Annotated in this window: 89 protein-coding genes (1 of these 89 cut by a window edge); 46 read left to right on the top strand and 43 right to left on the bottom strand. The window is 43.5% G+C overall.

The window, feature by feature from the left end; genetic code table 11:
- The coding region (locus R7190_RS07170) for a VWA domain-containing protein (RefSeq protein ID WP_318127100.1) at window positions 1-3,836 on the top strand (3,836 nt) is incomplete at its 5' end.
- Window positions 3,837-3,888: 52 nt separating this feature from the next.
- Here R7190_RS07170 and R7190_RS07165 read toward each other — a convergent pair.
- Window positions 3,889-5,082, bottom strand: coding sequence for a class I SAM-dependent methyltransferase (locus R7190_RS07165; protein ID WP_054579311.1), 1,194 nt, complete (start codon window positions 5,080-5,082; stop codon window positions 3,889-3,891).
- Window positions 5,083-5,242: 160 nt separating this feature from the next.
- Complete coding sequence (locus tag R7190_RS07160) at window positions 5,243-6,646, bottom strand: methyl-accepting chemotaxis protein (protein WP_017821867.1); 1,404 nt, start codon at window positions 6,644-6,646, stop codon at window positions 5,243-5,245.
- Between the two features lie 90 nt (window positions 6,647-6,736).
- Between R7190_RS07160 and yccX the strand changes: the two genes are divergently transcribed.
- A complete protein-coding gene (gene yccX, locus R7190_RS07155; protein ID WP_017634611.1) occupies window positions 6,737-7,009 on the top strand; it encodes an acylphosphatase in 273 nt (90 codons plus the stop codon).
- A gap of 2 nt (window positions 7,010-7,011) precedes the next feature.
- Here yccX and R7190_RS07150 read toward each other — a convergent pair whose 3' ends face one another.
- Window positions 7,012-7,341 carry a TusE/DsrC/DsvC family sulfur relay protein gene (locus R7190_RS07150; RefSeq protein WP_005377396.1) on the bottom strand — a complete coding sequence of 110 codons (330 nt, stop codon included), beginning with the start codon at window positions 7,339-7,341 and terminating at the stop codon, window positions 7,012-7,014.
- A gap of 408 nt (window positions 7,342-7,749) precedes the next feature.
- Here R7190_RS07150 and R7190_RS07145 point away from each other — a divergent pair, with 408 nt between their 5' ends.
- Complete coding sequence (locus R7190_RS07145) at window positions 7,750-8,124, top strand: chromosome partitioning protein ParB (RefSeq protein ID WP_005377398.1); 375 nt, start codon at window positions 7,750-7,752, stop codon at window positions 8,122-8,124.
- A 76-nt stretch (window positions 8,125-8,200) separates the two neighbouring features.
- Here the strand turns inward: R7190_RS07145 and R7190_RS07140 are convergent, their stop codons facing one another.
- From R7190_RS07140 to R7190_RS07115, 6 genes are all read right to left on the bottom strand, one after another.
- On the bottom strand, window positions 8,201-8,869 hold the full coding sequence (locus R7190_RS07140) for a Bax inhibitor-1/YccA family protein (RefSeq protein WP_186585018.1): 669 nt from the start codon (window positions 8,867-8,869) through the stop codon (window positions 8,201-8,203).
- Window positions 8,870-9,118: 249 nt separating this feature from the next.
- Window positions 9,119-9,868: an amino acid ABC transporter ATP-binding protein gene (locus tag R7190_RS07135; protein ID WP_005377400.1), complete on the bottom strand. Its 750-nt coding sequence runs from the start codon at window positions 9,866-9,868 to the stop codon at window positions 9,119-9,121.
- 23 nt (window positions 9,869-9,891) lie between these two features.
- Window positions 9,892-10,989: an amino acid ABC transporter permease gene (locus R7190_RS07130; RefSeq protein WP_005389988.1), complete on the bottom strand. Its 1,098-nt coding sequence runs from the start codon at window positions 10,987-10,989 to the stop codon at window positions 9,892-9,894.
- A 1-nt stretch (window position 10,990) separates the two neighbouring features.
- On the bottom strand, window positions 10,991-12,196 hold the full coding sequence (locus tag R7190_RS07125; protein ID WP_005377402.1) for an amino acid ABC transporter permease: 1,206 nt from the start codon (window positions 12,194-12,196) through the stop codon (window positions 10,991-10,993).
- 19 nt (window positions 12,197-12,215) lie between these two features.
- A complete protein-coding gene (locus R7190_RS07120) occupies window positions 12,216-12,341 on the bottom strand; it encodes a hypothetical protein (RefSeq protein WP_277987590.1) in 126 nt (41 codons plus the stop codon).
- 73 nt (window positions 12,342-12,414) lie between these two features.
- Window positions 12,415-13,443, bottom strand: coding sequence for an amino acid ABC transporter substrate-binding protein (locus R7190_RS07115; RefSeq protein ID WP_005377403.1), 1,029 nt, complete (start codon window positions 13,441-13,443; stop codon window positions 12,415-12,417).
- A 460-nt stretch (window positions 13,444-13,903) separates the two neighbouring features.
- On the opposite strand from R7190_RS07115, the gene R7190_RS07110 reads away from it, so the two are divergent.
- The gene (locus tag R7190_RS07110) at window positions 13,904-14,824 is read left to right on the top strand and encodes a bifunctional precorrin-2 dehydrogenase/sirohydrochlorin ferrochelatase (protein WP_005377406.1); all 921 of its coding nucleotides are present in this window, start codon (window positions 13,904-13,906) and stop codon (window positions 14,822-14,824) included.
- Window positions 14,825-14,926: 102 nt separating this feature from the next.
- On the opposite strand, the gene R7190_RS07105 is transcribed toward R7190_RS07110, so the two are convergent.
- Together R7190_RS07105 and R7190_RS07100 are read right to left on the bottom strand one after the other, a co-directional pair.
- The gene (locus tag R7190_RS07105; RefSeq protein WP_005377415.1) at window positions 14,927-15,409 is read right to left on the bottom strand and encodes a YajQ family cyclic di-GMP-binding protein; all 483 of its coding nucleotides are present in this window, start codon (window positions 15,407-15,409) and stop codon (window positions 14,927-14,929) included.
- A 21-nt stretch (window positions 15,410-15,430) separates the two neighbouring features.
- Window positions 15,431-16,489: a 3-deoxy-7-phosphoheptulonate synthase gene (locus R7190_RS07100; protein ID WP_005390197.1), complete on the bottom strand. Its 1,059-nt coding sequence runs from the start codon at window positions 16,487-16,489 to the stop codon at window positions 15,431-15,433.
- A gap of 372 nt (window positions 16,490-16,861) precedes the next feature.
- Here R7190_RS07100 and R7190_RS07095 point away from each other — a divergent pair, with 372 nt between their 5' ends.
- Window positions 16,862-17,359, top strand: coding sequence for a DUF4442 domain-containing protein (locus R7190_RS07095; protein ID WP_005377418.1), 498 nt, complete (start codon window positions 16,862-16,864; stop codon window positions 17,357-17,359).
- A 33-nt stretch (window positions 17,360-17,392) separates the two neighbouring features.
- Here R7190_RS07095 and R7190_RS07090 read toward each other — a convergent pair whose 3' ends face one another.
- Entirely contained in the window at window positions 17,393-18,745 is a 1,353-nt protein-coding gene (locus R7190_RS07090; protein ID WP_005377421.1) for a hypothetical protein, read from the bottom strand.
- Window positions 18,746-18,937: 192 nt separating this feature from the next.
- Between R7190_RS07090 and R7190_RS07085 the strand changes: the two genes are divergently transcribed.
- The gene (locus R7190_RS07085; protein ID WP_054576876.1) at window positions 18,938-19,771 is read left to right on the top strand and encodes a S1 RNA-binding domain-containing protein; all 834 of its coding nucleotides are present in this window, start codon (window positions 18,938-18,940) and stop codon (window positions 19,769-19,771) included.
- A gap of 285 nt (window positions 19,772-20,056) precedes the next feature.
- Here the strand turns inward: R7190_RS07085 and rsmF are convergent, their stop codons facing one another.
- The 4 genes from rsmF to R7190_RS07065 all read right to left on the bottom strand — a co-directional run bounded on the left by rsmF (window position 20,057) and on the right by R7190_RS07065 (window position 27,356).
- Complete coding sequence (gene rsmF / locus R7190_RS07080; protein ID WP_170890642.1) at window positions 20,057-21,493, bottom strand: 16S rRNA (cytosine(1407)-C(5))-methyltransferase RsmF; 1,437 nt, start codon at window positions 21,491-21,493, stop codon at window positions 20,057-20,059.
- Window positions 21,494-21,643: 150 nt separating this feature from the next.
- Complete coding sequence (locus R7190_RS07075) at window positions 21,644-24,292, bottom strand: MlaD family protein (RefSeq protein ID WP_017634276.1); 2,649 nt, start codon at window positions 24,290-24,292, stop codon at window positions 21,644-21,646.
- Window positions 24,285-25,535, bottom strand: coding sequence for a paraquat-inducible protein A (locus R7190_RS07070; protein WP_005377429.1), 1,251 nt, complete (start codon window positions 25,533-25,535; stop codon window positions 24,285-24,287). The genes R7190_RS07075 and R7190_RS07070 overlap by 8 nt, the downstream gene beginning before the upstream one ends.
- Window positions 25,536-25,559: 24 nt before the next feature.
- The gene (locus R7190_RS07065) at window positions 25,560-27,356 is read right to left on the bottom strand and encodes an ABC transporter ATP-binding protein (RefSeq protein WP_033905326.1); all 1,797 of its coding nucleotides are present in this window, start codon (window positions 27,354-27,356) and stop codon (window positions 25,560-25,562) included.
- Window positions 27,357-27,448: 92 nt separating this feature from the next.
- Between R7190_RS07065 and R7190_RS07060 the strand changes: the two genes are divergently transcribed.
- The 14 genes from R7190_RS07060 to rmf all read left to right on the top strand — a co-directional run bounded on the left by R7190_RS07060 (window position 27,449) and on the right by rmf (window position 48,588).
- On the top strand, window positions 27,449-27,922 hold the full coding sequence (locus R7190_RS07060; protein ID WP_017634278.1) for a GAF domain-containing protein: 474 nt from the start codon (window positions 27,449-27,451) through the stop codon (window positions 27,920-27,922).
- A gap of 97 nt (window positions 27,923-28,019) precedes the next feature.
- Entirely contained in the window at window positions 28,020-28,646 is a 627-nt protein-coding gene (gene proQ / locus R7190_RS07055; RefSeq protein ID WP_005377435.1) for an RNA chaperone ProQ, read from the top strand.
- 17 nt (window positions 28,647-28,663) lie between these two features.
- Window positions 28,664-30,670 (top strand): carboxy terminal-processing peptidase, encoded by a 2,007-nt coding sequence (gene prc, locus R7190_RS07050; RefSeq protein ID WP_062730581.1) that lies wholly within the window; start codon window positions 28,664-28,666, stop codon window positions 30,668-30,670.
- A 195-nt stretch (window positions 30,671-30,865) separates the two neighbouring features.
- Window positions 30,866-31,531 carry a hypothetical protein gene (locus R7190_RS07045; protein WP_186584239.1) on the top strand — a complete coding sequence of 222 codons (666 nt, stop codon included), beginning with the start codon at window positions 30,866-30,868 and terminating at the stop codon, window positions 31,529-31,531.
- Window positions 31,532-31,757: 226 nt separating this feature from the next.
- A complete protein-coding gene (gene pepN / locus R7190_RS07040; protein ID WP_318137532.1) occupies window positions 31,758-34,364 on the top strand; it encodes an aminopeptidase N in 2,607 nt (868 codons plus the stop codon).
- 65 nt (window positions 34,365-34,429) lie between these two features.
- On the top strand, window positions 34,430-34,648 hold the full coding sequence (locus R7190_RS07035) for a DUF2835 domain-containing protein (RefSeq protein WP_005377440.1): 219 nt from the start codon (window positions 34,430-34,432) through the stop codon (window positions 34,646-34,648).
- Between the two features lie 201 nt (window positions 34,649-34,849).
- Complete coding sequence (locus tag R7190_RS07030; RefSeq protein WP_005377441.1) at window positions 34,850-39,691, top strand: NAD-glutamate dehydrogenase; 4,842 nt, start codon at window positions 34,850-34,852, stop codon at window positions 39,689-39,691.
- A gap of 311 nt (window positions 39,692-40,002) precedes the next feature.
- The gene (gene pyrD / locus R7190_RS07025; RefSeq protein ID WP_017634281.1) at window positions 40,003-41,013 is read left to right on the top strand and encodes a quinone-dependent dihydroorotate dehydrogenase; all 1,011 of its coding nucleotides are present in this window, start codon (window positions 40,003-40,005) and stop codon (window positions 41,011-41,013) included.
- A 168-nt stretch (window positions 41,014-41,181) separates the two neighbouring features.
- Window positions 41,182-41,724: a cell division protein ZapC gene (locus R7190_RS07020; RefSeq protein ID WP_005377444.1), complete on the top strand. Its 543-nt coding sequence runs from the start codon at window positions 41,182-41,184 to the stop codon at window positions 41,722-41,724.
- Between the two features lie 486 nt (window positions 41,725-42,210).
- Window positions 42,211-44,331, top strand: coding sequence for a bifunctional 23S rRNA (guanine(2069)-N(7))-methyltransferase RlmK/23S rRNA (guanine(2445)-N(2))-methyltransferase RlmL (gene rlmKL, locus R7190_RS07015; RefSeq protein ID WP_186584245.1), 2,121 nt, complete (start codon window positions 42,211-42,213; stop codon window positions 44,329-44,331).
- Between the two features lie 21 nt (window positions 44,332-44,352).
- Window positions 44,353-44,595 carry a glutaredoxin family protein gene (locus R7190_RS07010; RefSeq protein WP_017821808.1) on the top strand — a complete coding sequence of 81 codons (243 nt, stop codon included), beginning with the start codon at window positions 44,353-44,355 and terminating at the stop codon, window positions 44,593-44,595.
- Complete coding sequence (locus R7190_RS07005; protein WP_186584247.1) at window positions 44,573-46,492, top strand: ABC transporter ATP-binding protein; 1,920 nt, start codon at window positions 44,573-44,575, stop codon at window positions 46,490-46,492. The genes R7190_RS07010 and R7190_RS07005 overlap by 23 nt, the downstream gene beginning before the upstream one ends.
- A 7-nt stretch (window positions 46,493-46,499) precedes the next feature.
- Window positions 46,500-48,233, top strand: a complete 1,734-nt coding sequence (locus R7190_RS07000; protein ID WP_186584249.1) for a DUF3466 family protein — start codon at window positions 46,500-46,502, stop codon at window positions 48,231-48,233.
- Between the two features lie 181 nt (window positions 48,234-48,414).
- Window positions 48,415-48,588 carry a ribosome modulation factor gene (rmf, locus tag R7190_RS06995; protein WP_005377453.1) on the top strand — a complete coding sequence of 58 codons (174 nt, stop codon included), beginning with the start codon at window positions 48,415-48,417 and terminating at the stop codon, window positions 48,586-48,588.
- Between the two features lie 140 nt (window positions 48,589-48,728).
- Here rmf and fabA read toward each other — a convergent pair whose 3' ends face one another.
- On the bottom strand, window positions 48,729-49,247 hold the full coding sequence (fabA, locus tag R7190_RS06990) for a bifunctional 3-hydroxydecanoyl-ACP dehydratase/trans-2-decenoyl-ACP isomerase (protein WP_005390081.1): 519 nt from the start codon (window positions 49,245-49,247) through the stop codon (window positions 48,729-48,731).
- Window positions 49,248-49,317: 70 nt separating this feature from the next.
- Entirely contained in the window at window positions 49,318-50,958 is a 1,641-nt protein-coding gene (locus R7190_RS06985; RefSeq protein ID WP_186584250.1) for a Lon protease family protein, read from the bottom strand.
- Window positions 50,959-51,168: 210 nt separating this feature from the next.
- Between R7190_RS06985 and matP the strand changes: the two genes are divergently transcribed.
- From matP to R7190_RS06970, 3 genes are all read left to right on the top strand, one after another.
- Entirely contained in the window at window positions 51,169-51,618 is a 450-nt protein-coding gene (gene matP, locus R7190_RS06980) for a macrodomain Ter protein MatP (RefSeq protein WP_005396497.1), read from the top strand.
- A 15-nt stretch (window positions 51,619-51,633) separates the two neighbouring features.
- Entirely contained in the window at window positions 51,634-51,945 is a 312-nt protein-coding gene (locus R7190_RS06975; protein ID WP_005377468.1) for a DUF3634 family protein, read from the top strand.
- A 114-nt stretch (window positions 51,946-52,059) separates the two neighbouring features.
- On the top strand, window positions 52,060-52,383 hold the full coding sequence (locus R7190_RS06970; RefSeq protein WP_025766620.1) for a hypothetical protein: 324 nt from the start codon (window positions 52,060-52,062) through the stop codon (window positions 52,381-52,383).
- Between the two features lie 614 nt (window positions 52,384-52,997).
- Here the strand turns inward: R7190_RS06970 and R7190_RS06965 are convergent.
- From R7190_RS06965 to R7190_RS06955, 3 genes are all read right to left on the bottom strand, one after another.
- A complete protein-coding gene (locus R7190_RS06965; RefSeq protein WP_132937252.1) occupies window positions 52,998-54,719 on the bottom strand; it encodes an ATP-binding protein in 1,722 nt (573 codons plus the stop codon).
- On the bottom strand, window positions 54,709-55,890 hold the full coding sequence (locus R7190_RS06960; RefSeq protein WP_017634895.1) for an FIST signal transduction protein: 1,182 nt from the start codon (window positions 55,888-55,890) through the stop codon (window positions 54,709-54,711). The genes R7190_RS06965 and R7190_RS06960 overlap by 11 nt, the downstream gene beginning before the upstream one ends.
- Window positions 55,891-56,003: 113 nt before the next feature.
- Complete coding sequence (locus tag R7190_RS06955; RefSeq protein ID WP_005377473.1) at window positions 56,004-56,360, bottom strand: hypothetical protein; 357 nt, start codon at window positions 56,358-56,360, stop codon at window positions 56,004-56,006.
- Between the two features lie 257 nt (window positions 56,361-56,617).
- Here R7190_RS06955 and ccoN point away from each other — a divergent pair, with 257 nt between their 5' ends.
- The 10 genes from ccoN (at window position 56,618) to uspE (ending at window position 65,619) form a co-directional block, all read left to right on the top strand.
- On the top strand, window positions 56,618-58,045 hold the full coding sequence (ccoN, locus tag R7190_RS06950; RefSeq protein WP_005396488.1) for a cytochrome-c oxidase, cbb3-type subunit I: 1,428 nt from the start codon (window positions 56,618-56,620) through the stop codon (window positions 58,043-58,045).
- A gap of 12 nt (window positions 58,046-58,057) precedes the next feature.
- Window positions 58,058-58,678, top strand: a complete 621-nt coding sequence (ccoO, locus tag R7190_RS06945) for a cytochrome-c oxidase, cbb3-type subunit II (RefSeq protein ID WP_005377475.1) — start codon at window positions 58,058-58,060, stop codon at window positions 58,676-58,678.
- A 9-nt stretch (window positions 58,679-58,687) separates the two neighbouring features.
- Window positions 58,688-58,861: a cbb3-type cytochrome oxidase subunit 3 gene (locus R7190_RS06940; RefSeq protein ID WP_005377485.1), complete on the top strand. Its 174-nt coding sequence runs from the start codon at window positions 58,688-58,690 to the stop codon at window positions 58,859-58,861.
- Window positions 58,861-59,835: a cytochrome-c oxidase, cbb3-type subunit III gene (gene ccoP, locus R7190_RS06935; protein WP_005377487.1), complete on the top strand. Its 975-nt coding sequence runs from the start codon at window positions 58,861-58,863 to the stop codon at window positions 59,833-59,835. Before R7190_RS06940 ends, ccoP begins: the two co-directional genes overlap by 1 nt.
- Window positions 59,836-59,940: 105 nt before the next feature.
- Window positions 59,941-60,417: a FixH family protein gene (locus R7190_RS06930; RefSeq protein WP_005377489.1), complete on the top strand. Its 477-nt coding sequence runs from the start codon at window positions 59,941-59,943 to the stop codon at window positions 60,415-60,417.
- A gap of 4 nt (window positions 60,418-60,421) precedes the next feature.
- Window positions 60,422-62,785 (top strand): heavy metal translocating P-type ATPase, encoded by a 2,364-nt coding sequence (locus tag R7190_RS06925; protein WP_186584252.1) that lies wholly within the window; start codon window positions 60,422-60,424, stop codon window positions 62,783-62,785.
- A 15-nt stretch (window positions 62,786-62,800) separates the two neighbouring features.
- Entirely contained in the window at window positions 62,801-62,965 is a 165-nt protein-coding gene (gene ccoS / locus R7190_RS06920; protein WP_186584254.1) for a cbb3-type cytochrome oxidase assembly protein CcoS, read from the top strand.
- An 8-nt stretch (window positions 62,966-62,973) separates the two neighbouring features.
- On the top strand, window positions 62,974-63,654 hold the full coding sequence (locus R7190_RS06915) for a sulfite exporter TauE/SafE family protein (RefSeq protein ID WP_017634899.1): 681 nt from the start codon (window positions 62,974-62,976) through the stop codon (window positions 63,652-63,654).
- A gap of 90 nt (window positions 63,655-63,744) precedes the next feature.
- A complete protein-coding gene (locus tag R7190_RS06910; protein WP_005377497.1) occupies window positions 63,745-64,491 on the top strand; it encodes an FNR family transcription factor in 747 nt (248 codons plus the stop codon).
- A gap of 180 nt (window positions 64,492-64,671) precedes the next feature.
- Window positions 64,672-65,619, top strand: coding sequence for a universal stress protein UspE (uspE, locus tag R7190_RS06905; protein ID WP_005377500.1), 948 nt, complete (start codon window positions 64,672-64,674; stop codon window positions 65,617-65,619).
- A 140-nt stretch (window positions 65,620-65,759) separates the two neighbouring features.
- On the opposite strand, the gene ttcA is transcribed toward uspE, so the two are convergent.
- The 4 genes from ttcA to R7190_RS06885 all read right to left on the bottom strand — a co-directional run bounded on the left by ttcA (window position 65,760) and on the right by R7190_RS06885 (window position 69,154).
- Window positions 65,760-66,653, bottom strand: coding sequence for a tRNA 2-thiocytidine(32) synthetase TtcA (gene ttcA, locus R7190_RS06900; protein WP_005377502.1), 894 nt, complete (start codon window positions 66,651-66,653; stop codon window positions 65,760-65,762).
- 198 nt (window positions 66,654-66,851) lie between these two features.
- A complete protein-coding gene (locus tag R7190_RS06895; protein WP_025766641.1) occupies window positions 66,852-67,514 on the bottom strand; it encodes a DUF2987 domain-containing protein in 663 nt (220 codons plus the stop codon).
- Window positions 67,515-67,527: 13 nt separating this feature from the next.
- Window positions 67,528-68,364, bottom strand: a complete 837-nt coding sequence (locus tag R7190_RS06890) for a glucosaminidase domain-containing protein (protein WP_186585044.1) — start codon at window positions 68,362-68,364, stop codon at window positions 67,528-67,530.
- Window positions 68,357-69,154 carry a hypothetical protein gene (locus R7190_RS06885; protein WP_005389175.1) on the bottom strand — a complete coding sequence of 266 codons (798 nt, stop codon included), beginning with the start codon at window positions 69,152-69,154 and terminating at the stop codon, window positions 68,357-68,359. The genes R7190_RS06890 and R7190_RS06885 overlap by 8 nt, the downstream gene beginning before the upstream one ends.
- Window positions 69,155-69,554: 400 nt before the next feature.
- Between R7190_RS06885 and potA the strand changes: the two genes are divergently transcribed.
- From potA to R7190_RS06860, 5 genes are all read left to right on the top strand, one after another.
- Complete coding sequence (potA, locus tag R7190_RS06880) at window positions 69,555-70,670, top strand: spermidine/putrescine ABC transporter ATP-binding protein PotA (RefSeq protein WP_017634901.1); 1,116 nt, start codon at window positions 69,555-69,557, stop codon at window positions 70,668-70,670.
- Entirely contained in the window at window positions 70,651-71,511 is an 861-nt protein-coding gene (potB, locus tag R7190_RS06875; protein ID WP_005377512.1) for a spermidine/putrescine ABC transporter permease PotB, read from the top strand. The genes potA and potB overlap by 20 nt, the downstream gene beginning before the upstream one ends.
- The gene (gene potC / locus R7190_RS06870; protein WP_005389180.1) at window positions 71,511-72,281 is read left to right on the top strand and encodes a spermidine/putrescine ABC transporter permease PotC; all 771 of its coding nucleotides are present in this window, start codon (window positions 71,511-71,513) and stop codon (window positions 72,279-72,281) included. Before potB ends, potC begins: the two co-directional genes overlap by 1 nt.
- Window positions 72,282-72,383: 102 nt before the next feature.
- The gene (locus R7190_RS06865) at window positions 72,384-73,415 is read left to right on the top strand and encodes an extracellular solute-binding protein (protein ID WP_186584256.1); all 1,032 of its coding nucleotides are present in this window, start codon (window positions 72,384-72,386) and stop codon (window positions 73,413-73,415) included.
- A gap of 249 nt (window positions 73,416-73,664) precedes the next feature.
- A complete protein-coding gene (locus R7190_RS06860) occupies window positions 73,665-74,702 on the top strand; it encodes an extracellular solute-binding protein (protein ID WP_033905298.1) in 1,038 nt (345 codons plus the stop codon).
- Between the two features lie 88 nt (window positions 74,703-74,790).
- Here R7190_RS06860 and cobB read toward each other — a convergent pair whose 3' ends face one another.
- Window positions 74,791-75,522 carry a Sir2 family NAD+-dependent deacetylase gene (cobB, locus tag R7190_RS06855; protein WP_005377522.1) on the bottom strand — a complete coding sequence of 244 codons (732 nt, stop codon included), beginning with the start codon at window positions 75,520-75,522 and terminating at the stop codon, window positions 74,791-74,793.
- 118 nt (window positions 75,523-75,640) lie between these two features.
- Between cobB and R7190_RS06850 the strand changes: the two genes are divergently transcribed.
- Window positions 75,641-75,814 carry a hypothetical protein gene (locus tag R7190_RS06850; protein WP_169628679.1) on the top strand — a complete coding sequence of 58 codons (174 nt, stop codon included), beginning with the start codon at window positions 75,641-75,643 and terminating at the stop codon, window positions 75,812-75,814.
- A gap of 32 nt (window positions 75,815-75,846) precedes the next feature.
- Here R7190_RS06850 and R7190_RS06845 read toward each other — a convergent pair whose 3' ends face one another.
- The 12 genes from R7190_RS06845 to R7190_RS06790 all read right to left on the bottom strand — a co-directional run bounded on the left by R7190_RS06845 (window position 75,847) and on the right by R7190_RS06790 (window position 92,025).
- Window positions 75,847-77,067 (bottom strand): ammonium transporter, encoded by a 1,221-nt coding sequence (locus R7190_RS06845; RefSeq protein WP_033905297.1) that lies wholly within the window; start codon window positions 77,065-77,067, stop codon window positions 75,847-75,849.
- Between the two features lie 342 nt (window positions 77,068-77,409).
- Entirely contained in the window at window positions 77,410-78,312 is a 903-nt protein-coding gene (locus R7190_RS06840) for an immunity 49 family protein (protein WP_042522968.1), read from the bottom strand.
- A gap of 2 nt (window positions 78,313-78,314) precedes the next feature.
- A complete protein-coding gene (locus R7190_RS06835) occupies window positions 78,315-82,700 on the bottom strand; it encodes an RHS repeat-associated core domain-containing protein (RefSeq protein ID WP_186584258.1) in 4,386 nt (1,461 codons plus the stop codon).
- Between the two features lie 423 nt (window positions 82,701-83,123).
- Window positions 83,124-83,540 (bottom strand): membrane protein, encoded by a 417-nt coding sequence (locus tag R7190_RS06830; protein WP_005377532.1) that lies wholly within the window; start codon window positions 83,538-83,540, stop codon window positions 83,124-83,126.
- On the bottom strand, window positions 83,524-84,576 hold the full coding sequence (locus R7190_RS06825) for a formate dehydrogenase subunit gamma (protein WP_005377534.1): 1,053 nt from the start codon (window positions 84,574-84,576) through the stop codon (window positions 83,524-83,526). Before R7190_RS06825 ends, R7190_RS06830 begins: the two co-directional genes overlap by 17 nt.
- A gap of 14 nt (window positions 84,577-84,590) precedes the next feature.
- Window positions 84,591-85,199 (bottom strand): formate dehydrogenase FDH3 subunit beta, encoded by a 609-nt coding sequence (fdh3B, locus tag R7190_RS06820; RefSeq protein WP_005377536.1) that lies wholly within the window; start codon window positions 85,197-85,199, stop codon window positions 84,591-84,593.
- Between the two features lie 11 nt (window positions 85,200-85,210).
- Window positions 85,211-88,066: a formate dehydrogenase subunit alpha gene (locus R7190_RS06815; RefSeq protein ID WP_005377539.1), complete on the bottom strand. Its 2,856-nt coding sequence runs from the start codon at window positions 88,064-88,066 to the stop codon at window positions 85,211-85,213.
- Between the two features lie 10 nt (window positions 88,067-88,076).
- Window positions 88,077-88,277, bottom strand: a complete 201-nt coding sequence (locus tag R7190_RS06810) for a twin-arginine translocation signal domain-containing protein (RefSeq protein WP_005377542.1) — start codon at window positions 88,275-88,277, stop codon at window positions 88,077-88,079.
- Window positions 88,278-88,350: 73 nt separating this feature from the next.
- Window positions 88,351-88,977, bottom strand: a complete 627-nt coding sequence (locus tag R7190_RS06805) for a molecular chaperone (RefSeq protein ID WP_017820684.1) — start codon at window positions 88,975-88,977, stop codon at window positions 88,351-88,353.
- A gap of 9 nt (window positions 88,978-88,986) precedes the next feature.
- Window positions 88,987-90,648, bottom strand: coding sequence for a 4Fe-4S dicluster domain-containing protein (locus R7190_RS06800; protein WP_017634908.1), 1,662 nt, complete (start codon window positions 90,646-90,648; stop codon window positions 88,987-88,989).
- Between the two features lie 308 nt (window positions 90,649-90,956).
- Entirely contained in the window at window positions 90,957-91,571 is a 615-nt protein-coding gene (locus tag R7190_RS06795; protein ID WP_186584260.1) for a DUF3306 domain-containing protein, read from the bottom strand.
- The gene (locus R7190_RS06790; protein ID WP_186584262.1) at window positions 91,561-92,025 is read right to left on the bottom strand and encodes a DUF3305 domain-containing protein; all 465 of its coding nucleotides are present in this window, start codon (window positions 92,023-92,025) and stop codon (window positions 91,561-91,563) included. Before R7190_RS06790 ends, R7190_RS06795 begins: the two co-directional genes overlap by 11 nt.
- Before the next feature lie 323 nt (window positions 92,026-92,348).
- Here R7190_RS06790 and R7190_RS06785 point away from each other — a divergent pair, with 323 nt between their 5' ends.
- Window positions 92,349-93,173, top strand: coding sequence for a formate dehydrogenase accessory sulfurtransferase FdhD (locus tag R7190_RS06785; protein WP_186584264.1), 825 nt, complete (start codon window positions 92,349-92,351; stop codon window positions 93,171-93,173).
- A gap of 240 nt (window positions 93,174-93,413) precedes the next feature.
- On the opposite strand, the gene R7190_RS06780 is transcribed toward R7190_RS06785, so the two are convergent.
- The 3 genes from R7190_RS06780 to R7190_RS06770 form a co-directional block, all read right to left on the bottom strand.
- Window positions 93,414-95,006: an ABC-F family ATPase gene (locus R7190_RS06780; RefSeq protein ID WP_017634911.1), complete on the bottom strand. Its 1,593-nt coding sequence runs from the start codon at window positions 95,004-95,006 to the stop codon at window positions 93,414-93,416.
- Window positions 95,007-95,222: 216 nt separating this feature from the next.
- Window positions 95,223-97,262: a cache domain-containing protein gene (locus tag R7190_RS06775; protein ID WP_047102277.1), complete on the bottom strand. Its 2,040-nt coding sequence runs from the start codon at window positions 97,260-97,262 to the stop codon at window positions 95,223-95,225.
- A complete protein-coding gene (locus R7190_RS06770; RefSeq protein ID WP_017820677.1) occupies window positions 97,252-98,703 on the bottom strand; it encodes a sigma-54-dependent transcriptional regulator in 1,452 nt (483 codons plus the stop codon). Before R7190_RS06770 ends, R7190_RS06775 begins: the two co-directional genes overlap by 11 nt.
- Before the next feature lie 334 nt (window positions 98,704-99,037).
- Here R7190_RS06770 and R7190_RS06765 point away from each other — a divergent pair, with 334 nt between their 5' ends.
- From R7190_RS06765 to R7190_RS06740, 6 genes are all read left to right on the top strand, one after another.
- On the top strand, window positions 99,038-99,856 hold the full coding sequence (locus R7190_RS06765; protein WP_005389522.1) for a substrate-binding domain-containing protein: 819 nt from the start codon (window positions 99,038-99,040) through the stop codon (window positions 99,854-99,856).
- 6 nt (window positions 99,857-99,862) lie between these two features.
- Entirely contained in the window at window positions 99,863-100,561 is a 699-nt protein-coding gene (locus R7190_RS06760; RefSeq protein WP_154204594.1) for an ABC transporter permease, read from the top strand.
- A 50-nt stretch (window positions 100,562-100,611) separates the two neighbouring features.
- Complete coding sequence (locus tag R7190_RS06755) at window positions 100,612-101,331, top strand: energy-coupling factor ABC transporter ATP-binding protein (RefSeq protein WP_025766658.1); 720 nt, start codon at window positions 100,612-100,614, stop codon at window positions 101,329-101,331.
- Window positions 101,309-101,896 carry a molybdenum cofactor guanylyltransferase MobA gene (gene mobA / locus R7190_RS06750; RefSeq protein ID WP_005389527.1) on the top strand — a complete coding sequence of 196 codons (588 nt, stop codon included), beginning with the start codon at window positions 101,309-101,311 and terminating at the stop codon, window positions 101,894-101,896. The genes R7190_RS06755 and mobA overlap by 23 nt, the downstream gene beginning before the upstream one ends.
- The gene (locus R7190_RS06745; RefSeq protein ID WP_186584265.1) at window positions 101,893-103,671 is read left to right on the top strand and encodes a bifunctional molybdopterin-guanine dinucleotide biosynthesis adaptor protein MobB/molybdopterin molybdotransferase MoeA; all 1,779 of its coding nucleotides are present in this window, start codon (window positions 101,893-101,895) and stop codon (window positions 103,669-103,671) included. The genes mobA and R7190_RS06745 overlap by 4 nt, the downstream gene beginning before the upstream one ends.
- 74 nt (window positions 103,672-103,745) lie before the next feature.
- Window positions 103,746-104,012: a DUF2960 domain-containing protein gene (locus R7190_RS06740; RefSeq protein WP_005377584.1), complete on the top strand. Its 267-nt coding sequence runs from the start codon at window positions 103,746-103,748 to the stop codon at window positions 104,010-104,012.
- A 203-nt stretch (window positions 104,013-104,215) separates the two neighbouring features.
- Here R7190_RS06740 and nagK read toward each other — a convergent pair whose 3' ends face one another.
- On the bottom strand, window positions 104,216-105,124 hold the full coding sequence (gene nagK / locus R7190_RS06735) for an N-acetylglucosamine kinase (RefSeq protein ID WP_005377586.1): 909 nt from the start codon (window positions 105,122-105,124) through the stop codon (window positions 104,216-104,218).
- Window positions 105,125-105,299: 175 nt separating this feature from the next.
- Window positions 105,300-105,866, bottom strand: the 3' portion of a protein-coding gene (locus R7190_RS06730) for a tRNA-uridine aminocarboxypropyltransferase (RefSeq protein WP_053350551.1). 183 nt of this gene lie beyond the right edge of the window; the window shows 567 of its 750 coding nt (coding positions 184-750); the start codon falls outside the window, past its right edge — the gene reads right to left on this strand; its stop codon occupies window positions 105,300-105,302.

Below are 105,866 nucleotides of genomic sequence, written 5' to 3'. Positions count from 1 at the left end.
GCGATACCGAAGTCGGTGACTTAGGCACCTTAGAATACAACACAGGCTCCGGTTGGGTTGCAGTGCCAAACGATGGCATTGTGACCGTTTCTGCTGGGCAAACTGAGTTTGATGTGCGTATCGCTTCCATTGATGACGCCGTTTATGAAGGCCCTGAAGATTTCAGTGTGACGGTGACTGGCATTGGTGCAGTGCAAGGCAGCGATACCGGTACGGCAACGATCGTGGACGATGGCACGGGTCCGGGCCCTGATCCGGATGATGACCGTCCAAGCGTGACTATCTCAGACGCTGGCACCATCAATGAGGGGGATACAGCCAACTTCAAAGTGACGCTATCGAACGCCTCCGAGTCTACAGTACAAGTCGAGCTAGGCCTCAACTTAGGTGACACCGAAACCGGTGACTTAGGCACCCTAGAATACAACACCGGGAGCGGTTGGGTGGCAGTGCCAAACGATGGCGTGGTAACGGTGCCAGCGGGGCAAACTGAGTTTGATGTGCGTATTGCTTCCATTGATGACGCCGTTTATGAAGGTCCTGAAGATTTCAGTGTCACGGTGACCGGCATTGGCGCAGTACAAGGCAGCGATACCGGTACGGCAACGATTATTGATAATGATGCTCCTCCTTCTATTTCAAATGTTGTGAATGCAGTTGTTTCGGAAGAAGGTTTAGCTAATGGTATCCCTGATAATACAGGATCACCTTCAGACACCACTAACTCCGCAAGTTTCTCAGGAACATTCACAGTTGCCGATCCAGACACGGCGAATGTTTCAGTGGTATTGGCAGGCCCTAACAACCTAACATCAAGAGGGGAGCCTATATCGTGGACGTGGGACAACAGTACTCAAACGCTGACTGCGAAAACTGCTCACCTGAGCGTTGTTGCTACTGTTGTGCTGAGCGAGCCTTCAGCTTCAGGTCAAGGCTCTTGGGACTATACTATTACTCTGTTTGAGCCACTTGATCATCCTGTTAATGATGTGGAAGACATCATCAACTTTGATTTACAGATTTCTGTAAGTGATGGACAAACAACAACATCTCAAAGCTTAAATGTGGCCGTTGAAGATGATTGCCCATACGTGCCTGTTGTTGTTCAACCCGTCGATGTGTCGCTTACTGGTGCACCTAACGTTCTGACAGGGCGCATAGATTTTGCAGGAAGTGAGGCAGACGCAACCAGTCGAACATTTGGGGATGTTGTTGTGACTGCAAACGGTTTTGTGTCTGACGAATCTGTGATGCTGGGAACAGCTGAAATCAATCAATCATCAGAAGGGATTGGCGTTAAAAGTTCTGGTAACAACGGCTTCCAATTAGAAAACGAAGTCGATTATCGATTCGCGGGTAATGAGGGTGTATCAGAGCAGTTAATCATAGACTTAGGCAATAAAGTTGCTTACGGAGCAGAAATAGAATTTGAGAAAATGTTTGGTGGTGAACTTGAGAAAGGAATCGCATCTTTTTATAGAGATGGTGTATTAATTGCTCAGCAATCGTTCAGCTCTGACGCAAGCAGTGGTGATTACGCGGCAAATTTCAATGTTCAACAGGGAGGCTTTGATAAAATCATCCTCGAGGCGACCAGTAATGGCAATGGCCCGGATACTGAAGACAACAGTGACTTTACCGTTAAATCAATAACCTTTACAGGTGCGTACTCTGGCGTGCCAATTGCTAGTGCGGATGGGAACCTCGGTGCTGTATATGGAGCTGATGGCCCTGGTTCTATAGTCTTAAATGGAGGTGAGGCTGGTTTAGAGACTCTAGATGGTAAAGACGTGTTGATATACGTCGATCCACAAAACTCTAATAGACTGATTGCAGAGGCTGATGGAGAGCTTGCATTCGAAGTTCAACTTACACCTAGCACTGGAAAATGGGAGTTCTTCCAATACTTACCTTTGACCTCACCTTATGGCGATGGGGATATCGATTTTAACTACACGATTACTGATAATGATGGAGACAGTAAAACGGGGTACTTTTCTGTCAACCCTTACGCCCCACCAATCGTAGAAGGTGTAACTCTAAACGTTTCTGAGGAAGGCTTAAGCAACGCCATTGCTGATGACTCTGCTCTAAACGGCTTTGATGACACAACTGACTCGAGTACTGATGTAGAACAATTGACGCTGGGTCAAACCGTTGATTCTGTTACGCTCAGTGAACCATCTACAGCTCTTACTAGTAACGGTATCTCTGTAACGTGGACGTTATCAAATAACGACCAAATGCTTATCGGTTCAGCGAACGGTGAAGAGGTTATCAAAATATCAGTCAATGATACTGGAGTGGTATCTACGGAGCTTCTTGGTCCGATTGATCACTCCAACCCATCTGGAGAAGACACCTTAAATATTGAGGTGCCTGTGCTTGTCTCGAATGCTCGTGGTCTTACTAACTCCACAACGGTCAACGTTATTGTGGAAGATGACTCACCAGATTCTGCATCTATTATTCACGATGTAGTTGCAGAAACTAAAGAAAGTGCCAACGTTCAGCTCATAATGGATGTCTCGGGTTCTATGCGAACGGATAATCGCTTGCAGATAATGAAAGATTCGGCAACTCAGTTATTGAATCAATATGAGTCTATCGGTCAAACGCGAGTTCAAATTATTACTTATAGCAGTACAGCATCCACTTACGCTATAGGTGCTGCGACGTGGCTGACGGTCGAGGAGGCCAAAGCGTATATTGAGACGCTAACTGCGGGTGGCGCGACTAACTATAACAACGCGCTAAATGAAGCAAAACAGTCATGGGATGATGTAGGTAAGTTAACCAGTGCGTCGAATGTTAGTTACTTCTTGTCAGATGGTCAGCCAAACCCTGCGTCATCATTTATAAACGACGCTCGCGAGCAGAGTTGGATTGATCACCTAACCGATCCTGATAATCAGATAACAGCCCTAGCGTATGGTATGGGCGTTAATCTTATGCCGGAGCAATTAGATCGCGTAGCATATGATGGCTTTTTGAATCAAGACCTTGATGGTGTTGTGGTTCCTGACGTAACTCAATTACCTCCGGTTATGTTGCAGTCAGTGATTCAACCTGTTGGGGGGAACTTGATGTATACCACTTCTCCAGATACAGGTATTGGTGCAGATGGTGGTTATATTAGCGAAATAGAACATGACGGTGTCACTTATTCGTTTGATGGTACAGACCTAATAGTAACTGACAATAACGATGGTATTTCGCATGCATTTGACGACACAACGATGCAGCTTACTATCTATATCGACAGCAAACATACTCTGGAAATCGACCTAAACGATGGTGCGTATGCATTTTATGGTGCAGTGGGTGATACAGTTGAAACGTTAGACTTCGATTATGTATTGACGGATAACGATGGCGATCAAAGTGAGAATACCCTGCAATTCGTTATTGATGAAAACGGAGGAGTAAATGCTTCAAGTAATGGCTCTGCAAATATTATTGAAGCTGAAGTAGACGTAAGTCATGACATCTTGATCGGTAATGATAACGAGGCAGATGTCTTTAAATGGGTCAACGACTCCTTGGATACAGGAACAGATCTAATTAGAGGTTTTGAGAGAGATTTGGACACCTTAGATCTGAGTGAAGTCGTTGAAGATGCAGGGCACAATACGATAGAAGAACTTCTTAATAGTATTGACTTGAACATTGATGGCGATGACTTATCTCTAGAAATAACCCATAACGATGGAAACTCAATTCAAACTATCGTAATAGAAAACGGGGCGACAGAGTTTAGTGATTTAATCGTGGGAAATGCGGACTTTGAGAGAGATGTGTTATCCGCACTAACTAAGGTTAACTTAGAGCCATAATGAAAAGGGCCAGTAGGCCCTTTTCTTCTGCTTTGTCTTACTTATTCGTAGCCTAAAGCACTTTACATGCAAAACCTTTTAAGTAGAAGCCTTCTGGATATGCTGTATCGGTTGGGTGGTCAGCGGCTTGCTCAAAACGCTCCACAAACTTTACTTGGCGGTTAGCGTCTACGGCTGCATCAGCGATGATTTTCTGGAACAGAACTTGATCCATCAAGCCAGAGCACGAGTAGGTCAGTAGAGTGCCGCCCGGTTTTAGAATTTGCATTGCTAGCATGTTGATGTCTTTGTAACCACGACATGCACCGTTTAGTTGTGCTTTGCTCTCTGCGAACTTCGGTGGGTCCATAATAACCACATCGAACTGAGTTCCTTGATCACGATACTCACGAAGCAGCTTAAACACGTCTGCATTTAGGAACACGGCACGCTTCTTCGAAATATCAAAATCGTTTAGCTCTGCGTTGAATTTTGCGGTATCTAAAGCAGGTTGCGACACGTCAGCGTTAATCACACGCTTTGCATCACCTTTTAGAGCGTAAAGTCCGAAGCCACCTGTGTAAGAGAAGCAGTTAAGAACTTCTTTGCCTTTCATATATTTCATCGCTTGCTGGCGACTATCACGTTGATCTAGGTAGAAACCTGTTTTGTGTCCGCCAACGATATCTACACTAATCTTTACGCCATTTTCTTCGATGACGACCGATTTAGGTGGCTCTTCGCCATGCAAAACGCCCGTGCTCTCTTTTAAACCTTCTTTTTTACGAACGGCCACGTCAGAGCGCTCGTACACATTACAATCAGGGAAGCACTCAACCAGAGCGTCAACAATAGCCTGCTTATTGTGTTCTGCGCCAGCACTGAGAAGTTGGCACACAAAGAAATTTTGGTAACGGTCGATCGTAACGCCAGGTAAGCCGTCAGACTCTGCTGCGATAAGGCGATAACCCGTAAGGCCATCACGTTTGATAATGTCTTCACGAAGAAGTTGTGCGTCTTTAAGTCGTTTAACGAAAAACGCGGTGTCGATTTCTTCTTTATCAAAACTCCAAATACGAGCACGAATTTGTGAAGCTGGCGAATATGCCGCCTTAGCTAGCCATTTACCGTCGTGAGTGAATACATCAACCGTTTCGCCAAGAGCAGGTTCGCCCTCAACTTTGTTGATGCCTCGAGAGAAGATCCAAGGGTGCTTGCGCTTGACCGATTTCTCACGACCTTTAACCAAATAGATAGCAGCTGTCATTTCATTAGCTCTTGTTGAATTTTGAAAGGGGCGTATTGTCCGGGATGTAAATGGTAAAAGCAATATCCCTCGGCAATCCAGTACATTGTAGTGACTTTTAAATACAAAAAAGGTCACTAAAGTGACCCTTTTATTGAATTTGCTGTAATAGATTCCGTTGCTATGCTTTAAGTCCAGTAAGTAGTGCTTCCATTGTGTCGCTTTGCTTACGCAGTTGATCAACGTTTTGTGAAGTCGTGCTTATCATATTGCACACGTTATCTGCTTGAACTCGAATTTCTTCAACGCTTGAGGCGATATTGTCCGCGACTACACCTTGCTCTTCAGCTGCTGTTGCAATTTGAATGCTACTGTCGGAGATAGTTTGATTTTTATCTGCCAAAGAGCCGATTTCGTGATTCACTTCCGTCATGAGGTTTTGTCCCTCATTTGCGTTATTAACTGTCACTTCCATCAGCTTAGTAAGTGACTGACTGTTACGCTGTAACGATTCAATCATCGTTTGGATTTCCACTGTCGCTTGCTGAGTGCGTCCCGCAAGAGCGCGAACCTCATCCGCAACGACCGCAAATCCACGACCTTGTTCTCCAGCACGTGCAGCTTCAATAGCCGCGTTCAGAGCAAGTAGGTTGGTTTGCTCGGAGATCCCATTGATGGTTGTCACGACTTCATCAATTTGTGCTGCATTGGCATCTAACTCGGCAACGGCTTGAGACGCAGATTGAATCTCATTAGAAAGGTTCGAAATCGAGTGAAGCGTATTCTCAACTTTCACTTGTCCAGACTGAGCCACGTTTCGCGCATCATCGGTTTGCGTGCTTGAATCGTGAGCTAGTGTCGCGACTTCTCGAATCGTTGATGCCATCTGTTCAGTTGCACTCGCAAGAGAGTTGAGGTGTTCCTGCTGAGTCGCTGAAATATCTGAACTGTGATGAATCGATTGATTCAGGTCTGAGCTAATTTGTTGCATTAACGCCACAGACTCTTGAATCGACAGCACCATTTGTTGCTCTCGTTCTGCAACTTTGTCTATCGTAATAGCAATTTCACTAAACTCGTCGCGAACAGGGAAGAAGTTCATTCTCGCAGTTAAGTCGCCACCCGCAAGGGTGTTTAATGCTTTGTTCATCGTGAACATCGCGCCGCCAATAAACGTCATGATGTAGTAAACGCCAAGAGCGAGAATAAACAAGCTCACACAGATGATGCTCACTTGAGTCGTTGATAGGGCAGTCCATAAAGAAAGTTCATGGTTCGCAACCAAACTGTACGCACCATTTAAAACAGACACGGATTGCGAACCAGAGCCAATAGAAACGGTTTCTGAACCCGCTATGAGGCTTGCTACTTGAGATTGAGAAAGGTTGCCTGCCTCTATCAGACCTTTCATAAGCATGAGCTCTTCTTGGTACATACTTGAGATCAGTGTATTAGCCGCGCTATTAAGGACGAGAGTGAGAATGACTAAAGCAAGAAGAGGGAGAACGAAGAGCAAATAGAACTTTTCTTGAATCTTTAAGTGAATGAGATACTTATCAATCCAGCGGAATGGAATTTCTTTCATAATTATAATAACCGTGCAAAAACCCACTATCCTTAGTGGGGTGAATAGACGAAAAGAATATATCACTCAGTAAAAAGAAGCGGTACAAAGATGAACGTAAAGTGTGAGAGATTTATAGTAAAAGGTCATGTTCAAGGCGTGGGCTTTCGTTACCATACTTCCCATCAAGGATTGAAGCTAGGGTTAACAGGTTATGCGAAGAACCTAAACAATGGTGATGTTGAAGTGATGGCGTGTGGAACAGACGCGCAAATAGTTGCGTTTTCGGAATGGTTACAAGAAGGACCGCGAACGGCAACAGTAGAGCATGTGATGCAGGAGCCTGCGTCGTATAAGCCGTTACGCGGTTTTAAAATTTTATGAATCTACAAGCATTTAGCTGGCTTTGGTAGGCCGGCTAATTTGGTTGCTTGTTTGGCTGGCCCCTTTTTAAACAGCTTGAATAGATACTTACTGTTACCTTTTTCCGGGCCGTGCGCTTTTTCCATCGCTTTCACAAGCATACGCACTGCAGGGGAGGTATTAAACTCTTCATAAAAGTCTCGCACAAAATGCACAACTTCCAAATGAGCATCCGTAAGCTCGATGTCTTCTTCTTTTGCTAAAAGCTCAATCATACCTTCTTCCCATTGAGTATGATCCAATAAGTAGCCTTGAGCATCCGTTTCAATTTCTTTGCCGTTGTAAACGAACATAACGTTTTATCCGTTAAGTAAACATGGATGTTTATAGATTAGCGACAGCCGAGAATGTTCTCAACAAAAGAATCTCGAAGTAGTGCCGAGCGAAGCAAAAGCGTACAAAATGGTGAGTGTTTTTGACTGAGCTAGGCACTTTGATATAAATGCTCTTTTATTCAAATAAATAGGAAACTATTCAGTTTGTTAGAAATTTTACGGGGTGAGTACCAACGAAATTGCATGGATATCCAGGCTTATTCATTTTTGTTTTGGTTTTTTCTTGGCTACTTGTCTGATTATGGGATTTTATGGGTGAATGAATAGCTGACAACGTTGTGTTTGTTTTCATAGACCGATATTCTCATTGGATTAATGAAAGCCTGTATTCAGGTTAGAAACAACAATGATGACAAGGAGTTAGTCATGTCGAAACAACGTTACATTGAGATTAATGACAATGTAAAATCCACTTGGTCCATCGAGCGTATTTGGCAACTTGCAGAATCCTTACCTGTAGAAGAAATTTCGATTGATGATATCAAAGGCCCAAATGAAGTGACTTGGTTTAGTCATGAAGGGCCACAGCCAACCTGCCGTGAAATTGCAAAACATTGCCAACGAATCAACAATGCTGATTTGTCGTATCCGGTAATCTTAACCAGTGACTATCGTGTTTTTGACGGTATGCACCGAATCGCCAAGCAAATCATGTTAGGAGAGGAAACGATCAAAGTGAGACGCTTTAGAGAAAATCCAGAAGCTGACGAAGTTATCGAGTTGTCAGTAGAGCAGGCGTAATACACTGAATTGCACACAAAGAAAAAGCCCGAAGGAATTACCTTCGGGCTTTTTTATTCTACTTAACGAGAAACGATTAATCGTCGTTCATAATACCTAGAATGCTTAGTAGACTAGTGAACAAGTTAAGGATGTTTAGGTACATCGAAATTGTTGCACTGATGTAGTTTGTCTCTTCGCCACGAACGATACGACTTGTATCGAATAGGATGAAACCAGAGAACACGAGTGCAGAAACACTGCTGATTACTAGGTGAGCCATTGTTGAAGCAACGAAGATGTTAATCAGCGCTGCAACGATCACAATGATCAAACCCGCCATCAGGAAGTTGCGCATGAAAGAGAAATCTTTCTTGCTTGAAATGGTGTAAGCCGATAGGCCAAGGAACACCATACCAGTCAAACCTAGAGCTTGAGCAATGATAGTAGGACCGTTTGGAATTGATGCGTAGTAGTTAAGCATTGGACCTAAAGCACCACCCATTAGAGTCGTGAAAACGAATGTCCAAACGATACCAGATGATGAGTTGATTGCCTTTGGCATAACAAAGAACAAAATACCAATCGCTGCAAGCTGCATCACAATTGCCATGATTGGTGAAATTTGCATTGCCATAGTCGCGACTGCTGCGATAGCACTGGTCATCAGTGTCATCGACAGTAGGAAGTAAGTGTTTTTCAGTACTTTGTTAGTTTCTAGTGTATTAGGAACACTTGTTGAACGAGTAAACATTGGACTGTTCATAATTATCCTCAATAAGGGAGTTTACTATTGGTACATTTATGGGGCTGAAAGTTCAAAAAATCAAGCCCTTTTCATGCATATCCTAGATAAAATGATAATGGAAATAAGATGTTATGTATTTGGCAACTTGTAACACAATATTACTGCCTAGCATAGCTATGTTGATTCTCACACGGATTTTTGAATTTAGTAACAAAAAGCACTGGCTTCATAGAAACCAGTGCTTTTTTATGTCGATTCGGCTAAATCTTAGTGGTGTAAGATTTGCGCTAGGAAGTTTTGGGTCCTATCCGATTGAGGATTCTCAAAGAAGTCGACCGGGTTGTTTTCTTCGATGATCTCTCCTGCGTCCATGAATATCACGCGATCGGCAACCTCTTTAGCAAAGCCCATTTCATGTGTCACACATAGCATAGTCATGCCTTCCTCGGCGAGTTCGACCATTACATCCAGTACTTCGCGAACCATTTCCGGGTCGAGTGCAGATGTTGGCTCATCAAAAAGCATGACTTTAGGGTTCATACACAAAGAGCGAGCAATCGCCACACGTTGTTGCTGGCCACCAGACAGCTGACCGGGATACTTCTCCGCTTGGTCTGGAATTTTTACACGTTCCAGATATTTCATCGCAACTGCTTCTGCCTCATCTTTTGGCATCTTCTTCACCCAGATAGGCGCGAGCGTACAGTTTTCCAGTACGGTTAAATGAGGGAAGAGATTAAAGTGTTGAAAGCACATGCCCACTTCTCGGCGTACTGCTTCAATGTTCTTTAAGTCTTCAGTTAATTCCGTACCAGAGACGTAAATGCTGCCTGCTTGGTGTTCTTCAAGGCGGTTAATACAGCGAATCATCGTTGATTTTCCCGACCCAGATGGGCCACAGATAACGATTTTCTCGCCGCGCTTAACGTCGAGGTTAATATTTTTTAGTACGTGAAACTCACCATACCATTTATTCATGTCCTTCAATTGGATCATGTAATCTTGTTGTTGCGTCATAATACGTCCTTGATCTTGATGAGTTATCGTTTGTGACCGGTATGAAGTTTGTTTTCAAGCCATATCGAATAGCGTGACATGCCAAAACAAAATACCCAAAACACTAACGCGACAAATACATAACTTTCAGTAGCAAAACCTAACCATTCAGGGTCGGTATTTGCTGCTTGTCCTATACCGAGTACGTCAAACATGCCAATGATGAGTACTAAACTGGTGTCTTTAAACAAACCGATAAAGGTGTTCACGATAGAAGGAATAGTAATCTTTAGCGCCTGTGGCAAGATAATAAGCCCAGTCTTTTTCCAGTAACTTAACCCAAGCGCATCAGCGGCTTCATATTGACCTTTCGGAATGGCTTGTAGACCACCGCGTACCACTTCTGCCATGTAAGCGGAGGCAAACATAACCACACCGATAAGGGCGCGAATCAGTTTATCTGTCTCTGAACCTTCAGACATAAACAATGGAAGCATAACCGAAGCCATGAACAAAACCGTAATAAGCGGAACGCCACGCCAAACTTCAATGTAGACGGTACAAATGCTGCGAATGATCGGCATCTCTGAACGTCTACCAAGCGCAAGCACCACACCAATTGGCAGTGAAACTACGATACCAACTAACGCAATAATGAGCGTAACGAGTAATCCACCCCATTTGTGTGTATCGACCACTTCTAGTCCAAAGACACCCCCGTATAACAGCCCAGCGATGATGAATGGATAGATGTTTACGAAGAAAAGCCAAATCCACATCCGTTTCGGTGTCTTCTCATACGCGAGTAAAACGGTAAATATGGCTAATGTGATATAGAAAAGGCGAGGGCGCCATAGTTCGGACTCTGGATAAAAACCATACATGAACTGCTCCCAGCGCACGCTGATAAATACCCAGCAAGCACCATCTCGGCTACAGTCGTCACGCGTTGAGCCAATCCAGTCTGCGTTAATAAACGCCCAATCCACGATATACCATATTGCAGTTACGACAATATACGCAAGAATGACAGTAACAATGGAATTGATAGGGCCATTAAATAGATTTTTCCGCATCCAACCAACGAAGCCTACAGTATTGGCGGGTGGTGGGAGATCCGGTTGAAATTGATGAGTACTCATATTATCTCTCCACCAGCGCGACTTTACGGTTATACAAGTTCATTAATGCAGACGTAATCAGACTTAATGTCAAGTACACGCCCATCGTCATCGCAATGATCTCAATCGCTTGTCCCGTTTGGTTCAGGGTAGTACCAGCAAACACAGAGACAAGATCTGGGTAACCAATCGCCATCGCTAACGATGAGTTTTTGGTGAGGTTGAGATATTGACTGGTTAAAGGTGGAATAATAATTCGTAACGCTTGAGGAATGACAACAAGCTTTAAAGTTTTCGAGCGTGGTAAGCCTAGCGACATCGCTGCTTCGGTTTGACCATGGCTAACCGCATTAATACCAGAGCGCACAATCTCAGCAATGAAAGAAGCTGTATAAACACTCAATGCCAAAAGTAGCGCAGCCAATTCAGGAATAATGCTAATACCACCTCGGAAATTAAACCCTTTTAGTTCAGGATAATTCAGTGAAATTGGCATACCAGCAAGGAAGTACACAACCAATGGAAGGCCAACAACTAAACCCAAAACTATTCTTCCCATTGGGGTTTGTTGCCCAGTGAGACGTTGCTTATTATTCGCCCATACATTAATTAATAAGCTTGCGATTACCCCGAAGATTAACGCGGCAATAACGTAGCTACTGCCAGGTTCCATAGTCGGTGCAGGGAAATATAAGCCACGAACGTTCAAGAAAATAGCTTCACCAAGACTTAAGCTTTGGCGTGGTGAGGGTAATGCTTGAAGAACAGCGAAATACCAGAAGAATATTTGCAGAAGAAGGGGGATATTTCGGAAAGTTTCGATATAAACTGCCGCTAAACGACTAACTAACCAGTTAGAAGAAAGGCGGGCAACCCCCATGGTAAAGCCAATCACAGTAGCCAGAATAATACCTAATACGGAGACTAACGCCGTATTAAGAAGGCCGATGATAAATGTTCTACCGTAAGAGTACGTTTCATCGTATTCAATTAATGTTAACCCAATACCAAATCCGGCTTCTTGATTCAGAAAACCGAAGCCCGTTGCAATACCACGAGCATCTAAGTTATTGAGAGCGTTGTTTACAATCGTGTAAAAGAAAAATACCAGTGCAGCAATGGCAATGATCTGGAAAATAGCAGAACGAAAGGCAGGATTATAAATCAGGCTCTTGCTTCCGCTTGGTTTGGACATCGTACTTGGCGATGCATCTTGTGTCGGTTTCATACAGCGATAACCTCAAACCTTAGTTATAGATATCGGCCTGTATAAAGAAGTTTCGTCCTTGCTGGCTAAAGAATAACGCTCCCATGTCTGGTGACTTACGAACCTTTAAAGCCGTTCCACCAAGCGAGCGCTTTTCGCCATCCAATGAGCGATCCTTACTCATACAGTGAGATATAATCAAGAAAAAGGGCGGCATGAACCGCCCTGATTAACTCTTTCTATCGGATTGGTGGCGCGTACATAAAGCCGCCTGCATTCCATAGCGCATTAACGCCACGAGAGATTTCTAACGGCGAACCAGTACCGACTGTACGTTCGAAGCTTTCACCATAGTTACCAACTTGTTTGATAACCTGGTAGCCCCAATCGTCGCGGATACCCAACCCTTTGCCTTTAGGGCCATCAACACCAAGGATACGCTTGATGTTTGGATCTGTTGACTTCAGCATTTCATCCGCATTCTTCGAACTAATACCGTATTCTTCAGCGTTAATCATCGCAGACAATGTCCACTTAGCGATGTTAAACCATTGATCATCGCCTTGACGAACGACTGGACCTAGTGGCTCTTTAGAGATGATTTCTGGAAGAACGGCCGCAGAGGACGGATCTTTCAAATTCAAACGTAGTGCATAAAGGCCAGATTGGTCAGTTGTTAATACGTCACAGCGTCCCGCATCAAAACCTTTCGAAGTTTGCGCCGCTGTGTCGAATACCACTGGTTTGTACGCCATGCCTTGGTTGCGGAAATAATCTGCAAGGTTTAGCTCGGTTGTTGTACCTGATTGAACACATACCGACGCACCATCAAGCTCTTTAGCACTTGATATACCAAGCTCCTTCTTCACCATAAAACCTTGACCGTCGTAGTAGTTCACACCTACGAAGTTTAGGCCCAGTGCAGTGTCGCGGTGGAGAGTCCAGGTCGTGTTACGGGAAAGCACATCAATCTCACCAGATTGAAGCGCAGTGAAACGTTCTTTTGCGGTTAGGGGTACATATTTAACTTTCGTTTTATCCCCAAGAACAGCTGCAGCCAGTGCTTGGCAATATTCTACGTCGATACCTTCCCATTCGCCTTTTGAGTTAGGGTTAGAGAAACCAGGTAGACCGGTACTTACGCCACAAGTAAGAAAGCCTTGTTTTGTGACTTTGTCCAGAGTAGTGTCTGCTGCTTGAGCTGATGTTGCCATCATCGCAGTAGAAGCCGCTACGACGGAAGCAAGAACTGTGAGTTTATTTGCCATTTGTATCCTTCCTGTATGATCCATGTTTAATCAGGAGTGACCTGAAATAACGTGTCCAATTCGTTAGAGTTATCGTCCTACGTGATTGATTTTCGAAGAAACGGCATTCGATAGATCAACCAGTTATAAGCGTAGGAAAGGATCTGTTAATTCTCAAATATATAATTTAAATGAAGTTTTGAGAGAACTTACAAAGTGCCTTGAGATTTAGAATGACGAAATGTTAATTGTTTGTAAATAGTGCAATTCATGGACAATTTGGTGCATCAGAACAATCAATAGAAGAGTGAACAATACAAAAGAATAAAAAGTTGTTATTAAAACTGTCATTAGCTGAGCAAGGTGAAGTTCAGTAAAAATTCAAACAAAAATTATTTGTGATACCGAAACAGGGTGATGAGCTTGCCCCATTTTTGGTAGCATGGTCTACAACAGCTAATTAGAGTAATCATGGATTGAAATGCGATATTTTCCTCTGTTCTTAGATTTAATTAATAAACCCGTTCTCGTCGTGGGTGGCGGTGAGGTGGCAAGCCGAAAGGTGGAAGCGTTGCTAAAGGCTGGGGCGGATGTGACTATCGTTTCTCCGACGTTGGTTGATTTTCTGTCTAAGCTTGCTTCTGAGCATCAACTGCGCTGGGTACAACGTTTCTATTCGAGTGACATTGTCACTAAAAACTTTGTTCAAGTGTGGGCGACGACAGACAATCCTGAGCTAAATCACCAAGTGTACAAAGATGCCAAAGAGCTAGGCATCTTGGTTAACGTTGTGGATGATAAGCCTTATTGTGATTTCATCACGCCGTCTATGATTAATCGTGGCCGCATCCAAATCGCTATCTCTAGTGGTGGAGCTTCGCCAGTTTTAATTCGAAACATCCGTGAAAAACTTGAATCGATACTGCCACAAAACATGGGGTTGATGGCGGATTTTGCTAACTCAAAGCGAAACTCAATTAAAGAGGCGCTGCCTAGTGTCGATTTACGCCGCAAGTTTTGGGAGCAATTCTTCTCGAATCCCGAGGTGGAAAACGCGCGAGATAATCGTGAGTTAGAAGCAATTTACCAAGCGACCATGGCAACACCCTTAGATGAAAAGGGAAGTTGTACTTGGGTTCATGTTGGGAAAGATGTTGAGATGTTGCCAATAAAAGCCGTACGCTATATGCAACAAGCGGAGCTGGCTCTGTACTCAACTCGATGTGAAGCGAATGTGTTAGAACTAATACGAAGAGATGCAGAAAGAGAAGCTTTCTCGAGCGCTGCTGAGCTTTCGGATATGCTGGCCAAGGCTAAAGCTGAAAAGCTTCGAATTTGCGTGTTCATACCACAAGGAACGAGCGAATTCGTATTGCTGCAAGGGCAGGACTTGGTTATCTAGCAATGCCAAATGCTAAAAGTGGATACGTAGTTCGTTACACAAAAGCCAATAAAAAACGCCAGCGGATTATGCGCTGGCGTTTTTACTTACTTCTCAGATTGATTAATCACGGAAGTTGTTAAACTGGAATGGGATACCCATCTCTGCTTCACGAATCGCTGCCATTGTCGCTTGCAGGTCGTCGCGTTTCTTACCAGTAACACGTACTTTGTCGCCTTGAATAGAAGCTTGTACTTTTAACTTTGCGTCTTTGATAAGTTTCACTACTTTTTTCGCCGTTGGAGTATCAATACCTTGACGGAAAAGCAGAGTTTGGTGCCAGTTTTTACCAGTAACGTCTGGGTCTTGTGCATCCATTGCGTTCGCGTCAATGTTACGCTTCGCTAAGTGGCCGCGTAAAATGTCGCGCATTTGCTTAAGTTGGAAGTCACCTTCCGCAGACATTTTTACGTTTTCTTCTACTAGCTCAAAGCTCGCATTTACGTTGCGGAAATCGAAACGAGTAGACAATTCACGGTTAGCGTTATCAACGGCGTTACGTAGTTCAACCGTATCGATTTCAGAAACAATATCAAACGATGGCATGAAGATTCCTTGATTATTTTGTTATAGGGACTTTCGGGACTTAACAGCGCTTGCCAGCATATCTAGCATTGTAGCAGTGTCTTCCCAACCTAGGCATGGATCTGTAATAGACTGACCATACGTTAGGTTATTGATGTCAGTCATTGGCTGATTGCCTTCAAGAATAAAGCTTTCAGCCATGATACCCGCAATACGAGTGCTGCCTGACTTAATTTGGTTACAAATGTCTTGAGCTACGTCGATTTGTTTTCTGTGTTGCTTCTGACAGTTTGCATGGCTGAAATCCACAACCAAACGTTGTGGCAATCCAAACTCAGCTAAAGCATCACATGCTTGTTTGACTGATGCTTCATCAAAGTTAGGGCCTTTTTCTCCACCGCGCAGAATAATATGACCGTAAGGGTTGCCACTTGTGCGGTAAACCGTCATTCGACCGTTCTTATCTGGCGAGTAGAAGTAATGCGATGCTTTCGATGCGCGAATTGCATCAATTGCAATTTTTACGTTGCCATTTGTGCCATTTTTGAAACCAACTGGGCAAGATAGTGCCGACGCCATTTCACGGTGAATTTGTGATTCCGTTGTGCGAGCACCAATCGCGCCCCAAGTGATCAAATCCGCGATGTATTGGCCAGTGATCATATCAAGAAACTCAGTAGCAGTCGCAAGACCAAGCTTGTTGATATCCAGTAGTAGTTTACGAGCTTTATGAAGACCAGCTTCAAGTGCGTAAGAACCATCTAGGTTAGGGTCCGTAATCAAACCTTTCCAACCAACTACTGTACGAGGCTTTTCAAAGTAAGTACGCATCACGATAAACAGTTCGTCTTTGTACTTGTCTTGGATTTCACTCAGGCGAGTGGCGTAATCAATGGCAGCTTCAGTGTCGTGAACAGAACACGGACCTACAATCGCAAGAAGGCGATCGTCTTCACCCGATAAAATGTTTTCAATCTGACGACGAGATTGAGCGATACGGTCTGCAACGTCATCCGTAATAGGATGTACACTACCTAGCTCTGCTGGGGTAGGCATTGGACCCAAAGGTTGGGTTCTCAATTCATCTGTTTTTATAGGCATGTTATAGCTTTATTCTCTATTGCGAAGGGGTAAAGATAACGGAATTACAGGCAGGAATAAACCGTTTCACGGGAATCTTCGCCAGGAAATACCGAATTGTATACAAAGGTGTAGGTATTCATTTAAATGACTTATGTATAAATGACAAAACTTGATCATTAAATCAATATATATACATTTGAATTTATAACCATTTTATCTATCTCGCTGTAAGGTAATCTAAGTAACTGCGATAAACTTCATACCTCACGGGTGACGCCGTCACTTCCTGAAGGTTAAATAACTCGTGAGATCGAGCTTTTGTTAACATTTCTTTGACATCTATTTCTTTCGTTGATTAACTGGTCTGACTAGATTGGTAAGGAGACCAAAATGTTATCAGCTCTACGTCGTGCGAATTTGTATCTAAATCTGTTTGGCTTTTCAAAAGTGCCGCTGATTTGGCTTTGCCACCCTAAAATCATTGCGATAGATAGCAAGCATGTTGAGGTTCGTATCCCATTGCGCAGAAGGACGAAGAACCACCTGAATAGCATGTATTTCGGTGCTTTAGCGGTTGGCGCTGATGTTGCTGGTGGTTTTCTTGCTATGAGTAAAGCGCAAGAAAAGGGAGAAGCGATCTCGCTGGCATTTAAAGGTGTGAAAGCCGAGTTTTTAAAGCGCCCGGAAGCCGATGTGCACTTTGTTTGTAACGATGGTCATGTCATTGATGAGATGCTCGAGCACACCTTGGCAACGGGTGAACGAGTAAATCGTGACGTAAAAATTGTCGCGCTGTGTCCTAACTTACATGGTGACGAGCCAATGGCTGAATTCTCGCTTACTCTTTCGATAAAAAAAGCAGCCCAACAAAGAAAAGAGGCTGCCTAGTGGTTTGTGGCTCGCTTGTTTAAAGGTGGTGGCTTAATTGAGTTCAATCTTCTCGATAGAGACGATTTTGGAGCGATTTAAGACCACTTTCCAGCGGTAATAAACAGGCTCATCGGTGTGGTTGTCCTCTTTGACAATCACATTGAGCAAATGACGTTTCTCTACTGACTCTTTGGTTACTTGACCTTCATTTAAACGGTAAACTCGGTTTGAGCTTTTATCCATCAAGCGGATGATAGGGCGCAAACTGATGTTCAATGTTTCTCTCGTTTGTTCGTAACCACTCAAGAAAAGAGAGGTCGCCATTTCGGTTTTCTCGTGATAATGAAGAATCTGCTCTTCACGTTGCACGACGCGTTTTTTACGTATTCTTTGAATCTTATCCGGCAAGCTACTTAAGGTACGATAATCGAGCCACTCCAATTTTTTGCCAACCACTTTTTTCGTCGTTGGATCAACATACTTCTTACGCCATTTTGGCTTGCCTTTACGGATCCATCGCCACATGGCATCGCGTAAATCATCTTTAAAGATTTCTCGTAAAGCGTAAATAAAAGACATCGCGATAATGAATGAGGCAGAAATTTCCCCCAGATAATCGCGAGCGAGAATCACTGTCGAGGTCACGACAACCATCACTAAACCGGTTGCAATACCTTTGATAGCGCGCTTAATGTTGTTACCCATCGATATGGTTTCTTCACGAAGCACGATAGGGTGTTCAATCAATCGCCTTAGCAAGCGCATTTTGTTAGATAGGCGAGTAACGTCTTCAACGACTCTTGATGAGTTGTATTTGTTGAGTTTACGATGGGCTTGCTCTTTCTCACATAGCGTGATCAGACGCTTTTTGATCGTGCCATAGTCGCCTTCACGTGGTAGATGGGCCACCAGTGACAGGAACTTTTGCTCGGTATACCAAGACAGATAGTTATCGATGTTAACGTAGTAGCGTTTTAAGTTCTCTTCATAAGGAATAGAACGCCGCAAGCGCTTTAAGATCTCAAGCGTGAGCTCGATAACTTCGTCCACTTCATCTTCCGTTACGGAGTTGTTCTCATGCTTGTTTAAACTTGCTACCGCTTTGTCTAGCGCGATAACGTATTGGTAAGCGAACAAACTCAAACTTACTCGGTATTGCTGATTCGACAGGCGTCCACGTTTGGCAAGTCGACTGTGTACTAGCGGAAGAAGGATTTCAGTACTGTAATAAGATCGTTGCTGTGTGATTGAGGTGTAATAAAATTCGGATTCACTGATGATATCGGCGTTTAAACCAAGCTCACCAGGTATAAAAAAGTAAATATCTAGGTCGACACTTTTGCTCTTTGCGAGTGCATGACTGATTTTTAATGTTATTGAGTCTTGTTTATCGACGGTGACCAAAGAAAGCTCCTGACTTTGCTAAAGCATTCTTAACTTATGCGTTCCGTTGAGCAGGTAAGTATAAGAGTGCTAAAAGAGTGACTGGGGCATATAGCTGAACGACAACAGCATAACAGAGCACTATGCTTTTCTCTCTGATTTTCTTGTTAGTTTAGGTATAATTCCACGTAAATTTAAAAAGAGACAAAATCAATGATTAAAATTGGTCAAATTAACAGCTTAGAAGTCATTAAAAAGGCTGATTTTGGCGTATTTCTGGATGGCGATGATTACGGTTCTGTTCTACTACCTAGTAAGTATGTACCAGAGGGTACTGAAATTGGTGAGTATGTAGACGTATTTCTGTACTTCGATTCAGAAAGCCAACTTGCTGCGACCATTGAAAGACCAATTGCCCAAGTGGGTGAGTGGGGTTTAATGAAGATTGAGGGTGTGAATGCGACAGGTGCTTTTGTAAATTGGGGCATCAAAGAAAAGGACTTACTGATTCCTTTTAGTGAGCAACGCACTCGCTTCTCTGCCGGACAAACCATTTTAGTGTATGTTTATACCGACAAAGCGTCAGGTCGCATTGTTGGTACGACTAAGTTCAATAAATGGTTAGATAAAACTCCAGCGAATTATGAAGTTAACGAACAAGTTGATTTGATCATCGCAGAGCGTAGTCAACTTGGTTATAAAGCTATCGTTAACGGTAAGCATTGGGGCATGATTTTCCCATCGGATGTTTTTGGTAAGCTTTACATCGGTAAAAAGCTGAAAGGCTTTATTAAGCACATTCGTGAAGATGGTAAAATCGACCTTGCTCTACAAAAAGTAGGTGTGGCGAAAATGGACGATCTTTCTAGTAAGATCCTTGACCTGCTAGAGAAGAAAGGCGGATTTTTGCCTTTGAATGACAAGTCGTCTCCTGAAGCGATTTTTGATGCTTTCCGCACAAGTAAAGGGACTTATAAAAAGACCATCGGTGGCTTATACAAGCAGGGTAAAATTGTCATTGAGAAAGACGGTATTCGTCTAGCGTAGTCCAAACTCACGTATAGCGGATCTACAGCCAAAAAAACGGCCCAAACTTTTCCTTTTTTTGGGCCTAGGGGAAACGGCTCCGCAGAGCCTGCGCTAAACTTGTCCAACAATAATTTTGTTGGTGAACATAGAGAGAAATGCCACATCAAAGCATTACTTTGATACAACTAGTTTAGTACAGCGTGTCCGGATCGCTAGCGAGCCCACTTGCTTTCATACTTACGAATTAAAAAGCCATCGCAAATACGATGGCTTTTCATTTATTTATGGTTCGTTTTACGTCTTTTAAAATAAGTTCTTATCTCGTACTAATTCGCGAGGGAGACCATTCTTTATTCGGTTGCTTACCCACTTGCCAAGGCCAATAACTGCGCCTTGATAGGTGACAAGCACTTCGCCTTTACCTGTTTTCATTCCCTCAGGAATGGTTTGTGGGCGAACATCACGCCCCATGTACCATTCGCGCGCTTCTTCAATACTGAGTTCAATGGCGTTGCTTTCAGAACCTGTCGCCAGGGCAGTCGCGACTTGGTGTTGCCAACGGTAGCCATTTTTATGTGCTTCCGCGATCTTTATACCCATACGGGAGAAGCGTAATTCGCCGATCATCGCTTCTAAAGCATTAGGGAATAACCAGACATCTTTATCGCGAAGCCATACAGAACTGTCATTTGGAAGTTTAATACCTAACGCGCTTTGGAGTTGTTGAGCAATTTCTGTCGATTCTTTTTTTGAAGTTTTAGCAAAGGGGAATTTCCCCATGCGCTTTTTGACTTCTGGCGCCTCAACAGCAGCCTGTTTGCGAATTCTTGCAACAAAGAACCCTTCACAGTCGTAGACCTGCGGGAAAATATGCAAAAAGCCTTCTTCAGTTAGAGCTGCCTCTGCGTTTTCAAACAAGTTCTCAAGGCTTTCAAACTCTACAGCATCCCCAAAGGTTTCTTTCAAGTGTTGACAAACTTGTTGGTTTTCTTCTGTACTGAGCGTACATGTTGAGTAAACCATCACACCACCGGGCTTTAATGCATGGAAGGCGCTTTCAATAAGATCTTTCTGTGTGTCAGCGATGTCGAGTACGGAAGCTTGCGTCCAGTTTTTCATCGCATCTTCGTCTTTGCGAACGGTGCCTTCTCCAGAGCAAGGCGCGTCGAGCAAAACCGCATCAAATTGTTCTGGTAGCCAACCGCCAAAAACGCGCCCATCGAAGTTACTTAGTGCGGCGTTACGTACTCCACAACGTTCCACATTAGCGTGCAGTACTTTTACACGACTTGCGGCGTATTCATTGGCCACAAGCACACCTTCGTTGTTCATTAAAGCTGCAATTTGAGTGGTTTTTGAGCCTGGAGCGGCTGCGGTATCTAACACGGCATCGTAAGATTCATCATTCATAAACAGAGCAGATACCGGCATCATCGAACTGGCTTCTTGAATGTAGAATAAGCCAGACATGTGTTCTGCTGTGTTGCCTAATGGTACAACTGACTCGTCCGCTTCAATCCAAAAACCTGTGTCACACCAAGGCACGGGAGAAAGCTTCCAGCCTTTTGCTTCTGTTCGTTCTAGAAACGCTTCAACACTGATCTTCAACGTATTAACTCGAATACTTTTGCGCAGTGGCTTTTGGCACGACGCGATAAAGTCTTCCATGTTGAGGTGAGCAGGAAGAATAGTTTGGATTTTTTCCAGAAACGCGTCTGGGATGTAAACATTAGGATGCAATGTGGGATCTCGTTTGCAGAATTTGTGGCAAATAATATACGAAAGCGAAGCAGAAACGAATAGTGACAAGGGCCGAGCAATAAAAAAGAGCAGCGATTGCTGCTCTTTTAAAATGATCAAACTTCAATTGTACGTGAATTGAGCTTTATTCTACGGCTTCGGAATTGCTGTACGCCATTGAGTCCAACCTTCTTCAGCTTGTGGATACAAAAAGAAAGATTGCCCACTCTTTGCCGCTGGTGGAATAGTCGATTGCTCTGGCGTTGAAAACGCAATTCCTCCGCGAACTAAACTATCAAAGGTTCCCGCTTTGATGTTAGCGCCGGTAAGCCCGATGGAAACATCTACTCCTGAAACATTCCAGAACACACTGTTTTGACGAACGAGGTAAGCATATTCAGGCTGTATTTTGATAGTCGTGACGATGCGATCAGCAAATTCTCCTAGGCTTACGTCGGTCACTTGGCCAACTTCCATCTGGCGGTAAAGAATAGGGGTACCGACTTGTACTGAGCCTCTTTGTTCACTTTGTAACGTAAACATGATTCCATGCACGCGTTCTGAACTATTTTCTAATTGAAAATCAAATTTAGCTTTACCTTTACCTGGTTCAACACTGATGGATTTCGACACCAACGCCCCGAGGTTTTTAACGCCACCTAAACCAATTTCTGGTTCAGTTAGCCAAAAATGTGAGCCTTCAACTGCAATGTTTTCTACGTATTCAGGTAGGATCCTTGCAGTGACTTCAACCATGTTACGACGAAAATTCGGTACAACCAGAGTGATTTCACCAACTTTAACACCTTGATATTCAATCGGCATTCCTTTAGCAATCTCTTGCGAACCGTCGGTTTCTAAAGCAATGACGCGCCCAAACTTGCGAGCGGTTTTTTGATCAGAATACAGCTTCCAGTTTTCTCCGATTTTGTTTTCAACGCCTGGTACGGAGTCAAAAGCGATGCCACCTTCGATTAACGACTTCAAAGGGTGCGCTTTCACACTGACGCCAGCTAATGATGCATCTATCTCAATCCCTGAACGATTCCAAAAAACGGTTTGTGGCGTTACAAGATAAGCGAAGCGGTTTTCGATAGTAGCCTTAATTAGTACTCCGCCATCAACTAGTTGGAAATCGGAGACGTTACCAACTGGAAGATTACGATAGAGTAGAGGGCTGCCTTTGGAAATCGGCGGCAATTCAGAAGCAAATAGTGTTAGCGCCCTAGAGCCACTTTGATTGTACTGCGCCAATTCAGCCAATGATTCATTTTGGAACAGTTGATACTCTTTTTGAATATCCTGCTTGCCTTCGCTCACAAAACTAATTGACCCGGTTAACAACTGCTTTGCTGGAGGAACGGTAACGCTGAGCCCCGATTCAGTTAACTCTGCTGATGCACTGCCGGTTACATAAAAACGATTGTTTGATTTGATCAGATGTTTGTATTCATGGTCAATCAATACATCCATAAATACTTCGTGTTGTGATTTTTTATCTTCCTTAACTAGGCCCACTTTGATGATTGAACCAACAACGATGCCTTTATAAAGTACATTGGCACCGCTATCTAGGCCAAACGAATTGTCGGACACCAACCGAATCGCGATAGACTTTTCTTGCTGTTGGTTAAACACGTTTTTACGAATCGCAGTAAAGCGGCGAGAGCGTTCACCCGCGCCCGGTACGATCGTTAAGAAGTTTCCTCGCACTAAATTAGCAATGTTTTCAACACCAGAAAGGGACACCTTTGCTTCTTCTAAGACAAATCGAGTACCTGTCGTCAGCATGTCACTAAAAGCGGGTTGAATTGCCGCTGACGCCAATATCACTTCTCGGCCTTCGGAAAGGCTCAAGTCCGTAACTTGGCCAATTTCGATTCCGCGATACATAATTGGAGCGCCTTCTCCGCTGATCTTGCTGTCATCAGGTAGGACGATTTTAACCGCGATGCCTCGACCAGCAGTTTTCAAATCTTTATACAAACGGAACTCGGTGTTCTCTTCTACAGGCTCACCATCATCCGGAGAGTCGACGGCGATGGCGCCACCTAGTAAGGCACTCATGCTTTCTAGTCTTACATCGACACCTTCAAAACCGATGCTGGCACCAATTCCACTGACGTTCCAGAATCGACTGCGGTTGTTAATGATATGTCGGTATTGATCCTGAATGTTGGCTTGAATAGTGATAGATTTTGCATCTTCATCTAGCTGGTAACTGTACACTTCACCGATTGGGATTTTCTTATAAACAATTTGAGAGCCAACCGATACACCACCTAAATCACGGCTTTTGAGCTTAATATTCAAACCTTGAGAAACGCGTAAATCTGTTGGGGCAGAGTCTAACGCATGGAATGTTGTCTCAAACTCTTGACCATCTCCGGGTTGAATCGAGATGTAGTTACCTGAGACGAGCGCATCCAGTCCGGAAACTCCCGTTAGGCTAGCTGTTGGTTTTACTAACCAAAAGCGTGTTTTATCGTTCAGTAACTTTGCAGCTTCAGGATAGATATCAGCATCGACATAAATACTGCCGAGATCTTCGGTGAGGTTAATGTCTCTTACCATGCCGACTTCTAATCCTTGGTAACGGATAGTGGTTCGGCCGGCGACAAGACCAGCGGCATCAGAAAAATAGATTTGCACTCGTTGTCCTGCATCGTGTATCGACTTCACAACAAGCCAGCCAGCTAAGACCATGGTCAAAATTGGCAACAGCCAAAGAGGAGATATGCCTTTACTCCGCTTTACATCTGGTACGTATGACGTTTGAGAACTGTTCTGATCACTCATTCATTGACTCTTTTTCTGATTGTTTTGGGCTTGTTTGGTCCCAGATTAGCCTTGGATCAATACTTTCTGCTGCAAGCATGGTCAATACAACGACAACACCAAATGCTACCGCGCCATATCCTGGTGTGAAATCCAGTATCTGACCACGATCGACTAACGTCATCATGATAGAAATAACAAACAAATCCATCACAGACCATTTACCGATCCATTTAACAACAAAGTAAACCATCATTCGTTGTCTCTTAAACACCGAACGTTTGAATTGGATGCAAAGCATGATGTAGGCGAGCCCAAGTATTTTAATCACCGGGACAACGATACTGGCAACAAAAATGATCGCAGCGATTCCATACATGCCGCTTTTTACCAAACCAGCCACGCCTGAAAAAATAGTGTCCTCCAAACGCTTACCATTGGTAAGCAAGATGGAAATAGGGATCAGGTTAGCAGGGAAGATGGCGACCGTTGCTGCGATGAGGTAAGCCCATGTTTTCTGAATGGAGTTTGGCTTGCGATGATATAACTCGTGATGACAACGCTGGCAATGGTCACCTTCAGGTTGGGACAAGTGGCATTCATGGCAATGCACATCTTTATGCTCAAAAGCATATAAACTTTCTGGCTTCCAAGCTTCCCAATAACGACGGACGCTGATTCTTGAAACTAACAAAACGGTAAATATCTGCAAAAGAACCAGACCAATTAACCCTGGACCGACGAAAATGTCGGAATAATCTTGGAGTTTAAAACAGGAAATGGCGATGCTAACTAAGAACACATCCAACATAACCCAATGCTTCAAATGTTGAATTAGCCACAGTGAGATACGAAGCCCACGGAACCATCGTTGATGTAAAGAAATATGTGCCGTTACCACTGAAACACAAACCGTCAGTGGCGCAAGAGAGCTACAAAATAGAATGAGCAATGAAAGAAGAACAAATCCTTCTTCCATCAATGTGATCATCCCTGAAGGTAGGGTTGCCGGAATCATCACACCAAAGAGTCGGATGCTAATAAAGTTAAAAAAGTGCGATGGAATAAATAGTAGGATGCAGGTTATCGCGACGGCTAGATTACCAGAGAGGCTAGGGCTACCTCCGCGATATAATTGTGTACCACAACGAGGGCAGTGTGCATTTTTGCCATGGGGTAAGTCGACGATGTCGACAGGCAATTCACAACCTTGGCACAAACGTACGTTATTGGGTTGCATGGCGTGCTTAGACAGAGAGGTCATAACGACCTCTCTAGCTTGAACGATTTAAGCGTGGGACTGTATGCCCCCATATAAGGTTTGATATAAGCCTTCTTGCTCAACTAACTCACCATGAGTACCTGTTTGCGTCACTTTCCCATCTTCAAGCACGTAGATCAAATCGGCTTGTTTAACAGCGGACAGTCGGTGCGCAACGATTAATGTTGTTCTACCACGTAAGAACTCGGTCAGTGCTTTGTGTAAAGCCGCTTCAGTAGCGGTATCTAGCGCAGACGTGGCTTCGTCTAAAATAACAAATTGAGGATTACTCAGCACCATTCTAGCAATGGCCAGCCGTTGTCGTTGACCTCCTGACAAACGAATGCCATTACGACCAACTTGAGTATCCAAGCCGTGGTTCAGTTGAGAAATAACATCTTGCAGCTGAGCCACTTCAAGCGCACGCCAAAGTGACATTTCGTCAAAATCCCCACCAAGCGTTAGATTATGCCTCAAGGTGTCGTTAAATAGTATAGGTTGCTGTAATACCACGGCAATTTTGTCGCGAATTACTTCAAAACCAATATCTTCTGTTAATTCATCATTAAAGCGAATGCTACCGGAGTTTTGACGGTAAACCCCAATAAGTAATTGTATCAAGGTTGACTTACCACCGCCGCTTGCACCAACTAACGCCACTTTCTTTCCTGCCGGCATATGTAAAGAAAGATTATCTAGGACTTTGTTTTCATTATTGTAAGAGAAATTAATGTTTTCTACTTTAACATCAACTTCTCTACCTTCTTTGAAAGGATTTACCTTAGAAACCGGTCTCTGCTCTTCTTCTAACTCTAATAAGTCGTTGATGCGTTTTAATGCCGCTTTAGCGCTATACCAAGAAAACTGAATCCCAAGCAACTCTTGAACAGGAGACAGCATGAACCATAGGTAACCAAAAACGGCAAATATTTGGCCAATAGTAAGGTCACTGAACATGACCATTAACATTGCTACAGCTCTGAATAATTCAAAGCCGATCAAAAAGAGAAGGAAAGATACGCGACCAGCAGCTTCAGATTGCCAAGCATACTTGTCTGCATCAACGCGAACTTGGTTCGCACTGTCTTTGAGTTGCTGGAGAAATTCTCGTTCTTTATTGGCCGCGCGTAGTTGGTAGATTCCATCTAATGTTTCAACTAAACGGTTTTGGAAAATTTCAAAAGAATGATTTTCCTTCCGTTTCAGATGTTTAACCATACTGCCTAGTTTACGTGAGAAGTAAATGACAATAGGGTTAACTAACAGGATAAACAGACCAAGTCGCCAATCGAGCCAAAGTAGAACGATAGCAGTACCAATAACAGTCAGAAAACTGATAACGAATTTTGCTAACGTAGAACCAATAAATTTATCAATGGTCTCAATGTCAGTGATAAGGTGTGCGTTGATTCCTCCGCTACCTTTGGTTTCGTATTGTCGGATGCTGATACGGCCGAGTTTGTCGATCATTTTACTGCGCATCTCAAACGTGATGGTTTTTGAAACAAGCGTAAATTGTCGGCTTTGAAGGATATTTAATCCTTGGCTCGCAGCTCGCATAAGAACAACCAAGAACAGGGTGAAGAAAATATAGCCTGTCGGAGTGTGCCACGCTTCAGGGAGAATGGCATTCATGGCATCTAAACCTTTTGCAGGTTGGTCCAATAAGACCTCATCAACCATCAAAGGCATGAGGAGGGGAATTGGAACACTAATCAAGGTTGCAAGCACCGCTATCAAGTTCGCTATGATCAGCTTGGACTTGTGCTTTTTTACTTGTGTTATCAACCAAGAACGGCTAATAGTGTCATTTTTCAGAAGCATTGTAATTGAGAATAAGTCCTATTATAAAGTAGGGCTGCATTTTAGCGCCATACATTGAGAATGGAAGCTTTTATAGTAAGTAGGAAGTTAATATGAACTTAGAACAATACCAAAGACTAACCAAACAAGCTGTTGCTCTAATTGAGTCTGAACCAGACTTTATTGCGAACCTAGCAAACTTGAGCTCATTGCTTTTCATGGAACTTGACGATCTTAACTGGGCAGGCTTTTACCTAACAAAAGGTGAAGAGCTTATTCTTGGTCCGTTCCAAGGAAAACCAGCTTGTGTTCGTATCCCAATGGGTCGAGGCGTCTGCGGTACTGCTGCACAAACTAATACTATACAAAGAGTATACGACGTTCACGAATTTGAGGGGCATATTGCGTGCGATGCAGCGAGCAATTCAGAAATTGTGATTCCATTTTCTATTAATGGAAAGGTGGTTGGTGTACTTGATATTGATAGTCCAAGTATTGGCCGATTTAATGAAACAGACGAAGAAGGTCTCACTCATTTCATGGTTGAAGTAGAAAAGCTGCTTAATTCACACGCGAACGACGCATAAATTAGCCTTCGAGTGTGGTTTTTCCTTGGCATGTCACTATAATACGAGAATATTTTTTCTTAATGCTCGCGGAAATCCGCTCAAATCAGGACCCCTCATGACTGAAAAGTTAAAAAACAGCAAAGAAGTTATTGCATATATTGCTGAATGTTTCCCTAAGTGCTTTACTTTAGAAGGTGAAGCAAAACCTCTGAAAATTGGTATTTTTCAAGATCTTGCGGAACGTCTAAATGAAGACGAAAAAGTAAGCAAAACACAGCTTCGTGCAGCGTTAAGACAGTACACTTCATCATGGCGTTACCTACACGGTGTAAAACCAGGTGCAGTACGTGTAGACCTAGATGGCAACCCTTGTGGTGAGCTAGAAGAAGAGCACGTTGAACACGCGAAAGCGACACTTGCAGAAAGCAAGGCGAAAGTTCAGGCTCGTCGTAAAGAACAAGCACAAAAAGCTCGTGAAGAGGGTAAGGCGAAAGCGAAACCTGCGGCTAAAAAGCCTCAACAGCCTCGTCGTACTAATAAACCAAAAGTACAAAAACCAACTAAGCCTGTAGAAACGCGCGCTCTAAATGCTGATGAAATCACAGTAGGTAACGCAGTTAACGTGAACATGGGCAAAGGAAACATGGCAGCGACCATTGTTGAAATCAATAAGGATGATGTACGTGTTCAACTTGCTAACGGCCTACAAATGGTTGTGAAAGCGGAGCACTTGCGCGCATAAAGGAGATACTCCTACGCATGAATTGCCGTTCAAAAGTGACCCTGATTGCTGCTAGCTTATGGCTAGCAGCATCAGCTCAGGCTCTTGAAGCCAAACTACATAAAGATGACCTGCCGGTTCTTTCTCCTGAAGTTCAGCATGAAACAGCTAGCAAACGAGTCACCTCGCGATTTACCCGCTCTCATTATAAGCACTTCAGCCTCAATGATGATTTCTCTAAAGCGATATTTGAACGCTATGTAGAGTTGCTTGATTACAATAGAAATATTTTCACTCAAGCAGACATCGATTCATTTAAAAATTGGTCAGTCGAGCTTGATGATCAGCTTAAATCGGGCAACAACCAAATTGCTTTTGATGTTTACAACCTCTCAATGCAGAAGCGTTTCGATCGTTTTGCTTATGCGTTAACTCTACTCGATGAAGAGATCAAGTTTGATACCGATGACGAGATAGAGTTAGACCGCTCTGAGGCCGCATGGCCAAAAGACGAAGCAGAGCTCAACGAGTTGTGGCGCAAGCGTGTGAAATATGACGCGTTAAATCTGAAACTGACTGGCAAAGAGTGGCCAGAGATTAAAGAAGTTTTAGAGAAGCGTTATAACAACGCGATGAAGCGCATCACACAGACCAACAATGAAGACGCATTTCAGTTGTATATGAATGCCTTCGCGCGACAGGTTGACCCTCATACAAGCTACCTTTCTCCACGTAATGCCGAGCAATTCCAATCGGAAATGAACCTTTCTCTAGAAGGCATCGGCGCCGTTTTGCAAATGACAGACGATTACACAGTAATTCGTTCACTTGTTGTTGGCGGTCCGGCATCAAAGAGTAAGCAACTTGGTGAAGGGGACCGAATCACTGGTGTTGGACAAGACGGTGAAGAAATTGTCGACGTGATCGGTTGGCGTCTGGATGATGTTGTTCAGTTAATCAAAGGCCCTAAAGGCACAAAGGTTAATCTACAGATCTTGCCAGAAGGTAACGATGCGAAGAGTTACATTGTCACAATTGTTCGTGACAAAGTTCGCTTAGAAGATCGTGCGGTTAAGTCAGAAATCATCGAAAAAGACGGTAAGAAGATTGGTATTTTAGAAGTACCAAGTTTCTACGTCGGCTTATCGAAAGACACCGATAAATTACTAGCTGAGTTGAAAACCAAAAACGTTGACGGCGTAATCGTTGATCTACGTAACAATGGTGGTGGTGCGCTAACAGAAGCGACGGCATTGACAGGTTTATTCATTAAAGAAGGTCCTGTAGTTCAAGTTCGTGACAGCTATGGCCGCATCAAGGTGAATGCCGATACCGATGGAAAAGTGAGTTATGATGGCCCATTGACGGTATTGATTAACCGCTACAGTGCTTCAGCATCTGAAATTTTTGCAGCGGCAATGCAAGATTATAATCGTGCAATCATCTTAGGTGAAAACTCTTTCGGTAAAGGTACAGTTCAGCAACATCGTTCACTGAATCATATTTACGATCTTTTCGATAAAGAGCTAGGTTATGTTCAGTACACGATTCAGAAGTTTTATCGTATTGACGGTGGAAGTACGCAAAATCGTGGTGTTGCACCAGATATTTCGTACCCAACGCCAATTGAGGCTTCTGAAACAGGTGAAAGTGTTGAAGACAATGCTTTACCTTGGGATCAGATTGATAAAGCACAATATCAAACGTTTCCAAGTAACGACGCCTTAGTTGAAAAACTTACTGCTCTTCATAACAAGCGTATTTCTGATGAAATGGAGTTCCGCTTTATCAATGAAGACATCGAGAAATATCGTAAAGAAAAAGACGATAATACTTTGTCTTTGAACGAAAAAGTTCGTAAAGCTGAATCGGATAAAGCGGAAGCACTTCGTTTACAACGCATCAATGAGCGTCAAGCTGCTTTAGGTAAGGAAGCATTCAAAACATTGGATGATATACCTAAAGATTATGAAGCGCCTGATGTTTATTTAGATGAGTCTGTCGCGATTATGGTTGATCTACTCAAGCAGAAAAATCAGTCATAATAACTGGCAATTCAAAGTAAAAAGAGTGAGTCTTTCAGGCTCACTCTTTTTTTATGTCTTTTCATCTTTGTTTGTATTGAGTATCAAGTAAGATATTCGCTTATTTTTTCCCAATAATTTACGTGATCTACATCTAAAATTTCGCGAAAGTGAAGACTACTGGCTAAGCTAAAAGAAAACGATAAGGATGCCGATATGAAGTGGTTCTTTATTTTACTTAGCTTTTGCTGCTTTAGTGTGGTTGGTGGAGAAAACACCAGAGAAGATGAATTAAGTCACTTTGACACGCCGTTTCTCATCGGAGACTGGTATTTAATGAACCCAAACCCCGAAGAGTCGGCTGAAAACTTTCGCGCGATCAAACTCTCATTAGGTTCGGACTACAGCTTTTCTATTGATATTCAAAAGAAAGACTATTCCGTTGACCATTGGGAAGGGCTGTATAACGCAAATGAAGACACCATCGTTCTTGGTTTAAACACCGACGAGCCTCAAATTTATGCCTATCGCAACAACCATAATACGCTTGATCTTAATGGTGTAACATTCACTAAGGGATTATCCAATTCACTTGCAGGTATTTGGTCTAGCTCTCACGTATCTGGCGACGGTCTTGTGGCAAACAACATTAATCAGATGGATTTGATACTTCAACCTGATTTCGTGTTCATGTTTAGGATTTCGAACGAAGAAGGGGATGAGTCCATCAAACAAGGTGTGTTTTACACAGAAGATGAGTTTCTGGTTCTGTTGTATGAAAATGGCGAGCATGGAACCACGTATAAGCTCAACAAGAATGAGCTAACGATCGAAGATTCCAATGGTGATATGTACGCCGTACTCAATAGAGTTACGCCATGATGCCTTTAACATGCGCCAAATTACGCGTGCGTACGGTAAGTCATTAATGTTGTTTAAATGTTAATCAAAAAACGGAGCTAGAGCACTAAAAGCTCCGTTTTTTGATGGAAAGACTTGTATTCTGATACCACAACCCCTACAAATAGCTTATATAGTGATACCAGAACTGCATTTTTGATCATGCAGTCTGGTATTTTTGTTGTTCGACATACAAGGATTTATGCTCATGTCTCAAGCTCCCCTGGCCAAATATCGTAAAGATTATAAAGAGCCATCTCATGCGATTACTGATATCGATCTTACTTTTGATCTATATGACAATGACACAATCGTTACGGCGGTATCAAAAGTTGCTCAAAAAGGCGATACAACAACGCTAGAACTCGATGGCGAAGGGCTTGAGCTACGCGCTGTAAAAGTAAATGGTGAGGATTGGGCTCATCACGAGGTGAAGGAGTCATCGCTGGTACTGACCGATCTTCCATCCGAGTTTGAACTTGAAATCGTCACCAAAATTGATCCTGAAGCGAATACAGCACTCGAAGGTTTGTACAAATCAGGCGGCGCATTTTGTACTCAGTGTGAGGCTGAGGGCTTCCGCCGTATCACGTACTATCTAGACCGTCCGGATGTTCTAGCAAAATACACAACAAAAGTGATCGCAGATAAAGCGGCTTACCCATATTTGCTGAGCAATGGTAACCGAATTGCAGAAGGTGATGCAGAGAACGGTCGTCATTGGGTTCAATGGCAGGATCCGCATCCAAAACCAGCTTACTTGTTCGCCCTTGTTGCAGGCGACTTTGATGTATTGCGTGACAAATATACAACGATGTCAGGTCGCAGTGTTGATTTAGAAATCTTTGTTGATAAAGGTAACTTAGATCGTGCAGGTCATGCGATGACATCTTTGATCAACTCGATGAAGTGGGATGAGGAACGCTTTGGCCTGGAATACGATCTGGATATTTATATGATCGTTGCTGTTGATTTCTTCAACATGGGTGCAATGGAAAACAAAGGCTTGAACATTTTTAACTCAAAATATGTTCTGGCGAACGATCAAACTGCGACAGATCGTGACTATTTAGGTATCGAAGCTGTGATCGGTCATGAGTACTTCCACAACTGGACTGGCAACCGTGTCACTTGTCGTGACTGGTTCCAACTAAGTCTAAAAGAAGGCTTAACCGTATTCCGTGACCAAGAATTCTCTTCTGACTTAGGTTCTCGTGCTGATAACCGTATTGATAACGTACGTATTATTCGTGGTCCTCAATTTGCGGAAGATGCAAGCCCAATGTCTCACCCGATTCGTCCTGACAAAGTCATTGAGATGAATAACTTCTACACGCTAACGGTGTATGAAAAGGGCAGCGAAGTTATTCGCATGTACCATACACTCCTTGGCGAAGAGGGCTTCCAAAAAGGAATGAAACTTTATTTTGAACGTCACGATGGTACCGCCGCGACGTGTGAAGACTTTGTTTCTGCAATGGAAGATGCCACCGGTGTTGATTTAAAACAGTTCCGTTTGTGGTACAGCCAATCGGGTACACCAACGCTACGCGTAAATAGCGAATACAACGCTGATGCAAAAACTTACGCACTAACGGTAGAGCAATTTACGGAGCCGACGCAAGACCAAGCAGAAAAACAAGCGCTGCATATTCCGTTCGATATCGAGTTGTATGATTCGAAAGGTCGAGTTATCCCACTGATAATTAACGGTGAATCTGTTCATAACGTGCTGGATATTAAACAAGATAAGCAAACGTTCGTATTTGAAAATGTCGAAGAACAGCCAGTGCCATCTTTGTTGCGTGAATTCTCGGCACCAGTCAAATTAGAATACGATTACAGCGATGACGAGTTAGTCTTCTTGATGAAGCACGCAACGAACGATTTTGCTCGATGGGACGCTAGCCAAATGCTATTGGCTAAATACATTCGTCAGAATGTGAAAAACGTTCAAGCGGGACAAGAAGTATCGCTTTCTGAAGGTGTGATAGATGCTTTCCGCGGTGTGCTGTTGGATGAAACGCTTGAGCCAGCTTTCATTGCTCAAGTTTTCTCTATGCCTTCAATCAATGAGATTACTGGTTGGTACCAGCAAATTGATATCGATGCCGTAGACAAAGTGCTAAACAGCATTACAGTGTCACTTTCTAAAGAGTTAGAAGATGAGCTAAGTGCAACTTATCACACGCTTAAGCAAACAGAGTATACGATCGACCATGCTGCTATTGGTAAGCGTGCTTTACGTAACCGTTGCCTTCAGTACCTAGCACATACGGAAAAAGGTAATGATTTAGTCAACGCGCAGTACGCATCTGCAAATAACATGACAGATACGATTGCTGCGATGAGTGCTGCAAATAACGCTCAGCTCGAGTGTCGTGAAGCACTTATGGCTGATTATAGCGATAAATGGAAGCACGATGGTTTGGTTATGGATAAGTGGTTTGCACTTCAAGGTAGCAATCCTGCAGAGGATGCTCTTGAAAAAGTAAAAGCAACCATGAACCACGAAGCATTTAGTTTGAAAAATCCGAACCGTACGCGCAGCTTAATTGGCTCGTTCTTAAGTGCGAACCCTGTACGTTTCCATGATAAATCCGGTGTAGGTTACCAGTTTGCCGGTGAAATTCTTCGCCAACTAAATGATTCGAACCCACAAGTAGCTTCTCGAATGATTGATCCTTTGCTTAAGTTCCGTAAATACGATGAAGCTCGCCAAGCAATGATTCGTGCAGAACTTGAAAAGCTCAAAGCAATGGATAATCTTGCTAAAGATCTATTCGAAAAAGTGACTAAAGCACTAGACGAATAGTAAACAACACAATAGGGTGGTCATTTAGACCACCTTATTTGTTTATGTCACTTAGTTTTCACTTCATGAACTATTACTACTTCAATCTCAACATTTCATATCAAACGTTTTTATCTCATTATTCTGGTGCGGCAAGTGTTGTTCAAGTTGTCACACACAACGGTTTGCGTTTGCAGTTACCCGCCGCGAGATTTAGACCATTTCTTAGTCAATTGGGCGTTAGAGGCCAGTTTAGACTAACAACTGACCAAAATAATAAGTTTCTTAAGTTAGAAACTCTGTGATGTATTGTATTTGCAGAGAGTTAAATAGGAATCTTAGTCACAGAATCGGACATTTCACCTCTTACCACTACGATTAGTTGTTAAACATTTGTAATTATGCTTTTACAATGGGCACATGCATTACCTATGCTTAGTTTCTAAGGTAACAACCTAGCTACTAAGTCCCCCTACAAAACAACAATTCTAATGTGGAGTGTGAATATGACCGCGCGTGAAAATGTAGTGCCGGTTCTGCTTGAAAAGGTTTACCAACTGATTCAAGACAAACTCGAGCTTTCTCACCAAACGCTTGTAACTAAACTTGCTCAACACTTATTCAGTAACATTGCTGATGATGATCTAATTCAGCGAAACGAATCCGACCTTTATGGTGCTGTCGTTAGCCTTTGGCACCATATCAATGAAAAAAAACCAGAAGAGATTTCGGTTCGAGTATTTAACCCGACCGTAAGTCGTCAAGGCTGGCAATCCACACACACAATCGTAGAAATTGTTGTTCCAGATAGTCCATTCTTAGTGGACTCAGTCAAAATGGCTTTAGCACGTTTGGATCTTGTTTGTCACCTAATGTTGAATAACCCAACACAGATTCAGCGTGATAAAAAAGGCCAAGTTACAGACGTAAACGGTGAGGGTGGTGTTCTTCAATCACTTTTCCACATAGAGGTAGACCGCCTTACTAGTAAAGACGAGATGCAAGCGCTTAAAGAAGAGCTGTTAAGAATTCTATCTGATACTCGCTTAGTCGTTGATGACTGGAAGCAGATGGTTGATAAGCTTAAGTTTGTTACTGATGAACTTGAGAAAAATAAAGATCGTGTTTCTATCCAAACTGATCGTATGGATGAAACGATCGCATTTCTTCGTTGGCTAGAAGATCATAACTTTACCTTTATGGGTTATAAAGATTATGACTTAAAAGAGGTCAATGGTGATACCGAACTTGTTCCTGCTAAAGAAAAAGGACTAGGTCTGTTTGCTGATGACAAGCGCGTGCGTAGCGTCAAGCTCTCTGAATTATCAGATTCAGCGCGATTAGAAGCGAAAAAACCATACGCTCTGATCATCACCAAAGGTAACAAAGCATCTCGTATCCACCGTCCAGCTTATACTGATTACATCGGTATTAAGAAGTTTGATGAAAACGGTAAAGTAATAGGTGAGCATCGCTTTACTGGTTTATATACCTCCGCCGTTTACAACCAAGCGGTACAAAGTATTCCTTTGATCCGTGAAAAAGTTGACCGTATCCTTGAAGCAAGTGGATACCGTCACGGATCATACTCATACAAAGCATTGCACAATATCTTAGAAAACTACCCACGCGACGAGTTGCTTCAAGCTAATGAAGAAGAGCTGCTTGAGGTGGGAATGGGTGTTGTACAAATGCAAGATCGTGACTTGCTGCGTTTGTTTGTTCGTAAAGACCCATTTGGTCGTTTCTTCAGTTGCATGGTTTATGTCACTAAAGATCGTTACAACACAGAATTGCGTCGTCAAACTCAACGCATTCTTAAGCAGTACTTTGGTTGCGAGCAAGAGGTTGAATTTACAACGTACTTCTCAGAAAGCCCACTAGCGAGAACACATTACATTGTTCGTGTAGACAATAACAACATTGACGTAGACGTGAAAAAGATCGAGCAAAATCTAATGGAAGTTTCTACCTCTTGGGATGACAGACTAAAAGAATCCATCATTGCTAACTTTGGTGAAAGTAAAGGCCTTCCTCTTTCAAAAGAATATATGAGTGCGTTCCCTCGCTCATACAAAGAGGACATGATGCCAGGTTCTGCGGTTGCAGATATCGAGCGCTTAGAAGCGTTAAGTGATGATAATAAACTTGGTATGTTGTTCTACCGACCTCAAGAAGAGGGAGCAGATTCCAAAGCTGTCCGCTTAAAGTTATATCATCGCGATGAACCAATTCACCTTTCTGACGTAATGCCGATGTTGGAAAACCTTGGTTTGCGTGTGATTGGCGAATCGCCATATGAGATCGAGAAAAACAACGGTCAGACTTTCTGGATCCTTGACTTCTCTATGCTGCATAAGAGCGAGAAAACCGTTGACCTTCGTGAAGCTCGTGATCGTTTCCAACAAGCATTTGCTGCCATTTGGGCGGGTAATCTTGAAAGTGATGGTTTCAACCGATTGTTATTAGGTGCGTCTTTATCTGGCCGTGAGATTTCCATTCTTCGCGCTTACGCACGATACATGCGCCAAGTCGGCTTCCCATTCAGTCAGCAGTACATCGAAGACACGCTAAGCCACTACCCAGACTTAGCGACAGGTCTAGTCAAGCTGTTCACCAAGCGATTTGATCCGAAACACAAAGGCAGCGAGAAAGGCCAAAACGATCTAATTAAAAAGCTAACAGAGCAGTTGGATCGTGTAGAGAGCTTGGATGATGATCGTATTATTCGTCGTTATATTGAAATGATCATGGCGACGCTTCGTACCAACTACTACCAAGTAGACGAGAATAAGCAGCCTAAGCCTTGGTTATCTTTGAAAATGAAGCCAAGCGATATTCCTGAGATTCCGCAGCCTGTACCTGCATTCGAGATCTTTGTTTACGCACCAGATATTGAAGGTGTTCACCTTCGTGGTGGAAAAGTGGCTCGTGGTGGTTTGCGTTGGTCAGATCGTCAAGAAGACTTCCGTACGGAGATTCTTGGCTTAGTAAAAGCGCAACAGGTTAAGAACACTGTAATTGTACCAGTTGGTGCAAAAGGCGGCTTCGTTTGTAAACGCCAGCCATCTCTCACCACTCGTGATGAAATTTTTGCGGAAGGTCAGCGTTGTTACAAACGCTTTATCCGTGCACTGCTAGATGTGTCAGATAACATCATTGAAGGAGAGGTGGTACCACCACAAAACGTTGTTCGTCACGATGAAGATGACCCATATCTAGTAGTGGCTGCCGATAAAGGCACAGCAACCTTCTCAGATTTGGCAAACTCTGTTTCTGCAGAATACAACTTCTGGCTAGGTGACGCATTCGCTTCAGGTGGTTCAAACGGTTACGATCACAAAGCAATGGGAATCACCGCAAAAGGTGGTTGGGAATCTGTTAAACGTCACTTCCGTGAAATGGGCATCAACTGTCAGACCACTGATTTTACTGCAATCGGTGTAGGTGATATGGCAGGTGACGTGTTCGGTAACGGTATGCTGTTATCGAAGCATATTCGATTGCAAGCTGCGTTTAACCACATGCACATCTTTATTGATCCAAATCCAGATTCAGCCAGCAGCTGGGAAGAGCGTAACCGCTTGTTTAATTTGCCAAGATCAAGCTGGGAAGATTACAACAAAGACTTGATCTCTCAAGGTGGTGGCATCTTCTCTCGTCGATCAAAATCGATCCAGTTGACGCCAGAAATTCAGAAAATGTTAGGTACGAAGAAAGCATCTTTAGCGCCTAACGATCTGATAAAGATGATCTTGAAAATGAAAGTCGATCTTCTTTGGAACGGTGGTATCGGCACTTACGTTAAATCATCAACAGAAACTCATACAGATGTTGGTGACCGTGCTAACGACATGCTGCGCATTGACGGCCGTGACTTAAGAGCCAAAGTGGTTGGCGAAGGTGGTAACTTGGGTATGACTCAGCTTGGTCGTATCGAATACGCACTAACTGGCGGTCGAGTGAACACGGACTTCGTTGATAACGTAGGTGGCGTTGACTGTTCGGATAATGAAGTCAACATCAAGATCTTCCTCAATGGACTGGTTTCAAATGGCGATCTTACGGTTAAGCAACGTAACCAAATTCTAGAGTCTATGGAAGACGAAGTGGGTGAAATTGTCTTGGATGATGCTTACCGTCAGTCGGAGTCGATCTCTGTTACTGAACAGCAAGGTGTTGGCATTGTTAAGGAGCAAATTCGATTCATCCACACTATGGAGAAAGCAGGGTACTTGGACCGTGCTCTCGAATACATTCCTGATGATGAAACGCTAATCGAGCGTGAAAAACAGGGACTAGGTCTGACTCGCCCTGAGCTATCAGTGTTAGTTGCCTACGGTAAAATGGTACTTAAACAGCAACTTGTTACGGATGAAATCGCAAATGATGAATTCCATGCAAAACAACTTGTTGAATATTTCCCAAGTGCGTTACGACGTAACTATAAAGATCAAATGGTTAATCACCCACTGCGAGCTGAAATTATCGCTACAGCATTGGCTAACCAGATGGTTAATGAAATGGGCTGTAACTTCGTTACTCGTTTGCAAGAAGAAACTGGTGCAAGTGTTGTCGATATTGCCAACGCTTACAGTGCGGCTAGAGAAATCTTTGATTTAGAAGAAATCCTCAAGCAAACTCGCAAACTTGATAACGTTGCGACAGCGCAAGCTCAATACGAAATTATGTTTTACGTGCGCCGAGCACTGCGTCGAATTGCACGCTGGTTGCTTCGTAACCGTAGCGGCAAATGCACGGTCGGTGAGTTGATTGCTATCTACAAGCAAGATGTCAATGTTATCACTGAAACCCTAGACACTATGTTAGTTGAGTCTGAAGTTGAAGAACACAATGAGTTGGCTCAAGGTTGGATAGAGAAAGGGGTTGAAGAGAAACTCGCTCACCAAGTTGCCCGCTTATCAAGCTTACAATCTGCACTGGATATTTCATCAGTAGCAAGTGAAACAGGTAAAACGGTTGAGCAAGCATCGAAACTCTACTTTAACTTGGGTGACCGTTTATCGTTGCATTGGTTCTTGAAGCAAATTAATAGCCAAGCCGTTGATAACAACTGGCAAGCACTTGCAAGAGCGGCATTCCGTGAAGATCTGGACTGGCAACAACGTCAACTTACCGCTCAGGTACTGACTTGTGGCTGCTCAACCGAAGAGCTTGACGTGATGGCTGCGTTAGAAGATTGGATTGAAACTAACGAGCAATCGTTGCACCGCTGGGAGAGTATCTTAAACGAGTTCAAAGTTGGCTCAGTACACGAATTTGCTAAGTTCTCTGTAGCACTTCGAGAGCTAGTACTTTTAAACCTCAACTGCTCATCGAAAGAGTAGTGGAATAATCAAGTCATAAGTAAAAGCCTCGTTATTTAACGGGGCTTTTTATTATCTATTATTCACATTTGGAACGAAAATAGTTACATTGTCACATTGAGTTGAAATTAAAACAGAGTGAAATCGATTGCTTTTAAGCGGTTAGTTACGATTTTTATCGCAGAAACTTGATTGTAATTGTTTGTTTTATATTTGAAAATCTTATAAAGATATAGGTTTTTACTTATTACGTTCATTTTCATTGAATTACGATGAAAAACGGTAAATAATATTGTCCCGTTTATACGGGGCTTTTTTCTTTCGGAGGCACAATGCTTTACCGTCTAGCCAGAACTGGCTTTTTCCAACTCGATGCCGAGAAGGCACATGATCTTGCAATCAAGAACTTCCAACGCTTTAACGGCACACCACTTGATCTCTTTTACCGCCAACAGTTACCAACTCGTCCAGTTGAGTGTATGGGTCTAACATTCCGTAACCCTGTTGGTCTTGCGGCTGGTTTAGATAAAAACGGCGAATGTATTGAAGCATTTGATGCCATGGGCTTTGGCTTTGTCGAAGTCGGCACTGTAACGCCACGACCACAACCAGGTAATGATAAACCACGCCTATTCCGTTTAGTGGAAGCAGAAGGGATCATCAACCGCATGGGCTTTAATAACCTAGGCGTTGATAATTTGATCGAGAATGTTAAACGAGCAAAATTCAATTGTGTTCTCGGAATTAATATCGGTAAAAATAAAGATACGCCAATTGAGAAAGGGGCAGAGGACTACCTGATTTGTATGGAAAAAGTGTATGAGTATGCTGGCTATATTGCAGTAAACATCTCATCGCCAAACACTCCAGGTCTTCGTTCACTTCAATATGGTGAAGCCCTTGATGAACTGCTTTCCGAATTAAAGGCGAAACAAGCGGAGTTATCAGAGAAGTACAACAAGTACGTCCCGTTAGCATTAAAGATTGCGCCAGATTTAAGTGACGATGAAATCTGCCAAATTTGCGATTCTTTATTGAAAAACAATATAGATGGTGTGATCGCGACTAACACAACTTTGGATCGCACGATCGTAGAAGGGATGAAACACGCCAATGAGGCAGGTGGCTTGAGTGGTCGCCCTGTGCAATCACGCTCTACGGAGGTCGTACGTAAGCTTCATGAAGAGCTTGGAGACAAACTTCCAATTATCGGTGTTGGTGGTGTAGATTCCTATGTTGCAGCCAAAGAAAAGATCATGGCAGGCGCTAAGCTTGTTCAAGTCTACACTGGCTTTATTTACCACGGCCCAGGTCTCGTACGTGATATTGTTAAGAATCTTTAACATATACATCAAAAACTACTGAAAAATCAGTACCTGTTACATAAAAAAGAGGACTTTGTTTCCTCTTTTTTTTTATCCGTTCGTTTGTAGAATTTAAAAATCACGAGTAGGTAATTAAGCGTCTTACCTCTTTACCACTGATTTAACTAGTCAAGAGAGAACGGAATAATGCTTAAACCCAGCGACAAATGGAATTGGTATTTTGACGAGCAAAAAGCTTGCTTAATGCTGGATCTGGGGGAGGAAATGATTTTCCAAACCAATCTATCCCGAAAATTGTTGGTTAACTGTGCCTTCTCAAACAGTGAATTTACCGTTGATGACGCCAGCGCATTTCAAACGTTTAATGAGCGCATTCGCTGTCTCGATATCAGTGAATATCGCCAAGCTGAATTAACACTGTATTGTGTTGCTGCAAAGCGTTTTCATAAACCTGTACAGCCTAAGAGCTGGTTCTTCGATGCACAGTCCTCTGATTATGAACCTCAAGAAGGGGACATGGTCTTTCTCACAAATCAATATTCTGATGGTATGTTCATCGTTCTAGAACCAGGCGAAACATCGAGCTTATGTGCTTATGTTAACCAAGAAGCCTTCGTTCTTGATGGCAATAAGGCGCTTCAATTTGGGCAGCCGATTAAAGTAATGCATGATCGCATGGCTTGTGCAAATCACCTCTTTGCAATGACCCCTATGGCAATGGTGGGTTAAAGCGGTTTAATTTTTCTTTATTTCGTTCCTTTGTTTGCCTTAATCGACCTTATTGGGTCGATTTTTTTTGTCCTTTCCTCTGACACTCCAATCCGAAAGACCATGAAACTGTTTGTTTTCTATGCATGCAAACATGAAGCTGGTCACTTTTATTTTACTTATTTCAATTTGATTACTCCTTTAATTAGGCAACCTAGCGCCTAAAACAACCCTATTTATTCCCCTATAAAGGGCATTTGTAAGTAATTTACATCAACCAATCACGACTGGTATACACCAAAATGCATGTAAATAAGTATTCACTTCTTCTAAAGGAAACAAAATACGTTCATGAATGAAAAACATTCAAACTAAAGATGTTGAAAGTTTTAGATCATTTGAGTGGTGATGATTTGAACTAACGGGTGGGAAAATACCTTTAAAAACGAGGCATTGATCGTAAAGTCAGGTATAATTGAAGCCATTTTTTATCAGCGAAAGAACACTATGAATCAATATCTCGCGGTAACTTCAAATGGCATGGAAAATTTGCTTGTTGAAGAACTGACTAAACTAGGCATTGAAAATGCGAAACCAGTACAGGCAGGCGTAAAATTTAAAGCGACAAACGAACAGGTTTATCGCTGTTGTTTGTGGAGCCGTTTAGCGTCTCGATTTGTACGTGTTTTATCTGAGTTCACGTGTAACAACGACATGGACTTGTATCTATCCACTTCCACTATTAACTGGGTTAACCAATTTCATAGCTCTAAACGCTTTGTTGTGGACTTTAACGGCACAAACCGTGAGATTAGAAATAGCCAATACGGAGCTATGAAGGTCAAAGATGGCATCGTAGATTGCTTTGAGAATAAAGGCTTGCCACGTCCTAATATCAGCAAAGAACGCCCAGATATTCGTATTCACGTTCGTTTGCATAAAGATAAAGCGTTGCTTGGGATAGACATGGTAGGTAGTGGTCTTCATCAGCGTGGTTATCGACCAGAATCGGGTCGTGCGCCATTACGTGAAACGCTTGCTTCTGCGATTATCATGCGTTGTGGCTGGGATGGGCATCAACCATTACTCGATCCAATGTGTGGTTCTGGTACTTTGCTTATTGAAGCGGCAATGATGGCAGCCAACATGGCACCTGGCGTTAAGCGCAAACAATGGGGCTTCGAAGTTTTGGAAGATTTTGAACCGGAGACCTGGGCTGAGATTAAATCAGAGGCTAATGTTCAAGCTAGACGAGGTGTCAAGAAAGTTGACGCTAAGTTTTTTGGATTCGATAACGACTCCAAAGTATTAAAAGTTGCTCAAGAAAACGCCCGCAGAGCAGGTGTTGAAGAGTTGATTGAGTTTGCGCAAGGTGATGCTGCAACTATTACTCGTCCCGCAGGATTTGAACACGGTGTTATCGTTTCAAACCCACCTTACGGTGAGCGTCTAGGAACTGAGCCGGGGCTGATTGCGCTATATACCGCATTCGGTGGACAGCTAAAATCTGAGTTTGGCGGATGTAAAGCATCTATCTTCTCTAGCTCAGACGAGCTCTTGAGTTGCCTTCGTATGCGCGCTGATAAACAGTTTAAATTGAACAACGGTGCGTTACCGTGTCACCAAAAGAACTACAGCATTGCCGAGCGCAGCGCTGATGAAGTTAAAGGTGCAGATACTAACGTTCAAATCGCACCAGACTTCTCAAACCGTTTGAAGAAAAACATTGGCAAGATTGGCAAGTGGGCGCGTAAAGAGAAACTAGACTGCTATCGTATCTACGATGCAGACCTTCCAGAATACAACGTAGCGATCGACGTGTACGGCGATCAAATTGTGATTCAAGAGTACGCAGCACCTAAGAACATCCCTGAAGAAAAAGCCAAGCGTCGTCTAACGGACATTATCCGTGCGACGATTCAGGTGACCGGTGTCGAAGCGAACAAAGTTGTACTGAAAGTTCGTGAGAAGCAGAAAGGTCGAAGCCAGTACCAAAAATTAGGTCAGGTATCAGAGACGCTCGAAGTAAACGAGTACGGTGTGAAGCTGATCGTGAACCTCCATGACTACCTAGACACAGGCCTGTTCTTGGATCATAAGATCACTCGTCGTCGTCTTGGCGAAATGGCACAGGGTAAAGATTTCCTTAACTTGTTTGCTTACACTGGTAGTGCAACAGTGCACGCTGCAGTTGGTGGTGCGCGGTCCACTACAACTGTCGATATGTCAAACACCTACTTGAATTGGGCGAAAGACAATATGCAGCTTAATGGCTGTGTAGGGCGCCAACATAAATATGAACAAGCGGACTGTTTGCAATGGCTAGAAAACGCAGAAGGTGAGTACGACTTGATCTTTATTGACCCACCTACGTTCTCTAACTCTAAGCGTATGGAAACATCATTCGATGTACAACGTGACCACATTAAGCTGATGAAGAATCTCAAACGTTTACTGAGAAGTGAAGGCACAATCGTATTTTCAAATAACAAACGTCATTTCAAGATGGATGAAGAATCACTCGCTGAATTGGGTTTGAAGGCTCAGAATATTTCTTCTCAAACGTTACCATTAGATTTTACGCGTAATAAACAGATTCATAACTGTTGGCTAGTAACGCACGCGTAGTATAAACAAAAGGATTAATACGTGCTGATATTGTATAGCACGGAGGGATGCCATCTTTGTGAGATGGCATTTGCTCTAGTAGACCAAGTCGGTTTGGCCGAGCAAACAGATATCATCGATATTGCGTTCGATGATGTACTATTTTCTCGTTACGGCGTCACAATACCCGTATTAAAATATCAAGATTCTGAGTTGAACTGGCCGTTTGACTTAGAACAACTCACACATTGGTTGGATAATAATGGCATTACTTACCATTCATAACGCACAACTTGCATTTGGTGACCACCCATTGCTAGACAAAGCGGAGTTCGCTCTTCAAGAAAACGAACGCGTTTGTTTAGTTGGTCGTAACGGAGCAGGTAAGTCCACGTTAATGAAAGTGCTTGCCGGCGACATTTTGTTGGATGATGGCAAGATTCAAATAACTCAAGACGTAGTAGTTTCTCGGCTTGAACAAGATCCACCGCGCAATCAAGAGGGTACGGTTTACGAATACGTATCTGGCGGTTTGGCTGAAATCGGCGAACAATTGAAGATCTATCACGATTTTCTCGATCTTGTTGCTCAAGACCCAAGTGAGAAGAACATTAACCGTTTGGCGAAAGTTCAAGAGCAACTTGATCATTCTAACGCTTGGCGCTTTGATGACCGTGTTAAGAACGTACTTGGCGCTTTAAAACTAAGCCCAGAAACCAAACTGACCGATCTATCCGGTGGCTGGCAACGTAAAGCTGCTTTAGCTCGTGCGCTGGTTTGTGATCCTGATGTATTGCTTCTTGATGAACCAACAAACCATCTCGATGTGACAACGATCGAATGGTTAGAGAACTTCTTAAAAGACTTCAAAGGCTCGATCATCTTTATTTCTCACGACCGTGCATTCATCAAGTCGATGGCGACACGCATCGTTGACTTAGATCGCGGTCAATTAGCTTCTTTCCCTGGTAATTACGAACAGTATTTGAATGACAAAGAAGAAATGCTTCGCGTCGAAGAAATGCAAAATGCTGAGTTCGATAAGAAACTAGCTCAGGAAGAAGTGTGGATTCGTCAAGGCATTAAAGCACGTCGTACTCGTAATGAAGGCCGTGTTCGAGCCCTTAAAAAACTTCGTGAAGAGCGTCGTGACCGTCGTGAAGTTCAAGGTAAAGTTAACCTAAATATCGATGATGCTTCTCGTTCAGGTAAGATTGTATTTGAAGCAGAAAATGTATCTTTTGCTTACGAAGGTAAGACAATTGTCGACGACTTTAGCTTTAACATCATGCGTGGTGACCGTATTGCACTTATCGGACCAAATGGCTGCGGTAAGAGTACGGTACTTAAATTGCTACTAGGGCAATTGGAAGCGCAGTCTGGTCGTTTACACTGCGGAACAAAATTAGAAGTCGCGTACTTTGATCAGTACCGAGAGATTTTGGATCCAGAAAAGACAGTGATCGATAACTTAGCGGATGGGAAACAAGAAGTAATGGTTGGGGGGCGTCAGCGTCATGCGCTGAGTTACCTTCAAGACTTCTTATTTGCACCTAAGCGCGCCAGAACCCCGGTTAAGGCACTTTCTGGTGGTGAGAAAAACCGATTATTGCTAGCCCGTATCTTGTTGAAACCAAACAACTTACTTATTCTTGATGAACCAACTAACGATTTGGATATCGAAACGTTGGAACTTTTAGAAGAAATGCTTGCCAATTATCAGGGTACATTATTGTTAGTGAGTCACGACCGTGAGTTCGTAGACAACACAGTGACAACCAGCTGGATTTTTGAGGGTAACGGTATAATCGAAGAGTTCGTTGGTGGTTATCATGATGCTAAACAGCAGCGTGACCAAGTTCTTGCTTCGCGCAGTCAGGTTGAAAAGCCAACGAAGAAAGAGAAAGTGGTTGAGGAAACTCCCAAAACTACGCAACCTAAGAACAATTCGAAGAAGTTATCGTATAAGCTGCAAAGAGAATTAGAGGCTCTACCAGCTAAACTTGAACAATTAGAGTCGGATATCGAGAGCCTTCAGGAGCAAGTGAACGATCCAGAGTTCTTTGCTAAACCTGTAGAGCAAACTCAGCCGGTATTGGAACAGCTTGCTGCACTAGAGCAGGAGTTGGAAATCGCATTCGAGAGATGGGAAGAACTCGAAGCAATGCAACAGGATAGTTAAGAATTCAATGAATTGTAGTAATAAATTCAAATTGACCGCCATTGCAATGATGGTTGGTACCACAATGAACGCACAGGCGGCATTGTATCAAGTTGTTGAGGTTTCACCTCAGGATCATGGTTCAAACGGTGACTACCAAACGGCTTACGGGGTTGCAATTCAACAGGGCGATGCAGGTACAGATCCTTCAACAGGTTCACCTTTCGCTTTAGGCTGCTTTGATGCAGCAGCAAACTGCACGCCAGAGCAGTTTAAACTTGCAATGGAAACTCGCACTACACCGATTTCAGCGACACAAGCCGTGGATGGGAACAGCTATCGTGAAGAAATCCCATTCGGATTAGACGCTGGCTTTTATTACATCCAAGAACTCAAAGACTTTGAGCGTTACTGTTACAACCAGCTTCGCTATTCCACCTGTGACTCTTGGGCTTCAGTAAACTGGACGCCGTGGAATAAAGAACGTAGTAAAGACTTTACTTCTAATGCGTTAGCGTTCATAGAAGAAGATTCTGCTGCTTATAAAAATGAATATAACAATGTTATCAACCAGCTTACCGAGGATGGTGCAGCTGTCGGTAATCAGAGTAAAGTTAGCACAGAAAATGCTTCTACATTAGAAACACGAAATACCGTAGTTGCACCAGTAGAGCCAAATATTCTTACTGGCGATAATGACGCAAGTGTTGTGCAAAGCCATGCTTGGAGCACAGACGGCATTTTTACTGTTGGCAGTGTTTCTCGAACAGCAAGCAATACCAATGGATCTCACCACACATCAAAAGCAGCGATTTGGGATCAAAGCGGAACCGTCAGTGAATTGGCTTGGCCTAGTGGCACATCTAAAGATGGAGAAAGGTTAGCTCAAGGGAGCATGCGTGACCTTGTCACTGATGGAACAACGGTCTATGGCGTAGGTTACAACACTTACAGTGATGATAACTACCTGAATGCGACCGTCTTTGTCGGAACTCTAGAAGCCGAAGGTAGCGTTGAAAACGCAACTTGGAAAAATAAAGTTGTTGTAGGAGCTAGACAGCGCGAAGGTGATGATACGGTTCATACAAACTCACGCTTAACCGACGTTAACTCTAATTTTGTTGCTATTGGTGAAGCGAAACGTTCGGGCGGATACTTAATGCCAACGGGCTCTGCTCCGAATCGTCTCTTTATCGTAGATGATGTTCGTAAGGATTCTATTAGCGCTTTTTACCCAACTACTGGCATTTTCTTTAGCGGTGCGGGCGGTAAGATGGGCGGTATCAACTCTTACAATGAGATCGTCGGGCAACTTGATGCAGAAACGACTCGTGAAGACGATGGCAAGCCACGTCGTAAGCGCGGTTTTATCTATCCATATAGCCTAGGTGGCGAGACTAGTGAACGTGCTGCAACATTGTTTAATGGAAAAGCTTGGTTCCTAGACAGTTTGACTAATGGCGGTGATTACTCTGAACAAAACAATCAGTTTCGTATTATCGACGCAACTGATATCAATGATGCAGGTGTGATCTCTGGTACTGCTATGAAATGTGCAGGTGGTTATAGCACAACAGCAAACAATGCGACATGTAGCTCTGAAGAGCAAATTGTAGCCGTCAAACTAGTACCTATTGCTGACGCAACGAAGGACGACATCGTATCTCGAAGCATTGACTCAACGACGACAGAGCGTCAAGGTGCAGGTCTTGGTTGGTTAGCTTTGACCATGCTTGGATTGTTTGGGTTCCGTAGAAAATAGTTAAAAATCGTCAGTAATTTTTAAATCAAGCAGAGGCTCACACATTTGAGTCTCTGCTTTTTTTATGCCTTGAGAAATTGCCTACTTTGATCGATTCTTATAAGTGGAGTCATAAAAACTCCATCAAAGTTTCACAATAACAGCTGTACGTTAGTAAATGGACCTGTATGAGGAATTAACTATGAAGAGACAAAAGCGTGATCGCCTAGAACGAGCTCAATCTCAAGGCTACAAAGCTGGGTTGAATGGAAGGTCTCAAGAGGCTTGCCCATATCAACAAGTTGATGCTCGGTCGTATTGGTTAGGTGGTTGGCGTGATGCCAGAGATGAAAGACAATCTGGTCTCTACAAATAAACTCTCCACATACAAAAAGAAGGATTCGAAAGGGCTCTACGGAGCCTTTTCTACATTATAGGGACATAGGGAAGTAGGTTAACACTCGATAACAAAAAGGCTCCTAACTAGGAGCCTTAATAAATCGATTAAAATCGTGATTAGAAGCTTGAAGTATCTTGGAACAAGCCAACTTTCAAATCTTTTGCTACGTAGATTTCTTTGCCGTCCACACATACACGACCGTCAGCCAAACCCATCACAAGCTTACGGTTTACAACGCGTTTCATGTGGATTTCGTACGTCACTTTTTTCGCTGTTGGCAGGATCTGACCTGTAAACTTCACTTCGCCAACACCCAGAGCACGACCTTTTCCTTTGCCACCAACCCAGCCAAGGAAGAAACCAACAAGTTGCCACATCGCATCAAGGCCAAGACAACCCGGCATTACAGGGTCGCCAGGGAAGTGGCAGTCAAAGAACCACAAATCTGGAGTAATATCCAATTCCGCCAAGATCAAACCTTTACCAAAATCGCCTTCAGTCTCAGACATTTTAGTAACACGATCCATCATTAGCATGTTTGGCGCAGGAAGCTGAGGGTAACCAGGCCCAAACAGTTCGCCTTGGCTAGAAGCAAGTAGATCGTCACGGTTATAAGAATCACGTTTGTTTTGCATTATCAATTACTCCAATTTTTGATAGCTGCATCTTAGTGAACACGTGTACGCTAAACAACTCCGATCAGTACTAGACAAACCAGTTTTTGATGCGCTGCACAATTCCTTCTGGATGCTCATGTCTTTCAAAGTTTTCAATACGTTCCGCTATTTTGCCAATAATGCTATCGTCTTCACCTCTAAAAGGTTTATTCATTACAATCGGAATAGCTTCATCTACGGTAGAAACGGACCAAATATGGAACTCACCATTTTTAATGCTTTCTATTACATCTTTATGTAATGCAAGGTGTTTAAGGTTTGATTTTGGCATCACAACACCTTGATTTCCTGTAAAACCTTGATGTTTACAAACCTGATAAAAGCCTTCAATTTTTTCGTTCAAGCCACCGACGGCTTGCACTCGACCAAACTGATCAACAGCTCCTGTAACAGCAACTTGTTGATTAATTGGAGATTCAGATAAAGCACTCACCAAGCAACAAAGTTCTGCAAGAGATGCGCTGTCACCATCAACTTCACTATAAGACTGTTCAAATACGATGGAGGCAGAGTAAGGCAGTGGTTCATCCAGTTTCAGAGCAGAGCTCAAGAAAGCTTGCATAATCATCATGCCTTTTGCATGTAGATTGCCTCCAAGCTCAGCTTTGCGCTCAACATCGGAAACATCGCCATCACCAAAATGAATCACACAAGATATTCGTGCAGGCTCACCATAGCTGACAGGGTGCCCAGCCATATCAATAACGGTTAGGCCATTGATTTGACCAACTTGTTCCCCAGTTGTCTCAATGATGACTTGGCCATCTAAAATATCGTACACGGCACGCTGAGGAAGGTAAGATTCTCGGTAATACTTGTCGTCAATCGCTTTATCTAACGACTTGTAATCTAATGCGTGACCATCACTGAACTGGCTGGCAAGCGTTAGAAGTTGAGAGTGCCACATTACTCCTAAAGGCAGATAATGTTGATCTTCAGTAAATCTCATACCGGCTAGCAACAATCTTCTAAAACCACATTCAGTTAAGTGAGGCAGCTTATATTGAGAACATATCCAGTTCACTAAACCAAAGTAATCTGTCAAATTCTGCTCTGACAGATGAATATCTTCTTCAACTTCCGTATACATGGCAAAGCCAGAACAGAAGTCTTCATCGATGTATTCTAGCTCTGCTAACTGACTTCTTTCTCCTGTTACAATCAGTTTTACTTCATAAGCTTTAGCTTGCGGTACTGAAGTAGGTAAACGAGTAGGGCTTAGGTTCAGTGGCTCGATAAGGTTTTGTTGAATTGCAGACTTTATATTTGGCCAAAACCCTGGGTTAGCCAAAATTAGATTAGCCGGTACAATTAAGTAACCGTTATCTGCCTGTGAAATTAAACCAGGTTGGAAGGCAATATCACCACTTACATCAACACTGTAACGGTCAAATAAACGTTTGGCATCAAGTGATTCCGAAAAAACTATCGCAGCGTTAGACTGGCTCTGAAGAGCTTTACTGATGAACTCTCTATATACAGAATTATCTACGCAGTTAATGAGTAGTACTCGCGTCAATCCGGAAATTTTTGAAAAACGAGATATCGTTGCCGACATTCTCGGTTGGAGATCAGTAAAAGACTTCTTTGGTAACGAAGGTGCAGACTTTAAAAGTGCTTCGTACTGCTCAAGTGAAGGTGTTACGTCTTGCCAATTAAGTTGGTTCATTAAAATTCATCGTAATTCAATCTTGCCGACATTATAACGAAACGGACTATAACACCCTAGCACCAATTTGGTTTGCTCTCGGCATTCATCTCTCAATGAACAATACTTAGACAAATGAGTGATCAACATCGATACTTCTAAGAGTTTTATTTGCCCAAGTAAACCATCTGGGTTACGCTGTCACTAGGTTATGTTTATGGGTCGGAACAAATGAAATATCAGCAGCTTGAGAATCTAGAATGTGGGTGGAAATGGAAGTATCTCATCAAAAAATGGAAAGATGGTGAAGCGATTACCCGACATATTGATACAAGCGAAGCAGATGCAGCGGTCGCAGAACTAAAACGCCTTGAACACGAGCCTACACTTGTCTTAGCTTGGATAGAAAACCACATGTCAGAAGAGTTAGATAATAAACTCAAGCAGGCTATCCGAGCGAAACGGAAACGTCACTTCAATGCAGAGCAAGTCCATACAAAGAAGAAATCCATTGATTTAGATTACCGAGTTTGGGAAAAGCTTTCTAGTAGAGCGAATGAACTTGGTTGTACGTTATCTGACGCAATTGAATATTTGCTTTCCGAAGCGTCGAGAAGTGAAAAAGCGAGTCAAAAAGTTACCTCAATTAAAGAGGATTTGAGTAAATTGCTATCTAGCTAGGATAGGGAGTGCCAAATGTTATATGTAATCTTAATTGCAGCCATCGTGATCTTTTGGTTGATCGCAGTCGATAGGCCGGTGTTAAAAGTAAAGTTCGATAATGGCCATATTAGTAACGTAAAAGGGCATCTACCTCCTTCTTTCAAACACAACTTACAGGATATTAGTGAGCATAACCCGTTTACTGGTGAAATGAAGGTGTATAGCCAACGAACAGGAATGCGCTTAAGCTTTTCCAAAGGCATTCCCAAAAAAGTTCAACAGAGGATTCGTAACGTTTTTCCGCACCAGGGCTTCAAAGCAAACAAAGGCAAGAAGCGCGCTTAATTACATATCAGTTACTTCATCATGTTAAATGGGACGCAATGTGGCGTCCCATTTTCGTATCTACAGAAAAATTACTTATCATCGAACAATCAACAACATAAACGGACCAAAACGATGAGATACGTTGTAACTTTAATGGTATTGATCTTTGCAAGTAATTCAGTTTTTGCTGACGATTCAGAAACGAACCTGTTGGCTAAAAAGATTAAGACTAAGCTTCAAAAGAAAGTAGACAATAAGTTTGATGGCTATCAAGGTTATTGTGACGTCATGATAGAAATGGAGCACAAAAGTAAAAACGCAGTAATAAAAAGAGTAACCAGCAGTGGTGACCAAAAAGTGTGTAGGTACGTTAAGTCCAACTTGAAGAAAGGAAAACGCTATCGTTACAAATACCCCGAAAAGTACATTCGCCTCCATATAACCACAGGCTTATAAATGTTTCAGAACGCAACTGAGCTCGTGATTTTTGGCAGATTTCGTTGCGGAGCGATTAGAGCGTTTAGCTGATTTTTGCTGTTGTACGAGGCGAGTATGAAAGGCTTTTTTGTTTGGTAGCGCTTAAGTTAGTAATCGTGATGCCATTGAATGGCAAATTCAGTGAGTTGGCCATCATCACCATACATAGATTGATTCAGGTGCTTACGGAAGGACACGCCAGTAAGTCGGGGACTAAGCGCGCATCAATTTTCAATAAGAGATTTGATTTGCTTCGTAAGCATAACCACAAACCAAACTAGCGATTGCAAGTCCACAGGAACCTCGGTTAAAGCCTCAAAAGCAAACAATGTTGTTAATCTTAGGAGGACATTTTAAAGTAGCTAAAACCGGACATTATTGCTTTGAGATCTCACTCCTTGGTGCGCATTATATGTGTTATGTTAAATTATGTATTGCTGTACGCTAAATGTTGTCTGAGTATGCTCCTATTCCCTTGCAGATTTTAAATTTAAGGGCTTTAGCATTAAACATAATGGTTATTTACCATAAAATACTTAATATAGATCTTAATAATCTATCGATTGTTAAGATCTATATTAACGCCTTTTTACTTATTGAAATGACTGTATAGCTTCAAAGATATCTTGTCTTCTAACTGGCTTGGAAATGAATCCGTCCATACCGGCATCCAGGCATTTATCTCTATCGCTTTCTAGCGCATGTGCAGTTAACGCTATAATTGGGGTCCTGAGACCTTTATCTCGAATAAGTCTTGTTGCGGTAATTCCATCCATCACTGGCATCGAGACATCCATGAGAATCAAATCGATTAAAGCCTCATTCTCTTCTAAAAATGTTAATGCCTCTGCTCCATGGCTTGCGATATGAACATTATGGCCAAGCTTATTTAAGATAAGCTTTATTACGAACTGATTCGATTCGGTATCTTCTACGACGAGAAGTTCCATTGCTTTTGTCGGTTGATTGGTTTCGATTCTAACTGGACGATTTTGATTACAACGAGTCAAAACTGGAATCGAAATCGTAAAGGTTGAACCAACATGCTCATCACTTTTAACGGCAATCTTTCCACGCATCATTTCGACTAAATGCTTGGTTATTGCGAGCCCCAGTCCTGTACCACCGAAGCGTCTCGTGATGGAACGGTCTCCTTGATGAAATGCCGTAAACAAGTGCTCTTGCTTTGCTTTAGATATACCAATTCCAGTGTCAGATATTGAGATCACAAGTTCAGCATCTTGCTCAGATACAGAAACTTTTACTTCACCTTCGTCTGTAAACTTTATTGCATTCCCTATTAGATTAAACAGAATTTGAGATAACCGCGTGGAGTCAATCCAAAATTGTTTGTCATTAGTGACAGTACAGTTGAGCTTGAATTTAAGATTTTTCTTCTTAGCTATTTGTTTTTGCTGAGAAATAACAAAAGTGACAGTGTCTCTTAAGTTAATCCATTGTTCATTGAGCTGAAAGCGACCTGACTCGATTTTAGAAAGATCAAGAATGTCACTGATTATCGCGAGAAGTAACTCTGCAGAGCACTCCATTTGGCTCAAAGCATCAATTTGTTCTTCTGACAAGGTTGATTGCTTCAGTATATCTAGCATTCCAAGAACGGAATTTAAAGGGGTTCTTATTTCATGACTCATCATCGCTAAGAACTCCGACTTAGACCGGTTCGCAAGCTCTGCTTCTTCTCTTGCTTTAGCGAGCTGAGTTGTTCTTACTTCAACGATACGTTGTAACTTCTCTTTGGTCTCGATATCAATGACCGCCCTTTCAATTAAGGGACGAAACCGCCTCAAGGTTTCCTTATTCTCTATGCTAAAGTGCCCTTTCTGAGCTCCAATAAGTAGGATTACGGTTTGCGTTACTTCTGAACGTATACCAGTTAAAACGACCGAGTTTACATGGCTTTTTATAAAGCTGTTTAAGTTAACAAACTCAGCGAGTTTATCTGGCTCGAACAGTAGAATGCATTCACCATTGAGAGCTCTTTGATAGGTGTTACCGTGTAACCAGGATACATTATCAAATACGCTATTAGTTGATATCAATGTCTTGAAGGGATATCGTTCACCATCACGAGTCAGTACAATAAAATCATCGAAGTTGATGTACTTTTTGAGGACATTGTTTAATCCCGTAAATATCTCATGCCGATTCTTTGCCTCACTCATCGCAGATATCGCGGAAAGAATGGCCTTGTTTTCATCGGCGAGTAGTCGTTCTCTTTGTCTAGCCTGCTTTAGCTCAACTAACGCTTCTTGAAGCGCTTCCTGTTGATATATGTCTAAGTATTTATCTTTCATAAGGTTTATGGAATATAGCCGATGAAATCATCAGGTTTCCATGTCCATTCTCACCACCAATAAATCTACCTTGCTCGCCGAAAGTAAAAGGGCAAATAAAAGGCAAATGTTCTAGTTCTTGGTTAATTTGTTCACAAACGCTATTCATGTCTTGCATTAAGTGCAACATGGGACCTGCGCAAAAGATATTTATCACTCCAATTTTTCGAGACTCTTCTAATTTTTGGTTAAAAGCGGCATTGACGACTTTTGCAGCGCGCGCAACGAGATGCTCACGACTTCCTTTCATTAATGTGAGCTCGTCACCCTCTTCTATTCGTGTAAACAACTCGATTCCACCATCTGGCGTCTCACGGATCGGATGGGATAACTTGTAATATGGGCGATCATAGAGATGACCTGCGATCCGCCCTAATGGATAAGCACTCGAGTTTGTAAACAGCATATTATCTTTACCTACTTGGTTATCCTGGTGATTTGTCCACCTTCTATAAACATTGAGCGCAGGTTCATTATCAATTTCAAGTAAGCATCTATCGTTGGTCTTGGTTGCAACACCTTTGATATTAGTTGGTGTATGCCCAGCGCTAAAAGCGATATCAACAGGTTGAGAGGAGTAAAAGAGAGTTAAGCTTAAACCTGAAGTTTGAGAGCCTTGGGCGGTTATCACAGACCATTTCCCAGCGATGTTATTATCAGCGGCCGAACCACCAATAATTGGAATTAGAGTTCCAAATCTTTCATCTATAGACGCAATGATTGATTCCTCTTGCCCTGGTGTAGCATGAAGTAGAATTAAGTTTGGTACCTCTCCTACACGGTTTGCGTTCTCAAGGGCCATATCCAAAGCCTTGGTGACGCTGTCACCTGAGTTGTGATTAGAAATACCAGTACCATAAGCATGAGGACCTGTATCATAAACAGCAAGTGCCGCAATTACTGGTCCTGTATGAAAGCCCTGATCTGTCATTACGGCTTGACATGAACTGGCGCCATGAAAAGGCACACCAGGAAAATGCGCAAGAAACGCTTCTCGAATCAACTCGAAATTGTATTCTTCCGTGTAGTAACACATCACGTAAGACAAGTTCTGTTGTGTCAATTCGGACCTGAGCGTTTTTATCGCTGAGTCTTCATCTTTAATATGAGTAAAAACTGATTGGCAATGCATACGATTTTATAATTGGATATCACTCTGCTGTTATACCATTCCAACCAATTTTCTCTAGGTAAGAAGGTGTTAATTTCATTAATAAGTTACGATTATCTCGTGATAGATCGTATTTATAATTGAACTACAACAATGTTTTCACCTTTTTTAAAGGTGATTTTTTTCGATTCAGGCATGATGTCCCATTCTACTGACTTATGCTTTTCGTTGAGATTGATAAAATTACCAGATTGATTTAGATCAATTTTTAGAGTGCTACTTTCTGTCGTTTCGAGCGAAATTCCCATTGAGTCACGATTAATCGTGATTATTTCTCCTTCAATTGTTACATCGCATCGTTCTTTTTGTGAACAGTCAACGCTATTAACACTCTCGTGTGTAAAGGTACGCCAGAAAAATGCGCCTATTAAAACACTGAGCATGATTAAGATTTGTGCAAGTCGCGCCTTTGTTAACTTTTGTGCAGGCATAATTACTAATATCCTTGTTACAAACTTCAAACTTTTTAAATAAAAAATGATTTCCAGAGGTCCAGTAAGGTTACTACCCTGTCATTGAATTGTTAATTCAAGTATAGTGTCACGCTGAAAATGCCACTTTTTATTAAAGTCAGCAATGGAAATAAGGTGATGATAACACTTGAATTCTAGAGTTTACTTGGGTGGTGTTACGACGCAAGTCGTGTTGGAAGTAAAAGTGTAGTTAATTAGAAATTGGAAGCATGCAAATGAGCCAAGTAAAGCAGCTTGAACAAAACTACAACTATACAGTCGTTCGCCAATTTACCCTTGTGACCATTTTATGGGGCATAGTTGGTATGGCTGTTGGTGTTTTGATTGCCGCTCAATTAGTTTGGCCACAGCTAAACTTTGATACGCCGTGGTTGACGTACAGTCGCTTACGTCCACTGCATACTAATGCGGTAATTTTTGCGTTTGGTACCAGTGCTCTGTTCGCAACGTCTTATTATGTTGTACAGCGCACATGTCAAACACGTCTTTTTGGTGGCCCACTCGTTGCCTTCACCTTTTGGGGTTGGCAAGCAATCATCCTGGCAGCAGCCATTACTTTGCCTCTCGGTTTAACATCGGGTAAAGAGTATGCTGAGCTAGAATGGCCTATTGATATCGCAATTGCGCTAGTATGGGTATCATATGCGGTGGTGTTCTTCGGCACACTAGTGAAGCGAAACACGTCACATATTTATGTGGCAAACTGGTTCTTCGGTGCCTTTATTATCACAGTAGCAGTACTTCACATCGTGAACAGCATGGCTATTCCTGTGTCACTTGGTAAATCTTACTCGATTTACTCGGGCGCAGTGGATGCGATGGTTCAGTGGTGGTATGGACACAATGCGGTAGGTTTCCTACTGACCGCTGGTTTCCTAGGTATGATGTACTACTTCGTTCCTAAACAAGCTGAACGTCCTGTTTATTCTTACCGTCTATCTATCGTTCACTTCTGGGCACTTATTTCTCTATATATTTGGGCAGGCCCTCACCACCTTCATTATACAGCGCTACCAGACTGGACTCAGTCTCTAGGTATGGTTATGTCGCTGGTTCTATTTGCTCCTTCTTGGGGTGGTATGATCAACGGTATTATGACGTTATCTGGTGCATGGCATAAGCTTCGTTATGACCCTATCCTACGTTTCCTAATCGTTTCACTGTCGTTCTACGGTATGTCTACCTTTGAAGGCCCGATGATGTCGATTAAGACGGTTAACGCACTTTCTCACTACACAGACTGGACCATTGGTCACGTTCACTCTGGTGCGTTAGGTTGGGTTGCGATGGTTTCTATCGGCTCTGTATATCACTTGGTACCTCGCCTATTTGGCCAAGAGCGTATGTACTCTGTTGGTCTAGTTAATGTGCATTTCTGGCTAGCAACAATCGGTACCGTTCTTTACATCGTTGCGATGTGGATCTCTGGTGTAATGCAAGGTCTTATGTGGCGCGCGGTTAACTCTGACGGTACGCTAACTTACAGTTTTGTTGAATCTGTAGAAGCGTCTTATCCGTTCTACTTTGTACGTTTCCTAGGCGGATTTATCTTCCTATCTGGTATGTTCCTAATGGCATACAACACGTACAAAACGGTAAGTGCACCTAAAGAAAGCCTAAAAGCTATCCCACATCCGGCATAAGGAGATTTAAGAATGAGTAATAATTCTAATAATCGCCATGAAATCTTAGAACGTAATGTCGGTTTGTTGGCTATTTTTATCGTGTTTGCTATCAGTTGGGGTGCTCTTGTAGAGATCACTCCTCTGATTTTCCAAAAGCAAACGACTGAACCTGTAGAAAATCTGCGTGCTTACACTCCTTTGGAGATGGAAGGCCGTGATATCTACATCCGTGAAGGTTGTAACGTTTGTCACAGCCAGATGGTTCGTCCTTTCCGCTCAGAGACTGAACGTTACGGTCACTACTCTGTTGCTGGTGAGAGTGTTTGGGAACACCCATTCCTTTGGGGCTCTAAGCGTACAGGCCCGGATTTAGCTCGTGTTGGTGGTCGTTATTCTGACGAATGGCACCGTGTTCACCTGTTAGATCCTCGTGAGCTTGTACCTGAGTCAAACATGCCAGGTTTCCCGTGGCTAGCTGAAAACGTTTTAGACGGTAAGTTAACTCAGAAGAAACTTGAGCTATTTCGTGATCAGTTCGGCGTTCCATACACTGATGAAGAGATCGCGAATTCGGCTAAAGAAGTAGAAGGTAAAACAGAGATGGATGCAATCATCGCTTACCTTCAGTCTCTTGGTCATGCAATGAAGTAAGGGGATCATATGGATTTCGGTACAATTCATAGTATTTATACCGTTGTACTCTTCGCTAGTTTTATTGGCATCGTATGGTGGGCATTTAGTAAAAAGCGTAAAGCACGCTTTGAAGAAGATGCCAACTTGGTGTTTGCTGACGAAGAACAAAAGACCCCTAATAACCAAGGAGTGAAGAAGTAATGACTACATTCTGGAGTCTCTGGATTATCGTGATTACTGTCGGTACGCTAGTAGGCTGTGCGATTCTCCTGACTTGGTGCGCTAAAGATAAAATGGGCGTCGAGGAAGGGGAAGACATGGGCCACGAGTACGATGGTATTCGCGAGCTAAACAACCCTCTACCAAAGTGGTGGACTTACCTGTTTGTAAGCACATTTGTGTTCGCAGCAGTTTACCTTGCCCTATTCCCAGGTCTAGGTAGCTTCAAGGGCTTTTTAAACTGGCAGAGTTCGGCTCAAACCGTTCGCTCACTAGAAGAGTCAAAAGAAGCCATCGCTGCAGCACAAGAGAACAAGCAACTAAACCAATATGCAAAAGAACTGGATGATGCCGACGCTTACTTCGGCGAAGCATTCCGTAAACTTGCGCACAATGACAGTGGTCTACGCCCAATTCCTGAAATTGCGCAAGATCCTGAAGCATTAAAAGTTGGTCAGCGTTTGTTTTTGCAAAACTGTTCTCAATGCCATGGCTCTGATGCACGTGGTCAGAAAGGCTTCCCTAACCTGACTGATGATGCATGGCTATATGGTGGCGAGCCAGCAGCGATCGTTACAACCATCATGCACGGCCGTATTGGTCAAATGCCAGCATGGAAAGATGCCCTTGGTGAGCAAGGTGTTCAAGAAGTTGTAAGTTACACACTTAGTCTATCTGGTCGTAAAGTAAATGCTCGTGAAGCCGCGGCAGGTAAAGCACGCTTCGTAGTGTGTGCAGCTTGTCATGGTACCGATGGTAAGGGTAACCCTGCAGTCGGTGCGCCTGACCTTACAGACCAAGACTGGTTGTTTGGTGACTCTCGTGCAGCTGTAACAGAAACCGTAATGAACGGACGCTCAGGCGTAATGCCTGCGTGGAAAGACATTTTGGGTGAAGATAAAGTTCAGCTTGTTGCCTCATATGTCTGGAGTTTAAGTAACTCAGAGAGTAAGTAACTGAGATATTACGTAACATAGCAATAACAGCCCCTTTCATAGGGGCTGTCTTTCCTTTAAATTTAACGCCTTACATTTTTTCATTTAGCTGTTGAGAACTTTTTTATGGTAAAGCCTTGGTATAAACAATTTTGGCCGTGGTTCCTAATCATCCTTCCTCTTACTGTCGTAGTTTGGACTGTGATTACTGTGGTCGTTTTCTCGAACAACTCTGTTTCTTTAGTCGCCGAGGATTACTATAAAAAAGGCAAAGGCATTAATATCGACATTAGTAAAATGAATGTCGCTCGTGACCTAGGTCTTAACGCTGAGATTTCCTCTGAAAATAACAATGTTGTGATTGTTTTCGCTAAAGGGAAGCTACCTCATTACCCTGCTCTAACGGCCACTTTCACTCATCGTACTCTTCCTGATCGTGACTTCACAAAGCTTGTAACAGCGGATGCATCTGGTAATTACCGACTAAAAGCTGAGGAATCTATTCAAGGACCATGGTTTGTTGAACTACAACCACACGACAAGCAATGGATGATCCAAGGTAAAGTTGAGTTTCCTGCCTCTTCAACACCGTTAATGAAGTAAGCATATGTGTAAATCCTGTTATCACTGCGGTGAAGATGTACCAGCCAACACGGATTTCAAAGTAGAAATATTGGGTGAAATTCGCGACATGTGTTGTCCGGGCTGCGAAACTGTGGCGCAGACTATTGTCGATAGTGGTCTTGTATCATATTACCAATACCGCACTGCGCCTGCAGAAAAGGCAGATCTAATACCAGAGCAACTCCAAGCTTTAATTCATTATGACAATGCGGATGTACAATCTGAATTCGTACGAAATCGCGAAAATGTTTCTGAAGTAACCCTTTCTTTGGAAGGCGTTTCATGTGCCGCTTGTGCGTGGTTAATCGAAAAGCAAGTTTCTAATACGGCCGGGTTGGTATCTATCCGTGTTAATACAACCACCAATCGAGCGTTACTAGCCTGGGATAAAACTCAGGTACGGTTAAGCGAGCTCCTTTCCGTTATTCATAAACTTGGTTACAAAGCTGCACCTTTTGAAGCAGATAAGCAAGAAGCCTCTTACCATCGAATGATGAAGCAATATCTATATCGGCTAGGTATTGCAGGTTTAGCAACCATGCAGGTCATGATGCTCGCCGTTGCACTGTATCTCGAAGTCTTTGGTGATTTAGAGCCAGAGTTTAAAAGTTACTTTCGTTGGGTAAGTTTGATTTTTGCTACTCCTGTTTTGCTTTATTCCGCTCTTCCATTTTACTTAAACGCATGGCGCAGTATCAAAGGCCGAACCCTTGGTATGGATGTCCCGGTTTCTATCGCGTTGATCTTTGCCTATGTTGCAAGTTTAGTTGCAACAGTAACTGAACAAGGCGAAGTCTTCTTTGAATCTATCTCGATGTTTACCTTCTTTTTGTTAGTAGGTCGATTCTTAGAGATGCGCGCTCGTCGCAAAGCTGCTGCAGCGAGTGGTAACCTTCTTAAGTTGATTCCTGCAATTGCTACAACGCTGGACGGTGATCAGATACCCGTGAAGACGCTAAAAGTTGGCGATCGTATTCGCGTTCTACCTGGTGAACATATCCCCGCTGACGGTAAAGTTATTTCAGGCCGTATTCATATTGATGAATCCATGTTAACGGGTGAGTCAGTGCACGTTGTGAAACGAGAAGGCGATGTCGTCTATGCGGGAACGCTAAACGGAGACGAATCATTTGAACTTGAGGTAGTAAGCTCAAAGGCCGATTCAATGATTTCTAACATCGTGCGTTTACAAGATGAAGCTCAACACTCCAAACCTAAAATTGCGGAAATTGCAGACATTGTCGCCCGTTACTTTGTTGGTGTGATTCTTATTATCTCTGCTGGTACTTGGTTTTACTGGCATCAAACAAAACCAGATGATGCGTTTTGGATCATGCTGTCTGTGTTAGTCGCTACATGCCCATGTGCGCTATCTCTGGCTACTCCGACCGCTCTCACTTGTGCTACCTCTAGAATGGGTAATTTTGGCATTTTGCTTCGTAAAGGCCATGTGTTTGAGACACTATGTAAGATCAACCACTTAGTTGTAGATAAAACAGGCACTCTAACGAAAGGTGATATTGAGATCTGTGAAACAAAGGTACTTAGTGATCTCCCACAGAAAGATTGTCTATCACTAGCTGCAGCTTTAGAGGCTCATGCAAACCACCCTATCGCTCGTTCTTTTGCAACTTACACCAATGATGACTTTATCGTGTCTGACGTGCAAAACGTGATTGGTTCAGGGATTGAGGGTATGTGGAATGGCAAAATCGTTAAGATAGGTAGTGCTGCTTTTGTTCAAGGCAAAGAAAGTGGTGAAAGCCAGGCGGTCTATCTGTCGGTTGATGGCAAGCATGTCGCTAGCTTTTACTACCGCGACCCTATCCGAAAAGAAAGCAAAGCCTTTATTCAACGTTTTGCTGACGCTGGAATTAAGACAACCCTGCTAACTGGTGATTCTCTCTCAAACGCCCAACCAGTGGCGAATGAAATTGGTATCGATCACATCGTCGCGTCAGCAAAGCCAGAAGATAAGCTTGCATACCTTAATAGCTTGGACGAAAACAGTATCACTATGATGGTTGGTGATGGAATCAATGACGCGCCGACTCTCGCCGGAGCTCACCTTTCTGTCGCAATGGGCGGTGGTACAGATGTCGCTAAAGCTTCTGCAGATATGACGTTACTTGGGGATAATCTCGAAAAGCTACTAGAAGCACGTTTGCTTGCACTGCGTACAAGAAAGATTATTCGAGAAAACTTGGCTTGGTCTTTGGGTTACAACCTGTTAATTTTGCCTTTGGCGGTCGCAGGTTTAGTGGCTCCCTACATTGCAGTAGTTGGCATGTCTGCAAGCTCAATTATCGTTGTATCTAACTCTTTGCGCCTGCTCAAAGAGAAATAAGTAGAGAAAGCAAACATGGAAAGTCTTTATATATTGATTCCCATCGCTATCGTTCTCGTTTGTGTTGCTGTCGCCGTTTTTCTTTGGGCGGTAAGAAGCGATCAGTTTGAAGATCTTGAACGGCAAGGGCACAACATTCTTCTCGACGAAGAAGACCAACCTAATAGTGATAAAAAGTAGCGACCTTTATGACTCCTGATTTTATCGGTGCGTTGATGATCGGCTTAGTAGGAGCCGGTCATTGTATGGGTATGTGTGGTGGTATCGCGTCTCTACTTACCATGGGCTCTTCTGCTAAAAATAAAACTACCCCTCTTATCCCCCTCTTCTACAACCTCGGACGATTGATCAGTTATACCTTAATAGGTGCATTAGTGGGTGGTGCTATATCAGGTTTATCTGAGCTTAGTGGGTTAACGCACTCTCTTGCTTGGTTAAGGCTGATTGCTGCGTTATTCATGATCCTGGTCGCGCTGTATATTGCTAAATGGTGGCAAGGCTTACTTTTAATAGAAAAGCTAGGGCAGTATATCTGGCGCTTTATCTCGCCGGCAGGGAAGAATCTGTTGCCACTAAAGCATCCTCTTCACGCGTTGCCATTTGGCTTTATTTGGGGTTGGTTACCATGTGGCTTAGTTTATTCAGCGCTTACTTGGTCGGCGGTTTCTGGTAGTGCGATGAACGGCGGCCTAATTATGCTTGCGTTTGGGCTTGGAACGCTACCTGCAATGCTTATTATTGGATATGGTGCCAATCATTTTCAGAAATTACAAAAATCATTAATATTTAGAAATATTTCAGCATTAATCCTTATTGGGTATGGTACGTATACCGCTGTAGGAGCCTTAGCGTTACTCGGTTTCATATAACGTTAAACTCTATTGAGGTGACATTTTTGCTACCCTTTAGGATTAAGCGATGCTAAAATATTGATGTATATCAAATAGTGAAAGGTTGTTATGATTTCTGAAAAACCTGCAACAAAGCGTATCCAATCAGGCGGTTGCGCCATTCATTGCCAAGATTGTAGCATTAGTCAACTGTGTATCCCGTTCACTCTAAATGAGGCAGAACTTGATCAGCTTGACCAAATCATCGAACGTAAGAAGCCTATTCAAAAAGGACAAGAGCTTTTTAAGGCCGGTGATGAGCTAAAATCGCTATACGCTATCCGCTCTGGTACCATCAAGAGCTATACGATCACAGAGCAAGGTGATGAGCAAATCACAGCGTTTCACTTAGCTGGAGACTTAGTCGGTTTCGATGCTATCACTGGTGACTCCCACCCTAGCTTTGCTCAAGCACTCGAAACGTCGATGGTATGTGAAATCCCATACGAAATTTTAGACGATCTATCGGGTAAGATGCCTAAGCTTCGCCAGCAAATCATGCGTTTGATGAGTAACGAAATTAAAGGTGATCAGGAAATGATTTTGCTTCTTTCTAAAAAGAATGCAGAAGAGCGACTAGCTGCTTTCCTTTACAACCTATCAACGCGTTTTTCTCAGCGTGGCTTCAGCCCTAGAGAGTTTCGTTTAACTATGACTCGTGGTGATATTGGCAACTACCTTGGTCTTACAGTCGAAACGATCAGTCGTTTGTTAGGTCGTTTCCAGAAATCAGAGATCCTAAGCGTAAAAGGTAAATATATCACTATCTTAGACCACGATGCATTGATGGAACTTGCTGGTGTAACTAAAGAATAATACACCCTAATTATTGATGTAGCTCGAAAATGAGCTACATCATATTTCTCATAAATTCCTTTCGAAAGTCCTCAAAAAGTTCTCCAAACTAAGCTACAGTAAAAATGTACGGTGAGTACTCCAAAATACTGATTTAATTTACATTCAGTATCTGGTTTTGCAATAGAAGTGGGCTTAGTTATGAGTATATACAGTAAGATCCTTGTTGTCGCTGACATCAATAATGATGAGCAGCCCGCACTTGCAAGAGCTGTTCAATTAGCTCAGAAAAGTGTATCTAGAAGCCGAATCACTTTCTTTTTATCCATTTACGATTTCTCGTATGACATGACGTCAATGCTGTCAGTGGATGAAAGAGATGCTATGCGTCGAGGTGTCATTCATCAGCGTGAGCAGTGGATGCGTAAAATTGCTCAACCATACCTAAACGATGGCTTCGACTTTGATGTTTGTGTTGTCTGGCACAACCGCCCTTATGAGGCGATTATTGCTGAAGTCTATGCAGGCAATCATGACCTAGTCATCAAAGGCACACGTAAGCATGATGTTTTAGAGTCTGTCATTTTCACACCGACAGATTGGCACTTGTTGCGAAAATGCCCTATTCCAGTGCTTCTTATTAAGAATGCTGCTTGGCCGGAACAAGCAAGTATCCTTGCCTCAGTACATGTGGGCTCAGAAAACCCGACTCATATTGATCTCAACGATACGATGGTCGAGCGATTAAAAGAAATCACCACTCGGCTTGAGGCCAAGCCATATCTTGTTAACGCCTACCCCGTTACACCGGCGAACATTACGATTGAACTTCCTGAATTTGACCCAACGACTTATACCGATGCGGTGCGAGGTCATCATTTAACGGCTATGAAAGCACTACGCCAAAAACATGGTCTTGATGAAGAACAAACGATAGTTGAGCAAGGTTTACCTGAAGATGTCATTCCGGCAGCTGCAGAGCGCTTGAACGCAGCAATGGTTATTTTAGGTACCACAGGGCGAACAGGGCTTTCTGCTGTCTTTATTGGTAATACAGCGGAGCACGTAATTGATAAAATAAATTGCGATGTGTTGGCTCTAAAACCAAAAGGCTACATTAGTCCTCTAGATCCAAATACAGCAACCTAATCTCTCTTTAGTATTGTTATGTATTGAGCGCTTTCAAATAAGCGCTAATAAATCCCCCCAATACAGGGGGATTTTTGTTTGGGAACAGTTAAAGCATTGGGTACAAAAAAGGAGGTCTAATTGACCTCCTTTTTTACGAGTTAGATGTTCGTAACATCGATGAACATTGATTCATCAATATTCGTCGAAGAAACGACAGCCTCATTAAATTCATACTCTTCGCGGTTACCTTCACGATCTAGCGGTAAGTTAACAAAGTCGAACAATTCGCGGTCTGCTAGTTGGCTTGGGCTTACGTTTTGAATTGATTTAAAAATTGCTTCCACACGCCCTGGCGTCTTCTTATCCCATTCAATCAACATTGCTTTTATAGATTGACGCTGAAGGTTCTCTTGAGAGCCACAAAGGTTACACGGAATTATTGGGAAATCCTTGTGCTCAGCGTATTTGATCAAATCTTTTTCACGACAGTAAGTCAATGGACGAATGACCACGTTACGACCATCATCAGAGCGTAGCTTTGGTGGCATCGCTTTAAGGCGAGAGCCGTGGAACATATTCAAGAACATTGTTTCGACGATGTCATCCATGTGATGACCTAGCGCAAGCTTAGTTGCACCAATCTTCTCTGCAAATGAATACAGCGTACCACGTCGCAGGCGTGAACACAGACCACAAGTGGTTTTGCCTTCTGGTACCTTCTCTTTTACGACGGAATACGTGTCCTTATCGACGATATAGTAAGGGATATTCAGTGTTTCGAAATACTCTGGCAGAATGTGCTCAGGGAAGCCCGGTTGTTTTTGGTCTAGGTTTACCGCAACCACTTCAAATTTGATCGGTGCGGCTTTTTGAAGATTCAGCAGGATATCAAGCATCGCGAATGAATCTTTACCACCGCTAATACATGCCATTACAACATCGCCTTCTTCGATCATGTTGTAATCAGTAATGGCATTTCCAACATGTCTTCTTAGGCGTTTCTGAAGCTTGTTGAATTCTAGGGTTTCTTTTCTTGTATCTATTTGGTTCATTGCGGGCTCTCACATCGCCGATAAATCGACTAGGACTTCCTAACATGGGTTTCTTTGGGGCGTGGATTATACGAGCTTTTTACGCAGGATTAAATGTTTGTCTTATTGAGTCTTTAAGAAAAGAGTGTGAAAGATACTTTAGTTACGGTCAAAATTAAAAAAGAGCTGCGATTGCAGCCCTTTCTAAACGTTCAGTGTTCATTTCTTTGCGTTAGGTAGATAAGGTAACACTCGCATCGTCGGTTCTGGTAGTGTCATTGTGCCACCTTGCCCTATTTCACTTAGTGCGACTTGTATCTTGCCATTGACAATTGGCTTTTCGGTTCCGTTTGAGAAAATCACTTTATCATTCAGTTGATTTGCAAACTCCATCGTCACACCTTGAACCTCCGGTGTAAACCAACCCGCAAACATACCGCCTAAATCTTCCAGCATCGTCTGCATTTGAGGTAAAAGAGGCTTAAGTTGGTCGTAAGAAACGTTACCCTGTAATGGTTCTTTGGTCATCACAACAAGTGAGTAATCGCAACGTGTATCTTTTGGGGTATCGACAAAAACCAACGGATTCGCTGACTTTAAGTTTTTATCAACAGGTAAAGGCAACTCTTGTGAAGCAGGGATAACAAACTCTTCATAGTGCTCTTCTTTTTCCATCCAAGCTTTTTCTATCATACAAATTTGTTTAGTTTTTGCGTCCACAAAAAAGACACCAACTTTCACATCGTCATGCCCTTCTTTATTGTTGTTTTTTAGTTGAGTATATAACTTTGAGTACGTGAACATGTACTCTTGAGCTTGGGTTATCGGCGATGCAAGAATTAGCGCCGCACTTCCCAACAGACTTAGGCTTAACTTTTTCATTTTATCCGTTATTTTATTGCGTCCAGTAGGCGTTGTTATGACGAATCATAGCGCGAAGATCGTGTACATAGGCGATGCCACGTTCAGAATAGGCTAGCAACCCATGCGTTAACTCTGACGCGGTTGCGACCGTTAACAAGCCCTTGTTCTTTTCAGCCAGAGATGTTCTGATTTCACGCAGGTCTGCATACGCTGGGTTTCGATTAACGTTCATAAAGTAGCCATGAACAGACTGTTGTACAGAATCGAATTTTTCAACTTCATGAACTTTGTTAGCGCCACGTTGCGCTGGAACAATTCCACAGCCCTTTTTATAACACCATTGGCCGAACAAGTTGTTTGCTTGAGTAGCAAAACGAGAAGTGCCCCACGCAGATTCATTTGCCGCTTGAGTTAGAACCAAGGCTTCAGGTAAGACGTTCACTCGCACAAGCATCTCGTCTAGCCATGCTTGATCAATCTTATCGTTACTCAAGGGCAACGAATACAGAGATGATAACCGCTGAGCATACTCTTGTTGTTCTTGCGTCATTTGTCCCACCTTTAAAGAGGTAAGAAAGGCCCGCTCATGACGAATTCGTTGATTCTCAAGAGCAATTTTAGGCCTTAAAAAATCAAAAAAAGCAGCTTTTTTCTCTTTCGTATCTTTTATTGAATTGAAGTCTGGGATATCACCGATGTATGGCAAGTGTGATAAATCGACATGCTTAATCTTGCCAGAGAGTACGTCAGGATTTTCCACATATTTAAACTGTTTCTCGTAGTGTAAATATGGGCCTATAGAAATAAAAGTGGCGGCTATACAGGTTGCCGCCACTCGTAAACTTATTGATTTCAAAGAATTAGGCATCAAACACCTGTGAGTTACCATCGTGATCATTATCGTTTTTCTGTGTTGTAACGATCTTAAGCTTAATTCCAAACATTTCGCGGTAGAGTATGCCTTTCAAATGGAAGAAGAATGGCAGCACAAAAATCAAGCCAATACCGTAGAACATTGCTGCAATAATAAACATTAACATCACGCCTAAGTAAAGCCCCGCGACCACAAAAATCTTCTTGTTGATTGCGCGAAGTGATAACAGCAACGCTTGCATTGGTGGCACCCTTTTCTCACAAATCAACAAAATAGAGTGACTAAATGCCAAGGAAAGATACAGCGACAGTAAAGGAAAAATCATACCAACCACACCTTGTAGCATTAAGCTCATGAGCGTTGCTAGAATAACAGGAATGGTGAACTGCAACCCCTTTCCAACATGGCGCAACTTAGTCTTCAGGCCGGCGACATGGCTCATAGCCATCAAGCTGATCCCCGCATAAATTGGTGCGCTAATCACCTCATAACTGAAATTCGCGACATAAATAGAAGACACAATATCGTTTGTGAACGACTCTGGGTTCTCAAATGCATCAAGAATAACGCTCAAATCGCCCAACTGCAGTTTTAATGCAATATAGAAAATACCTAACTGGACAAAAAGCAATACAATAATGGCAGGAGAAAATGATAAAAAGTGCTGGATGGTTGCTCGCCAAGCTTCGTTAAAAACCGCGCCAGCTTTAAGCTCGTAGTTGCCAGACAAAGCTCGCTCTACACTCCCCCCAAGATTGAAATCTTTCTCAAAATCGTCGTTCATAGTTTATCCAAGACTAACTTGTAAAATTTTGACTGGAATTCCAGTCAATTAATGTAATCGTCATTATAAAGAAATCTTTCCACATCTAACATCACAACTCACCTACAATCCTTGCAATCTCAACTGTATGGTTGATAATTAACCACTTTCAAGGTCATGAAATTGAAACAATTGTTGAACAAAGTTTAGTGCTATCAAACTGTGTCTAGATGCCAATTAATCTCATAAAAACAGTATGGTAAGGAATGATGGCTTTTTCCTGCAAAATTATTTCTGTTTCAAGATAAGAAAATGCTTTAATTTCACACTTTTGGTGATTATGATGCGCGCCTCAAAAGTGAATGGTTAGTGTCACATCAGCTGGGATAATCCCGGCTTGAACGTGGGGGAAATACAGACGTTGAACGCAAAACCGCAAGCAGGAAAGCCAGTTATTCGTTTATCTGGTATTAGTAAAAGTTTCGATGGTAAGGAAATCATCGGTAATTTAAATCTGGATGTTAATCATGGTGAATTTCTGACGATTCTCGGGCCTTCTGGTTGTGGTAAGACAACAGTTTTACGCATGATTGCAGGTTTTGAAACGGCAGATAACGGTCAAATTATTTTGGATGACCAGGATGTAACACAGGTTCCTGCAGAGCAAAGGCACGTCAACACGGTATTTCAAAGTTACGCATTGTTTCCACACATGACCGTATATGAGAATGTCGCTTTTGGTCTTCGTATGCAGAAAACGCCTACTGCGGACATTGAACCACGAGTAATGGAAGCGCTACGCATGGTGCGCCTAGAAAAAATGGCTCAGCGTAAGCCTCATCAGCTTTCTGGCGGTCAGCAACAACGTATCGCCATTGCGCGTGCGGTTGTTAACAAACCAAAAGTACTGCTGCTAGATGAATCTCTATCTGCACTTGATTACAAACTGCGTAAGCAAATGCAAATCGAGCTTAAACAGCTTCAGCGTCAACTTGGTATTACCTTTATCTTCGTTACGCACGATCAGGAAGAGGCCCTATCGATGTCTGACCGCATTATTGTTATGCGCGACGGTGTTATCGAGCAGGATGGTTCTCCACGTGAGATTTACGAAGAGCCGAAGAACCTATTTGTTGCTCGCTTTATCGGTGAGATCAACGTATTCAACGCAACCATGCTAGAGCGTATCGACGAGAAACGTATCCGTGCAGAAATCGAAGGTGTCGAGTCTGTTGTTTACTACGATCAGGAAGCGCAAGCAGGTGAAAAACTGCAAGTACTACTTCGCCCAGAAGACTTACGTATCGAAGAGATCAAAGAGTCTGAAGAAAAAGGCATCGTAGGTCACGTAACAGAGCGTACCTATAAAGGTATGACGCTTGATTCCGTTATCCAATTGGATTCAGGCATGCGTGTAATGGTTAGCGAATTCTTTAACGAAGATGATCCTGATGTGGACCACTCACTTGGCCAGAAAGTCGCTATCACTTGGGTTGAGAGTTGGGAGGTAGTCCTCAATGATAAGCAAGAAGATTAATCTTCAAAACGCGATCATTACCTTAATCGTCGGTTGGTTAACACTTTTCGTGTTGGTACCAAATGTGATGATTATCGGTACGAGTTTCTTAACGCGTGATGAAGCAAACTTAATCGAAATGACATTTACTTTCGACAACTACTTACGTCTACTCGACCCCTTGTATGCGAAAGTGCTGATGCACTCGTTCTACATGGCGATTGTGGCGACGTTGTTGTGTTTAGTAATTGGTTACCCATTTGCTTACATCATAGCGAAAATGCCAGAGAAATGGCGCCCATTCATGTTGTTCTTAGTTATCGTACCTTTTTGGACAAACTCTCTTATCCGTACTTACGGCCTGAAGATTGTTCTGGGTACACAAGGTATTTTGAACAAATCATTAATGGCGATGGAAATCATCGATAAGCCATTACGTATTATGTACACCGAAACAGCAGTAATGATTGGTCTTGTGTACATCCTGCTTCCATTTATGATTCTGCCGCTTTACTCGGCAATCGAGAAGTTGGACAACACTTATATCGAGGCGGCGAAAGATCTTGGTGCGAACAAGTTCCAAACCATTACGAAAGTGATTCTACCTCTTACAATGCCTGGCATTATCGGTGGTTGTTTGTTGGTTCTGCTACCAGCACTAGGTATGTTCTACATCTCTGACCTTCTTGGTGGTGCGAAGAACCTACTGATTGGTAACGTTATTAAGAGCCAAGTATTGAACGCTCGTGACTGGCCATTTGGTGCTGCGACCAGTATCGCCCTCACCTTCGCAATGGCTGTGATGCTTTACGCTTACTACAGAGCAGGCAAACTATTGAATAAGAAAGTGGAGCTAGACTAATGGGACGCACAGTTAGATTTAGCTTTATGGCGCTGGTGTATGCATTTTTGTATCTGCCAATCATCGTCTTAATTGTTAACTCATTTAATGCCAACAAATTTGGTATGAAATGGGGTGGTTTCACCACGAAATGGTACGAAACCTTAGTAAATAACGACAGCCTAATGCAAGCTGCATGGCATTCATTGAACGTAGCGGTATTCTCAGCGACAGCAGCAACCATCATTGGTAGCTTAACGGCCGTTGCCCTATTCCGTTACTCGTTCAAAGGTAAAGGTGCGGTAAACGGCATGCTGTTTGTCGTGATGATGTCTCCAGATATTGTTATGGCGATTTCATTGCTTGCTCTGTTCCTAGTATTAGGCGCGCAGCTTGGCTTCTTTACTCTATTGATTGCTCACATCACCTTCTGTCTACCATTCGTTGTGGTAACAGTGTACAGCCGCTTAAATGGCTTTGATGTGAAAATGTTGGAAGCTGCAAAAGACCTTGGTGCAAGCGAATGGGTAATCTTGAAACAGATCATCCTTCCTCTTGCTAAACCAGCGGTTGCTGCAGGTTGGCTACTGAGCTTTACCCTGTCTTTGGACGATGTGATCATCAGCTCGTTTGTAACGGGTCCAACATACGAAATCTTACCATTGAAGATTTACTCCATGGTTAAGGTGGGCATTTCACCGGAAGTGAACGCCCTAGCAACGGTGATGTTGATTGTTTCTTTGGTCTTGGTAGTAATTTCTCAGTTGCTAGCAAGAGAAAAAGTGAAGTAGAATCCGCACCTGTTAACATCACGAAACAGAATGGTTACATGCCATTCTGTTTTTCTATCTATCGTCCAAAATTGGACAACGTTTGGTTTGGAGCTAACGTCAATGAAAAAATGGGCTACTCTATTAGCTGGTAGTGCATGTGCGCTTTCTCTGTTCTCTGGTACAGCGACAGCGGATGATAAAGAACTAGTATTTATGAACTGGGGTCCTTACATCAACAGTAATATCCTAGAGCAATTTACTAAAGAAACTGGCATCAAAGTGATCTACTCGACTTACGAGTCGAACGAAACTTTGTATGCAAAGCTAAAAACCCATAACCAAGGTTATGACCTAGTAGTACCTTCAACGTACTTCGTGGCGAAGATGCGTGACGAAGGCATGCTACAAAAGATCGATAAGACTAAGCTGAAAAACTTCGGCAACCTAGATAAAAACTACCTAGACAAGCCTTACGATCCAAGTAACGACTACTCTATCCCACACGTTGTTGCGATTACAGGCCTAGCGGTTAACGCAGATATGTACGATCCAAACGACTTCCAAAGCTGGGCTGACCTATGGAAGCCTGAGCTTGAAGGTCAAGTAATGTTGATGGACGACACTCGTGAAGTGTTCCATATCGCTCTGCGTAAACTTGGCTACTCAGGTAACTCAAAAGACCTTAAGCAAATCGATGAAGCGTACGCTGAGCTACAAAAGTTGATGCCTAACGTTTTAGTTTTCAACTCTGACAACCCTGGCGCACCTTACATGTCTGGTGAAGTGGGCGTTGGTATGCTTTGGAACGGTAGCGCCGCAGCGGCACAAAGTGAAGGCCTGAACCTTAAACTCGTTTTTCCTAAAGAAGGCGGTATCGGCTGGGTTGATAACTTCGCTATCTCTTCCGGTGCGAAGAACGTAGAAGCCGCTCACAAGATGATTGACTTCCTACTGCGCCCAGAAATCGCAGAGCAAATCTCTCGTGATACTGGCTACCTAACGGCGGTGGAAGAATCGAATGCTAAGTTTAAAGACGTTGCCCCACTGTTCCCTTCTCAAGAAGACCTTGACCGCGTTGAATGGCAAGATGCGGTTGGTGATCTAACCGTTAAGTACGAAGATTATTTCCTCAAGCTGAAAGCGGGACAATAATCTAGCTTGTGTAACAAGTCATCAACCATAGGAAAATAGGCAGCAATACGCTGCCTATTTTTGTCTTAGGCTGATATAATCGCGCGTTGCTAGGTTTATTTGTCTTGGTATCATAGATTTATCGTCTCATAACAAGGAGACAACGATATTCAAGCTAAATGAACATATTTGTGCTTACTGCGATTTGGCTCAAATTGATAACTCCAACTAGTATTGACTTGTCCAATCGCGAAACAAAACGGAAAACAAATGAAAAGTAAATTCTACGCAAGCGCTCTATGTGCAGCGACGCTCATCGCTACCCCTGCAATGGCTGCTGATCAAGAACTGTATTTCTACAACTGGTCGGAATACATTCCAAACGAAGTTCTTGAAGACTTTACAAAAGAAACTGGAATCAAAGTTATTTACTCTACATACGAATCTAACGAGAGTATGTATGCAAAACTAAAAACTCAAGGTTCTGGTTACGACTTGGTAGTACCGTCTACCTATTTCGTCTCTAAAATGCGTAAAGAAGGCATGCTACAACAGATCGACAAAGAGAAATTATCTCATTTTGCCGATCTTGATACTAACTTCCTAAACAAACCGTTCGATCCGAACAACAACTACTCTATCCCATACATTTGGGGGGCGACCGGTATTGGTATCAATGCTGACATGCTAGACAAGTCATCGGTTTCTAAATGGGATGATTTCTGGGATAGCAAGTGGGAAGGTCAACTAATGCTGATGGATGATTCTCGCGAAGTATTCCACATTGCATTGACTAAGCTTGGTTACTCACCAAACACGACTAACCCAGAAGAAATCAAAGCCGCTTACGAAGAACTGAAAAAGCTAATGCCAAACGTATTAGTATTTAACTCAGACTTTCCTGCAAACCCTTACCTTGCGGGTGAAGTTTCACTAGGCATGCTTTGGAACGGTTCTGCATACATGGCTCGTCAAGAAGGCGCGAACATCGACATCATCTGGCCAGAAAAAGGCACTATCTTCTGGATGGACAGCCTAGCAATTCCAACTGGCGCAAAGAACGTTGACGCCGCTCATAAGATGATCGATTTCCTACTACGTCCTGAGAATGCAGCTAAAATCGCACTAGAGATTGGTTACCCTACTCCAGTTAAAACGGCACACGATCTGCTACCGAAAGAATTTGCTAATGATCCAAGCATCTTCCCACCACAAGAAGTGATGGACAGCGGTACTTGGCAAGATGAAGTTGGCGAAGCGAGCGTAATGTACGATGAGTACTTCCAAAAGCTAAAAGTGAACAACTAATTCGTTAGTTTTAAAGATATGAAAAAGCGGCTCATGAGCCGCTTTTTTGCTCTTAATGACAAGACAAAAACTCTTCCTGTTGAAGTTATTACGCTCTTTCTTTTCCTTCTAGAGCCAGTATCTCGTCAACTAATTTTGGAACCTCAACGCTTGCTTTTCCGTAGCGTTTTTCCTCAAATTCACTTTCTACCGCACTAGGTTCTAGGTTAATTTCAATGGTATGTGCGCCGTGCATTTTTGCATCATGAACAAAACCTGCTGCGGGATACACAACGCCAGAAGTCCCAATCGAAATAAACAAATCTGCTTCTTCTAATGACGCGTAGATATCACCCATTCGCAGTGGCATTTCACCAAACCAAACAATATGTGGTCGCATTTGTGAAGGGATCTGACAACAATGACAAAGCTCGCCGGTCTTAATGTCCTCATTGTGCTCTACTACTTGGTTAGATTCACTACAGCGGGCCTTGAGCAACTCACCATGCATGTGAATCACATTCTGACTGCCTCCTCTTTCGTGAAGGTTGTCTATATTTTGAGTGATGACCGTCACTTTACCTTCTAACTCAGCCTCTAAACGACCCAATGCTTCATGCGCTGCATTAGGCTTTATCGCATTATCTTGAAGTTTCTTGCGGCGTTGGTTGTAAAAATCTTGAACAAGGTCCGGATCGCGAGCAAACCCTTCAGGCGTTGCTACATCTTCGATACGGTGATTCTCCCATAGGCCATCTTGCGCACGAAATGTTTGAATACCAGATTCGGCCGAGATACCTGCACCAGTAAGTACTACAATATTTCTATAAGGGAAATTCATAACTCATCCTTGCTGTTTTTTCATTAGCTTAACACTGAAAGAATAGCAACAGTAGTAATATGGATTAGACCATAGTCGTAATGGTCACTATTAGAATTACAATTTAAGAGGAACAGCAATGAGACAAGTATCTCTAGCGTTTATATTGCTTATGACTTTGGCAGGCTGTCAACTTACCAATGTTGAAGGCGAAGTCGATGATGTAAAGGTAAGAGTCAGCTCCAATGATGATGACCATCGAGGTAATGGTAATTTCTGTCCTCCAGGCCAAGCCAAGAAAGGCAATTGCTAAAAGAGCGGCTTTATGCCGCTCCCATATTGGCCTCAATCCTCGTTGGTCGAAGATATTTTATGAATGGCTAGGTCAGCGCCATTGAATTCGTCTTCTTCTGAAAGCCTTAGTCCCATACTGGTATTAATCGCGCCGTAGACTGCAAGTGCCCCAAGCACAGCGATGGAAATGCCCAAAAGCGTTCCTAGAAACTGAACGATAATGCTCACGCCCCCTAGCCCACCCAACGAGCTTTGGCCAAAGATCCCCGCAGCAATACCACCCCAAGCGCCACATACACCGTGTAAAGGCCAGACACCCAGCACATCATCAATCTTGGTTTTGTTTTGTAGGTGGGTAAAAAGATAAACAAATAGCACGCCAGCAATCGCACCTGTCACTAAAGCACCGATAGGATGCATTAAGTCTGAGCCCGCACATACAGCAACTAAGCCAGCCAGTGGGCCGTTATGAATAAAGCCAGGGTCATTCTTACTAGCCAACAATGACGCAACAATGCCTCCGACCATTGCCATCAATGAGTTCATAGCCACCAAGCCACTTATGCCTGACACAGTTTGAGCTGACATGACGTTGAAGCCAAACCACCCCACACATAAGATCCAAGCTCCCAAGGCCAAAAAAGGAATATTCGAAGGTGCAAAGTTGGTGTGCTTTCCTGCTCGAACTCTGCCTTTTCTCATGCCCAAAAACACGACGGCAACAAGCGCTATCCAGCCGCCAACACCATGTACAACGACTGAACCTGCAAAATCGTGGAAGCCATAACCAAAGGTATTTTCAAACCAAGCTTGAACACCAAAGTTTCCGTTCCAGATCATTCCCTCAAATAACGGGTATACGATGCCGACAGTGAAAAATGTTGCGATTAGAATCGGATAAAAACGAGCTCGTTCTGCGATACCACCTGAAACAATAGCGGGAATCGCTGCAGCGAAGGTCAGCAAGAAAAAGAACTTCACTAACTCGTAACCATTGCCTTGAGATAATGTCTCAGCATCAGCAAAGAAGGTGCCGCCATAAGCGACCCAGTATCCAATAAAAAAATACGCGATGGCGGATATACCGAAATCAACCAATATCTTAACTAAAGCATTAACTTGGTTCTTTTGGCGCACGGTTCCTACTTCAAGAAAAGCGAAACCAGCATGCATCAAAAAAACCATGATTGCGCCAAGTAGTAAGAAAAGTGTGTCGGAACTTTGCGTGAGAGTTTGTACAGCGCCGTGTACCTGATTGGCAGTTACACTCATTATAATTGTCTCCATTGATCTGTAGCGCACTTATCCTGTGCATCAAAGTTAGGCTCATCACCAATTTGGTGAACTTGATTTATAGAGCGTCTAACAGAGCAATTCTCATTCCATAATTTATATTTCTAACACTTACGCTTTAATTTATTGTTTTGTATGAACTTTAATAAAATTAGGTATTCTTGAAATGGTGTTTAACATGCTAATAAATGCACCAATGTGGTTTTAGTGCACCAACATAATGCGCACCATATAGCTCAACAAACAGCAAACTTTATACGATAAACGTAAAAGCCACCCCATGAGAGGTGGCTTATATACGGAATTGCTAACTAAAGGAGTTTATCGAGTGATCTTCCCTGCTTTTACTTCTTCTAACCAACGTCCTTCGACAAGATAGGGAGGGAGCCAACCAGTTTCAACAGATAAACGGTTACCTTTGTCATACCACATGCAAGCCATGCCAAGCAGAGGGAAAGAGATGAAAGTTTCTATAGAAATCAAGTCCTCTGACTTATCGAGCCTCATTTGGTATTTCTCTTGGAACTGAAGGTTCTTAATAAGTACTTCTTCAAAGTCATAACCGATGTCAGTTGTCAGGGCAGCAAAAGTTTCCAAAATACCCATGGCGATTTCTAACGCCCAATTATCACCCTGAGCAACTGCCGCGTCCATCGCGGCCACCAGTTTATCAGGGTAGTCCGATGTGCGGTTATGGAACGACTGGATGACATCTACTAGCATATAAGACAACTTACCCGCCCTAGTGGCACTTTGTTTCATCAGAGAAATGGGAAAGTTCGCCAATACATCCATACTTGGCCTGTCACGCACAATTGCCGATATAAAATAAGCATCCAGCCACATTGAAGGACAAATGAAGCCCATTTCTAAGATACCTTCACCATCCCATGTTACTTCTGGATAATCTAGTATCTGAACAGTTAATGGCTCATTAGGAAACATAGCCAGCCGATGATAACAAGCCCCCATTAATGAAGTTTCATAAAGGCGTAATGTACAAATTTGTTCGTCTTCATGTGAGGTTTGAAACCATGTATACCAGCGAACCTGGTCGATGGCAAAATCACCAAGACTGACTAGGTTTTCCCGCCTGACTTTAAGACCTTCTTTTCTGTTATCTAGGACTCTATTTATAAATTTTTTTTTACTCACAATTGCTTGTGTGTCAAGTTCAGGATTTGCTTTGCGTTCTACAACCTTGCTCGATTCATTACTTTGCATTTTTACTTTAATCCTTTGGAATTAATTTTAAACTCTGCCACTTCTAGCTTTAAGTCCGAGGCCTTTCCACTTTCAGGGATGCTTGCTTGCGTATGTATATATCGAATAGGTCTACCGGATAAAGCGGCGTATTGAATTTCGTCGGCAGCTACTTTTTCTGTTGTTCCTTCTAAATTTTTCGACATTAGCTTAACTATTTCCGCCGTATATTTACTTGTCCCTTGCTGATACGCCTCGTTTCCAATCTTACGGCTGCCCAGCGGGCTGCTACCCCCTTTGGCCTCAACAATTATAATTTCACCTGGTGGCGGCTCTTCCACCTCGTAAACCATATCAAAATCGCCCGGCTTCGAAATTGAGGTTCCAATATCTTTGGGATGAAGCAGCTTAGCATTAGGACGTTTACTCCGGACAAAGTCATCCGCGGCTAACTCACCAATTTTTGCGGACTGTTGGTTAATATTGCCAATTTGAGCGTTATATCCCTCTTCGCCAGTTCGAGCGTCCATTGCCTCTTGACGCTCTTTCAAGCATTCGTCAATTTTTGCTTTGTTTCTTTCTGTTAGCTCATAATCACTCGTATTGAGTTCAGAGTTTTCTTTATACTCTGCTTTATTCAGCACAAGATCTTCAGTGAAGATCGTACAACCTTCCTCTCCACCAACTTTCTCTGAGTCAAAAACATGCGCATTTACAAACTCCTCAATCCCAACAACATACTGCACTTCGTGTCTGGTGCCATCTGAGTGATTGATATGACGGTAAAAAGTAATCTCGTTTCTCTCGCAATCAATATGGTCTAAATCGTATTCATATCGAATATGATTTTTACCTTTGGGTTTGCGGATTTTGACTTGCGAGCGAACGCCATCTTCTCCGACGGATGACTCTTTTGCTGCTTCTAAAATCTGATCGCAAACCTCTTGGGGAACATCGCTTTGCGCCTGATACTCTGCCAACATTTGACCCAAGCGTTTTAGCCCTTCTTCACATAGGAAACCTGTTGGGTCAATCCATTGGATAGGGTTGACTGCATATTGGTAATGATTAATACCACCAGCAATAGATATCGGATCTTGTTGGATAAAACGTCCTAGCTTAGGGTCGTAATACCGAGCGAGGTTGTAATGTAAGTTGGTTTCTTGATCGAAATACTGTCCTTGAAAACGCAATGGATTTACTACTTTTTCAATATGTACATGAGCAAAGCCGTGAGCATCGTAGCTGGCACTCCATACAACATTCCCTTCGCAATCGATCAGTCGCTCTGGTTTACCAACTTGATCGCACTGGTACCAATAAATAACGTCATTTTCTAGCAGTGCCACTGGCGTGTAGGTTTCTGGTTGATATAGGTACCAACGGAAAGCACCTGAAGAACGTTCACCAATTAAACGTTCACCTTCCCACAGGAACTCTGTAACGCCTTGTTGTGTAATTTTCTTCGTTCTGCGCCCTAATGCATCATATTCATATTGACTGATACCATCGTCGGTGTGAACTTCAATGAGCTGATTTAACGCATCAAATACGCGAGTCTGAACGTGTCCTTGCCCTTCACGTTTTGTCTGGTTTCCTTGCGCGTCATATTTGAACCGGACATCATCGTGTACTTCAATACGATCAGCGAATACCTCTGAAGATGGCAAAGTAGGATTGCCAAAACTATCGTATTCAAACTTAGTCACTTCTCCGGAAGCATTGACTCGTTTCAGTTGCCCTAAGGTATCGTACTGATAGTGCGTTGCTCCTGCCATATTATTAATGATTGATGAAATACGGTTTTGCGCATTGTAAACGTACTTTTTCTCTCTATCCGGCCAATGTTGTTCGACCAAACGACCAACACCATCATAAATGATGCGCTCATTAAAATGTGCCGTTTCAATTTGGGAAACTCGTCCCATTTCATCGTAATGAAATTTGATTTGAGGTAAATCTAGGTTTCCAAACCGAATCGCTGAAAAACGCCCATATCGATCATAAGAGAAGTTCAGCTCCGTATTATCTGGCAGTACCTGAGATACGCGTTGGCCAACTCTGTTAAACTCCTGCGCTATCTCAAACTGGCCTTGAATGCGCTTTGTTAAATGCCCGAATGAAGAGTATTGGTATTGCAATGTGTGATGGCGATTGGATGCGAAAGTAAGTCGCCCACCAAGCGTATAATTGAAGTGGTTCTCTACAATACTGCTACCATTTCCTGCTTTGACGTGCTTGAGATAACCCGCAGCGTCATAGCGATACAGCACCGTCCTATCTGCGACTTGCTTACGATGGATTCGCCCCATATGATCATAATCAAATTGGCTTTGTAGATTATCAAACCCGACAGTTCCTGACAGCTGGCCTTCATCGTCATACAGGAATTCGAATTCTAAGCCGTCACTCCGAACTAATTTAGTCAGGTTACGTTGTTGATCGTATTCGTAAGAAATATGGCTGCCATCGGGAAAGATGACTGCTTCTTGTTGCGCGAGTGCTCCCCATTGATACGAGGTAATGCCTGCTGGCGTTCGAATCTGAGCAACACGGCTGTGCTCATCGTAAGAATATTCTTCGCTATAACCGACTTTGTCTTCGTCGTTAAAATAACGAACTGATGTACGCCTGCCAAATTGATCATAAGCGAGTTGAGCAATACACCCATCGGGATAAGCAACGCCATTCACTAAATCTTCTTCATTGTAGCTATAACGAAGTAATGTACCGTCTATTTCATTCGCGATAAGTCTTTGTTGTTCATCCCACCACCACTGACTTTTCTTACCATCTTCAGACTCTTTTTTGACGACTTGACCGTGTTTATCGTAATCATATTCCGTGACACAGCCGAACTGATCGGTATCCCAAACTCTTTGACCGAGGCTATTGTAGTAAGCCTTCTCGATATCCCCGTCAGGTGAAACCGTTTTAACTAACTTACCTAAGCCGTCATAACCATATTGAATTTCTTTGCCAGAGGAATGAAACTTAGAAACTAATTGACCATGCTGATTATATTGATAATTGACCGTTGACTGATCAGGATAGATAGCTTGCGCTTTTCGCCCTAATTCATCATATTGCCATCGCCAAGTTCTACCTGTGGGGCTTATTTTCTCGAGTAAGTTACCCTGCTCGTCATGCAAGAAAGACCATTGATGATCTAACGAGTCAGAATAAGAAGAGTGATTTCCTTGATAATGGAAGCGATAGTCATAAATTCCTGCGTCCCCAACGTTTCTGATGCATTTCGCTTTTGCACCTTCGCCATCCCATTCAAAATAATGAGTAAAGCCAGTTGGTCGTACACGTTTAACAATTAAATGGCCGCGGTATTGATACTGTTCCTTTAAGCCTAAATGATTAGTTGCACTGACCAAATCATCGTGCTCATCATAGGTATAAGTTGTCAGAACTTTTTGGGACTTTGCATTAAGCAGTTCTACAAGGCGTCCTTGCTTATCATATTGACATTCAAGAACCGGACGCTTGTTATATGCGATCTCGATCAATCGATGGTTTCGAGAATACTGCAATTGAAACGTTGAAAACGTGCCATTTCTAACTTGTTTAACAAGCCAGCGATCATCTTTTTGCTCAAACCGATATTGATGCCCATTAGCGAGCGTTACAATCCGAGTTGTTGAGCTCAGGAAATAACAGCTCGCACCAGCGTATATTTGATAACTTGTTGCTCCAATATCTACTGGCTCAAATTCTGTGATATCGGCCTTATCGTCAACAAACTCCCAAGCGATAACATTGTCTTTCTCGTTCGTCTTTTCGCGTAATTCAAACTGAAATGCATGTCGCCAACCAAAGCCCATTCCATGATTTACATCCGACTGCGAAGAGCGGTAAGTACGCTGCCAAGTAGTACCTTGTTGTAGCTCGATATCATAGAGTTCGAGAATTTCTTCACCCGTCACAAGTGATACAGGATCACCGGCTTTCTCATGTTTTTCGCTGCTTTGTTGCTGAGGCTTGGCGGATGCGGCACTTCTGCCACTCTTTTTATTCGACTTCCCCTTTCCCTTCGATGGTTTTGAATTGACGGTATTTTGAGTCGGTGGAGGCGTAACCGCCGACGAGAGTGCGTAGTTTTCGCCGGTAGGTACAATTCGAGCGACATGCAAGTCACCGTTCACCAAAGCATTGGCAAACGTTGAATTATAGTGTTGGGAAGTAAGCTCACCGTCAGGTATGTTTGGCTTGAATTGACCAATCGCATAGAACAAATCCTCGACATAGCGAAGGTCAAGCTCACCAAAGCTCTCAAGAAACTCTATTGCCTCTTGTTTGGTCACGAATGTTTTAGGTTCGCCGCTAGTAAGTAACTGACCAGAGAAGTGATAACTTTCGCCAAAGCGATTCGTGATAGGAATGACGAATTGAGGGATCATAGCCGTAACGTGTTTGTCCTTTTCTTACCTTGCCGCATCATTTAATGCTCGTTTCGCTCTTTTTATTTGTGAGAGCAAGATGCCTTAATCAAACATCCTCCGATAGAGATTCCTCTGTATGCGTAGACTGAATGTATTGATGGCAATTTTCACGTATGCAACTCTTTGAATTTCTGAGCGCAGCGTACTTTAACGGGACGATGAATCCTGAGTAAATGAACAATAGCGTGAGTGAGACTAATGTCTCATCGTGACGCGATTTTTTTACATGTTTCTTACTTAACTATGATTTTCTGCCCAGTTACGTAAATTCACTCAATAAGTTGCATCAAGTATCACCACTGCGACTCAACGCTTCATATTTGAGACAAAACAGCAACAAAAAAACCGCCTATTACGGCGGTTTTGCTTAAAGAATACTGATTAAAGGTTTGGACCTGTCGATGGTCTGTGTGGTTGGTTATTGAGCAGTTGCTGCATCCCTTGAAACATTCGCATAAACCACACCAAGATGGCTAATGCAGCAAACACCATCCCTACCCAAGGAATAAAGTAAGCGATGGTTTCAAGCAAAGTACTATGCAACCAATAATCACTCACGCCAACGAGTACACCGTTAGAAGTCGCGACGGTGACGATCAACACAACAAAAAACGTCAGGTAGAGAAAGAAGGTGCGAATTAAACCGTAGTAATGAGAAATCACTACGTCGCTGTCTTCTCCCTTATCTAATCGGTAACCCGCATAGATAATTGCGATAACGCCTGAGATCAGAAACGTAAACGGGGTCAGACAGCTCAGGATGTACGCAACCCAAATCCCGTTATGAGGTTTGTTCATTCGCTTTCGCTCCTTTTACTTCCGTTTGTGCCGTATCTGTTTCACCCATCGCTTCTTTGGACTTCACTTCCTCATACCAAAGATCGTGATGCTCTTTCGCCCATGTTTCATCAACTTCACCTGTCACCATGCCTTCTAGCGCACCTTCCATACCGAATAGACCAATATAGATGTGGAAGATAAAGCCACAGATTAGAATCAGCGCCGAAATCGCATGAACTAAGTTAGAAAGCTCCATGTCACGGCGAGTTTGGCCAAAGATAGGAAAGTCCAGAACTAAGCCACTCACTGCCGCGATAGCACCAAAGAAGATTAACAACCAATAGATTGCCTTCTCACCACCGTTTGAGAAACCAGCTGACGGATGTGTGCCTTTGTGTTTACCAACCATGCCGCCCATTTTCATAAACCAACGAACATCTGTCATGTTTGGAATCGACTTGCGCCACCATTTAAAGAGCACGAGCATCAGTAAAATGAAGAACAATGGTCCCATGTAATTGTGGTACTGCTTCGCCAACATGACGATAAAGCCCCAGAACTCAGTAGGAACGTACGGTTTTAAGAAGTGCTTACCGTAAACCAGCATCAAACCACTGAATGCCAGCGTTAAGAATGTAAACGCCATACTCCAGTGAAGCGCGCGGTCTAAACGAGACCAACGCTTCATTTTTTTACCAGTACGCGGCTTGCTAAGCATCAAAGGACCAACGAATACGTAAGCCATGATTACCATTGCAATACTGCCGAAAATCGCGACAGCACCCGCTGGAGACATCCATTTCTCTTTTAGAATGTACCAAGTCTCACCAGGTTTACTGATCAATACGCCATGTTCTGGCGATTGAGACGTGGTGTAGCCTTCTTGCCCCTCTCTGACTTCGCGCCAATAGTCTGCCCCGGCGAGTTGCGTGATCTCCTGTTGAATAACTTTAGAAGATTGTTCCTCTGCTGAAGCAGGCATTGCGAAAGTCAGCAGCAATGCTGTCATCATTGACAGCATTGCTAAAGATGCACGTTTAAGCGTGTTTAACATGTACCTCTCCTTACTTAGCTTTTCGTCGCATCGTAAGAAAGATCGTTTCCGTCTGTCCAACCTGCGTTTTTCGCGCCGCGTTCTACCACACGTTGACGGAAAATGTCAGATACTTTCTCTGCGTCACCCGCAAGCAGCGCTTTAGTTGAACAAAGCGATGCACACATCGGTAACTTGCCTTCTGCGATACGGTTCGCACCGTATTTTTGACGTTCTTCCTCAGAGCCAGGCTCTGTTTCTGGGCCGCCCGCGCAGAAAGTACATTTATCCATTTTGCCACGTTCACCAAACGCTTCTTGTTTAGGAAATTGAGGTGCGCCAAACGGACAAGCAAACAAACAGTAACCACAACCGATACACAGATCTTTATTGTGAAGAACGATGCCGTCTTCGGTATGTTCGAAACAGTCTGCTGGACAAACTGCCATACAAGGTGCATCGGTACAGTGCATACAAGCAACAGAGATAGAGTTTTCACCAGCTTCACCGTCGTTTAGTGTTACCACGCGGCGACGTTGAATGCCCCATTCAAGCGCATCGTCGTTTTCGTTCTTACATGCAGTAACACAGCCGTTACACTCGATACAGCGTTTGGTGTCACATAGAAATTTCATTCGTGCCATTGTCAGACTCCTTACGCTTTACGAATGTTACATAGGGTTACTTTGGTTTCCTGCATCAAGGTAACCGGGTCGTAACCGTAAGTGGTTGCCGTGTTAGCCGATTCGCCAACAACGTAAGGTTGTGTACCTTCTGGGTATTTAGGGCGTAGGTCTTCACCTTCGAACTTACCGCCAAAGTGGAACGGAATGAACGCCAAACCAGGTTTCACACGACGTGTTACCATCGCTTTCACCTTGATTCGTCCTTTCTCTGCACCTTCAACCCAAACATCATCACCATCTCTAAAGCCAAGATCGTTCGCGTCTTTCGGGTTCACTTCAACAAACATTTCTTGTTGAAGCTCGGCAAGCCAAGGGTTTGAACGCGTCTCTTCACCACCACCTTCGTATTCAACCAGACGGCCAGAAGTCAGAACGATTGGGTACTCGCCCGATTTGTCTTGCTCTTGAATGGATTTATACAACGTAGGAACACGGAAGATTGCATCTTTGTCTTCCCAAGTTGGGTAATCCGTTACAAGGTCACGACGTGGTGTGTAAAGTGGTTCACGATGCAGTGGCACACGGTCTGGGAACGTCCAAACAATCGCACGCGCTTTCGCGTTACCAAATGGAATACAACCGTGCTTGATCGCGACACGCTGAATACCGCCAGAAAGGTCAGTCTTCCAGTTTTTACCCTCTGCTGCCACTTTCTCTTCAGCAGTTAAGTCGTCCCACCAACCAAGTTGTTTCAACAACTTGTCAGTGAACTCTGGGTAACCGTCTTTGATTTCACAGCCTTTCGAATAACTGTCTTCTGCAAGAAGGCTCTTGCCTTCAAATTCCACACCAAAGCGCGTACGGAAGTTACCGCCACCTTCTGCAACCGTCTTAGACGTATCGTACAGAATGTGTGTACCTGGGTGTTTCATTTCAGGTGTGCCCCAGCATGGCCAAGGTAGACCATAGGTTTCACCGTTGACAGGGCCACCTTCCGCTTCCAATGTGGTTTTGTGGAACGTATGCCAGTTTTGTTGGTGCGCTTTCAAACGCTCTGGGCTTTGGCCTGTGTAACCAATCGTCCACATGCCTTTGTTGAATTCACGCGTTAGGTCTTCAATCACCGGCTGGTTGTTTTCAACACGGATGTTTTTGAACAGAAGATCGGAATAGCCCAGTTTCTTCGAAAGCAGGTACATGATTTCGTGGTCTGGTTTTGATTCAAACAAAGGTTCAATCACCTGATCACGCCATTGTAGAGAGCGGTTAGATGCGGTAACGCTGCCGTGTGTTTCAAACTGTGTTGTTGCAGGAAGCAGGTAAACGCCGTCGGTACGGTCGTTCATTACCGCAGCAACCGTTGGGTATGGGTCCACAATCACCATCATGTCCAACTTCTGCATCGCTTTTTTCATCTCAACACCACGTGTTTGAGAGTTCACTGCGTGTCCCCAGTAGAACATTGCACGGATGTTTTCGCGTTGACGAATGTTGTCTTTGTTTTCCAGTACACCATCAACCCAACGAGATACAGGAATACCTGCACTGTGCATTGGTTTCTGACCGCTATAAGCGTTGTCATCGAAACGACCTTTGATCCATTCGTAATCGATTTCCCACACTTTTGACCAATGACGCCAAGCGCCTTCAGAAAGGCCGTAGTAGCCCGGTAGCGTGTCAGAGAGCACGCCAAGGTCGGTTGCGCCTTGTACGTTATCGTGACCACGGAAGATGTTTGCACCGCCGCCTGATTTACCAATGTTTCCAAGCGCTAGCTCAAGCACACAGTAAGCACGTGTGTTGTTGTTACCAGTAGTATGCTGAGTACCACCCATACACCAAACAATACAGCCCGGGCGATTTTCAGAAAGCAGTTTTGCTGTTTGGTAAACGTCTTCTTCGCTTACGCCTGTTACGCGCTCAACTTCTGCTGGCGTCCATTTCGCCACTTCAGCACGGATCTCATCCATACCGAATACACGTTGACGGATGAACTCTTTATCTTCCCATTGGTTTTCGAAGATGTGCCACAACACACCCCAAATGAATGCTACGTCAGAACCAGGACGAAGTGAGACATAGTGATCCGATTTTGCTGCCGTACGTGTACGACGAGGATCCGCTACGACGATCTTACAGTTGTTCTTCTCTTTTGCGATCAGAATGTGCTGCATCGCTACTGGGTGTGCTTCAGCTGGGTTTGAACCAATGAATAGCATCGACTTACAGTTGTGCATGTCATTGAAAGAGTTGGTCATCGCACCGTAACCCCAAGTATTCGCTACACCCGCCACGGTTGTTGAGTGACAAATACGCGCTTGGTGGTCAACGTTGTTCGTACCCCAAAGTGATGCCATTTTTCGGAACAAATACGCTTGTTCGTTGCTGTGCTTTGCGCTTCCCAAGAAGTAAACCGAATCAGGGCCGGACTCTTTACGGATGTCCATCACCTTGTTACCGATTTCTTCGATCGCTTGATCCCAAGAAAGCTTTTTCCACTTACCGTTTTCAAGCTTCATTGGGTATTTAAGACGGCGCTCACCGTGGCCATGTTCACGCAGTGCTGCACCTTTTGCACAGTGACCACCGGCGTTAAATGGGTGGTCGAATGCAGGCTCTTGACCCGTCCAAACACCATTTTGAACTTCTGCGTAAATACCACAACCCACTGAACAGTGAGAACAGATAGTACGTTTTACTTCTGTTTTCGCTTCTGGATCGACTGATTTTGCTTGCGCTTTTTTCATCATTCCCGGTGCGAATAGACTAGCACCAACCACTGCGCCACCAGCGGCAAGCGAAGTGTTTTTCATGAATGCACGACGAGATACGCCAAGCTGGTTCGTTTCTTTGCTCACACTGTCGGAGCGTTTGACAAGTTTCATCCGTTATCTCCTAAAGTGTGTCGTAGTAATCGCGAATGTGTTGAGTTTCACGATACCCTTTCTTCTTCACGTCGTTTTCAGAAGGCTCAACCGTTTCTGAAGCAACGGCCACTTTCGTGGTTCCCGCAACAACAGCACCGGCAACGGCAGCGGTTGTGAAGCCTTTTAGGAGATCCCTACGGCTTGTGTTTATTTCTTTATTATCTTTCATCATTGCTTCCTTACCTTACGGTAGATCTTTGGAGACTCATGCCTCTCTATCGATATGACCAAGTACTGCTCGATTACTCGTAATCAGTGACGTTTTTCACATCAATTTTTAATTTGTTCTTACTGCTTTTGGTGTTCACGCTAAAGCGGACTTGCTCTAACGTTAAAAATGCATCGCAAAGCTGTGCAGCTGGCTTGTAGAAGTTCACGCTTTCGGCGCTCTCTAGTTGGCGCGTAAAAGATTGGAACCAAGGAGCAATGTGTTTGTTAAACACCGCTTGTTGAAGTTCTTCCTCTTCACCTGTCAGCATTGCCATCACTTCGCACAGTGCAGAAATATGGTCTTCAGGCTCTTTCACGTTCTCTTCTCGTTCGATGCCTAAAAGATCCAAATCGCGACGAATTTCCGCTAACGGTTTTTCCATCATCGAGCCAGTGCGATGCCAAGATCCGAATGGCACAACTTCACCACGTCCAATGCCAATAAACAGATCTTGATATTCTTCTTCTAACGCTTCTCGCTGCGCTTCGTTCGCGGCTTGTTGCAGTGCGAGCCAAGCTTTTTGCATCGCGCTCTCAGACGGTTCAATTTCTAGCGATTTCAGGAACGCCAGCATTTCATCACTAGGCGCACTACGAAAAAGTGCAGATAGAACGAGATAAATGTCTGTTCTCAGTGTTTGTTCTTGTTGTGTGTCCACTGCGAGCTCCTAGTATTTTAATTGTTTCATTGGGTCTTCTGCCATCGACTCAAACATGTCGATCACACGGCAGTCTTCACACATCGCGATACGATTGATCGCCGCTTCATCAGAGAAATGAGAGTGACCGCGTAACTTGTTTTGTAGCATGTCGATCATCGATTGCGGAGCAAAGGGCTTGTGACAACGAATGCACTCGGCTGCCTTTTCTTCATGAATCACAACCGCTTTCTGGCGTTCTTCTTTCACCCAGTTCATACGAGGAGTAAGCGTCAGCACTTTCTCTGGACACGCTTTCTCGCACAGCCCACATTGAATGCAGTCTTGCTCGACGAATTTAAGCGACGGAGATCGACCGTCCGTATGCAATGCACGTGTTGGACACACCGCCACACAGCTCATACACAACGTACAACCTTTACTTTCACAAGAGACTGTGCCGTAAGGTGCGTTCGCTGGAAGTTCAACAATGTTCTCAACTGGAATACGTGATGCGGACAACGCATCCAACGCCGTAAATAGACGCTGACGTTTGTTGCCTTGCAAGTCTCCTAATGCCAAATCAAAAGACTCGGTACAAAGTGTCGGAGCACCTTCACGTAGTGACTCTAGATACAGAATGTCGATGGTTTCTTTGGCGATACCAAGCTGACCGAGCAGCTCTTGAGCAATACCTACTTCGCTATTAAGCACACGAATAATGGTTTGAGGCATAAAACGTGAAGCCGCAAACAGCACCTGAGTAGCACCATTCACAAGCGCGGCGAACCAAGTATCAATACCAACCGAAGGCAGTTCTTCCACCACAATTGGAATCACATTATCTGGCAGTGCTTTTAGTGCCATCACGTTGTAGCTCTCGTGGCGAGAACTGCAAATCAATACGATAGGATCTAAACCACCCGCTTGCTCATAGTTGGCGAGCGTACGTTCAATAAACTTTTGCGTATCTTCAGGGTTTGGCAGTGCGTAATGAATCGCTTCTGTCGGACACGCTGTAGCACAAGTACCCACGCCTTGACATAGGTATGGGTTGATCTCGATGCGATGGCCCGTTTTGTCGCTGCCTTCACTCGATAGTGCCCCTGCCGGACAAGCATCCACACACCGTTCGCAACCTTTTACGCCACGAGAGCTGTGTGCACATAAATCGGTATCTAAACGGAAGAATTTCGGTTTATCGAACGTCCCCATTAAGGTTGGAATCTCTTCCAACGCTTCAGCCAGTTTCGGATAGCCACGACCTACTGGGTAGTAGCCCGGTACTGGGACTTCTTCCGACATGCAGCTGTTAAGGCAAAGATCGAGTACGATATCGAAACAATCGCTATTGATCGCGACCTTGGCAAGATTGTTGGTCGAACCATGATTTTCAATCAGAACTTCAAACGTACCTAAGAACCCTGAAACCTGAACCGAATTGGCGTAATAAAGCTCGGGATTTGTGCCCTTTTCGCCATCGGTAGAAAGCAGCGTTAGGCTGTTCATTTGCGACAATTGCGCTGCCGCACTTTCGATGATTGCTGTTGGGCCCACAATCAAAGTATTACCACCGCTTTCATAGCTTACGGTTGGTGGAATAAGATTGGTCAACTCTACGGTATTTTCGAAAGCGTACAGCCTCGCTTTACCGTTATTGGAAGTTGCTTGTTCTAATAATTGTTTCAGCATTGCTCAATTCCATTTATGAACATGGATAGTCTTTTCCATCTCTTAGTGTAGTTAGCGCCGGAGATTCTGCTGATTAACTTATCAATGAGCATTCTTATTCCGCCATCTATAGGCGATGAATACTACGCAGTGCGTCCGTACTAACTTCAACCAGATTGGTATTGAGCAACAGATAGCAAGTGTCATGCCAATAAAATATCAACTAAAAATCAATAGGTTATCAATTTTACTGACAAATAGTAGGGATAAAAAAACCGGTTGAGACATTTTGTCTCAGCCGGCTCATTGAGTGTTTAGTCAAAATGTACCTATTCTTTGTGTGGTATATTTTGTCTCACCTCGTTAGGCTGTGATTCTTCAGCAAAAGTATCACTTTCGCCAGGAACTGTATTTATATACAGTTCATTTTCATATTGAGTAATTTGGCCACTTTTGTCGGTGTTTGACTCTGCGTCTTCAACTACCCCAGATGCGATATCGTTAACGTTAAGCTCAGACCCTTGCGCAGTTTCAGCGTCTGGTTCGTCTTCCACTTTGTCTTTAACCCAATCACGCAGCGTCTCAGCGACGTCTTGAGAAAGTGACTTTAAGTTACTGTAATCATCATCGTAATCGTCTAGGCCGTCACGCACGTTAAATTCTTCGGACAAGAACATTTTGCGCAGCGCAGCTTTCTTGACGCTTTCTGAGGCTTCAGAAACCAGCAGTTGCGCCACAGACATTTCTTCGGTTTTTTCAGTCTCTACACTCGCGGTAATGTCTGGAGCCTGACTATCCTCATTGACGTTCAAAGCATCTGAGGAAAGCGCTGTGACACTATCTTCGGATTGCGCCGTCTCTGCTATCGGCGTGATCTCTTCATCATGTTGGGAAGATTCTTCTAACTTACGTTTCGACCAACGGCTTAAAAAACTAGTTGCCATTTGCTCTGCCCGCTCCTTTGCGTTTCTTACGTCTTACTTCTAACAACTCACCGTGGCGACCGATAAAGGCTTCCATCCAAGCCTGAACGGCTAACGGCATATCGTTAGAAAGTACAAGGTTATCACCATCCATATATTGCGCCGCAACAGATTGTGAAGCCGTCAGTAACTGTATCGCTGGTTTTTCACCAGACTCGACGTTATCCATCACTAAAAAGAGTTTAGGTTGCAGAGAGCTTAAGTTAAAGCGGTAGTCTGTACGTTCATCTTTATGTAATTGCAACGTACAAACATCTGGAGTCTCTTCCGTCGGATTCAGCGCAAATCCTGTCAACTGCCATTGGGTTGTCACCCAAATCCCTGTACTGATCTCATGCTCAACAAGCTCTACGCCGATTGGCCATGTATCCTCAGTCTTTTCGTAATTTTTTTCGAAATCTTTCTTATCCGACATAACTCACCCAGTCTTTCTATTTTTGGTCTGAAAACACACAGGACATTTTGCCCCCGTTTTCGACCATTTTTATTGTCTTCGAAGCAATAAACGCGCCAAGCTGATATAACTTAGTCTATATACTCCCTCAGGCTATAAGTACCAAACTAGACGAAACTCAAATGTATTGATGTGTCATTACTGCGAACTCGCAGTTTTAATGCATTGTTGACATAAAACCTCGCAATTTCTGTGGGAACCGCTATTTTGGAATGAGATTTGCTAGCCACTTAACAAGCTAAAATGCGTAGCAACCTAACGCTCTTAATCACTAGGACACGACTGTGCTGAAACCAAACATTATTAAAACCAGTGAAAATCCCCTGCAAACCATTGAAGTCGATGTGTACGACGAGTACGGCGAAAAACTGACAAAGCAAATCGCGTGCGAGCGTCCTCTTACGGTCATGCTGAACTGGAAAGAAGTGGTCACGCTCATGACGCTAGGTTCGCGTCCAGAAGCACTAGTACTGGGTTATTTAAAAAACCAAAGCTTCCTGTCCGACCCAGCCGCGATTGAATCCGTTATTATTGACTGGGAAACGCATTCCGCAGCGGTGATTACTAAAGAAAACACTGAACACTTAGAAGGCGCCCTGAAAAAGAAAACCGTCACCTCAGGTTGTGGCCAAGGCACTATGTATGGCAACGTGATGAAGCAGCTTGAAAATTATCAAGTGCCTCAAGTTCCTCTTAAGCAGTCAGAAATTTATTCTGCGCTGGAAGCGTTAACTCATTACAACGACACCTACAAAAAAGCGGGCGCAGTACACGGCTGTGCGGTTTGCAAAGGTAATGAAGTGTTGTCATTTGTGGAAGATGTCGGCCGTCACAACGCAGTGGATACACTTGCAGGTGAGATGTGGCTCAAAGAAGAAACAGGTGAAGATAGAATTTTCTACACAACTGGTCGCCTTACATCAGAGATGGTGATTAAAGTGGCTCAAATGGGCATTCCTGTTCTGCTTTCTCGCTCTGGCGTTACTCAAATGGGGTTAGATCTAGCGAAGCAATTTGGTATTACAACCATTGCGCGTGCGAAAGGTTTGCGCTTCCAAGTGTTTACAGGAGCCGACAAGGTTGAATTTGATGTAAAAGGCAACCAATAACACCTTTTCAGTGTAAACTAAAACCAATAATGCGGATTCACAGAGGATGTGGACTATGAATAATGACCAATTGTGGAATTTTCTGCTTACGCCCAGCGGTATCATGCTTTCTATGATTATTACCTTTGGCGTGGTCGGGCTCTATGCGTATATAACCGGTCAGTTTAAGGATTAAGGCCAAATATCAAAAAAGCCTCGCTAAATAGCGAGGCTTTTGCTTTTTAAACGCTTTGCGAGTAATTACGCGTCAACACCACGAGATTTTAGGAACTCAGAGTAAGTGCCTTTAAAGTCTGTGATTTTACCATCGCGGATTTCGATAATACGCGTTGCTAGTGAGTCTACGAATACACGGTCGTGAGATACGAAGAACAACGTGCCTTTGTATTGCTCAAGCGCAGTGTTCAAAGATTCGATCGATTCCATATCCATGTGGTTGGTTGGTTCGTCCATTAGCAACATGTTTGGCTTGTGCATCATCAGCTTGCCAAGCAGCATACGACCTTGTTCACCACCAGACAGTACTTTTACTGACTTCTTAATGTCGTCTTGGCCAAACAGCATACGACCTAGGAAACCACGAACGACTTGCTCGTCATCACCTTCTTGACGCCATTGACCCATCCAATCCGTTAGGTTCATGTCTTCTGCAAAGTCATGCGCGTGGTCTTGCGCGTAGTAACCGATGTTTGAGTTTTCAGACCATTTGTACTCACCCGCACGCGGTTCAAGCACACCAGCAAGCGTGTTTAGAAGTGTTGTTTTACCCACACCGTTCTCACCGATGATCGCAACGCGCTCACCCACTTCAAAAATTGCATTGAAGTCTGAGAACAAGTCCTCTTCGAATCCTTGGCTTAGGTTTTCAACAATCAGAGCGTTACGGAACAGCTCTTTCGACTGTTCGAAACGAATGAATGGGTTTTGACGGCTAGACGCTTTAACTTCATCCAGTTTGATCTTGTCGATTTGCTTAGCACGAGATGTCGCTTGTTTTGCTTTCGATGCGTTTGCAGAGAAACGAGCAACGAACGTTTGTAGCTCAGCGATTTGTGCTTTCTTCTTCGCGTTGTCGTTTAGTAGACGTTCGCGAGCTTGAGAAGCCGCAGTCATGTACTCATCGTAGTTACCTGGGTAAACACGTAGCTCACCGTAATCCAAATCAGCCATGTGCGTACATACTGAGTTTAGGAAGTGACGGTCGTGCGAGATGATGATCATTGTGCAGTTACGTGCGTTTAGCGTGTCTTCCAACCAACGGATAGTGTCCATATCCAAGTTGTTGGTTGGTTCGTCAAGAAGCATCACATCTGGGTCTGCGAATAGAACCTGCGCTAGAAGCACACGAAGTTTCCAGCCTGGTGCTACTTCACTCATTAGACCGAAGTGCTGCTCCATTGGAATACCCACCGCAAGAAGAAGTTCGCCCGCTTTGGCTTCTGCCATGTAGCCGTCCATTTCCGCAAACTGAACTTCTAGGTCAGCCACTTTCATGCCGTCTTCTTCACTCATTTCAGCAAGTGAGTAGATACGGTCACGCTCTTTCTTCACTTCCCATAGCTCTTTATGACCCATGATAACGGTATCGATTACCGTAAATTCTTCGTAAGCGAACTGGTCCTGGTTCAGTTTTGCAACGCGCTCGTTTGGATCGTAGCTTACGTTACCACTGGTTTGCTCAAGCTCGCCGCTGAGGATCTTCATAAAGGTTGATTTACCACAACCGTTAGCTCCAATTAAGCCATAGCGATTGCCTTCGCCGAACTTAACTGAAATGTTTTCGAATAGCGGCTTAGCGCCGAATTGTTGAGTAATATTCGCTGTGGAGATCAAAACCTTTACCTTAGCAATTGGGGTGTATTTAGAAAAACCGGGCAACGGTACTTGTTCATGCTACATACTGCAAGTGTTGTTTTTATTAATTCACTCCAAGTAAAATCATTGTAAGGTTTCTAAGAAGCAAAAGCGCAAACATAAATGCGTCATTAAATACAAAAAAGAGCCACTATCGTCAGTGGCTCTTTTTCCATTAATACTTCAAAAAAGTGACTAAGCGATGTTCGTCACCTCTAGGATCAGTTCGGCTTTTTTAGGTAAATAAATACTGAATTTACTGCCTTTTCCCCATTCAGACTCTGCTTTTAACTCACCACCCGTTTGGCTGAGAATACTTTGGGAGACCGATAGCCCTAACCCTGTGCCTTCTCGTTTCGTTGTGTAAAATGGCGAGAAGATTCGACTCAAGTTTTCTGGTTTAATACCGCAGCCCTCATCGATAACATGAATCGCGGCTCCTTTCACTTCTCCCTCGTCAATCCAGTCTTCACTGACTACTGTTAACATGCCTTTACCGCTCATTGCGTGAATGGCGTTCATTTGCAAATTAACTAAGATTTGTAGCAAGTGGTGACGGTTTATCTCAACGGACGTATGCGCTTGTAGGTCAGTCACAAACTCAACGTCGCGTTTCTTGGTGCCAGTTTTAACCAAGGTGATGCTTTCATCAATGATAGGATTGACATGTTGCCAAGTGATTTCATCTTGAACACCGCCTTGGCGACTGTATTGCAATAAACTGCGTGTGATATTGCGGATACGATCAATTTGCGCGTGAATCGCATCAATTTCTTCTTGTACTCGACTTGCATCGTCACCCAATTCAAAATGGATCAATTCTACGTTGCCAAGAATCACGGCGGTTGGGTTATTAATTTCGTGAGCAATCCCCGCGGTGAGTTCTCCCAATGCTGCCAGTTTTTCATGAACAACGAGTTTGTCGCGAGTTTGGTTAAGCAATTGAATATGCAGCTCAAGATCTTGGGTTTTTTCTCTCAGGCTTGCCGTACGCTCTTGAACTTTGCATTCAAGTTGAGCTGCGGAGTTTTTCAGTTCAATTTTGCGCTCTTCTAGCGCGTCTAACATATCATCAAACTGTCTGGCTAACTGCGCAAGTTCATGATCGGCATCTAATCCTAACGGGCCAATCCGTTTTTCTTTACCTTGTTGGACCTGCTTCACCACTTTGTGAATGCGTTCGATCGGTCGAAACAGATCATAAGAACCGCGATATACCATCACGCCAGAAACCAGCAATAACATAACCGTAATCAAGCTGATTTCGGCAATGTTGGTCATGTAGGCTTTAACGAATGGCCACATTAGGTAACCGGTATAAAGCATACCAATGACGTTGTCGTATTGGTCTTTGATCGGTTGATACGCCGTAATATACCAAGCGTCATACACATATGCTCGGTCAACCCACTGTTCACCCTTCGAAAGTACTTGGTTATACACTTCTGCGCTCACGCGAGTGCCTATGGCGCGCCCTAGTCTATGATCGCTGTCTAGAGGAACGTTGGTGCTCACACGCAAATCATCGAGAAATACCGTCAACGTACCCACAGGGCGAAGGCGGTCATTATCACTTAAGTAAATGAGATCGCGGATTTGATCCACCAGCACTGTGCTGTTGTTAAGGAGCAAACCACCATCAAGAAAGCCGATCAAATCGTTCGCTTGGCTGTATACCGGAATCACGGTTCGACTGACTAACCCACGCACTTCCCTGTCACCATCAGCAAGAATAGGCACTTCAGCTCGTTTGGCGAGTTCAGGATCGAGGCGTTCGAGTTCTTCTTTATTGAGTACATCAAAAAACGATTCGCGCTTGGTGAGATCCATAAAGCGGAATTTGTTTTCCATGGAATTAACGCGTTGGAAAGAGAGAAAATCTAAAGCATATCTTTTCTTCTGCTCTGTGACCCACTTTTGCAGGTCACCTTGTGGCGTTCCTTGATTAATGCGAATACGGAAATCGTACGAATCGGCAAACGCCCGCACGTAATTGGCTTGCTTTTGCTGTAACAACGTTACGCTGTTATTTGCAACACCAAGACGCTCCGAGACATCAAGCAGCGCATTTTGCCACGTGTAATGAATAGACCAATAAATGGTAATGCCGATCAGAGCTAACAATGTGAGGAAAATCGGCGCAGAGGTTAAGAATAACAAGCGATAACGCACCATGGTTTTAAAACGGTGCGTCCATTTTGACAATCCTTTGTACTGTGGGCCGTTAGTCGGCATATTCCTCATCCTCAGAATCCCATTCTTTGTATTTACGTTCTAAGGTCTTGCGAGCTACGCCCAAGTCACGAGCAGCAGCAGACTTATTGCCTTCATGCAAGTTAACGACTTGTTTAATATGTGCTTTCTCGACTTCTTTTAACGTCCAGCTGTTTGGATAGCCTTCGCCAGTAAATTCTTTGCCTTCTCTAAAGGTTGGTAACTCAGCAGAGTGAGAAACAGTAATCGATACATTAGGCAGTGAATGCCCGCCATTCAGCTCTCGCCAATAGTGTGCAGGTGGTTTGCCAAGCAAGATACAACGCTCAATCAAGTTTTTCAGCTCACGAATGTTTCCCGGCCAATCGTACTCACTCATGGCTTCCATGTCCTCGTGCGCCCATTTGGGCGCAGGCATACCGAGCTCGCGCGTCAGCATGTTGCTGAAAAATGGCACCAACTCAAATAAGTCGGTTTTGCGCTCTCGCAGCGGACACACTTCAATTTTCAGAACGTTTAAACGGTAATAGAGGTCACTGCGGAAATTACCTTGATTGACCTCTTCTTGCAGGTTTCGGTTGGTTGCCGCTACGATACGGACATCAATACTGATCTCTCTTTCTGAACCGACAGGGCGAATCGTACGCTGCTCTAACACACGTAATAATGATGCCTGCATTGCAAGTGGCATCTCCCCGATTTCGTCAAGAAATAAGGTGCCACCGTTAGCAACACGGAACAAACCTTCACGCGATTTTTTTGCACCGGTAAACGCGCCCGATGTATGACCAAACAACTCACTCTCTAAAAGCTCAGGTGCAATCGCGCCGCAGTTGATTGGCACAAACGGGCCCGTTCTCCCACTCGCCTGGTGGATACCTCGTGCAACTAGCTCTTTACCCGTACCCGACTCACCTTCCACCAAAACAGAAGCGCGTGATGGTGCAAATTGGTTAATAAGTTGCTTAAGCAGGCGCGTTTTTTCTGAGCCGCCGATGATCTCTGAGGTATTGTGACGTTGGTAATCGCGTGTCATGGCGTACTGCATGCGTTCGTTCAAACGGCGATCCATACAGCGACTGACCGCTTTTAACATCTGCTCAAGGTTGAATGGTTTGAGGATAAAGTCGGAAGCACCGAGCTGTAGCGCTCGAATGGCAATTTCTAAATCCGCATAACCCGTCATAAAAATCACATCGGCACGTTTGTCATCATCTTCAAACGCTTCTTCCCACTCAATTCCAGAACGCCCTGGCAGATTAATATCCAGTAAGATCAGATCATAATGTCGAGAATTACGCAGTTGTTCTGCTTCTTCGATGCTACCAGCTGTATCGACATGTGAAAAAAGCTTACCCAATGCCTTTTTCAAGATGGCTTGCATGCCTAATTCATCATCGACGACCAGTACGGAAAAGGCGCTATATTGTTGGTTTGTACTAAGATGGGATTGAGTAGACATATTTACCCCAGATGGATTTCGATGGGACAGAGTGTACCAAGTTTAAACAGAGATACCCTACAAAAAGTGCGACATTTTGTACCAACGCAAACTTTTATGCAAATAACCCCATGATTTAGTGCATAAACCAAGCACTTTAAGCTTGTAAAAGGTTGGCATCTTGTTTGCTATAAGGTGGATACGGAGCGCATTTAAGTGATCTCAGGATGTTGATGTTTGCTTATTCCAACACCCTGAGACAACTTGCGTATTACGCTAATCGCTCTCGTCCAAAAAGGCTTCTCCCTAAAACCTGGAGAGATTCCAAAGAATCATTGGAAAGGAACACATAAAAATGAAAAAAATTGCGCTAACTCTGGCTGCAACGTCAATCACGCTTGTAAGTTACTCTGCGTTTTCTGCTCAAGACGGAGAACACGTTCGCCTTGCAACCACAACCAGTACTTACCATTCAGGTTTACTTGATTACCTGCTTCCACAATTTGAAAAAGACACGGGCTACAAAGTCGATGTTATTGCTGCAGGTACTGGTAAAGCCTTAAAAATGGGCGAAAACGGTGACGTAGATTTGGTGATGACACATGCACCAAAAGCTGAAGGCGCATTTGTTGAGAAAGGCTACGGCGTTTTACCTCGCAAGCTAATGTACAACGACTTTGTGATTGTAGGCCCGAAAGCTGACCCAGCAACAATCAAAAATGACGAAGGCGTGTTAGATGTATTCAAAGAGATCGCAAACAAAAACGCAACGTTCATCTCTCGCGGCGATGATTCTGGTACACACAAAAAAGAAATGGGCTTCTGGGCTCAAACTAAAATCGAACCGAACTTTGGTGGCTACCGTAGCGTAGGTCAAGGTATGGGCCCAACTCTAAACATGGCGTCTGAAATGCAAGGCTACACCATGACGGATCGCGGCACATGGCTGGCTTACCAAAACAAATTGGATCTAGAAATTCTGTTCCAAGGCGATGAAAAACTGTTTAACCCGTACCAAGTTATTCTTGTTAACCCTGAGCGTTACCCAACGATTAACTACCAAGGTGCGAAGGCATTCAGTGATTGGTTGGTAAACCCTCGCGGACAGGAACTTATCAATGGTTTCCGCCTAAACGGTAAACAACTGTTTGTTGCGAATGCTGAGAGCAAATAACGCAATATGAATCTTGCTGATACAACACTGGAAGCGCTTCGCTTACTGGTGAATTTTGATGCAGACCTATGGGAGATCGTTGCGGTCTCCTTTAGTGTTTCTATCACGGCAATATCCCTAGTGGTATTGCCGGCTATTTTGATGTCCTTTGTACTGGCGTATACCGACTTTAGCGGTAAATGGTTTTTGTTGTCGATCGTAAATACGCTGCAAGCGGTCCCTACCGTGGTGATTGGCCTGTTGCTGTACATGTTGCTGTCGCGTGCTGGCCCTTGGGGAGACTGGCAAATGCTGTTCACTCAGAAGGCAATGATCTTCGGCCAAATGGTGATCTGCTTCCCTGTTTTGGTATCGATGATGCATGGTGCATTACAATCTAGCGACCGTCGTGCAGTGGAAACTGCCATCACGCTGGGCGTCTCCATTCCGCGCTTGGCAGCTACGATGATTTGGGAAACCCGCTTTCCTCTACTTGCGGCTATCATTGCAGGGTTTTCACGTATCGTGACCGAGGTGGGCTGCTCAATGATGGTTGGTGGGAACATTATGGGCGTGACGCGAAATATTCCCACGGCTATCGCAATGGAAAGCAGTAAAGGTGCTTTTGCGCAAGGAGTTGCATTAGGAATTGTATTACTATCTTTAGCGTTGGCTCTAAACTTCTTCTTATCAAGCATGAGAGGCAAAGGCTACCTCAGAACATAGAACATGAAGCAAACAAACGACTCACCATTAACCCCATGTCGAGGCGAATTATGACTATAAAAATCACCGCCGAACAGTTATCCATGCGCTTTAAAGAGCGTGTGCTTTTCCACATCCCTGAGTTAGCCATCGGCCCAAATGATGCCATTTATCTCAAGGGTGACAATGGTGTGGGCAAAACTACCCTACTCAAAATCCTTGCTGGCTTGCTCAAACCCTCTACTGGTGATGTTGTTGCGCCAAAAGATACGTGGCTAAAAAGACTGACGCGTCGCAATGGTCGTGTCGATGTGATTTATCTCCACCAATCCCCTTACCTTTTTGACGGCACTGTATATGAAAACGTAGTCTATGGAGTGAAATATCAACAAGACACGCAAAAAGATAAGCGAGCTCAAGTTATTCACGCGCTGCGCATGGTAGGTTTAGAAACCTTAGCGGACGAACATATTTCCGTGTTGTCCGGCGGTGAAAAACAGCGCGTTGCCATGGCAAGGGCTTGGATCTTAAAACCGTCGATTTTGTTGATGGATGAGCCAAGTGCGTCTTTAGACCAAGAATCCATTGAACGATTGGTGGTGATGGCGAAAGATCTTTTGGATCGTGGTTCCAGTATCGTGGTGACAAGCCATCAGGCCAACGCACTGACCGACTTATGTAAAAAACAGTGGTGGATTAAAGACAAGACTTTGATAGAGTCTCCTCTGTTGTATGTCATACCAAAAGAAACATCCCAAGAGAATGCATATGCTTCAACCAACACAAACTAGTTGGGTCATTTTGGCTGGTGGCCAAGCCAGCCGTATGGGTGGAAAAGATAAAGGTCTGATTGAGTTAAATCAGAAGCCACTCATCGAGCACGTTATTGAACGTTTATCTCCACAAACTCCACGCATTTTAATTAATGCCAACCGAAACCAAGATGCGTACAGCAAATTTGGTTTCGTATTTAGTGATCAATTCAAAGATTTCCCTGGGCCTATGGGCGGTATTCACGCGGGTTTGATGCATTCTGAAACCGACTGGGTCGGATTTGTACCTTGCGATAGTCCACAAATTAACACCGACCTTGTCGAGCGTTTCTGCCAGGCCGTCAAAGAAGACAGCGATATTTTGGTCGCGCATGATGGTGACCATCAGCAACCTGTTTTTACGCTCTACCACAAGCGCGTACTGCCAAAACTCACCGCGTTTTTAGAACGTGGCGACCGCAAAATCATTCTGCTCTACAAAGAGTGCAACACCAGTTACGTTGACTTTAGCGACTCACCAAACTGTTTCGTCAACTTGAACACTCCGGAAGAACTGGCGCAATTTGGACAATTAGAATCATGAAACACACGCTAAACATTCCTATTCTTGGTTTTGCAGCTTATTCAGGCACAGGCAAAACCACGCTACTTGAAGCCCTATTGCCAAAGCTGACAGAAGCAGGTTTACGCATTGGCATGCTAAAACATGCGCACCACAACTTCGATGTCGATAAGCCGGGTAAAGACAGCTACCGTTTACGCAAAGCTGGCGCGTCTCAAATGCTGATTGCTTCTCGCAACCGTTTTGCGTTAATGACAGAAACGCCAGAAGCCGAAGCGGAGTTTGAATACCTCTTAACTCGTTTTGATGAAGACAAGCTCGATGTGGTTTTGGTTGAAGGCTGTAAAAACATCGCGTTTCCTAAAATTGAATTGCACCGTGAAGAAGTGGGTAAACCTTGGCTTTACCCTCACGATGAAAACATCATCGCTATCGCGTCAGACAGCGGCGAGTTGGACTCTGAACTGCCTCAAATGAACATCAATGATTTGGATGCCATCGCTCAATTTGTTCTTCAATACGTTCAAGATGCAAAAGCACCAAAATCTAAAGAGAAAGACGCCGCATGTTGCGACACACTTTCTCCGGCGTTCCTTTCTGTGATTCAAGGCCAAGAAAAAATCCTTTCTTTGGTGAACACGGTCTCGGAAATAGAAGCATGCAAGATTGAAAACGCCTATGGCCGTGTTCTCGCGGAAGATATCATTTCACCAGTAAACGTGCCGCAATACACCAACTCCGCGATGGACGGTTACGCTATCCGCAGTGATGATGTTGACCGCGATAGCTACCAAGTGGTTGTTGAAGTGATGGCGGGTCATGCTTACGATCAACCTCTGGACGTTGGTCAAGCGGTGAAGATCATGACTGGCGCACCAACACCACGTAACGGCGACACAGTGGTCATGCGTGAGCAAGCCTCTCAAGAAGGTGACAAGGTCACCTTTAACGGTGCGAATATCAAAGCAGGCCAAAACGTTCGTCAAGCAGGTGAAGATCTCGCTATCGGCAGTGACGTCTTTACCGCAGGCACTCGCCTAGCCTCTCCAGAAATGGGCATGATCGCTTCGCTTGGTTTTGGTGAAGCGAATGTGTTCCGCAAAGTGAAAGTTGCCGTGTTCTCCACCGGTGACGAAGTACAAGCGCCGGGAACAGAGCAAAATGCGAATTCTATCTACGATTCCAACCGTTTTACCATCATGGGCATGCTTGAAAAGCTCGGCTGCGAGATCTTGGACTTCGGTATTCTGGAAGACAACGAAAAGTTAATGATTGAAGCGTTGGAAAACGCATCGGCGCAAGCGGACGTGGTTATGACTTCTGGTGGCGTATCTGTTGGTGATGCGGATTACATCAAACTTGCCTTGGATAAACTTGGTCAAATAGATTTTTGGCGAATCAACATGCGTCCGGGACGTCCATTAGCGTTTGGTCAAATCAACAACAAGCCGTTCTTTGGTCTGCCGGGCAACCCTGTTGCCGTGATGGTTTCATTCATCAACTTTGTCGAGCCTGCACTGCGTAAGATGCAAGGCGAACAAGGCTGGAAGCCTCTGAAAGTGAATGCCATCGCGACTGAAAACCTTCGCTCTCGACAAGGTCGTACCGAGTTTAGCCGTGGCGTCTATGAACTGGATGCAACTGGCCGTTTAACCGTTCGTACAACAGGCAAGCAAGGCTCTGGTATTTTGCGCTCAATGAGTGAGGCAAACTGTTTGATCGAAATCTCCCCAGCTATTGATACAGTAAAAGCGGGAGAAAGCGTGACAATTATCCCACTTCAAGGCAGAATCTAGCTCAAACTAGAAATTCAAAGGTCAGCGAGTCTGGCCTTTTTGTTTAATACAGAAACCTTTTCAGAGAGACAGCTATGGCTCGCACCATTCTTTACACTTACAAAGACCAAGACAAAGAACTGACGTTCTCATACCAGCAACACCGCAACATTCAAGAAGCAGTTGCCGAGGCAGAAGGTATCGATATCACTGAGTTCCTAAAGATGGAGCAACAAATCGAAGCAGTGTCTGACACTAAAGCAGTGCGCAACTACCGCGACAACTACTTCAGAAAATTAGGCTTTAGTAAAATCACCCTAGCTCAAAAAGAAAACCTAGGCGTAGGCAAAAAGAACAAATAAGCTTATCTGCAAACAGAAAACTCGCGATTCGTCGCGAGTTTTTTATGCATGCTATTTTTTTTTCGTGCTCTATACCCAAGCATATAGAAGTTACTTGGGTATATAAGTTACTTCGATATACAAGTAAAAGCCCCGTTTTACCTTGATGGTCTAAACGGGGCTTTAAATTTCTTCTTACTTTGTATCGAGTAAGGTTTCAGTCACTACTTGATGTTTAAGAACGCAGCGCCGCGTACACCACCTGAATCACCGTGTTTTGCTTTGATGATCTTAGGACACTTAGCTACAGACAATAAGTGTTTAGGGATGCGTTTTGGCATCTCTTCGTAAATCAATTCGAAGTTAGATAAGCCTCCACCAAGTACAACGGTGTGTGGGTCTGTTGCAGTAAACAGGTTTGCAAAGCAGATTGCTAGCAGCTCCATAAAGCGCTCGACGTGCTCTACTGCTTTCTCTTCACCCTCTGCGTGCGCTTTAATAATGTCGATCGCTTTCTTCTCTTCGCCGTAGTAATGCGCGTAAAGAAGCTCGAAACCACGACCAGATAGGTAACTATCTAAACAGCCTTTGTTGCCACAGCCACAGCCAAGTAATGGTGCGTTTTCACCCAGGTGGAACCATGCGTCGATAGGAAGACGTGTGTGACCCACCTCACCCGCTACGTGGTTGCGGCCAGAGAATACTTTACCTTCGTAGATAAAGCCACCGCCAAAACCAGTACCAAGGATCAAACCTAGTACAGATGGTTCATCTTGAAGATCTTCGTCCCACGCTTCAGAAAGCGCGAAACAGTTTGCATCGTTTTCAATTTTTACGCTGCGACCGATTTTAGCTTCCAGATCAGCACGAAGTGGTTTGCCTTTTGCCGCAGGAACGTTAACTGTTAGTACCGTTGCATCATCGGCGTCTTCCATACCTGGCAAGCCAAGACCAATCGTACCTTCGCAGCCAAACTCTGTATCGTATTTATTCACCAATTCCGCAATGGTATCAACCAGCAGCTCGTAGTTGTCTGTTGGTGTAGGTACACGTTCCGTCGCTACACGCTCAAGCTTCTCGTTAAATGCACCAAATTCAATTTTAGTGCCACCGACATCAAAGCCGTAATACATGTATTTCTCTCCTAAAAAATGCTTCAAACGACTCTCAAAAATGGCTAGAGTCAAAAGTATAAACTGATGGCATTATCCATATCTGTACGCCTGCAAACCGTGACCGAATGCAGATTTATCCCCTCACCGAAGCCAGTTGAACAACATACCATCAACAAAAGCTCATTCCTTAGAGTCAGCTCTCGGTTTTCATCCACTCTTTGAAACGTTTCAAGTGTGGCTGGTTAGGGTCGTTTTTGACTCGAGTCTTGCTCAGCATGTAAGTTTCTCTGAAGGCTTCAAACCACAATTGAAGGCATTCCGCAGCTTTAGGCTCACCAGCTTGTTTTAAAACTAATGTCGCGACTTCGGCGGTTGAAAGATGCTGATCATTCTCGGAGCGGCGCATGATGTATTCAGACAGAGATTCCGGCTCAATGGAAAGCACAGGCAAAGATTTAAGAAAATCAGAACGACGGAATATCTTTCGTGCCTCACGCCAGCTACCATCAATAAAGATCAGCAACCATTTTTTGTTCTCGACATCTTCTTTTACCAATCGCCCTGGCTCTAGATCTTCAATTAAACGAGAGGGATCATCCACATAGTCTGCAGGAAATACAATCACCGGTTGGTAACTGTCATCCTGTAGTAGCGCTAGCATCTCTTCAGACGGTTCTGTTCGGTTCCATTGATACACGTAAGTCTCTTGAATCGTATCAGCGATTAGACGACCGGTATTACTTGGCTTAAATACTTCGTT

It is taken from the genome of Vibrio sp. 1078-1, assembly GCF_033340475.1.
The sequence above is the reverse complement of the archived record's forward strand: the minus strand, read 5'-3'. Positions and strand labels throughout refer to the sequence as shown.

Excerpts from the sequence above, each read along its gene's own strand:
- R7190_RS07165 (WP_054579311.1), bottom strand. The coding sequence starts at position 5,082 with ATGACAGCTGCTATCTATTTGGTTAAAGGTCGTGAGAAATCGGTCAAG.
- R7190_RS07160 (WP_017821867.1), bottom strand. The coding sequence starts at position 6,646 with ATGAAAGAAATTCCATTCCGCTGGATTGATAAGTATCTCATTCACTTA.
- yccX (WP_017634611.1), top strand. The coding sequence starts at position 6,737 with ATGAACGTAAAGTGTGAGAGATTTATAGTAAAAGGTCATGTTCAAGGC.
- R7190_RS07150 (WP_005377396.1), bottom strand. The coding sequence starts at position 7,341 with ATGTTCGTTTACAACGGCAAAGAAATTGAAACGGATGCTCAAGGCTAC.
- R7190_RS07145 (WP_005377398.1), top strand. The coding sequence starts at position 7,750 with ATGTCGAAACAACGTTACATTGAGATTAATGACAATGTAAAATCCACT.
- R7190_RS07140 (WP_186585018.1), bottom strand. The coding sequence starts at position 8,869 with ATGAACAGTCCAATGTTTACTCGTTCAACAAGTGTTCCTAATACACTA.
- R7190_RS07135 (WP_005377400.1), bottom strand. The coding sequence starts at position 9,868 with ATGACGCAACAACAAGATTACATGATCCAATTGAAGGACATGAATAAA.
- R7190_RS07130 (WP_005389988.1), bottom strand. The coding sequence starts at position 10,989 with ATGAGTACTCATCAATTTCAACCGGATCTCCCACCACCCGCCAATACT.
- R7190_RS07125 (WP_005377402.1), bottom strand. The coding sequence starts at position 12,196 with ATGAAACCGACACAAGATGCATCGCCAAGTACGATGTCCAAACCAAGC.
- R7190_RS07115 (WP_005377403.1), bottom strand. The coding sequence starts at position 13,443 with ATGGCAAATAAACTCACAGTTCTTGCTTCCGTCGTAGCGGCTTCTACT.
- R7190_RS07110 (WP_005377406.1), top strand. The coding sequence starts at position 13,904 with ATGCGATATTTTCCTCTGTTCTTAGATTTAATTAATAAACCCGTTCTC.
- R7190_RS07105 (WP_005377415.1), bottom strand. The coding sequence starts at position 15,409 with ATGCCATCGTTTGATATTGTTTCTGAAATCGATACGGTTGAACTACGT.
- R7190_RS07100 (WP_005390197.1), bottom strand. The coding sequence starts at position 16,489 with ATGCCTATAAAAACAGATGAATTGAGAACCCAACCTTTGGGTCCAATG.
- R7190_RS07095 (WP_005377418.1), top strand. The coding sequence starts at position 16,862 with ATGTTATCAGCTCTACGTCGTGCGAATTTGTATCTAAATCTGTTTGGC.
- R7190_RS07085 (WP_054576876.1), top strand. The coding sequence starts at position 18,938 with ATGATTAAAATTGGTCAAATTAACAGCTTAGAAGTCATTAAAAAGGCT.
- R7190_RS07075 (WP_017634276.1), bottom strand. The coding sequence starts at position 24,292 with ATGAGTGATCAGAACAGTTCTCAAACGTCATACGTACCAGATGTAAAG.
- R7190_RS07070 (WP_005377429.1), bottom strand. The coding sequence starts at position 25,535 with ATGACCTCTCTGTCTAAGCACGCCATGCAACCCAATAACGTACGTTTG.
- R7190_RS07065 (WP_033905326.1), bottom strand. The coding sequence starts at position 27,356 with ATGCTTCTGAAAAATGACACTATTAGCCGTTCTTGGTTGATAACACAA.
- R7190_RS07060 (WP_017634278.1), top strand. The coding sequence starts at position 27,449 with ATGAACTTAGAACAATACCAAAGACTAACCAAACAAGCTGTTGCTCTA.
- proQ (WP_005377435.1), top strand. The coding sequence starts at position 28,020 with ATGACTGAAAAGTTAAAAAACAGCAAAGAAGTTATTGCATATATTGCT.
- prc (WP_062730581.1), top strand. The coding sequence starts at position 28,664 with ATGAATTGCCGTTCAAAAGTGACCCTGATTGCTGCTAGCTTATGGCTA.
- R7190_RS07045 (WP_186584239.1), top strand. The coding sequence starts at position 30,866 with ATGAAGTGGTTCTTTATTTTACTTAGCTTTTGCTGCTTTAGTGTGGTT.
- pepN (WP_318137532.1), top strand. The coding sequence starts at position 31,758 with ATGTCTCAAGCTCCCCTGGCCAAATATCGTAAAGATTATAAAGAGCCA.
- R7190_RS07035 (WP_005377440.1), top strand. The coding sequence starts at position 34,430 with ATGAACTATTACTACTTCAATCTCAACATTTCATATCAAACGTTTTTA.
- R7190_RS07030 (WP_005377441.1), top strand. The coding sequence starts at position 34,850 with ATGACCGCGCGTGAAAATGTAGTGCCGGTTCTGCTTGAAAAGGTTTAC.
- pyrD (WP_017634281.1), top strand. The coding sequence starts at position 40,003 with ATGCTTTACCGTCTAGCCAGAACTGGCTTTTTCCAACTCGATGCCGAG.
- R7190_RS07020 (WP_005377444.1), top strand. The coding sequence starts at position 41,182 with ATGCTTAAACCCAGCGACAAATGGAATTGGTATTTTGACGAGCAAAAA.
- rlmKL (WP_186584245.1), top strand. The coding sequence starts at position 42,211 with ATGAATCAATATCTCGCGGTAACTTCAAATGGCATGGAAAATTTGCTT.
- R7190_RS07005 (WP_186584247.1), top strand. The coding sequence starts at position 44,573 with ATGGCATTACTTACCATTCATAACGCACAACTTGCATTTGGTGACCAC.
- R7190_RS07000 (WP_186584249.1), top strand. The coding sequence starts at position 46,500 with ATGAATTGTAGTAATAAATTCAAATTGACCGCCATTGCAATGATGGTT.
- rmf (WP_005377453.1), top strand. The coding sequence starts at position 48,415 with ATGAAGAGACAAAAGCGTGATCGCCTAGAACGAGCTCAATCTCAAGGC.
- fabA (WP_005390081.1), bottom strand. The coding sequence starts at position 49,247 with ATGCAAAACAAACGTGATTCTTATAACCGTGACGATCTACTTGCTTCT.
- R7190_RS06985 (WP_186584250.1), bottom strand. The coding sequence starts at position 50,958 with ATGAACCAACTTAATTGGCAAGACGTAACACCTTCACTTGAGCAGTAC.
- matP (WP_005396497.1), top strand. The coding sequence starts at position 51,169 with ATGAAATATCAGCAGCTTGAGAATCTAGAATGTGGGTGGAAATGGAAG.
- R7190_RS06975 (WP_005377468.1), top strand. The coding sequence starts at position 51,634 with ATGTTATATGTAATCTTAATTGCAGCCATCGTGATCTTTTGGTTGATC.
- R7190_RS06970 (WP_025766620.1), top strand. The coding sequence starts at position 52,060 with ATGAGATACGTTGTAACTTTAATGGTATTGATCTTTGCAAGTAATTCA.
- R7190_RS06965 (WP_132937252.1), bottom strand. The coding sequence starts at position 54,719 with ATGAAAGATAAATACTTAGACATATATCAACAGGAAGCGCTTCAAGAA.
- R7190_RS06960 (WP_017634895.1), bottom strand. The coding sequence starts at position 55,890 with ATGCATTGCCAATCAGTTTTTACTCATATTAAAGATGAAGACTCAGCG.
- R7190_RS06955 (WP_005377473.1), bottom strand. The coding sequence starts at position 56,360 with ATGCCTGCACAAAAGTTAACAAAGGCGCGACTTGCACAAATCTTAATC.
- ccoN (WP_005396488.1), top strand. The coding sequence starts at position 56,618 with ATGAGCCAAGTAAAGCAGCTTGAACAAAACTACAACTATACAGTCGTT.
- ccoO (WP_005377475.1), top strand. The coding sequence starts at position 58,058 with ATGAGTAATAATTCTAATAATCGCCATGAAATCTTAGAACGTAATGTC.
- R7190_RS06940 (WP_005377485.1), top strand. The coding sequence starts at position 58,688 with ATGGATTTCGGTACAATTCATAGTATTTATACCGTTGTACTCTTCGCT.
- ccoP (WP_005377487.1), top strand. The coding sequence starts at position 58,861 with ATGACTACATTCTGGAGTCTCTGGATTATCGTGATTACTGTCGGTACG.
- R7190_RS06930 (WP_005377489.1), top strand. The coding sequence starts at position 59,941 with ATGGTAAAGCCTTGGTATAAACAATTTTGGCCGTGGTTCCTAATCATC.
- R7190_RS06925 (WP_186584252.1), top strand. The coding sequence starts at position 60,422 with ATGTGTAAATCCTGTTATCACTGCGGTGAAGATGTACCAGCCAACACG.
- ccoS (WP_186584254.1), top strand. The coding sequence starts at position 62,801 with ATGGAAAGTCTTTATATATTGATTCCCATCGCTATCGTTCTCGTTTGT.
- R7190_RS06915 (WP_017634899.1), top strand. The coding sequence starts at position 62,974 with ATGACTCCTGATTTTATCGGTGCGTTGATGATCGGCTTAGTAGGAGCC.
- R7190_RS06910 (WP_005377497.1), top strand. The coding sequence starts at position 63,745 with ATGATTTCTGAAAAACCTGCAACAAAGCGTATCCAATCAGGCGGTTGC.
- uspE (WP_005377500.1), top strand. The coding sequence starts at position 64,672 with ATGAGTATATACAGTAAGATCCTTGTTGTCGCTGACATCAATAATGAT.
- ttcA (WP_005377502.1), bottom strand. The coding sequence starts at position 66,653 with ATGAACCAAATAGATACAAGAAAAGAAACCCTAGAATTCAACAAGCTT.
- R7190_RS06895 (WP_025766641.1), bottom strand. The coding sequence starts at position 67,514 with ATGAAAAAGTTAAGCCTAAGTCTGTTGGGAAGTGCGGCGCTAATTCTT.
- R7190_RS06890 (WP_186585044.1), bottom strand. The coding sequence starts at position 68,364 with ATGCCTAATTCTTTGAAATCAATAAGTTTACGAGTGGCGGCAACCTGT.
- R7190_RS06885 (WP_005389175.1), bottom strand. The coding sequence starts at position 69,154 with ATGAACGACGATTTTGAGAAAGATTTCAATCTTGGGGGGAGTGTAGAG.
- potB (WP_005377512.1), top strand. The coding sequence starts at position 70,651 with ATGATAAGCAAGAAGATTAATCTTCAAAACGCGATCATTACCTTAATC.
- potC (WP_005389180.1), top strand. The coding sequence starts at position 71,511 with ATGGGACGCACAGTTAGATTTAGCTTTATGGCGCTGGTGTATGCATTT.
- R7190_RS06865 (WP_186584256.1), top strand. The coding sequence starts at position 72,384 with ATGAAAAAATGGGCTACTCTATTAGCTGGTAGTGCATGTGCGCTTTCT.
- R7190_RS06860 (WP_033905298.1), top strand. The coding sequence starts at position 73,665 with ATGAAAAGTAAATTCTACGCAAGCGCTCTATGTGCAGCGACGCTCATC.
- cobB (WP_005377522.1), bottom strand. The coding sequence starts at position 75,522 with ATGAATTTCCCTTATAGAAATATTGTAGTACTTACTGGTGCAGGTATC.
- R7190_RS06850 (WP_169628679.1), top strand. The coding sequence starts at position 75,641 with ATGAGACAAGTATCTCTAGCGTTTATATTGCTTATGACTTTGGCAGGC.
- R7190_RS06845 (WP_033905297.1), bottom strand. The coding sequence starts at position 77,067 with ATGAGTGTAACTGCCAATCAGGTACACGGCGCTGTACAAACTCTCACG.
- R7190_RS06840 (WP_042522968.1), bottom strand. The coding sequence starts at position 78,312 with ATGCAAAGTAATGAATCGAGCAAGGTTGTAGAACGCAAAGCAAATCCT.
- R7190_RS06835 (WP_186584258.1), bottom strand. The coding sequence starts at position 82,700 with ATGATCCCTCAATTCGTCATTCCTATCACGAATCGCTTTGGCGAAAGT.
- R7190_RS06830 (WP_005377532.1), bottom strand. The coding sequence starts at position 83,540 with ATGAACAAACCTCATAACGGGATTTGGGTTGCGTACATCCTGAGCTGT.
- R7190_RS06825 (WP_005377534.1), bottom strand. The coding sequence starts at position 84,576 with ATGTTAAACACGCTTAAACGTGCATCTTTAGCAATGCTGTCAATGATG.
- fdh3B (WP_005377536.1), bottom strand. The coding sequence starts at position 85,199 with ATGGCACGAATGAAATTTCTATGTGACACCAAACGCTGTATCGAGTGT.
- R7190_RS06815 (WP_005377539.1), bottom strand. The coding sequence starts at position 88,066 with ATGAAACTTGTCAAACGCTCCGACAGTGTGAGCAAAGAAACGAACCAG.
- R7190_RS06810 (WP_005377542.1), bottom strand. The coding sequence starts at position 88,277 with ATGAAAGATAATAAAGAAATAAACACAAGCCGTAGGGATCTCCTAAAA.
- R7190_RS06800 (WP_017634908.1), bottom strand. The coding sequence starts at position 90,648 with ATGCTGAAACAATTATTAGAACAAGCAACTTCCAATAACGGTAAAGCG.
- R7190_RS06795 (WP_186584260.1), bottom strand. The coding sequence starts at position 91,571 with ATGGCAACTAGTTTTTTAAGCCGTTGGTCGAAACGTAAGTTAGAAGAA.
- R7190_RS06790 (WP_186584262.1), bottom strand. The coding sequence starts at position 92,025 with ATGTCGGATAAGAAAGATTTCGAAAAAAATTACGAAAAGACTGAGGAT.
- R7190_RS06775 (WP_047102277.1), bottom strand. The coding sequence starts at position 97,262 with ATGCCGACTAACGGCCCACAGTACAAAGGATTGTCAAAATGGACGCAC.
- R7190_RS06770 (WP_017820677.1), bottom strand. The coding sequence starts at position 98,703 with ATGTCTACTCAATCCCATCTTAGTACAAACCAACAATATAGCGCCTTT.
- R7190_RS06765 (WP_005389522.1), top strand. The coding sequence starts at position 99,038 with ATGAAAAAAATTGCGCTAACTCTGGCTGCAACGTCAATCACGCTTGTA.
- R7190_RS06760 (WP_154204594.1), top strand. The coding sequence starts at position 99,863 with ATGAATCTTGCTGATACAACACTGGAAGCGCTTCGCTTACTGGTGAAT.
- R7190_RS06755 (WP_025766658.1), top strand. The coding sequence starts at position 100,612 with ATGACTATAAAAATCACCGCCGAACAGTTATCCATGCGCTTTAAAGAG.
- mobA (WP_005389527.1), top strand. The coding sequence starts at position 101,309 with ATGCTTCAACCAACACAAACTAGTTGGGTCATTTTGGCTGGTGGCCAA.
- R7190_RS06745 (WP_186584265.1), top strand. The coding sequence starts at position 101,893 with ATGAAACACACGCTAAACATTCCTATTCTTGGTTTTGCAGCTTATTCA.
- R7190_RS06740 (WP_005377584.1), top strand. The coding sequence starts at position 103,746 with ATGGCTCGCACCATTCTTTACACTTACAAAGACCAAGACAAAGAACTG.
- nagK (WP_005377586.1), bottom strand. The coding sequence starts at position 105,124 with ATGTATTACGGCTTTGATGTCGGTGGCACTAAAATTGAATTTGGTGCA.